At 69.3% G+C, this 88,841-nt stretch carries 78 protein-coding genes; 29 read left to right on the top strand and 49 right to left on the bottom strand.

What is annotated here, in order from left to right; all coding sequences use genetic code 11:
- From NBRGI_RS30045 to NBRGI_RS30020, 5 genes are all read right to left on the bottom strand, one after another.
- The coding region (locus tag NBRGI_RS30045; protein ID WP_051728140.1) for a copper chaperone PCu(A)C at window positions 1-532 on the bottom strand (532 nt) is incomplete at its 3' end.
- A gap of 1,487 nt (window positions 533-2,019) precedes the next feature.
- A complete protein-coding gene (locus tag NBRGI_RS30035; protein ID WP_029900563.1) occupies window positions 2,020-2,547 on the bottom strand; it encodes a hypothetical protein in 528 nt (175 codons plus the stop codon).
- A gap of 537 nt (window positions 2,548-3,084) precedes the next feature.
- Window positions 3,085-3,795, bottom strand: coding sequence for a S1 family peptidase (locus NBRGI_RS30030; protein ID WP_029900562.1), 711 nt, complete (start codon window positions 3,793-3,795; stop codon window positions 3,085-3,087).
- A 113-nt stretch (window positions 3,796-3,908) separates the two neighbouring features.
- Window positions 3,909-4,757 carry an alpha/beta fold hydrolase gene (locus NBRGI_RS30025; protein WP_029900561.1) on the bottom strand — a complete coding sequence of 283 codons (849 nt, stop codon included), beginning with the start codon at window positions 4,755-4,757 and terminating at the stop codon, window positions 3,909-3,911.
- Between the two features lie 77 nt (window positions 4,758-4,834).
- A complete protein-coding gene (locus NBRGI_RS30020) occupies window positions 4,835-5,548 on the bottom strand; it encodes an endonuclease/exonuclease/phosphatase family protein (protein ID WP_029900560.1) in 714 nt (237 codons plus the stop codon).
- A 362-nt stretch (window positions 5,549-5,910) separates the two neighbouring features.
- On the opposite strand from NBRGI_RS30020, the gene NBRGI_RS30015 reads away from it, so the two are divergent.
- On the top strand, window positions 5,911-7,890 hold the full coding sequence (locus NBRGI_RS30015; protein WP_029900559.1) for a heavy metal translocating P-type ATPase: 1,980 nt from the start codon (window positions 5,911-5,913) through the stop codon (window positions 7,888-7,890).
- A 7-nt stretch (window positions 7,891-7,897) separates the two neighbouring features.
- Here the strand turns inward: NBRGI_RS30015 and NBRGI_RS30010 are convergent, their stop codons facing one another.
- Entirely contained in the window at window positions 7,898-8,332 is a 435-nt protein-coding gene (locus NBRGI_RS30010; RefSeq protein ID WP_029900558.1) for a hypothetical protein, read from the bottom strand.
- 136 nt (window positions 8,333-8,468) lie between these two features.
- Here NBRGI_RS30010 and NBRGI_RS30005 point away from each other — a divergent pair, with 136 nt between their 5' ends.
- From NBRGI_RS30005 to NBRGI_RS49325, 3 genes are all read left to right on the top strand, one after another.
- On the top strand, window positions 8,469-9,170 hold the full coding sequence (locus NBRGI_RS30005) for a response regulator transcription factor (RefSeq protein ID WP_148310993.1): 702 nt from the start codon (window positions 8,469-8,471) through the stop codon (window positions 9,168-9,170).
- 125 nt (window positions 9,171-9,295) lie between these two features.
- Window positions 9,296-10,225: a HAMP domain-containing sensor histidine kinase gene (locus NBRGI_RS30000; RefSeq protein WP_370466255.1), complete on the top strand. Its 930-nt coding sequence runs from the start codon at window positions 9,296-9,298 to the stop codon at window positions 10,223-10,225.
- Window positions 10,226-10,295: 70 nt separating this feature from the next.
- Window positions 10,296-12,833: a DUF4153 domain-containing protein gene (locus tag NBRGI_RS49325; protein WP_235211146.1), complete on the top strand. Its 2,538-nt coding sequence runs from the start codon at window positions 10,296-10,298 to the stop codon at window positions 12,831-12,833.
- Between the two features lies 1 nt (window position 12,834).
- Here NBRGI_RS49325 and NBRGI_RS29990 read toward each other — a convergent pair whose 3' ends face one another.
- Entirely contained in the window at window positions 12,835-13,467 is a 633-nt protein-coding gene (locus tag NBRGI_RS29990) for a MerR family transcriptional regulator (RefSeq protein ID WP_029900554.1), read from the bottom strand.
- Between the two features lie 129 nt (window positions 13,468-13,596).
- On the opposite strand from NBRGI_RS29990, the gene NBRGI_RS29985 reads away from it, so the two are divergent.
- Both NBRGI_RS29985 and NBRGI_RS29980 read left to right on the top strand, forming a co-directional pair.
- Complete coding sequence (locus tag NBRGI_RS29985; RefSeq protein WP_029900553.1) at window positions 13,597-14,583, top strand: hypothetical protein; 987 nt, start codon at window positions 13,597-13,599, stop codon at window positions 14,581-14,583.
- A complete protein-coding gene (locus NBRGI_RS29980; protein WP_029900552.1) occupies window positions 14,580-15,020 on the top strand; it encodes an ABA4-like family protein in 441 nt (146 codons plus the stop codon). Before NBRGI_RS29985 ends, NBRGI_RS29980 begins: the two co-directional genes overlap by 4 nt.
- Before the next feature lie 18 nt (window positions 15,021-15,038).
- Here NBRGI_RS29980 and NBRGI_RS29975 read toward each other — a convergent pair whose 3' ends face one another.
- Window positions 15,039-15,872 (bottom strand): SGNH/GDSL hydrolase family protein, encoded by an 834-nt coding sequence (locus NBRGI_RS29975; protein WP_148310992.1) that lies wholly within the window; start codon window positions 15,870-15,872, stop codon window positions 15,039-15,041.
- A 380-nt stretch (window positions 15,873-16,252) separates the two neighbouring features.
- On the opposite strand from NBRGI_RS29975, the gene NBRGI_RS29970 reads away from it, so the two are divergent.
- The 9 genes from NBRGI_RS29970 to NBRGI_RS29930 all read left to right on the top strand — a co-directional run bounded on the left by NBRGI_RS29970 (window position 16,253) and on the right by NBRGI_RS29930 (window position 33,317).
- Window positions 16,253-19,135, top strand: coding sequence for an ATP-binding protein (locus NBRGI_RS29970; protein ID WP_029900550.1), 2,883 nt, complete (start codon window positions 16,253-16,255; stop codon window positions 19,133-19,135).
- 255 nt (window positions 19,136-19,390) lie between these two features.
- On the top strand, window positions 19,391-19,939 hold the full coding sequence (locus NBRGI_RS29965; protein ID WP_228832201.1) for a hypothetical protein: 549 nt from the start codon (window positions 19,391-19,393) through the stop codon (window positions 19,937-19,939).
- A 240-nt stretch (window positions 19,940-20,179) separates the two neighbouring features.
- Entirely contained in the window at window positions 20,180-25,663 is a 5,484-nt protein-coding gene (locus tag NBRGI_RS29960) for an ATP-binding protein (RefSeq protein WP_029900549.1), read from the top strand.
- 209 nt (window positions 25,664-25,872) lie between these two features.
- Complete coding sequence (locus NBRGI_RS29955; protein WP_029900548.1) at window positions 25,873-26,502, top strand: fasciclin domain-containing protein; 630 nt, start codon at window positions 25,873-25,875, stop codon at window positions 26,500-26,502.
- A 112-nt stretch (window positions 26,503-26,614) separates the two neighbouring features.
- Window positions 26,615-27,268 (top strand): ECF RNA polymerase sigma factor SigK, encoded by a 654-nt coding sequence (sigK, locus tag NBRGI_RS29950; protein ID WP_029900547.1) that lies wholly within the window; start codon window positions 26,615-26,617, stop codon window positions 27,266-27,268.
- Window positions 27,265-27,975, top strand: a complete 711-nt coding sequence (locus NBRGI_RS29945) for an anti-sigma factor (RefSeq protein ID WP_029900546.1) — start codon at window positions 27,265-27,267, stop codon at window positions 27,973-27,975. The genes sigK and NBRGI_RS29945 overlap by 4 nt, the downstream gene beginning before the upstream one ends.
- Window positions 27,976-28,057: 82 nt before the next feature.
- The gene (locus tag NBRGI_RS29940; protein WP_063726329.1) at window positions 28,058-29,842 is read left to right on the top strand and encodes a molybdopterin-dependent oxidoreductase; all 1,785 of its coding nucleotides are present in this window, start codon (window positions 28,058-28,060) and stop codon (window positions 29,840-29,842) included.
- 261 nt (window positions 29,843-30,103) lie between these two features.
- On the top strand, window positions 30,104-32,290 hold the full coding sequence (locus NBRGI_RS29935) for an aminotransferase class III-fold pyridoxal phosphate-dependent enzyme (RefSeq protein ID WP_148310991.1): 2,187 nt from the start codon (window positions 30,104-30,106) through the stop codon (window positions 32,288-32,290).
- A gap of 151 nt (window positions 32,291-32,441) precedes the next feature.
- On the top strand, window positions 32,442-33,317 hold the full coding sequence (locus NBRGI_RS29930) for a response regulator transcription factor (protein ID WP_051728139.1): 876 nt from the start codon (window positions 32,442-32,444) through the stop codon (window positions 33,315-33,317).
- Here NBRGI_RS29930 and fabG (NBRGI_RS29925) read toward each other — a convergent pair.
- The 21 genes from fabG (NBRGI_RS29925) to NBRGI_RS29825 all read right to left on the bottom strand — a co-directional run bounded on the left by fabG (NBRGI_RS29925) (window position 33,263) and on the right by NBRGI_RS29825 (window position 54,514).
- Window positions 33,263-33,967 (bottom strand): 3-oxoacyl-ACP reductase FabG, encoded by a 705-nt coding sequence (fabG, locus tag NBRGI_RS29925; RefSeq protein ID WP_029900542.1) that lies wholly within the window; start codon window positions 33,965-33,967, stop codon window positions 33,263-33,265. The genes NBRGI_RS29930 and fabG (NBRGI_RS29925) overlap by 55 nt on opposite strands.
- A 19-nt stretch (window positions 33,968-33,986) precedes the next feature.
- Entirely contained in the window at window positions 33,987-36,344 is a 2,358-nt protein-coding gene (locus NBRGI_RS29920) for an ABC transporter permease (RefSeq protein WP_029900541.1), read from the bottom strand.
- Window positions 36,341-37,099, bottom strand: coding sequence for an ABC transporter ATP-binding protein (locus NBRGI_RS29915; protein WP_029900540.1), 759 nt, complete (start codon window positions 37,097-37,099; stop codon window positions 36,341-36,343). The genes NBRGI_RS29920 and NBRGI_RS29915 overlap by 4 nt, the downstream gene beginning before the upstream one ends.
- Window positions 37,100-37,102: 3 nt before the next feature.
- Window positions 37,103-37,924, bottom strand: coding sequence for a class I SAM-dependent methyltransferase (locus NBRGI_RS45555; protein WP_051728137.1), 822 nt, complete (start codon window positions 37,922-37,924; stop codon window positions 37,103-37,105).
- 25 nt (window positions 37,925-37,949) lie between these two features.
- A complete protein-coding gene (locus tag NBRGI_RS29905) occupies window positions 37,950-38,705 on the bottom strand; it encodes an SDR family oxidoreductase (protein ID WP_029900538.1) in 756 nt (251 codons plus the stop codon).
- 40 nt (window positions 38,706-38,745) lie between these two features.
- A complete protein-coding gene (locus NBRGI_RS29900) occupies window positions 38,746-40,029 on the bottom strand; it encodes a beta-ketoacyl-[acyl-carrier-protein] synthase family protein (protein WP_081878294.1) in 1,284 nt (427 codons plus the stop codon).
- On the bottom strand, window positions 40,026-40,508 hold the full coding sequence (locus tag NBRGI_RS29895; RefSeq protein WP_148310990.1) for a 3-hydroxyacyl-ACP dehydratase FabZ family protein: 483 nt from the start codon (window positions 40,506-40,508) through the stop codon (window positions 40,026-40,028). The genes NBRGI_RS29900 and NBRGI_RS29895 overlap by 4 nt, the downstream gene beginning before the upstream one ends.
- Before the next feature lie 8 nt (window positions 40,509-40,516).
- Window positions 40,517-41,278 (bottom strand): SDR family NAD(P)-dependent oxidoreductase, encoded by a 762-nt coding sequence (locus tag NBRGI_RS29890; RefSeq protein WP_029900536.1) that lies wholly within the window; start codon window positions 41,276-41,278, stop codon window positions 40,517-40,519.
- Entirely contained in the window at window positions 41,275-41,718 is a 444-nt protein-coding gene (locus tag NBRGI_RS29885; RefSeq protein ID WP_051728135.1) for a holo-ACP synthase, read from the bottom strand. Before NBRGI_RS29885 ends, NBRGI_RS29890 begins: the two co-directional genes overlap by 4 nt.
- Entirely contained in the window at window positions 41,715-43,067 is a 1,353-nt protein-coding gene (locus NBRGI_RS29880) for a B12-binding domain-containing radical SAM protein (protein ID WP_029900534.1), read from the bottom strand. The genes NBRGI_RS29885 and NBRGI_RS29880 overlap by 4 nt, the downstream gene beginning before the upstream one ends.
- Before the next feature lies 1 nt (window position 43,068).
- Complete coding sequence (locus NBRGI_RS29875; protein ID WP_029900533.1) at window positions 43,069-44,367, bottom strand: beta-ketoacyl-[acyl-carrier-protein] synthase family protein; 1,299 nt, start codon at window positions 44,365-44,367, stop codon at window positions 43,069-43,071.
- Complete coding sequence (locus NBRGI_RS45550; RefSeq protein ID WP_051728134.1) at window positions 44,364-44,852, bottom strand: hypothetical protein; 489 nt, start codon at window positions 44,850-44,852, stop codon at window positions 44,364-44,366. The genes NBRGI_RS29875 and NBRGI_RS45550 overlap by 4 nt, the downstream gene beginning before the upstream one ends.
- Window positions 44,852-46,159 (bottom strand): beta-ketoacyl-[acyl-carrier-protein] synthase family protein, encoded by a 1,308-nt coding sequence (locus tag NBRGI_RS29865; protein WP_029900531.1) that lies wholly within the window; start codon window positions 46,157-46,159, stop codon window positions 44,852-44,854. The genes NBRGI_RS45550 and NBRGI_RS29865 overlap by 1 nt, the downstream gene beginning before the upstream one ends.
- Entirely contained in the window at window positions 46,152-47,480 is a 1,329-nt protein-coding gene (locus NBRGI_RS29860) for a beta-ketoacyl-[acyl-carrier-protein] synthase family protein (protein WP_029900530.1), read from the bottom strand. Before NBRGI_RS29860 ends, NBRGI_RS29865 begins: the two co-directional genes overlap by 8 nt.
- A gap of 3 nt (window positions 47,481-47,483) precedes the next feature.
- A complete protein-coding gene (locus NBRGI_RS45545; RefSeq protein ID WP_148310989.1) occupies window positions 47,484-48,143 on the bottom strand; it encodes an acyl carrier protein in 660 nt (219 codons plus the stop codon).
- 54 nt (window positions 48,144-48,197) lie between these two features.
- Window positions 48,198-49,565 carry an aminotransferase family protein gene (locus NBRGI_RS29850; RefSeq protein WP_051728132.1) on the bottom strand — a complete coding sequence of 456 codons (1,368 nt, stop codon included), beginning with the start codon at window positions 49,563-49,565 and terminating at the stop codon, window positions 48,198-48,200.
- Window positions 49,566-49,659: 94 nt separating this feature from the next.
- Complete coding sequence (locus NBRGI_RS29845) at window positions 49,660-50,436, bottom strand: class I SAM-dependent methyltransferase (protein WP_051728131.1); 777 nt, start codon at window positions 50,434-50,436, stop codon at window positions 49,660-49,662.
- Window positions 50,433-51,053, bottom strand: coding sequence for a hypothetical protein (locus NBRGI_RS29840; protein ID WP_029900526.1), 621 nt, complete (start codon window positions 51,051-51,053; stop codon window positions 50,433-50,435). Before NBRGI_RS29840 ends, NBRGI_RS29845 begins: the two co-directional genes overlap by 4 nt.
- The gene (locus NBRGI_RS29835; RefSeq protein ID WP_029900525.1) at window positions 51,050-52,171 is read right to left on the bottom strand and encodes an FAD-dependent oxidoreductase; all 1,122 of its coding nucleotides are present in this window, start codon (window positions 52,169-52,171) and stop codon (window positions 51,050-51,052) included. The genes NBRGI_RS29840 and NBRGI_RS29835 overlap by 4 nt, the downstream gene beginning before the upstream one ends.
- Window positions 52,168-53,484, bottom strand: coding sequence for an FAD-dependent oxidoreductase (locus tag NBRGI_RS29830; protein WP_051728130.1), 1,317 nt, complete (start codon window positions 53,482-53,484; stop codon window positions 52,168-52,170). Before NBRGI_RS29830 ends, NBRGI_RS29835 begins: the two co-directional genes overlap by 4 nt.
- A gap of 13 nt (window positions 53,485-53,497) precedes the next feature.
- On the bottom strand, window positions 53,498-54,514 hold the full coding sequence (locus tag NBRGI_RS29825) for a ScbA/BarX family gamma-butyrolactone biosynthesis protein (RefSeq protein WP_158439939.1): 1,017 nt from the start codon (window positions 54,512-54,514) through the stop codon (window positions 53,498-53,500).
- A gap of 160 nt (window positions 54,515-54,674) precedes the next feature.
- Between NBRGI_RS29825 and NBRGI_RS29820 the strand changes: the two genes are divergently transcribed.
- On the top strand, window positions 54,675-55,610 hold the full coding sequence (locus NBRGI_RS29820) for an ACP S-malonyltransferase (protein WP_063726330.1): 936 nt from the start codon (window positions 54,675-54,677) through the stop codon (window positions 55,608-55,610).
- Window positions 55,611-55,683: 73 nt separating this feature from the next.
- Here NBRGI_RS29820 and NBRGI_RS29815 read toward each other — a convergent pair whose 3' ends face one another.
- The 3 genes from NBRGI_RS29815 to NBRGI_RS29805 are packed head-to-tail and all read right to left on the bottom strand — an operon-like array spanning window position 55,684 to window position 58,470.
- Window positions 55,684-56,799 carry an FAD-dependent oxidoreductase gene (locus tag NBRGI_RS29815; protein WP_029900521.1) on the bottom strand — a complete coding sequence of 372 codons (1,116 nt, stop codon included), beginning with the start codon at window positions 56,797-56,799 and terminating at the stop codon, window positions 55,684-55,686.
- Between the two features lie 58 nt (window positions 56,800-56,857).
- Entirely contained in the window at window positions 56,858-57,067 is a 210-nt protein-coding gene (locus NBRGI_RS49785) for a hypothetical protein (RefSeq protein WP_029900520.1), read from the bottom strand.
- Window positions 57,068-57,108: 41 nt separating this feature from the next.
- Window positions 57,109-58,470 carry an ABC1 kinase family protein gene (locus NBRGI_RS29805; RefSeq protein WP_029900519.1) on the bottom strand — a complete coding sequence of 454 codons (1,362 nt, stop codon included), beginning with the start codon at window positions 58,468-58,470 and terminating at the stop codon, window positions 57,109-57,111.
- Between the two features lie 121 nt (window positions 58,471-58,591).
- Here NBRGI_RS29805 and NBRGI_RS29800 point away from each other — a divergent pair, with 121 nt between their 5' ends.
- The 5 genes from NBRGI_RS29800 to NBRGI_RS29780 all read left to right on the top strand — a co-directional run bounded on the left by NBRGI_RS29800 (window position 58,592) and on the right by NBRGI_RS29780 (window position 63,277).
- On the top strand, window positions 58,592-59,221 hold the full coding sequence (locus NBRGI_RS29800; RefSeq protein ID WP_029900518.1) for a TetR/AcrR family transcriptional regulator: 630 nt from the start codon (window positions 58,592-58,594) through the stop codon (window positions 59,219-59,221).
- A 264-nt stretch (window positions 59,222-59,485) separates the two neighbouring features.
- Window positions 59,486-60,688, top strand: coding sequence for a PucR family transcriptional regulator (locus NBRGI_RS29795; protein WP_029900517.1), 1,203 nt, complete (start codon window positions 59,486-59,488; stop codon window positions 60,686-60,688).
- Window positions 60,689-60,897: 209 nt separating this feature from the next.
- Window positions 60,898-61,566: a YdcF family protein gene (locus tag NBRGI_RS29790; RefSeq protein ID WP_029900516.1), complete on the top strand. Its 669-nt coding sequence runs from the start codon at window positions 60,898-60,900 to the stop codon at window positions 61,564-61,566.
- A gap of 104 nt (window positions 61,567-61,670) precedes the next feature.
- Window positions 61,671-62,441: a helix-turn-helix domain-containing protein gene (locus NBRGI_RS29785; protein WP_029900515.1), complete on the top strand. Its 771-nt coding sequence runs from the start codon at window positions 61,671-61,673 to the stop codon at window positions 62,439-62,441.
- Window positions 62,438-63,277 carry a fructosamine kinase family protein gene (locus NBRGI_RS29780; RefSeq protein WP_036561469.1) on the top strand — a complete coding sequence of 280 codons (840 nt, stop codon included), beginning with the start codon at window positions 62,438-62,440 and terminating at the stop codon, window positions 63,275-63,277. The genes NBRGI_RS29785 and NBRGI_RS29780 overlap by 4 nt, the downstream gene beginning before the upstream one ends.
- Window positions 63,278-63,290: 13 nt before the next feature.
- Here NBRGI_RS29780 and NBRGI_RS29775 read toward each other — a convergent pair whose 3' ends face one another.
- Genes NBRGI_RS29775 through NBRGI_RS29760 form a run of 4 tightly spaced genes read right to left on the bottom strand, consistent with a single transcriptional unit; the run spans window position 63,291 to window position 67,021 of the window.
- Entirely contained in the window at window positions 63,291-63,890 is a 600-nt protein-coding gene (locus NBRGI_RS29775) for a GTP-binding protein (protein ID WP_014986023.1), read from the bottom strand.
- Window positions 63,871-64,245 carry a DUF742 domain-containing protein gene (locus NBRGI_RS29770; protein ID WP_029900513.1) on the bottom strand — a complete coding sequence of 125 codons (375 nt, stop codon included), beginning with the start codon at window positions 64,243-64,245 and terminating at the stop codon, window positions 63,871-63,873. The genes NBRGI_RS29775 and NBRGI_RS29770 overlap by 20 nt, the downstream gene beginning before the upstream one ends.
- Window positions 64,242-64,667: a roadblock/LC7 domain-containing protein gene (locus NBRGI_RS29765; RefSeq protein WP_036561466.1), complete on the bottom strand. Its 426-nt coding sequence runs from the start codon at window positions 64,665-64,667 to the stop codon at window positions 64,242-64,244. Before NBRGI_RS29765 ends, NBRGI_RS29770 begins: the two co-directional genes overlap by 4 nt.
- 2 nt (window positions 64,668-64,669) lie before the next feature.
- Window positions 64,670-67,021 (bottom strand): sensor histidine kinase, encoded by a 2,352-nt coding sequence (locus NBRGI_RS29760; RefSeq protein ID WP_029900511.1) that lies wholly within the window; start codon window positions 67,019-67,021, stop codon window positions 64,670-64,672.
- Between the two features lie 255 nt (window positions 67,022-67,276).
- Between NBRGI_RS29760 and NBRGI_RS29755 the strand changes: the two genes are divergently transcribed.
- Window positions 67,277-68,830 (top strand): succinic semialdehyde dehydrogenase, encoded by a 1,554-nt coding sequence (locus NBRGI_RS29755; protein ID WP_029900510.1) that lies wholly within the window; start codon window positions 67,277-67,279, stop codon window positions 68,828-68,830.
- 97 nt (window positions 68,831-68,927) lie between these two features.
- On the opposite strand, the gene NBRGI_RS29750 is transcribed toward NBRGI_RS29755, so the two are convergent.
- The 3 genes from NBRGI_RS29750 to NBRGI_RS29740 form a co-directional block, all read right to left on the bottom strand.
- Entirely contained in the window at window positions 68,928-69,323 is a 396-nt protein-coding gene (locus NBRGI_RS29750) for a DUF779 domain-containing protein (RefSeq protein WP_029900509.1), read from the bottom strand.
- The gene (exaC, locus tag NBRGI_RS29745) at window positions 69,323-70,840 is read right to left on the bottom strand and encodes an acetaldehyde dehydrogenase ExaC (protein ID WP_029900508.1); all 1,518 of its coding nucleotides are present in this window, start codon (window positions 70,838-70,840) and stop codon (window positions 69,323-69,325) included. The genes NBRGI_RS29750 and exaC overlap by 1 nt, the downstream gene beginning before the upstream one ends.
- A 99-nt stretch (window positions 70,841-70,939) precedes the next feature.
- Window positions 70,940-72,175 (bottom strand): transcriptional regulator, encoded by a 1,236-nt coding sequence (locus NBRGI_RS29740; RefSeq protein WP_029900507.1) that lies wholly within the window; start codon window positions 72,173-72,175, stop codon window positions 70,940-70,942.
- 133 nt (window positions 72,176-72,308) lie between these two features.
- Here NBRGI_RS29740 and NBRGI_RS29735 point away from each other — a divergent pair, with 133 nt between their 5' ends.
- On the top strand, window positions 72,309-72,734 hold the full coding sequence (locus NBRGI_RS29735) for an MmcQ/YjbR family DNA-binding protein (RefSeq protein ID WP_029900506.1): 426 nt from the start codon (window positions 72,309-72,311) through the stop codon (window positions 72,732-72,734).
- Here NBRGI_RS29735 and NBRGI_RS29730 read toward each other — a convergent pair whose 3' ends face one another.
- The 5 genes from NBRGI_RS29730 to NBRGI_RS45540 form a co-directional block, all read right to left on the bottom strand.
- A complete protein-coding gene (locus NBRGI_RS29730) occupies window positions 72,735-73,058 on the bottom strand; it encodes a hypothetical protein (RefSeq protein ID WP_014986014.1) in 324 nt (107 codons plus the stop codon). It lies immediately after the preceding gene.
- Window positions 73,059-73,202: 144 nt separating this feature from the next.
- Window positions 73,203-74,345: an alkaline phosphatase family protein gene (locus NBRGI_RS29725; protein ID WP_029900505.1), complete on the bottom strand. Its 1,143-nt coding sequence runs from the start codon at window positions 74,343-74,345 to the stop codon at window positions 73,203-73,205.
- Window positions 74,346-74,390: 45 nt separating this feature from the next.
- Entirely contained in the window at window positions 74,391-74,699 is a 309-nt protein-coding gene (locus NBRGI_RS29720) for a nuclear transport factor 2 family protein (protein WP_029900504.1), read from the bottom strand.
- 105 nt (window positions 74,700-74,804) lie between these two features.
- Window positions 74,805-75,896 (bottom strand): hypothetical protein, encoded by a 1,092-nt coding sequence (locus NBRGI_RS29715; protein WP_029900503.1) that lies wholly within the window; start codon window positions 75,894-75,896, stop codon window positions 74,805-74,807.
- A 41-nt stretch (window positions 75,897-75,937) separates the two neighbouring features.
- Window positions 75,938-77,995 (bottom strand): NucA/NucB deoxyribonuclease domain-containing protein, encoded by a 2,058-nt coding sequence (locus tag NBRGI_RS45540; protein ID WP_051728127.1) that lies wholly within the window; start codon window positions 77,993-77,995, stop codon window positions 75,938-75,940.
- A gap of 590 nt (window positions 77,996-78,585) precedes the next feature.
- Between NBRGI_RS45540 and NBRGI_RS29705 the strand changes: the two genes are divergently transcribed.
- Window positions 78,586-79,470 carry an LLM class F420-dependent oxidoreductase gene (locus tag NBRGI_RS29705; protein WP_036561461.1) on the top strand — a complete coding sequence of 295 codons (885 nt, stop codon included), beginning with the start codon at window positions 78,586-78,588 and terminating at the stop codon, window positions 79,468-79,470.
- A 45-nt stretch (window positions 79,471-79,515) separates the two neighbouring features.
- Here NBRGI_RS29705 and NBRGI_RS29700 read toward each other — a convergent pair whose 3' ends face one another.
- Both NBRGI_RS29700 and NBRGI_RS29695 read right to left on the bottom strand, forming a co-directional pair.
- Window positions 79,516-79,923 carry a hypothetical protein gene (locus NBRGI_RS29700; RefSeq protein WP_029900500.1) on the bottom strand — a complete coding sequence of 136 codons (408 nt, stop codon included), beginning with the start codon at window positions 79,921-79,923 and terminating at the stop codon, window positions 79,516-79,518.
- Window positions 79,920-80,207: a hypothetical protein gene (locus tag NBRGI_RS29695; RefSeq protein ID WP_029900499.1), complete on the bottom strand. Its 288-nt coding sequence runs from the start codon at window positions 80,205-80,207 to the stop codon at window positions 79,920-79,922. The genes NBRGI_RS29700 and NBRGI_RS29695 overlap by 4 nt, the downstream gene beginning before the upstream one ends.
- Before the next feature lie 185 nt (window positions 80,208-80,392).
- On the opposite strand from NBRGI_RS29695, the gene NBRGI_RS29690 reads away from it, so the two are divergent.
- Window positions 80,393-82,675: an ATP-binding cassette domain-containing protein gene (locus NBRGI_RS29690; protein ID WP_029900498.1), complete on the top strand. Its 2,283-nt coding sequence runs from the start codon at window positions 80,393-80,395 to the stop codon at window positions 82,673-82,675.
- Between the two features lie 38 nt (window positions 82,676-82,713).
- On the opposite strand, the gene NBRGI_RS29685 is transcribed toward NBRGI_RS29690, so the two are convergent.
- Window positions 82,714-83,562 (bottom strand): helix-turn-helix transcriptional regulator, encoded by an 849-nt coding sequence (locus NBRGI_RS29685; RefSeq protein ID WP_029900497.1) that lies wholly within the window; start codon window positions 83,560-83,562, stop codon window positions 82,714-82,716.
- A 100-nt stretch (window positions 83,563-83,662) separates the two neighbouring features.
- Between NBRGI_RS29685 and NBRGI_RS29680 the strand changes: the two genes are divergently transcribed.
- Window positions 83,663-84,382, top strand: coding sequence for an SDR family oxidoreductase (locus tag NBRGI_RS29680; RefSeq protein WP_029900496.1), 720 nt, complete (start codon window positions 83,663-83,665; stop codon window positions 84,380-84,382).
- Window positions 84,383-84,398: 16 nt separating this feature from the next.
- On the opposite strand, the gene fabG (NBRGI_RS29675) is transcribed toward NBRGI_RS29680, so the two are convergent.
- A complete protein-coding gene (gene fabG / locus NBRGI_RS29675) occupies window positions 84,399-85,151 on the bottom strand; it encodes a 3-oxoacyl-ACP reductase FabG (RefSeq protein WP_029900495.1) in 753 nt (250 codons plus the stop codon).
- A gap of 15 nt (window positions 85,152-85,166) precedes the next feature.
- A complete protein-coding gene (locus tag NBRGI_RS29670; protein WP_029900494.1) occupies window positions 85,167-85,772 on the bottom strand; it encodes an HAD family hydrolase in 606 nt (201 codons plus the stop codon).
- Window positions 85,773-85,984: 212 nt separating this feature from the next.
- Between NBRGI_RS29670 and NBRGI_RS29665 the strand changes: the two genes are divergently transcribed.
- From NBRGI_RS29665 to NBRGI_RS44390, 3 genes are all read left to right on the top strand, one after another.
- Window positions 85,985-86,863 (top strand): siderophore-interacting protein, encoded by an 879-nt coding sequence (locus tag NBRGI_RS29665; RefSeq protein ID WP_029900493.1) that lies wholly within the window; start codon window positions 85,985-85,987, stop codon window positions 86,861-86,863.
- 59 nt (window positions 86,864-86,922) lie between these two features.
- Window positions 86,923-87,372, top strand: a complete 450-nt coding sequence (locus NBRGI_RS29660) for an SRPBCC family protein (RefSeq protein ID WP_029900492.1) — start codon at window positions 86,923-86,925, stop codon at window positions 87,370-87,372.
- A 590-nt stretch (window positions 87,373-87,962) separates the two neighbouring features.
- Window positions 87,963-88,331 (top strand): SRPBCC family protein, encoded by a 369-nt coding sequence (locus NBRGI_RS44390; protein WP_081878285.1) that lies wholly within the window; start codon window positions 87,963-87,965, stop codon window positions 88,329-88,331.
- Window positions 88,332-88,841 lie beyond the last annotated feature (510 nt).

Below are 88,841 nucleotides of genomic sequence, written 5' to 3'. Positions count from 1 at the left end.
CCTGCGCGCCGTCCGCGTGATCAGGTGCGTAGTTCTCCTGGTTGCCGGAGAAATCGCGCACCTGCGCGGTGAACGTAGTACTCGATCCGTCCTCGAAGGTGAGGGTGACCGGGGTTTCGGCACCGGTGCGCAGCGGGCCGGTGAGCCCCATGAACATGATGTGGTCACCGCCCGGCCGCAGCTCGGTCTTCCCGTGCGCCGGAATCACGAAACCGCCCTGCTTCGGCCGCATCGTCTTGGTTCCGCTCGCGTCCGCCACCACCTCGTGCAGTTCGACCCGGCTCGACGCCGGACTCGACGCCGACACCACCGTGCGCGGCTGGTCGCTCCCGTTGCTGAGCTGTCCGAACGCCGCCGACATCCCACCGTCCGCGGCCTTCACCCACTGATCTGTGATCGTCACCGCCTCCGCCGCCTTCGCCTCGGCCTTGTCGTTCGACGAACAGGCGACGAGCAGCAGGGGAACGGCAGCAGCCGCTGCTGCACCGCGCAGCAGGACAGTGGTACGGGAAACCGTTGTGGGGGTACGCATATGGAACTCCGATCGAAGAAAGGAATATGAATCAGCCGATGTCGCCCGAAGGCAGCCCAATGAACCGCGGTTTCAGCCGCGAAATCGGTTGCGCCGCTGAGCGAGAACCTTGTGCTGGCCAACGCCGACCGAGCCACGGGCACCGGACGGTCAGGGCGAGACACCCGTCGGACCGCAGCAGTCTCACCAGCCGGCAGCACCACCGAGCCGACAGCCTCGAGCTGGCCGTGGCGCCGGGTCCGCCGGTTCACCGAGCCCGACGTCGGCCGTTCCTCGCCGAGCCGGTGATCCCGCCGAGCCGGGTGGCGTCGGCGGAGCCGGTGACCCTGCTGAGCCGGTGGTCCTGCCGAGCCGGGTGGCGTCGGCCGAGCCGACGGTCCTGCTGAGCCGGTGACCCTCCTGGTGACCCTGCCGAGCCGGTGGTGCTGCCGAGCCGGGTGGCGTCGGCGGCGCCGGTGACCCTGCTGGGCCGGCGGTGCTGCCGAGCCGGGTTGCGTCGGCCGAGCCGGTGGCCCTGCTGAGCCGGTGGTCGTGCCGAGCCGGTGACCGTGCCGAGCCGGTGGTCCTGCCGAGCCTGGTGGCGTCGGCAGAGTCGATGACCTTGCTGAGCCGGTGACCCTGCAGGGCGTTGGCGTCGGCCGCCCGCTGGTGTCGGGGGCTCGTCGAGCCGGTCACAGACCGTGCCGGTGGCGTTGGCTGCGCAAGCGCATCGGCCTGTGCTGATGGTCGGTGAGCTGGCGGCATTGGCAGTGTCGGCGGTGTCAACCGGGGTGGCGGTTGCCGCGCAGACGGCATCACCGGGCCGGCGGTGTCGCCGGGCTCAGTAGTACGCGGGGTTCCGGTGTGTGCCGTAGCTCGCCGAGCCGGTGACGAGGCCGAGCGCTCCTGCCGCCGAGCCGGTGCGTCGCCCGACTGTCGGCGTCGGCTGCGCCGATAGCTCGCTCAGCCAGTGACGCTGCTTCACCTTTGCCGTGCCCGTGACCTTTCCGAGCCAGCCGGTTCCCGAGTCTGCGGCATTACCGTGCGGTCCGCATTACCGTGCTGGCCGAGTTGCCGTGTCCGGTGGCACTGGCGGCGTCGCGGCGTAGACCAACGCCGATGACTCGGTGAGTCGTCGGCGTGGCTGTGCCGCTGTGTCGACATGACGTCGCCTGGCGGGTCACGTTGCCGAGCTGGCAGCGTTGCCGGGGCGTTGCCGTTGCCGGGGCGTTGCCGTTGCCGAGTCGACAACCTAGTCGAGCCGGTTACCTCGCCGACCTGACGGCGTTGCCGGGGCGTTGCCGTTGCCGAGCTGACAACCTAGTCGAGCCGGTCCCGTTGCCGAGCTGGCAGCGTTGCCGAGCCGGTCCCGTTGCCGCAGTGGCAGCGTTGCCGGAGTGGCTGTTGGTCCCGGTGACACGGGGGCAGTTGGCGTCGCTTGCCGTATAGCGAATCCTGTTGTTCGGCAACGGGGCTCGGGTGATACGGCGGCTGCTGGTCTGCTGCGGTCAGAGGGTGTGCGGTGGTCCGCGGCGACCGAAGCCGGAGCTGCGGAGTAGGCGGCGGGGTGTCGTGAGCGATCCGAGGGGGATCGCGTAGGCCAGTTCGAATGGGGGAGCCGGAGCGGCGTCGAGCACCCGGACCGCTCGGTGTGCGGCGGAAACGGCTCGGACGACGGCGAGTTCGGCGCCGCGGATGAGTGCGGCACCGAGGGGGATGGCGGCGAGGTGTGCGCCGAGCATCACCGCGGACATGCCAGCGCTGTGCTGATGCCCGGGTGCGACGGTCAACGCGAGGTGGCCCACCGCCTGTCCGATTGCCAGCAGCACCATGATCTCGGCGACGCCGTAGCGGTTCCGTCGCACACCGACCAGCACACCGACCCCGGTGCACGCGGCGATCAGCAAGACGATGGGGGACTGCGTGGACGACACGGTGCCACCACCGACCGCATGGGCCGCGATGCTCACTGCCCCTGACGCGGAGCCGACGAACGCACCGCGCACCCGCGCCATGCTCGCCACCGGATTCCGCACCGACCCATCGTACGGCCCACCCGCGCCCCCTCCTGCCCCCGTCCCGACCAACACGCCCCGGACGCCCGACGGTCCGCAGCCGACGCTCGCATCGGAAGATCGAACGAACTGGTCAACTGATCAGGGGGAAATGGTGGCGGCATCGCCCGAGAGCTCGCCGCCACCATTTCCTCCTGATCGAGTGTCCAGCCCATCGACGGCGTGTCGGCGCTCGATCGCCAGTCCTCGTGAGGTTGGCAGGGTGCGTGGGAGGTCATCGCCAGTGTGCGCGGTGCGTTTGTTGGCAACGCGTCCCACTGGAGCCTGCGGGGGAACAGTTGCGGGCGTAACCAAGGAGGGGAGCGCCTGTGATCTGCCTCGGGTAAGCCCTCGTGCGAAGATGGCGCAGTCCACGGCCGCACGAGTTCTTCCGCACCGCTTGCGGATCGGCGTCCGGTGAGAGTTCCAGCGCTCGGCGGCCTGCCGCGTGTGCCTCGGGCAAATCTACGTTCGGCCCGCGCTGTGGTTCTCGCCGGATGCGGAGCGAGGTGCTTGGGCTCAGAGGGGGTGGAATCCGGAACCGATGCCGCCTGTGCGATCTATGTCGGCGAGCACCATGCCGATCTGGGTGGCGACGGCGACGTCGTGCAGCGGCCCTGCGGCGGATCTGCACATCAGGTCGACGGCGGGCAGGGCGGTGGCGGGGATGCCGATGTGTCCGACGTTCATACCGATGAGGCGGTCGCCGAGGGTGACCGGTCCGCCGGAGTCGCCGGGCTGCGAGCAGGACTGGTTCTGGAACCACCACCGGTGCGTATCCCAGACGACACCGCAGTTGTATCCGGTGGTCCGTCCGTGTTTGCACACCACGTCCCCGGGGCGTGGCGGTGCGCCGACGCCACCGATCACGGTCGCGGCGACCTGTCTGCTCGGCCGCACCTTGGCGTGGTCGAATTCGACTACCGCATAGTCGTTCTGGTGGTCGACGGCGGCGACCGTGCCGAGCACGCCCGCGTCCGGGGTCTGCTCGGCCCGTACGGACATGCCGAGTTCCGCGCAGTGGCCCGCGGTGAGCCCGACCAGTCGGCCGGCGCGGTCGTAGCCGATGGTGGTCAGCGTGCACGCGCCGCGCCCGAGCAGGATCCCCGAGCCGCCGCCGAGGCTGGTGCTCGGCTCGACCGCCGTCGCGACACCGTGCGCACCGGCGGCGCAGATCAGGGTGAGCGCGCCGACCGCGAGCCGTCTGCCGAACCGTCCCAGCGCAACCATGTCGCACCTTTCGTTCGCGGACACGCGTCAGGGCCACCCGGAATTCTCCCAGACCAGCCGGTCTGCGGCGTGGTCGATGACCGTTCCGTGACCAGATCTCGGTGCAAGCGCAATCAGGCGGCGAGGAATTCGGTCAGGTGTGCGAGCAGGGCTTGCGGCCGTTCTTCGGCGAGAAAATGGCCGCATTCGGGAATGGCTGCGCCGGTGACATTTTCGGCATACTCACGCCAGATCTCCAGGGCCGGTATCTCTTCGAGGAAACTGGCGGCGCCCCACAGCGCGAGCACCGGCATGCGCAGGCGGTGCCCCGCGTCGGCATTGTCGTGCTCGGTGTCCAGTTCGGCCGCGCGGTAGTCGTCGAAACCCGCGCGCAGCGCGCCGGGAGTGCTGAAGGCGCGAATGTATTCGTCGATGGCCTCGCCGGGCAGACCGTGCCGATTGACTGTCCAGGTTTCGAAGAAGTACCGCAGATACCCGGAAATATCGTGCCCGACAAGACGTTCCGGCAGATCGGGTTGCAGATGGAAGAACCAGTGGAAGAAGCGCCGCCCCAGCGCGGCATCCATCCGCCGCCAGGTCTCCCTGGTCGGAATGATGTCGAGCACAGCGAGTTTCGTGACCTGATCGGGCCGGTCCAGGGCCCAGCGGTGGGCTACCCGCGCGCCACGATCATGGCCGACCACGGCGGCGGTGTCGAAGCCGAGGGATTCGAGCAGTGCCGCGACGTCGGCGGCCATCGTCCGTTTGTCGTAGCCGGTCGTCGGTTTGTCGGTGTGCCCGTAACCCCTCAGGTCCGGGGCGATTACGGTGTGCCGCTCCGCCAGGGCGGGTAGTACGCGCCGCCAGCAGTAGCCGGTTTGCGGCCAGCCGTGCAACAGCACCAGCGCCGAACCCGATCCCGCGCGCCGGTAGTGCATGTGGATGCCGTTCACGGTGGCGACCCCGCGGCTGATCTCGACCATAGGAGCATTCTCGGCCGGGTCGGGCAGGGCCGCCGGGGAATCGGATCATCTGCCCGGCGGGGCAGTTGGGCCCCGGCTCACAGCGTGATGGCCGCGCGCACGAGGTTGTGATCGGACAGTCCGTCGACGTCCTCGACCGCCACCTCGTGCACCGTCGCGTCGCGCACCACCACGTGATCGATGTACTGCGATTTCGCGCCCGAGGAGCGGGGACGGGTCGGCAGGGCGTCGGGGGAGAGGTCGGCGACGGTGAAGCCCGCGCCGAACTGCTCGGCGACGGTCGCGCGGTCGATGTTGTAGTCGCCGAGCAGCACCGCCGGGTATTCCGGTGTGCTGGAGGCCAATTCGGCCAAGCGGCGGAACTGGCCCGCGCGCCGCCGATCGCCGGTCACGTGCGTCGCGATGACGAGCACGCCCGCGGCGGTGATCACCAGCGCGCCCTTGCCCGGGTCGTCGGCGAAGGATTCGGCCGCGATGTCCCGGCTGGGCCCGGCGACGATCAGCACCAGGTGTTCGCTCGGATCGCGCAGCCGGCTGGCGTGTCTGCGCGCCGTGGGCAGCCGTTGATACTGCATGGAATGCACTGTGCGGTCGGGCAATCCGGCCCGCAGGCTGATCAACTGGTCACCGCTGACCTCCTGCAGCGCGATCAGCTGTTCGGTGCGGGCCGCGATGCGCGCGGTGACCGCGTCGATGCGCGCCGCCTCGTCCGGCCATCTGCTGGAGACATCCTCGTACCAGTTCTCGGCATGAATGCGATGCAGGACATTCCAGGTGGCAACGGTGATCACATGTCGCGATGCTAGGCGACGCGCGCCCACCCCCGCCCGGCGGAGCGGCGTCTCGCGTCGCCGGACGGGTCGGGCGGCGGGGCGGCGGCGATCTTCGTGACGCGACAGCAACCCGCTGATGCACTGGTGAGCGGTGCCGTGCCGGTATAGAGGTGCCTGAACGACGGCGGCCGCTGGGAAGTGACGGTCCTCGGCTGACCAAGGGATCGGCGCGACTCGTCAGGCGCACAGCGACGAGCCGCGGTCCGCCTGCGCCGACCGCATCAGGGAAATAAAGCTATGCAGATATAGCGATCTATGCATATGATGTGGTTATGAGCAGCGACGGACGAGCAGCCGGGCATGACCACAAAAACGCATGGATGGGGGAGCGATCGGAGCTGATCTTCGCCATCGCCTCCGGTATCGCCTACGCCACGGGCATGACCGCGAAGTACCTGGTATCCGCACCCGAGTGGGTGGCGATCGTGCTGTTCGCCGCCACCTATTTCTTCGGCGGCTTCTTCACGATCCGCACCGCGATCGCGACGGTGCGGCGCGGCCGGTTCGAGGTCGATTTCCTGATGTTGGTCGCGGCGGTGGGCGCGGCCATGGTCGGCAAGTGGGCCGAGGGTTCGGTGCTGTTGTTCCTGTTCAGCCTCGGGCACGCGCTCGAGGAGTACGCGATGGGCCGGGCGCAGCGGTCGATCGAGGCGCTGGCCGAACTCGCGCCGGGCACCGCGCTGGTCCGCGGTCCGGACGGCGCGGTGCGTGCGGTGCCCGTCGACGAGCTGGCCATCGGCGACGTGGTTGTGGTGCTGCCGAATTCGCGGCTCGCCGCGGACGGTGTCGTGGTCGCGGGCGTGAGCAGTGTCGATGAATCCTCGGTCACCGGCGAGAGCATTCCGGTGGAGAAGGCGCCGGTCGCCGATGCGCAGGCCGCGTTGTCGAGTAGTACTGCCGTACCGGAAACGCATCGGGTGTTCGCGGGCACCATGAACGGCGCCGGCGCGATGGACGTGCTGGTGACCAGCCGGGCCGCCGACAGCATGCTGGCCCGGGTCATCACCATGGTGCGCGAGGCCGATACGCAGAAATCGCCGACCCAGCGGTTCATCGACCGGTTCCAGAAGTTCTATGTGCCCGTAGTGCTGGCCGGTGTGCTCGGCGTCCTGGCGTTCGGTGTGTTCGTCAATGCGGAACCTTTCGCGGACAGCTTCTACCGGGCCATGGTGGTGCTGGTCGCGGCGAGCCCGTGCGCGCTGGCGATCGCGACTCCGAGCGCGGTGCTGGCCGGGATCGCGCGGGCTGCGCACGCGGGTGTGCTGGCCAAGGGCGGCGGCCCACTCGAGACGCTGGGCCGCGTGCGCTCGATGGCGTTCGACAAGACCGGCACGCTCACCTGGGGCCAACCCCGGGTCACCGAAATCGTCCCGGTGCGCCCCGAGTTACGTGACGAGCTGATCACCACGCTGTTCGCCGTGGAGTCCTACAGCGATCATCCGCTGGCGGGCGCGATCACCCGCGACCTCGCGCTGCTCGTGCCCGCCGATGCGGAACGCACAGCGTCGGAAGTGAATTCGGTGACCGGCCGGGGTGTGACCGCGCTGGTGGACGGCCGGGCCACCGAAGTCGGCAACCGCACCATGTTCACCGAACTCGATCCCGAGGGTCTGCCCGCGGCGCTCGTCGAGATCGTGGACGACCTGCACGATCAGGGCCGCACCACCATGATCGTCCGGCACGCGGGCGCCTACCTGGGTGTGGTCGGGGTGATGGACAGCCCGCGCGCGGAGGCGGCGCCCGTGGTGGCCCGGCTGCGTGAGCTCGGGATCGACAACATCGTCTTGATCTCCGGAGACAACCAGCGCGTCGCCGACGCGGTCGCCGCGGACATGGGTCTGGACGCCGCGCACGGCGGGCTGCTGCCCGAGGACAAGGTCACCATGGTCAAGCGGCTGGGCGGCCGCAACGGCACGGCGATGGTCGGCGACGGCGTCAACGACGCGCCCGCGATGGTGAACTCCTCGGTCGGCATCGCGATGGGGGCGAGCGGCTCGGCGGTCGCGCTGGAAACCGCCGATGTGGCACTGATGGTCGACGATATCGGCAGGCTGCCGTTCGCGGTGGCGCTGAGCCGGCGGACGGCCGGGATCATCCGGCAGAACCTGGCCTTCTCGTTGCTGATCGTCGCCGCGCTGGTGCCCGCGACGCTCATCGGGTTGCCCATCGGCCCCGCGGTCTTCATCCATGAAGGCTCGACCCTGTTGGTCGTCGCGAACGCGCTGCGTCTACTGCGCTTCCGCCGCGGTGCCGAGCACGCGGGCATCGAGCACGAGCCGCGGCCGGCCGCACAGCGGTAACTCGGATTCAGTGCGGATCAGTGGCCTGTTCGACGGGATCCCACCGGCGCAGGAACGCGGTGAACGCGGTGCCGGTGCGGTCCCGTACGGCCGCGGCGATGATGTCCCACGGCGAGACGACCTCGAAGTCGAAATCCGCGGTGAGCATGAGCGTCGGCGGGTCCCCGGCGGCCGGTTGCACCGGCCAGCTCCAGCGCGCGCCGGTGCGCCGGATGAGCAGTTCGCCCAGGTAGGTGGCTACACCGGCGACGAACGGCCCGACCTCCGGCGCGTCGAGCGCGGCCACCTCGTCGAACCGGCGCAGCAGCTCCGCCTCCAATTCGTGCAACGTGGTCCCGTCGCGGAAGTCCAGCTGGATATCGTCGGAAAGGTCGGCCCGCAACCACTCCAGCCGCCCCTCGGCCTCACCAGGCCAATCCCTGTATTGCAGGCGAGGATTCATGTCCGCAGCCTAAAACACCGCCCGGTTTCGCGCGTCGTGCCGAATCCGGCCCGGCCGTGTCACGCGGCCGCCCGCACACGGAATCTCCACATTTGGTGCGGCGGCTCTCCACAGGTGGTGGCTAGGGTTTGCGAGCATGGAGCAGAACGGAGCGGGTGGGGGACGGGCGCTGCGGCGGATCCTGGTGGTCGACGACGAGGTGACCATCGCGGAGTCCGTGGCGGCCCGGTTGCGCGCCGAGGGATTCACCGTGGACCTGGCGCACGACGGGCCGGGCGCGGTGGCCGCGGCCGCCGCGCTGACGCCGGACCTCGTCGTGCTGGACGTGATGCTGCCCGGGTTCGACGGGCTCGAGGTGTGCCGCCGGATCCAGGCGGAGCGGCCGGTGCCGGTGCTGATGTTGACCGCGCGGACCGACGAGACCGACCAGTTGATCGGGCTCGGCGTCGGCGCCGACGACTATCTGACCAAACCGTTCTCGCTGCGGGTGCTCACCGCCCGGGTGCACGCACTGCTGCGCCGGATGGATCGGGCCGCCGATCGCGACGGCACGGTGATCGCCGTCGGTGATCTCCGCATCGATATCGACCAGCGCCGGGTCTGGCGCGCCGAGGTCGAAGCCCAGCTCACGCCGCTCGAGTTCGATCTGCTGGCCCGGCTGGCGCGCCGCCCGCGCGTGGTGCTGGCCCGCGAACGGCTGCTCGAGGAGGTGTGGGACTGGGCCGACGCGGCGGGCACTCGCGCGGTGGACAGTCATATCAAGGCGTTGCGGCGCAAGCTCGGCGCCGACCTCATCCGGACCGTGCACGGCGTCGGTTACGCCCTGGAGGCGCGATGAGCACGGACCCCGCCGAGGGGGGTGCACTCGCGCGGCGACTGCGGCTCACCTCGGACTGGGTGGCGGACGTGTTACCGCGCCCGTTGGATCCGGTGCGTTCGATCAAGTTGAAGCTGGCCATCCTCATGCTGTGCGCCGGCGGCATCGCGTTCGGGTTCTTCCGGTTCAAGATCGGTTGGTTGCCGCCGAGGACGACGGTCGCCGCGATGGTGATCGCGCTGGCCACCTCTCAGTTCCTCGCGCACGGCATCACCAGGCCGCTGCGGGAGATGACCGCGGCGGCCAAGCGGATGGCGCAGGGCGACTACACCCGCCGGGTGCGGGCGAGTTCGCGTGACGAGGTCGGACAGCTGGCCGAGGCGTTCAATCAGATGGCCGCCGATCTCGCGGCCGCCGACCAGCAGCGCCGCGATCTCATCGCGAACGTCTCGCACGAGTTGCGCACGCCGATCACCGCGTTGAGCGCGGTGCTGGAAAACCTCGTCGACGGTGTCTCCGAACCGGATCCGAAGACGCTGCGCACCGCACTCGCCCAGACCGAGCGGCTGAGTCGGCTGGTGTCCGAACTGCTCGACCTGTCCAGCATCGAGGCGGGCGCTTTTCCGCTGGACCGTGAGAAGCTCGATGTGGCACCGCTGTTCGCCGAGGTGGTGGCCGAGGCCGAGGTCGCGGCGGCCGCGCTGGGGCGCGGGGTGTACTTCACCAGTCATGTGCAGCCCAGTGCCGCAACGGTGTTCGCGGACCGCGCCCGGCTGCACCAGGTGTTGCTCAATCTGCTCGACAACGCCGCCCGGCACGGTCCGGCCGGCGGTGAAGTGCGCGTCACCGCGCGCCGACTGCCCGGGGAACTCGTGATCGAGGTCGCCGACGACGGGCCGGGGATACCGCGCGCCGACCGTGCGCGAGTCTTCGATCGGTTCACCCGCGGCGGTCGCTCCGACGGCGGCGGCACCGGTCTCGGCCTGGCCATCTCCCGCTGGGTCGTGGACCTGCACGGCGGCACCATCGCCGTCACCGATCCCGGATCCCGGATCCGCGTGGTCCTGCCCGACTGATTCCTACTCCACGCACCCTGGGCCGCCATCAGGTCCCGGGGCGATCCCGCACACCCTCAGGAGGGTAGTCATGCCCGAAAATGCCAGTGGATCAACGTCTTCGGTGCTTTCCGGTACGCCGCAAGTCCACGACGAAGTGCAGCGCTCTGCGGCGTCGCAGCCGATGCGCGTCCCACCGAAAATCCCGCGCTGGAAACGGGTTACCCACCCACCCGGCGCGTTGACCGCCACACTGCTGATCGGCCTCGCCGGAGCCGTCCTGATCCCGCTGGACCGCCCCGGCATCGGCTGGTTCCTGGCCGCAGCCATCGCGGTCGGTGCGATCTGCGCCGTCGACCGCAAAGCCCGCAAAGCCCTTACCCGATCTCCCGAACTGCCTGCCGCAGAGCAGATCCCGGGCCCGACCGCAGCGGAGGTGACATCGAACCGCGGCGGGGACGGCTCGACGTCGGTGCCGCAGCCCGCTACAGCGTCAACGGATGGCAACGAGGCGTCGATCTGGGGCAACCCCGCCACCCGAGATACTCCTGCACCCACCGATAAGCCCGCCTCCAGTGCTGCCTTCGCGTCCGGTGATGTGCCCGCGCCACATAACGTGCCTGCCTCCGGGGATGGGCCTGCGTCGGGGGATGCCACCGCGGCTCGCGATGTGCCCGCGCGCCGCGATGTGCCCGCGCGCCGCGATGTGCCCGCGCCTGGTGGGCATCCCGCGACCGGTGAGCCGCGGGAGATTCGTGGCGACACGGCGTCCGGCAATGGCCCCGCGCCTGCTAGTGCCCTCGCGTCCGGCGACGACTCCGCGTCCCGCGATATGCCTGCGCCGGGCGGCCCCCTCACGTCCGGCGGTCATGCCGTAACCGGCAAGAACGCCGCGGTCGGCGACGATCCTGCGACGCGCGATGCGCCCGCGCTCGAGGATCACCCTGCGAACGGTGGCGATGCCGAGATCCGTGGCACCACTGCGTCCGGTGATCACGCCGCGGCAGCCAAAGACTCCGCGTCCACCGATGGTCTCAGGTCTGGCTATGACCGCGCGTCCGGTGATGTGCCCGCGGTTGCTGATCGTCCCGCTGCCGGTGAGGCTGCGGAGATTCGTGGCAACACTGTGACCGGCAGCGATCGTGCGCCCGGCGACGTCCCCGCGACCTGCGGTGACCAGGCGAGTCGCGGTGACGAGGCGATCGGCGGTGACCAGGCGACCCGCGGTGACCAGGCGATCGGCGATGACGAGGCGATCGGCGGTGACCGGGCGGCCGGTGATGGGTCGGTGTCTGGGGACGTTTCGGTGTCCGGGGTCAGCGCTGGGGTCGGCGGTCGGGCAACGGACGACGGCTTGGTGACCAGGGCCGAGCCGGCTGACTCAGCCCGTGGCACGGGGTCCGGGCTCGGTGACAAGGCGGCACGGATCTATTGGGTGGCAATGGTTTTGGTGCTACCTGGAGTGGGTATATTCCGGGCTGCCGGGTGGTTGTTCGTGTGCTGTCTGGTGGGGGCGGGGGTGGCGGCGTCGCTGGCTGTGGTCGGGCGGCGCTCGGCGAACGGGGCTTGGTTCGATGTGTTCGCGGTGCCGCTGTCGGCGTTGCCAGGGGTGCAGTGGCTTTATGCCGGGGTGGGGCGGGTGCGGTCGGGGGCGGCACGGCGGGAGTGGGGGCTCGCGCTGTCGGCGGTGGTCACGCTCGGGTTGCTGGCGGTGTTCGTGCCGCTGCTCGGTGGGGCCGACGCGACGTTCGCGGCCCTGTTCGACGCGGTGACGCCGCGGGTCGACGGCGGCCTCGCGTTCCAGTGGATCTTCCTGTTCACCGTGCTGGGGCTCGCCGCCGCCGGCGCTTTGTATCTGCTGGCCGCGCCCATGCTCGCTGCCTCGGAAAGCGATGGGGGACTGCGGGTTCGGCAGCTGCGCCGGATCGAGTGGGTGTTGCCGGTGGGTGCGTTGACGGCGTTGTTCACGGTGTTCGTCATCGCGCAGTTCGTGGCGCTGTTCGGCGGCGACGATTATGTCCAGCGCACCGCCGGGCTGACCTACGCGGAGTACGCGCGGACCGGATTCTGGCAGCTGTCGGTGGTGAGCATCCTGACCTTGGCCGTGCTCCTGGTGGTGCTGCGGTGGGCCGATCAGGCGACGGCGGGCGACCGGATGTGGTTGCGGGCCTTGCTCAGTGCGGTGGCTGTGCTCTCGTTGATCATCGTCGCGTCGGCACTCGGCCGGATGTGGACCTATCAGCAGGCCTACGGGTTCACCGTGCTCCGGCTGCTGGTGGAGGTCTGCGAGCTGTGGCTGGGTCTGGTCTATCTGCTGGTGCTCGCGGCCGTGCTCAGCCTGCGCCGAATGTGGTTGGTGCGCACCGTACTCGGTACCGCGATGGCAACTCTGCTGGCGCTGGCCGTGGTGAATCCGGAACGATTGATCGCCGATCAGAACATCGATCGCTGGCAGCGGGGTAAGCCGTTCGACATCGGCTACTTGACCGTGCTGTCGCCGGACAGCTTGCCCGCCGTCGATCGCCTGCCGGAGCCGATGCGCACCCAGGTGCGCGAAAGTATCCATGAGCGAATGGATTCCGACCCGTGGAACGGCTGGAACCGGTCGCGCGCGAACGCCGGACGGTGAGTCAGTCGTCGTCCGGCAGCACCCGGCCGGACACGTGCTCCTGCGCGAGCCTGCGTAACGCGGAGAGCATCGTGTCGCCGAGAATCGTTCCGACGATGGCGGTTTCGGTCATGCGCTCGACCGTCGGCACGCCGCGGACCAGTTCGATGTCGATCGCGGCGACGGCTTCTGCGGCCGCGGCGTAGTCGTCCATCTTGGCGATCACGTCGGCGTGCCCGAGCTGGCGCAGCGCGGCGCACACGTCGGTCAGGGTGTGGCGGGCGGGGTTCTCGTCGTCGACCGACCATTCGCGGCGCGCGAGCAGGTCAGCGACGTCGGCCTCGGCGGTGGCCTGCTGGTCCGCGCCGACCGGGGAGCGCCGGGCGCCCAGCGCGTACATGGCCTCGCCGAGAGCCTGGCGCGCGGTCAGATCGCCGGTGTCGAGGACCGAGATCAGCTCGCCCGCCGCGCTGATCGAGATGCCGCCGATGTCGACGAGCGCGCGTACCAGGCGCAGCCGGTTGACGTGCTGGTCGCCGTACTCCACCTGATTGTGGTGGGTGCGCAGGCCGGGTTGCAGCAGGCCTTCGCGCAGGTAGTACTTGATCGTCGCGGGCGGCACGCCACTCGTGCGACTGAGTTCGGCGATCCGCATGTGCGACTCCTGCTCTCGGGTCGGGCCTATTGACAGTGGGAAGTACAGCTATCCATAATCAGCACCGATAGTACAACTATCGATAGCAGTACTCCGCACTGTCCGCATGGCTCGTCGAAAGCAGAACCCATGACCTCCGCATACCGGCCCGCTGCCGGACGTCTCGTCTTCCTGCACTGGCATCGCCCGCTACTCCTGCTCGCCGCCGCGATGGCGGTCCTGACCGTCTTCGCGATCGGCGGGATGATCGTGGACGACCGCGTGCTCACCGGCCTGCCGATCTGGACCAAGGCGGTGAAATTCGCGCTCTCCACCCTGATCTACGCCGTGACCTGGGCCTGGCTGATCGACCAGCTCACCGCCTGGCGGCGGGCCGCGTGGTGGGCGGGCACCGTCGCCGCGATCGGCCTCGGCGTCGAACTGGTGATCATCGTGATCCAGATCGTCCGGGGCACCACCAGTCACTTCAACTTCACCACCCCGCTCAACGGCGCGCTGTGGTCGGCGATGGGCTCGACCATCATCGTGGTCTGGCTGGCCACCGTGCTGGCCGCCGCAGCGCTGTTCCGCAGCCCCGCGCACGATCGCGCCCGTGACTTCGCGATCCGTTCCGGCGCAGTACTTTCCGTGATCGGCGCGGCCCTCGGCATGCTGATGACCCAGCCGACCCGGGCTCAACTCGACAGCGGCGGCTCGATCCGCGGCGCGCATACCGTCGGCCTCGCCGACGGCGGTCCGGGCCTGCCGATCCTCGGCTGGAGTACCGAGGGCGGCGATCTGCGTATCCCGCATTTCCTGGGCATGCATGCGCTGCAAGTGATTCCGCTGGTGTTGATCGCGGTGGAACTCGCGGCCCGGCGCCTGCCCGCGCTGCGTGCGGTGTCGGCGCGACGCGGCGTCATGGTGGTGGTCGGTGTGGCCTACGCGGCGCTGCTCGCGGTGCTCACCTGGCAGGCCCTGCGCGGCCAGTCGGTGGTGCATCCGGACACGCTGACCCTGCTCGCCTTCGGCGTGATCGCGCTCGCCGTAACAGCTTCGGTCGTGGTGGTGCTGCGCGGTGCGGTACCGCCGAAACCGGCCGCACCGGCCCTGGTCTCGACCGGCGGTGTCCGATGACCAGCTTCCTGTTCGACCTCACGTTCTACACCGCCGCCCCGTTCTGGGCGTTGATGATCCTCGCCCCGTGGTGGCGGCGGACGTCCGCCATCGTCGCCTCCCCGCTGATCTGTGTACCGCCGATGCTGATCTACGCGGTCGTCGTGCTGCCGGACTTCGCGACGGTGTGGTCGGCCGTGTCCGGGGCGGACCTGGCCGGAATGCAGGTCTTGCTCGGGGGCAGTGCCGGCGCGGCGGCCGCCTGGGCGCATTTCATCGCGTTCGACCTGTTCCTGGGGCGCTGGATCTTCCTGGACAGCCGAAAGCGGGATCTGCCCGCGCTGCTGATCAGCCCGCTGCTGGTGTTCACGATCATGCTCGCGCCGCTCGGTGTGCTGCTTTACCTGCTCGTGCGGGCTTTTCGCGCGCCGAGAGCCGAGGTCGGCGCGAGGCCGTGACTGCGGCGAGCCGCGAAATCAGGGACGCGAGCGATCGGCGGGGGACAGCGCCGCGAGCCGTTCGACGACGAGGTCGGCGACCGCGGCCATCCCCGCCGCCGTCGGATGGCACGGTGCACCGTCGTAAGTCTTTCCCGGCCAAGGAAAGTAGAAGTCCACGGTCCACGGGTCGGCCGAATCGGCGGCATGGTCCAGACTCGGTGTGCGCACGTCGATCAGTTCGGCGCCGAAGTGCTCGGCGGCCGCGGCGGTATGCGCGGCAAGGGATTCGGCGAACGCGCGATAGTGGCGATCGACCGTCGAATCGGTGGGCGCGCGCCGTCCGAGCACCGAAAGATAATTGACCACCAGAATCGTGGCCTCGGGTACGCGTTCCCGAATCGCGTGCAGCACCGCGGCGATTCGATCCTCGACCGTCGGCAATCGCCGCCGGACGGCGCGCGCGTCGCCCAGGTGGGCCAGCGGCGGGAACAGCAGCAGCGGGCGCGGCAGGCGCCGGGCGATCAGGTACGGCGTCAAACCGATGTCGTTGCCGCCGATCGTGACGGTGACCAGGTCGGTCTCGGACGTGACGGCGGCGAGCTGCGGCGGTTGCCGGAACTGCCGTGCGTGCAGGATGTGCTCGCAGGTCGCTCCGCTGCTGGTGACATCGGTGAGCGACAGCCCGGCGGCGGCGGCCACGAGGTGGGGGTAGTCGCGTTGTGACCGCCCGGCCAGCCGCGGCGTGCCCGGCACCCGCGGCGCGATACCCGGCCCCGAGGCGTATGAACTGCCCAGCGCCACATATCGCTTGCCACGCCAGGCCGCCGTAGCCGCCTGGGGCCCGCCGCTGTTGTCCCGTACCGCGCTCATTTCGCTCCTGCCACCGGCCACAGCCGGGCGCCGCTCCGCGTGTCGTGCCCAACCTTAGGTGGGATCGCCGGCTCACGCGCGCCCGGCCAGAGGAATGCCGTGGTGCGCCCGCGGCGATGAGACGCGGGTGAAACGCCGCGGAAAGGTCGGCCCGGCAACCTGGATCACGCAGGCGGCATCGGCCTGCTTTCGGGGGCGTTCCCGCCGGAGAATGCGGTGGAGGGGATCCGCGGTGCGGCCGCACGAGCACCGCGGGGCGTTCTTCGGCGGGTGCGTCGATCGCGCGTACCATCCCGGGTACCGGCATTTCGCTCGGCGGACGTCGAAAGGGGAAGCGCGGCAACGGTTCCGCTGGGGCCGCGGCCGGCGCGGCGCAGCGTATGGAGATCCTGGTGCTCGGCCCGGTGCTCGTCCGGGACGGCGATCGCGAGATCGTCATCGATCGGCCGCTCGAACGCGCGGCGCTGGTGCGGCTCGCGCTGGGGCGCGGCGCCGTGATCGCCGATGCCACGCTGGTGGCGGATCTGTGGGGCGAGGACGGCGGCGGCCGGCCCGTCGAGCGGCTGTGGTCGTTGATGTCACGGTTGCGCGGCGCCCTGGGTCCGCATGCCGGTCTGCTCGTGCGTTCGGCCACCGGCTACTCCACCACCGCGACCGTCACCGACCTGACCGCGGTGACGGCGGCCGCCGAGCGGATCGCCGTGGCGCAGCGGGCCGGCCGGACCGCGCAGGTGCGCGCGGCGGCCGCCGAGGCGTTGCAGTGGTGGCGCGGCGCGGCCCTGGCCGACCTGCGCGGGGTGCCGTTCGCGGATTTCGAAGCGGACCGGCTGGAGCGGCGGCGGCTCGACCTGGTGATCACGCGGATCGAGGCCGCGCTGGCCGCCGACGGCGCGGCCGAGACCGTGCTCGAGCTGTCCCGGCTGACCGGCGCGCATCCGTTGCACGAGCCGCTGCACCGGCTCGCGGCGCTGGCGCTGTATCGCACCGGCCGCCAGCCGGAGGCGCTGGCGGTGCTGGATCGGCTGCGGGGCGCTCTGGCGGAGGAACTCGGCGTCGAGCCGGAACCGGAGACCATCGAGCTGCGCGATCGAATGCTGCGACACGATCCGGCCCTGCGCTTGCCCACCGCCCAGGAGGCAGACGAAAGGCGCTGGGGCAGCGGCCTTCCCGGTCCGGACACGTCGTTTCTCGGCCGTGCGGACGAGCTGGCCGAGTTGGTCGGCCGGGTGGCGGACGCCGGACTGGTCACGCTGGTCGGAGCGGCGGGCAGCGGCAAGTCCCGGCTCGCGTTGGAGGCCGCTCGTGTGGTGGCCCGTACCGATCGCGCGGTGGTGTTCGTCGAGCTGGCGGCGCTGCCGCAGGGCGCGGGGATCGCGCCCGCCCTCGCCGCGGCGGCGGATATGGACGCGGTGCCGGGTGCCGAACTCGCCGACCTGGCCCCCGGTCTGGCCGACGCGCTGGTGGTCCTAGACAACGCGGAACACTTACTCGCCGAAGTCGTTTCGACCGTCGACGCGTTGCTGGCGCACCGGGTGTCGGTGCTGGTCACCTCGCAGCGCGCGCTCGATCATCCGGACGAGCAGGTCATGCCCGTCGGCGCGCTGGATCGCCGACCGGCGGTGGAGCTGTTCGCCGAACGCGTCGACGGCGCGCTGGCCGAGCCGGACCGCGACGCGATGCTGCGCATCTGCGCGGCCGTCGAATGGCTGCCGCTCGGCATCGAACTCGCCGCCGGTCTCACCAGAACGCTGACCGTCGCGCAACTGTCGGACCGGATCGACGACCGGGTACGCCTGCTCGTCGGCGGCCGCCCCGATGCCGCGGCGGGCCGGCACGCCAGCCTGCGCGCCGCGCTCGATTGGAGCTACGAGCTGCTCGACGCGCCCGCGCGCACGGTGCTGCGCCGCAGCTCGGTCTTCGTCGGCGGATTCGCCCCCGAGGCCATCGAATCCATCGTTCCCGCAGCAGAACTCGGCGGTGCGGCGGTCGCCGACGTGCTCGCGGAACTGGCGCGGCGCAGCCTGCTCACGGTGCTGACCGACGGCGACTACCGCCGCTATGTGCTGCTGGAGACGGTGCGTGACCATGCCGCGCACCGGCTCACCGCCGCGGGTGAAACGGCCGAACTGCACCGCAGGCACGCGATGTGGTGCCTCGATCATGCCTGCGCGGTCGAGAGCCGGGACGGATTCAGCTCCGCCGCCAGCGTCGCCGCGATCTTCGCCGAGTGGCCCAACATCCTCGCCGCCATGACCCGCGCGCCGGGGACCGCGCACGCCGAAACCGGGCTGCGCCTGGCGATCACCATGCATCAGGCGTGGAACGCGCGGGCCTGGTACAGCGAGGCCAACCGGCATTTCGAGGCGTTGATCGACACTGTCGACGCCCGGTCCGAGCATCGGGTGCGGGCGCTGACCTGCTGGTCGTTCCATGCGATCATGCTCGGCAAGCTGGACCGGGCCGCGGAGTTGCTGGCCGAGGCGGCCGAGCTGGTCGATCCCGCGGCACCCAAGCAGGTCTTGCAGATCGACTACAACCGCGGCTGTATCGACGTCGAGCGCGGACGCTATCGCAGCGCGATCGAAGCGTTGCAGGCCGCCGAGGCGCGCGCCGAGGAGATGCACTATGTGCAGGGCGCCTCGGCGAGCGCGGACGCCTGCGGCTCGGCACAGCTGTTCGCCGGGCTAGCCGAGGACGCGCTCGAAAGCTACCGCCGCGCTACCGAATACGATCGGGCGCTCGGCGACGAATTGGGGCTCGCGCGCGGCCTGGCGAACCAGGCGCGGGCGCTGTTCGATCTCGGCCGGTTCGACGAGGCGCTCGAGGTGGCCGCCGAGGCCGACGACTACAGCCGCAGGCTCGACGACCGGCACATGCTGGCTTTCACCGAACAGGTCAGGGGCGGCGTGGAACTCGCCGCGGGCCGCCTGGACAGCGCCGAGTCGCACTGTCGAATGGCGTTGTCGCACATGGGTATCGAGGTCAGTGTCGCCGATATCGATCTGGCCGACGTGCTCATCGCCCAGGGCGCGCTGAGCGAGGCGCGCACGCTGCTCGAACGGGTCTACGGCGAAACCGAGCCGGGCCGCACCAGCTGGTTCGCGGCGCGCGCGATCTCGGCCGCGTTGGCGCTGGCCGAGGGAAACCGGCGCACGGCAAGGGATCTGGTGGAACGGACGCTGGCGGATTACGCGCGCGGTGGTTTCGGTTGGCGCCGTTACGTCGACCGGCTGGGACAGGTGCACGAGCAATTGCTCGGCTAGTGCCGTCCGGCAGGAACGAACCGGTCCGCGACGCCGCTCGTGCGCGGACCGCGCGGTCTCTCTTGGCGATTCGCCGGGCGCGACTCGCACGGGTGTGCAATGTTGTTACTGCGCAACGGCATTGAGGGGTGCCCGGCTGCGCTGAACAGGCACCGGTAAGGGGGTGCGGCGGTCATGTCGTCGTCGAACATGTCCGGGGGGCACATCGCCGCACGTCGCGGCAGAGGTCGCGCTGCCGTGCCGCTGTGGCCGGGGATGATTCCTCCGCCGCGGCCGCAGCGCTGGCACGCCTACCGCACGCGCCGGCCCTGGTTGGTCGGCACCGTCGCGCTGGCCGGATCGATGGCCGCGGTCGCGGTGGTGCTCGTGTACACCGCGGAGGCCGGTGCGCCGCGTCAGTCGGCCACCTACGCCGATCCGGTGCTCGGCGGCGGTCCCGGCTGTCAGCCGACCCGCGGCGACCAACTGGTGCGCGGCAACGGCAGCGGTTCGACCGCGTCGGGACCGGACGTGATCCTCGCGTTCCAGTACGCCTACTACGTGGCCCGGTCCGGGTCCGATGCGCGGGCGGTGACCACGCCCGATGCCGCGGTGCCGCCGGTGTCGGTGATCGACGCGGGCATCCGGTCCGTACCGGCGGGTACGCAGCATTGCGTGATGATCACGCCGATGGCCGACGGCCGCTTCGACGTGGTGATCACCGAGGTCCGTCCCGACGCCGCGGTGCGCACATATCGCCAGTTCGTCACCGTGACCGCCGGGGCGGGCGCGGTCTCGATCGCGAAGATCGCGCCACCCACCTGATGGTGTAACGCGCGCGTACCAGCGGGTAATAAGAATGAAGGGGGGTTTGGTGGTGTCTTCGCATGTTATGGTCCGAAACCTTTGCACCCCTGCGTTTCTTGCATCGACCGATCGCGCATGCGAACACACACGGCGAGCCGTGCGTACGCATCGCAGAATAAGCTGCACAGCACGGGGATCCGAGCCGCGAAGACCGTTGGCCGACCGTGCCGGCGCTACGAAGAGGAAGGGACTTGTCGAGTGTTCAGGCGTATCGCAATCGTCAACCGAGGTGAGGCTGCGATGCGGCTGATCCACGCCGTGCGGGAGCTGGCCGCGGAGACCGCGACAACGATCGAGACCATCGCGCTATACACCGACGTGGATCGCAACGCCACTTTCGTGCGGGAGGCCGACACGGCCTACGATCTCGGCCCCGCGGCCGCGCGGCCGTACCTGGACCTGAAGGTGCTCGAGCGCGCGCTGGTGGCGACCAAGGCCGATGCCGCGTGGGTCGGCTGGGGCTTCGTCGCCGAAGACCCGGCGTTCGCCGAACTGTGCGAGAAGATCGGGGTCACCTTCATCGGCCCGAACGCCGACGCGATGCGCAAGCTCGGCGACAAGATCGGCGCGAAGCTGATCGCCGAGGAGGTCGGCGTGCCGGTCGCGCCGTGGAGCCGCGGCGCGGTCGAGAGCCTGGACGCCGCGCTGGCGGCGGCCACCGAGATCGGCTACCCGCTGATGCTCAAGGCCACCGCGGGCGGCGGCGGTCGCGGTATCCGCATGGTCAGCAGCGCCGACGAGCTCACCGACGCCTACGAGCGCACCAGCCAGGAGGCCGCGCGCTCGTTCGGCAGCGGCATCGTGTTCCTGGAGCGGCTGATCACCGGCGCCCGCCACGTCGAGGTGCAGGTGATCGCGGACGGTCAGGGCACCGCCTGGGCGCTCGGCGTGCGCGACTGCTCGGTGCAGCGCCGCAACCAGAAGGTCATCGAGGAGTCGGCCTCGCCGCTGCTGAACGCCGAGCAGGTCGGCGAGCTGAAGGCCTCGGCCGAGCGGCTGGCCGTCAAGGTCGGTTACCGCGGCGCGGCGACCGTCGAGTTCCTCTACCACGCGGGCGAGCGGATCTTCGCCTTCCTCGAGGTGAACACCCGCCTGCAGGTCGAGCACCCGATCACCGAGTCCACCACCGGTTTCGACCTGGTCAAGGCACAGCTGCACGTGGCGTCCGGCGGCAAGCTCGAGGGGCAGCCCCCGATCGAGCGCGGCCACGCCATCGAAGCCCGGCTCAACGCCGAGGACCCCGACCGCGACTTCGCGCCCTCGCCGGGCCGCATCGCCCGCCTCGACCTGCCCGCGGGTCCGGGCATCCGGGTCGACACCGGCGTCAGCGAGGGCGACACCATCCCGGCCGACTTCGACTCGATGATCGCCAAGATCATCGCCTACGGTCGCGACCGCGACGAGGCGCTCGGCCGGCTGCGCCGCGCGATGGCCGACACCACGGTGATCATCGAGGGCGGCGCGACCAACAAGAGCTTCGTCATCGACCTGCTCGATCAGCCCGAGGTGATCGACGCCAGCGCCGACACCGGCTGGATCGACCGGGTCCGCGCCCAGGGCAGGCTCGTCTCGCACCGCCACTCCGCCGTCGCGCTGGCCGCCGCGGCCATCGGGGCGTACGAGGAGGAAGAACACGCCGAACAGGAACGCCTGCTGTCCACCGCGGCCGGCGGTCGTCCGCAGGTGCAGCACGAGAGCGGCCGCGCGCTGGATCTCGCACTGCGCGGCGTGAGCTACCGCGCCCGCGTCGCGCGGGTCGGCGCGAACCGCTTCCGCGTCGGCGTCGAGGCCGGCGACGATATCCGTACCGCGGACGTCGAGCTGGACCGCTTCGACGAGCACACCGGCCAGATCGTCGTCAACGGCACCCGCTACCGCCTGCTCACCGGCTCGCACGGCACCGTGCACCTGGTCGAGGTGGACGGCGTGACGCACCGGGTCAGCCGTGACGAGGGCGGCGTGGTCCGCTCGCCCGCGCCCGCGCTGGTGGTCGCCCTGCCGCTGGAGATCGGCGCCGAGGTCGAGGCGGGCGCGCCCGTCCTGGTGCTGGAGAGCATGAAGATGGAGACGGTGCTGCGCGCGCCGTTCAACGCGCGGCTCAAGCAGTGCGTGGTCTCGGTCGGCACCCAGGTGGAGACCGGCGCGCCGATGCTGTGGCTGGAGCCGCTCAGCGACGAGGCGGACGCCGAGGACGAGGGCCCCGTGGAGACGGTCGAGCTGGACCTGCCCGCCGCGCCCGCGGCGCTGCCCGCGCGCGAGCGCACCCGCCGCGGCCTCGAGGATCTGCGCAGCCTGCTGCTCGGCTTCGACGTCGACCCGCACGACGAGGGCCGGGTGCTCGACGACTACCTCGCCGCGCGGCGCTCGTCGGTCGAGGACGGCCAGCGTCCGCTCACCGAGGAACTCGACCTCATCGAGGTCTTCGCCGACCTGGCCGAGCTGAGCCGCAACCGGCAGGCCGGTGACGAGATCGGCGGTCACGTGCACAGTGCGCGGGAACGCTTCCACACCTACCTGCAGAGCCTCGACGTCGAGCGGGCCGGACTCCCGGAAGCGTTCCAGGCAAAGCTGTCCCGCGCGCTCGAGCACTACGACGTGACCGAACTGGATCGCACGCCCGAGCTCGAGTCCGCGGTGTTCCGCATCTTCCTCGCCCAGCAGCGCGCGTCGGTCGCGGCCTCGATCGTCACCGCGCTGGTGCGCACCTGGCTCGGCGAGGCCCCGCCGGACGAGGCACAGCACGAGCCCGCGGCCCGCACCCTGGAACGGTTGATCGCCGCGACCCAGGTCCGCTTCCCGGTGGTCGCCGACCTCGCGCGCGGTCTGGTGTTCTCCTGGTTCGGTCAGCCGCTGTTGCGTCGCAACCGGGCGCGGGTCTACGCCGACATCCGCAACCACCTGCGCTATCTGGACACCCACGCGGACGCGCCGGACCGCGCCGAGCGCATCGCCGAAATGGTGCGCAGCACCGAGCCGCTGGTCCGGATCCTCGGTCAGCGGCTCAACCGCGACGATCTCGACAACGCGATCATGCTCGAGGTGCTGACCCGCCGGTACTACGGCAACAAGGAACTGCTCGGGGTCCGCACCACGGTGGCCGCGGGCTGCACCTTCGTGGTCGCCGAGCGGGCGGACTCGTCGGTGGCCTCGGCCGCGGTGAGCTTCGACGCGCTGGGCGACGCGCTGCGCGGGCTCGCCGAGCTGGCCGGCGAGGAAGACGCCGTCGACGCCGACATCTACCTCGCCTGGCCACAGCAGCCGGAGGACTTCGCGGTGATGGCGCAGCTGCTCGACGAGGTGGTCAAGCAGTACCCACTGCCCGCGCAGGTCCGCAGGCTCACCGCCACGGTCGCGGGCAACGGCGCCAACGTCATGCACCACCACTTCACCTTCGAGCCCTCGCCGAGCGGCATGGTCGAGCAGCGGCTGATCCGCGGCCTGCACCCCTACATCGCGCAGCGGATGCAGATGGAACGGCTCAGCAAATTCGACCTGACCCGGCTGCCGTCCTCGGACGAAGAGGTCTACCTGTTCCGCTGTGTGGCGCAGGAGAATCCGTCCGACGACCGCCTCGTCGCGTTCGCCCAGGTGCGCGACCTGACCGAGCTGCGTGAGCACGAGGGCCGGTTGATCGCGCTGCCGACGGCGGAGAACACCATCGCCACCTGCCTGGACTCGATCCGGCGGGCCCAGTCGCGGCGGCCGTCGAAGAACCGCTTCAACACCAACCGGATCGTGATCTACGTGTGGCCGCCGAGCAGCCTCACCCGCACCGAGTTGCTGGTGATCGCGGATCGGGTGCTGCCCACCGCGGCCGGCGCGGGCCTGGAGGAGATGCTGTTCATCGCGCGCCAGCGCGACCCGCAGACCGGTGAGCTCAACAAGACCTCGATGCGGATCTCCTTCGACGCCACCGGCGGGCACGAGCTGATCGTGGAAGAGCCCTCGACCGCCCTGGTCGAACCGCTCGACGACTACCGGCTCAAGGTGCTGCGCGCGAGCAGCCGCAACACCGTCTACCCGTACGAATTGACCGGCCTGCTCGGCACGTTCCGCGAGTACGACCTCGACGACACGCACCGGCTGGTGCCCGTCGACCGGCCGAAGGGGCTCAACTCCGCGGCGATGGTCGCGGGTGTGGTCAGCACGCCGACCACCCGCCACCCCGAAGGCGTCAACCGGGTAATCCTGCTCGGTGACCCGACCAAGTCGCTCGGCGCGCTCTCCGAACCGGAATGCCGGCGGGTGATCGCCGCGCTGGATCTGGCCGAGCAGATGCGGGTGCCGCTGGAGTGGTACGCGCTGTCCTCCGGCGCGCGCATCTCGATGAAGTCCGGCACCGAGAACATGGACTGGGTGGCGGCCGCGCTCAAGCGGATCGTCGAGTTCACCCAGGACGGCGGCGAGATCAACATCGTGGTCTCCGGCATCAACGTCGGCGCCCAGCCGTACTGGAACGCCGAGGCGACGATGCTCATGCACACCAAGGGCATCCTGGTCATGACGCCGGACTCGGCGATGGTGCTCACCGGTAAGCAGGCGCTGGACTTCTCGGGCGGCGTCTCGGCCGAGGACAACTTCGGCATCGGCGGCTACGACCGCGTGATGGGACCGAACGGGCAGGCGCAGTACTGGGCGCCGAACCTGCTCGCGGCCCGCGAGGTGCTGATGTCGCACTACGACCACACCTACATCGCCCCGGGCGAGCTGCACCCGCGGCGCGCGGAGACCACCGACCCGATCGACCGCGACGTCTCGGACTTCCCGCATCTGCTCGCGGGCAGCGACTTCACCACGGTCGGCGAGATCTTCTCGGCCAAGGCGAACCCGGATCGCAAGAAGCCCTTCGATATCCGCACCGTCATGCGCGCCGTCTCCGACCAGGACCACCCGGTGCTGGAACGGTGGGCGGGCATGGCCGACGCGGAGACCGCGGTCGTGCAGGACGCGCACCTCGGCGGTATCCCGGTCTGCCTGCTCGGCATCGAATCGCAGTCGGTGCCGCGCCGCGGCTTCCCGCCCACCGACGGCCCGGACACCTACACCGCGGGCACCCTGTTCCCGCGGTCGTCGAAGAAGGCGGCGCGGGCGATCAACGCGGCCAGCGGTAACCGGCCGCTGGTGGTGCTGGCGAACCTGTCCGGCTTCGACGGCTCCCCGGAATCGATGCGCAAGCTGCAGCTCGAGTACGGCGCCGAAATCGGTCGCGCGATCGTCAATTTCCGTGGGCCGATCGTGTTCTGCGTGATCTCGCGCTACCACGGCGGCGCGTTCGTCGTCTTCTCCAAGACGCTGAACCCGAACATGACCGCGCTCGCCATCGACGGCTCGTTCGCCTCGGTGCTCGGTGGCGCGCCCGCCGCCGCGGTGGTCTTCGCCGGTGACGTGAACGCTCGCACCGCCGCCGACGAGCGGGTCCGCGAGCTGGAAGCGCGGGTCGCGGCCGCCGCGGTCGCCGAGCGCGGCCCGCTCAAGGCCGAACTCGACGAGCTGCGTTCCTCGGTGCGCACCGAGAAGCTCGGCCAGGTCGCCGCGGAGTTCGACCGGGTGCACAACATCCAGCGCGCCGTGGAGGTCGGCTCGGTGGACGCGGTGATCAGCGCGGCGGAACTGCGTCCGCGCATCTTCGAGGCGATCGAGGCGCACCTGAGCGCCAAGGTCGTCGAGGCACAGCCGAGCTGAGCTCGGCGGTAGCGCATAGCCTCGGCGTCCGGCCCGGTGGAGCTCATTCCGCCGGGCCGGACGCGCTTGTCCGGCTACTCCACCGCTCGCCGAAAATTGCCTCCGAACTCGACCCATCCGCCGCTGTCGGCCAGGCGAATTCCGTTCCGTCCACTCCCCAGCACGGCTGCGAGCCGTCTCGACGGAAGCGAAAGACAACGATGACAGTTATGCGACGTTCGGTCGTGGCAGCGATGGTGCTCGGCGCGGCGCTGGCCGGCGCGTCGGCCTGCTCGTCCGACAAGTCCGATACGGCTGCCGAGCCCTCGTCCTCGGCGGCGATGACGACGTCCGCGGCCGCCGCGGGCGATCTGGTCGGCCCTGGCTGCGCGGCCTACGCCCAGCAGGTGCCGACCGGTGCGGGTTCGGTCAGCGGGATGGCGCAGGACCCGGTGGCGACCGCGGCCTCGCACAATCCGCTGCTGACCACGCTGGTCGCGGCGGTATCCGGCAAACTCAACCCGCAGGTGAATCTGGTCGATACGCTCAACGGCGGCCAGTTCACGGTGTTCGCCCCGGTCGACGCGGCGTTCGCGAAAATCGATCCGGCCACGGTGGATTCGCTGAAGACCGACTCGGCCACGCTCACCAAGATCCTCACCTATCACGTGGTGCCGGGCCAGGTCGGTCCGGATCGCATCGCGGGCACGCACAAGACCGTCCAGGGCGATACCGTGACGGTCGCGCGCAACGGTGACGACATCAAGGTCGGCAACGCGTCGGTGATCTGCGGCGGCGTCAAGACCGCCAATGCCACTGTGTACATGATCGATACCGTGCTCATGCCGCCCGCTGCCTGATCTGCTCCACTGTCCGCCAATGGTCCCTCCCCTCAGGAGTCGAGCTCGACGTGTTGCTGTCGCAGATCCCTACCCTGTTCGCCCTCGCCTGCGGTGGAACGGGGAGGTGACCATGCCGGAGGAACCGAAGCTCACCGCGATCCGCCTGCGCCGCACCGGTGGCGACGGCGGACCGTCCTGTCCGCCACGGGTCGATCCCGAGGAAGCGGCGCTGACCCGGCGGCTGCTCGGGCTGCTGGACGCGGTGGCGTCCGGTGATCGAGACGCGTTCACCGAGTTCTATCGGGCGACCAGCCACCGGGTGTTCGGCCTGGCGCTGCGCATCCTGCGCAGCCACGCCGCGGCCGAGGAGATCACCCAGGAGGTGTACCTGCAGGTCTGGTCGCTGGCGGCGGGGTACGACCGCAAGCTGTCCAGTCCGATGGGTTGGCTGATGATGCTGACCCACCGGCGGGCGGTGGACCGGGTGCGCCGGGAACAGTCCGCCGCCACCCGCGACATCGCTTACGGCCAAGCACATCTGGGCCGCGACCACGATGTCGTCGCCGAGGAGGTCGGGCAGCGCTTCGACGAACAGTCGGTGCTGGACTGCCTGGACACGCTGACCGAGATCCAGCGCCAGGCCGTCGCACTGGCCTACTACAGCGGCCGCACCTACAGCGAGGTGGCCGACCACCTGGCGGTGCCGCTGCCCACCGTCAAGAGCCGGATCCGGGACGGATTGAAGCGGCTGGAGAATTGCCTGACAGGGAGTGATACCCGATGAACGACACCGAGCGGTCCGGCGGGGATCTGCTCGATCTGGCCTACCCGTACGCCATGGACGCGGTCGCCGAGCTCGAGCGGCGCAGCATCGAGCACCGGCTGCGCGACGCCGACCCGGCCGTCGCCGCCGCCTTCGCCACGATCGTGTCCGGGGTGCGGGAAACGTTGGCGGCGTTGACCGTACTCGATGCCACGGCGCCGCCGCCGACGCTGGAGGCGACGTTGCTGCGGGCACTGGACACCTCCGCCGGTGCACCGGCCAAGCAGGGGATCGGGCGGCTGCGCTGGGTGGCGGCGGCCGCCGCCGTGGTCGTCGCGATCGGTGCGGGTGCGGTGGTGTACCGCAACAGCACGGCCCCGCCCACCGGGATCACCGCGCAAGTGGTGCTCGCCCAGCCGGACGTGCTGACCCGGTCCGCGCCGGTCGCCGGGGGTGGTCGGCTCGTCGTGCACACTTCAGCCGGAATCGGAGCCGCCACAGCGTCTTTCGAGGACGTACCCGCGCCCGCGCCGGGGCGTTCCTATCAGATGTGGCTGGTCGCCACCGACGGGGCGACGCGCTCGGTCGGTGTGATGACCGAGCTGCCCAGCGGTCCGGCGGTGGTGACGCGCTTCGACGCCGTCGACGTCCTGGCCGTCACCGACGAACCGGCCGCCGGTTCACCGAAGCCGACCGGTGACGCCATCGCGAAGATCGGACTCGCCTGATCCGGATTCGTAGCGGATCGGCGGCGTCGCGCTCGCAGTGCCGCGGAATTCCATTCGCCCACGCTCGATAAGGGAGCGAACCATGAAACAGAGTGTGGCACCGCCATATCCGAATGCGGTCACCGAGCGGCCCGAGCGCGGCATCCTTGCGGCCGCGCTGGCCGGGGTGCTCGCGGCGCTGACCGTGCTCGGGGTCGGCCATCTCGTCGCCGCGGTGTTCGATCCGGCCGCCTCGCCCTTCTATGCGATGGGCGCGGCGGTGGTCGACCACACCCCGCACGCGTTGAAGGACGCCGCGATTCGCCGTTTCGGCAGCAACGACAAACTCGCCCTGTTCGTCTCGATGGCGGCGGTGATGCTGCTCTTCGCCGCGCTCCTCGGCGTACTGGAGCGCAAACGCCCCTTCGGCACCGCGCTGCTGGTACTGCTCGGCGCGGTAGTCCTCGGCGCAGCCCTGCAACGCCCCACCGCCACACCGCTGTTCGCCCTGCCGACCATAATCGGCGTCGCGGCAGGGGTCTTGGCCCTGCCCCTGCTCACGCGAGCCGCGCGGGCTTCGAATGCGGCGTCGGCGACGAAAACTGCTGGAGCAGATGGCCGTCCGGCAACCGCCCGGTCCTACGGCGCAATGGGCACGCCCGATCGGCAAAGCGCTGGGGCCGTGCAGGTTCCAGGCGACGGCTCGCGGTCCGCACGCCCTTCGTGGTGGCGGGCACGCACGCGGTCGGTAGGCGCTCTGCGGCCGCAGGGGGTGGCATCAGCCGAAAGCGGAAGTGCTGGGCGGGGTGCGCCGTCGCAGCGCCCCTCGCGACGGCGGTTTCTCGCGCTTGCGGCGGGGGTGGGAGCGGTTGCGGTCGGGGCCGGGGTGGCGGGGCAGTGGATCGGGGCGCGGTTGCGGGATGTGGTGGCGGATCGGGCGAAGTTCGTGGTGCCGCGTGCGCAGGCGGTGGCAGCGCCCAGTCTCGAGGTGGCGCCGCGAGTTTCGGGGCTCACCGAGTTCGTGACGCCCAACGATCGGTTCTATCGGGTCGACACGGCTTTGCAGCTGCCTGCGCTGACCAGTGCTGAGTGGCGGCTACGGGTGCACGGGTTGGTGGAACGGCCCCGGGAATGGGATTTCGACGCATTGCGGCGGCGAAACGCGGTGCAGCGCATGATCACCCTGACGTGTGTCTCCAACGAGGTCGGCGGCGAGCTGGCGGGCACGGCCGTCTGGACCGGATACCCCTTGGCCGAATTGCTGGCCGAGGTGGGCGTGCGTCCCGAGGCCGATATGCTGCTGTCCCGCAGCGTCGACGGATTCACCGCGGGCACACCGGTTTCGGCGGTCCTGGACGGCCGGGACGCCTTGCTCGCGGTGGGCATGAACGGCGCGCCGCTGCCCATCGCGCACGGCTATCCGGCCCGGCTGATCGTGCCCGGTCTCTACGGCTACGTCTCTGCCACCAAATGGGTGATCGACCTCGAGCTCACCCGGTTCGACCGCGCCGAGGCGTACTGGACCGAACGGGACTGGGCCGCACAGGCGCCCATCAAGACCGCGTCCCGGATCGACGTCCCTGCCTCCTTCGCGACCGTGCCCGCCGGGGAGGTCGTGGTCGCCGGTGTCGCCTGGGCCCAGCACCGCGGCATCGACGCGGTCGAGGTGCAGGTCGACGATCAGCCGTGGCAACCGGCCACGCTGGCCGCGGAATACTCCCTCGACACCTGGCGGCAGTGGACCTGGCGCTGGCGCGCCGAACCCGGCACGCACACCTTGCGCGTGCGCGCGACCGACCGCGCCGGGATCACCCAGACCGACCATCGCGCACCGCCGTTCCCCGACGGCTCGACCGGCTGGCACAGTCGCGTCGTCACCGTCGGGTGAACTCGCGCCGGGCCGCGTTTCCGCGCCCCGGACGCGAATTCCGCGCGGCTGCCGAAACTATTGGCACAGTGCGGGGTACGCGATCGTACCAGTATCGCGGGCCTATCCGACAAGTGTTGATATCCGGCTCATCATTCGTCCGATGATGACCCGATTCACCGCGGCTATTCTGACACCAATTGATCATGTCCACGATAAGTGGACGGGCGGATCGAGCGAAGTACCGCCGCATCTCGGATGAGTTCAGCAAGGAGCGTGGCAATGTCCACTGGCGTAGCTCCGGAAGGCTCCCGAGGATCGCCGCGACACATTCCGGGCGTATTTCCCGGCGCATCCGATCGGGTCCGCGAAATAGTGGCCGAACGGGTTGCCGCGCGCTCGCCGAACATGGTGCTGGCGAGCACCTATGTGCCGCCGGAGGGCGTCGTCGCGGCCTATCTGTTGCATCGCTTGCTCAGCAGCGGCGATACCACCGGCGTCGCATGGCATTCGGTGTTCGTGAATTCCGGTGTCGAGGCGCTCGGCACCGTGACGAAATACCTGCGCAATCGGCACAATCGCCACGCCGCCGCGGGGCACTGCCGCATTCTCGTGCTTGATCCGACCGGGACCGCGTACCACGCCTTCGGGCATTCGGTTCCCGGACTGCGTGCGCTCGTCGCCGACGGCATGCGGATCGTGGGCTCCGCCGAGGAGTTCTCGGGCCTGCTCGCCACCGGGTGGGATTCGTATGTGGTGGTCCTCGACGGCCTTTCGGCCGACGAGGCGGCGGCGCTGCGCGGCACACTGGCGGCGGAGCGTGTGAAAGGACGCCCGGTCGCCTGGGGCCTGCTCGGCGCCGAGGACGCGCTTTCCCGCTGGCGCGCCGCCGCGACCTGTGCCGACCTCGCCTTTCTGGGCGAGGTCTGTGTCGGCAACGAGATGCCCTGTGGCACGGTCTCGTTCACCAGAGACATGTTCGCGCTGTGGAACAACACCATGGACAGCATCGCGCACGTGTCGACCTTCGGCGGCAATGGGCTCGCCATGCGGATGCTGTGCGACACCGTGCTCGGCTGGCGGCCGATCGGCCGCCGGGAACGCGCGGCGATCGAGCGCATGCGGCACAGCGACGCGACCCGCAGCGCCCGCCTGCGCATGCACGCCAACACCTGGCAGACCAGGGCGATCGATCTCGCGGCGATCAACGTCACCTTCGACCGGGCCGAGGGCGTCACCTATCGGCGGGGCACGCGCGCCTATACGGATCTGGCGTCCGGCACCGGTCCCGCGTTCCGCGGACACAACGTGCAGTCGGTCGAGATGATCCGTACGGCGGGCACCGGTGACGAAACCTCGCGCCTGGAAAGCGAACTCGCGCGCCTGACCGGGCTGCCGTTCCTGTTGCCCGCGGTGAGCGGGCAGAGTGCCGTCGACAACGCGGTGCTCACCGCGCTGTGCTGCCGGCCCGGCCGGACGGCGGTACTCACGTTGCGCGGCAACTATTCCGGGAAGGGTCCGCTCTCGCTGGCGTTGAGCCGGACCAGTTCGTTCTTCCGCGACCGCGACCGGAATGCTTTCAGCCCCTATCCGGTCGACGTGCTCGAGGTGGATCCCGAGGACATTGCCGCCCTGCGACAGGCGCTGCGCCGTGACGATCTCGCGCTGGTCTGGCTGGAACTCGTGCAGGGTTACGATTGCCTCGAGATATCGCCCGGCGTGCTCGACGAGATCGAGCGGCACCGCGCGAGCGCCGGTTTCCTGGTGGGGGTCGACGAGATATTCAGCGGTTTCTGGCGCTGCGATATCGACCATTTCTTGACCTGTACCGGTCGCGGGTTCCGGCCGGATCTGGTCGCCCTGTCGAAGGCGCTGAGCGACGCGCTGATCCCCATCGGCGCGACGTTGCTGTCGGCGGCGGTGTTCGAGCAGTTGTCGCAGGCCGCGCCGGACACCGCGCAGTGGCTGCGCACGCACTATCGCAACGATCTGGCGGCCGGCCTGGCCCGTGCGGCGATCGTGGCGGCCGAACCGGACCGGCATCGCGCGGCGCAGGTTGCCGCGGCCATGGAGGAGATGCTGCGACGTGCCGCGCGCGCCCCGCTGTTCGCGGGCTATCGCCGGGTCGGCCTGCTCGGCAGGCTGGTGCTGTCCCCGCGGGCGATCGGCGCGCGGCCCCGCCCGTCGGTCCAGAACTACGCCGAGGCGGTGATCGCGCGTTTGATCATGCGGCGGTGCGGGGCAATTACGCTGCAAATGCGGATAGCGCCGAGTACCGCCGGCGCGGACGCGGACGAGTTGATCGCCGCCATGTCGCGGGTCGGGGAGTTTCTGGAACGACTGCCGCGGTGGACCGTGGATCGCACCACGCTGGCCGCGGCGGCCGGCACGATCGGGCGGGAAATAGCGGCGGGCATCGCGAGGATGCGGGAAGGATACGGTGATCGAAAAGCTCGGTCCCCGGGTTGAGAATGGATTATCGCGTCCGGTGAAACGACAACGTGCACAGATAAAATCGTTGATTTGTACATTCCATCGGCAGTGGAACAAAGCGATGGTCGAACTGTTTACGTGCTACCCTGGTGAGCATTCGCTGGGAATGATGGGAGCGTGAGATGTCTTGTCACGCAATGGAACCGATCCAGCGGATCACACCACACCGCAATCGCGCGGCACACTCGCGCCACTCGTCCCCGTTCCGGCGGTGAACGAGGGCCGCGGCTCCGGCGCCGCGGCGCACCGGCAGGCGACCATTCGTGCCGTGGTCTGTGCGGACAGCGCCCTGATGCGCAGAGGACTGTGCGCACAATTCGACCGTGAGCCGGATATCGATGTGGTGGACGATGTTTCGGGCGGCCACGCCTTACTCGGAGCGGTCCGGGCGCACGCACCCGACGTCGTGTTGCTCGTCGGCGCCGTCGAAGGAAAACACCGCCTGGCCGAGCTCGTCGCGGCCGCGAAGGTGATCATGGTGATGCCGGAGGAAGACGTCGCGCGCGCGGTCAAGCTGGTGCGTGCGGGGGTACGGGGACTGCTGTCCTCGGGCTGCTCGCCGTTCGAGCTGCTGTGCGCCATTCGGGTGGTGGCGGTCGGCAACCGGCTCGTGGTGCCGCCGCAGATCGTCGGCGGACTCGACCACGTCGTCGCGCCCGCGGTGGCGCGTAACTCCGATATGCAGGTGGCGGGCAGCTTGACCCGGCGCGAGGCCGAGGTGCTCGGGCTGCTCGCGCACGGCCGCTCGAATGCCGAAATCGCCCGGCAGCTCTCGGTTTCGGCGACCACGGTGCGCAGCCACGTGCACCACGTGCTGCAGAAGCTGGCGGTCGGCACGCGCGGGCAGGCGGTCGCGGTGGCCTACGAGACCGGTTTGATCGCGCTGCTCGAGGCGGGCGCCGCGGGCAACGGGCACGACGACGGCCGCGCCGCGCTGCGCAGCGGCCGTCAGTGGCCCATGCCGAGTCCGCCGTCCACCGGAATCACCGCGCCGGTGATGTAGCCCGCGTCCGCACCGGCGAGAAACGCCACCACCCTGGCGATCTCGGCGGCCGCGGCGATCCGGCCGAGCGGTATCTTCTTGGTGACCTCGGCGCGCCACTGCGGGGTGAGCGACGCGGTCATATCGGTGTCCACGAACCCGGGTGCGACCACGTTGACCGTGATGTTGCGCGCGCCCAGTTCCCGCACCAGCGACCGGGCCAGCCCGATCAGGCCCGCCTTGGAGGCGGCGTAATTGGTCTGCCCCGCCGAGCCGAGCAGCGCCGTCACCGACGACACGAGGATGATCCGGCCGCGCCGCTGCCGGATCATGGTCCGCGCCGCCCGGTTGATCACCCGGAACGCGCCGACCAGGTTGGTGTCCACCACCGACGCGAACTCGTCCTCGGTCATCGCCGCCAGCAGCACGTCTCTGGTGATGCCCGCGTTGGCGACCAGCACGTCGACAGGTCCGAGTTCCTGTTCGATCAGCGCGAACGCGGCGTCGACCTGCCGTTCGTCGGTGACATCGCAAGGGACGCCGAACAATCCGTCGGGCGGCGCGCCCTTGCGCATCGAGACCGCCACCGGCTTGCCGCCGCGCGCGAGTTCACGCGCGATGGCCAGCCCGATCCCGCGATTACCGCCGGTGACGAAGGCGGAGTGGTTCATCAGCGCACCTCCTGGCGGCTCAATCGGATCGTTCGCGCAGGACCGCGGCGAGGTCGAGGCCGCGCACGGCCCGCAGCCCGGGCAGCAGCGACACGGTCGCGACGCACAGGACGACCAGCGCCGCGCCGCCGAGCGTGCCGGGGCGGACCACCAGATCCAGCTGGAACTGGTCGTTGGCGTAGGTGGACAGGAAACTGTGCCCGCCGAGCACCCCGAGCACCAGGCCCGGTCCGATGCCGAGCAGGGTCAGCAGCAGGTTCTCACCGGTGATCAGGCGTGCGAGCATGCCGTGCGGCATCCCACCGGCGCGCAGCACGCCGACCTCGCGCCGTCGCTCGACGATATTGATCGACATGGTGGTGAAGATGATCGCGAACGCCATCGAACCGCCCAGGGCGAGCATCACGCCGATGAACACGAAGAAGAATCCGGCGTACCGGTCGATCAACCGGTTCACCTCGTCTAGATCCTCGTAGGCCGCGACACCGGGCCGCTCGGACAGTGTGCGCCGGACCTGGTCGGGGTCGGCGTCCGGGGTGAGGCGCAGCAGGGCGGAATTGATCGGCACCGGCGCACCCGCGAGCGCGTCGAGCTGCTCTAGCGTGCAGTAGGCGAAGGTGCCGATCGGCTCGTCGAGCACACCCGCGATCGGCACGCGAACCGCTTGCGCGCCGGGCACTTCGACCTCGACGAGGTCGCCGGCCGAGACGCCCAGCAGCTGCCGGACCCCCTTGCCGACCAGCAGGCCGCGGTCCGGCCGGACGGCCGGGCTCCCCGGCGTCGGCCGCAGTCCGTGCATCGTGGTGTCGCGCGGCAGCGCGATCAACACGGTCGGGTAGGCGGCGCGGTCCGTGGCGAGGGTGATCGGCAACTGCACCATCGGTTCGGCGGCGGCCACACCCGCGTCCCCGGTCAGTTCGGCCAGTCGGCGCTGGTCGGCCGCGACGGTGAAATCCACTCGGGCGTCGGCGGTTTGCACCTGATGGAAGGACACGTCCAACGCCTCGGTCATGGTGTCGAGCATCGTCCACGAGGTCAGCATGACCACCAGCGACAGCGCGGTGCCGAGCACGGTGCTCCAGGTGCGCCGCGGGCTGCGCCCGATCGCGCGCAGCACCAGCAGCCAGCGGGCCGGCAGCCGCCGCAACACCGGAATCACCCGCTCCAGCACACTGATCCGGCCCGGACCCCTCGGCGGGGTACCGCGCATCGCCGCCGCGGGGGGCGTGCGGAAGGCGAGCAAGGCCGGGGCGAGCGCGCCGAGTGCACCCGCCGCGACACCGAACAGCAGTGCGCCGATCAGGGTGATCGGCGCGACCTCGACGACCGCCGCGGACGCGGGCAGGTCGATCGCCCGGAGGTAGATCCGGCTCAACGCGCCGGATCCGGCGAGCCCCACCAGGATTCCGCCGAGTGCGCCGGCCAGTCCCGCCACGATCCCGTACTGCAGGTAGTGCCACAGCAACGTCGTGCGCGACACACCGCCGGCCAGCAGCACGCCGATCACCGGGCGCTCGGCCCGCACCCGCCGATGCAGCAGCACGTAGGACACCAGACCGGCGACACTCAGGAACAGCAGCGGAAACAGATAGGCGAGCTGACCGAAGGCGTCGATGTCCATGCGCAGCAACCAGTTCGACGGTTGCTCCGCGCGGGTGAGCACCTCCGTCGCGCCGTGCGCGGCGGCCAGTTCCCGAATCCGGGTGACCGCGTCGGAACCCGGCGATTCGGCCAAGCGGATCACCACCTGATCGGCGGCGCCGGCGGCCAGCGCGGTGGCCAGCGGCTCGGCGGCGAAGAGGACGCCGAAGTTGTCGGGCAGCGGGAACATGTCGCGACGGCTGCGCGCGGGCCAGAGGTATTCGGCCGAGGAGGCTACGCCCGCGACGGCCACCTCGCGCCACCCCCCGGGCCCGAGCACGGATAGTGTTGCGCCGCTGCGCAACCCGAAGTGATCGGCCAGATGGTGTTCGACCAGCACCTCGTTCGCACCCGGGTAGTGCCCGGACAGCAGCGTCGGGGCGTTCACCGCGGGCGGCCGGTCGGCGGGCAGGCCGATGACGCGGCCGCGCAGTTTGTCGGCCCCGACCCGCAGCGGCAGATCGACCTGCGTGCGCACGACCGCATCCGCGACCCCCGGCACGGCGTTCGCCCCGGCCGCGAGTGCGGCCGTGTCTCCGCCGCTCACCCAGACGTCGGCGAAACGTTCCGTCTCGAAGGTGCCGTCATAGGAGGCGTTCAGATTCCGGTAGGCCCCGTAGGACGCGGTGAACAGCGCCACGCCGAGCACGATGATCATCGTCTGCGCGGCGAATTGCGGCCACTGAGCGCGCATGTCGCGCAACAGTTTCCGGCGTAGCGTCGGATGCCGGGTCACCAGGAGACCTCGTCTGCGGGCAGCGGCGCGGCCTGGTGGAGGTCGGCGACGATGCGCCCGGATCGCATGCGCAGCACCCGGTCGGCGATGGCGGCGATCGCCTGGTTGTGCGTGACGAGCACGACCGCGTGGTCGGCCCGGCGGCACAGGCGTTGCAGCAGCGCCAGCACACCGCGGCCGGTGTCCAGGTCCAGCGCGCCCGTCGGTTCGTCGCACAGCAGCAGCCGGGGCCGGTTCACCAGCGCCCGTGCGATCGCGACGCGCTGCTGCTGACCGCCCGAAAGCTGTGCCGGAAAACGATCCGCGCAGTCGGCCAAGCCGACCTGGGTCAACACGTCGTGTACCCGGGCGCCGACCGGTCCGCCGGTCAATTCGGCCAGTACGGCGATGTTCTCGGCGGCCGTGAGCGTCGGCACGAGGTTGAAGAACTGGTAGACGAAACTCAACGTGGTACGGCGCAGCGCCGCCATGCCCTTCGCGTCCAGCTCGGTGAGTGTGTGCCCGTTGATGCTGATCGCGCCGGTGGTCGGGGTCTCGATCCCGCCGAGCACATTGAGCAGCGTGGTCTTGCCCGAGCCCGAAGGACCGAGCACGACGAGTAATTCGCCCGCCGCGATGGTCAGGTCACATTCGGCCAGCGCGTGCACGGCCGTGTCCGCACTGCCGAAGGTCTTCGAAACTCCGCGCAGCACTGCGAGCGGGGTGGCCGAGGGCATCGTGGTCGCGCGGTGATCGTGGCCGGGGGAGCGGGTCATCGACTATCCGGTCCGGCGCGTGGCGTGGACGCGAACCTGTCCGAGCCGGCCCGCCGCCCCCTGCGCGGCGAGCGTCTCGAAGAAGGCGAGCCCGTCCTCGAACAGCCTGTCGCCCAGGATCTCTCGGCCCGGTACGGCGAAACGCCGATACGATTCGGCCCAGCGCTCGTTGATCGCGACGAACATCTCGGTGCTGTCCTGAACCTCGATGTCGGTGAATCCGGCGTGCGCGAGCAGCCGCCGATATCCGGCCGGTGTCTGCGCGAACAGGCGACCGTAGACGGTCAAGGCACGCAACGTGGCCGGGTCGCGCGGGATCGGACCGGTGAGCACCTCGTCGGTGAAGGCCAGCCGGCCCCCGGGCTTCAGGACCCTGGCGCACTCGGTGAGGACGCGCGGGCGGTCCGGCACGATGACCAGACTGTCCACGCTCACCACCGCGTCGAATGTCGCGGCGGCGTAAGGCAGCTCGCGGGCATCGCCGTGGTCGAACCGGATCGGGACCGAGGCGGTGGCGCGGCGGGCGATCTCGATCGCGGGCGCGGAGTAGTCGAGACCGGTGAGCGTGGCGCCGGTCGTCTCGGCGAGGTAACGCGCTATACCGCCGGTGCCACAGCACAGATCGAGCACGGTGCGCCCCGGTGCCAAGCCCGCGGCGTGCGCGATCTCGCGCAGTTGATCGCGGGTGGTCCAGCTCAGCTGGCCGACGTAACCGCCCCGGTCCTGCCAGAGGTAGGCCATCATGGCCTGCCCGGACGGCGTGAGCGTGATCTGCCGGTGGGTCAGGTCGTAGATGTCGCGGGTTTCCTCGATCACGGTGCGCACGAGAGCGTCTCCTAGTAGTCGGTTCTCAGGATGTGAGTGAGGCGCCACCGTCGGCGACGATGGTCTGGCCCCGGATCCAGCTCGCGTCGTCGGTGCACAGGAAGGCGACGACCTTGGCCAGGTCTGCGGGCGTGCCGATCCGGCGCATCGGACCGGCCTCGGCGGCCTGGCGCACCCACTCGTCCGCACCCGCGAGCGCGCGGATCGAATCGGTTTCGATGAGCCCGCCGCAAACGGTGTTGACGTTGACGCCCGGCGCGAGTTCCACGGCCAGATAACGCCCCATCGATTCGATCGCCGCCTTGCACACGCCCAAGCCGCCGTAGCTGGGCAGATAGCGGCGGCTGCCCATGCTCGACAGCAGCACGATGGCGCCGCGCCCCTGCGGCATGAGCGCGTAGGCCGCCCGGCAACCGAACAGCGCCGCGGTGATATTGGTGTCCAGGGTGTAGCGCCAATGCGGGGTCTCCAGCGCGAACAGCGGTTTCATGATCGCCGAGGCGGCATTGTTGATGTAGAAGTCCACCGCGCCCCACTGCTCGCCGATATCCGCGAAAAGCTGCTTCAGCTGGTCTTTTTCGCCGACGTCGACGCGTAGTGCGAGGGCGCGCCTGCCCTTTCGCTCGATCTCGGTGACGACCTCGCGTGCGGCGGATCGTTTGCGCCAGTAGGTCAGGATCACGTCCGCGCCGCGGTCGGCGAACTCCAGTGCGATCGCCCGGCCGATGCCGCGGGAACCGCCGGTGATCAGGACCGTCCGCCCTGCCAGATCTGCTGTCATACTTCGCCTTTCGTCTGTTGCGCGCCACCGCACGCGGTGTTCATGTGCTGCCGAGCACCACAGCGGCGACCTCGGGTCCGTCCACGTTGCGGCTGAGTGTGATCACGAACCGCGCGTCGAGCGCGGCCGGTCGCCGCGCGACGATCTCGACCGCGCGCGCCGCGTCGTCGACCGCGCCGAGGTTGAGCGTCGGTGCGACGACGCCGTCCCGCACGCTCAGACAGGCGAACGCCACCTCGGCGACGTCGGTGGCCGGGCCCATGTGCCCGGTCGCGGCCTTGGTTCCGGTGAGCCGCAGCCGGTCTCGCCGCGCCAGCGCGTGCGCGATGCCGTGCAGCTCGGAGCGATCGCCGCTCCCGGTCGCGTCACCGTGGCCATAGACGTAGCCGACCGCTCGGGGATCGATGGCGGCGTCGGCCACGGCCCGTACGAGCGCGTCGCGCACACCGCTGCCCTCGGGATCGGGCGCCAGCGCGCGGCCGCGGTCGGTCGCGGCGCCGAAGCCGATGATCTCGGCGAGGATATGCGCGTCGTTGGCCCGCGCCAGGTCGAGATCGGCGAGAACGAGTGCGGCCGCGCCCTCGGCGCAGATGTAGCCGTCCCGGTGCCGGTCGTAGGGCCGAACCGAGCGCACACCGGCGGCGCAGGCCGAGGTCAGCCCGAATTCACGCAGCGCGAGGCGGGCGAATTCGTCGGCGCCCGCGTCGGTGCCACCGCAGACGGCGACGTCGGCGCGGCCGTCGCGCACCGCACGGAAGGCCCGGCCCACGGCGCACAGTCCCATGGCCGAGCCGTCGACCAAGGTGCTGTTCGCGCCGCAGATCTCGTGCCGGATGGTGATCTGGCACAGGGCGGCGTTGGGCAGGCCGGAGAGCAGGAAATCGGGTTTGGCCCGGCGCAGCGCCGCCTGGCCGAGCAGCGTGTAGTCGAGGGTGCCGTCCGGGCGGCGCGCACCGGCCAGTACCGGCGCGAAGCGGTCGAGATAGTTCTTCTCGTCCTCGTTCTCGTTGGAGCCCATATAGATTGCGCGCCGCGGCGGTGCGGCGGCCCGGAACACCGCGCCCGCGTCGGCGATCGCCAAGTCGGCCGCGTACACGCCCAGCCGGGACGCCCTGGTGAGGCGCTTGAGATGCTTGCGGTCGGCGAGCGCGCCGGGATGCTCGGCATCGTCCACCGCGCCGAAATAGGCCAGCTCCGGCGGACCGTCGCCGTCTCGTCGCCGTAAACCGGTCTCGGCCGCCAGAATTCGCCGCCACTGCCTGCGATAGTCGGTTCCGAGGCAGGACAGCACGCCCGCGCCGACGACGGCCACCCGATGCCTCATTGTCCGCTCACCTTCGATCCGTTGAGCCGCAGCACTTGATAGTGGCGGCGGGTCGCCGCGGGATCCTCGAACTCGGTCAGCGCGTAGGCCCGGCAGCGGAAGGTCGCGGTCGCGATCTTGCGGCCGTGCGCCTGTGCGACGCCCCGGAAATCCAGCTCCGCGCCCGGGGCCGGGCCCGCGCCGTTACCGCCCTCGATGCGGTCCACCTCGACGGTCAGCCGGTCGCCGGGCACCGCGAAGTCGATGAACTTGCTGTGCTGCACGGCGCTGAGCACCACGGTGGTGCGGAATTCGCTGTGGGTGAGCACCAGCCAGCGCGCCAGCTGGGTCATCGCCTCCAGCACCAGCACGCCGGGCAGGATCGGTTGCTGCGGGAAGTGGTCGGCGAAGTAGTCCTCGCTCATCGCGGCGTTCTTCACGCCGACGGCCCGGCGGCCGCCGTCCATTTCGGTGATCGCGTCGACCATGAGAAACCGCACGGATACTCCTATCCCACTCCGCCGACCAGAATGGCCTGCCCATTGAGGTAGGCACTCTCGCGAGCGCCGAGGAAAACGGCGACGTCGGCGACGTCGTCCGGCGCGATCGGGCGCGGCATCGCCGCCCGGCGCGCGAGATACGCGGCGACCGCGCGGATGTCGACCTCGAAGCCGCCGAAATACTCCCGGCTGACCCCGCTGTCGGCGAGCGTCGGGCAGATCGCGTTGACGCAGACACCGCGCCGCCCGACCTCCTGCGCGACGCTGCGGGTGAAGCCGATCACCGCCGCCTTCGCGGTCGCGTACGCGACTTCGTCGGCGCCGCCGGTCAGGCCGAGCGCGGAGGCGACGTTGATGATGCGGCCGCTGCGGCGGGGCAGCATCCGGCGCACCGCCTGCCTGCTGCAATAGAAGACGGTGTCGAGGTTCACCCGCAGCATCCGGCGCCAGTCGGCGTCGTTGTGGAAGACCAGCGGCGAGCGCAGCGCACCGCCGGCGTTGTTGATCAGCACATCGAGCCGGCCCCACGTCTCGTCGGTGTGGGCGAACAAGCGGGCCACCTCGGCGGGTTCGGTCAGGTCGGCGACGAACGCGGAAACCGGCGCGGCGGCAACGGCTTCGACCGTCTTCACCGTCGCCTGCAACCGGGTCGCGTCGACATCGGTGAGCACCAGCGTGGCGCCCTCCTCGGCGTACCGGGTGGCGATGGCCGTACCGAACACGCCCGCCGCGCCGGTCACCAGGGCGATGGAATCGTCGAGCCGGTTCATCCGCACCCCTGCCCGGCGAGCAGCACGCACGCGAGCGCGTAGTCGCCGTCATGGCTCAACGACACTGCGGCGCCGGTCAACCCGCGCCGCCGCGCCAGCGTCGCCATGCGGTGGTGCAGCCGCAGGCGTGGTGCGCCGGTCGTGCGGCACACCTCGATATCGCGCAGTCGCCGGGTCGCCGGGGGCGCCCCGAGTCCGAGGTGCAAGGCCTTCAGCGTGGCCTCCTTGGCCCCGAACCGAGCGGCGAAATGCGGTGCGGGATCCCGGAACGCGGTGCAGTAGGCGATCTCGTCGGGCCGGAACACATGCTCGCAGAAAGCGTTTCCCGCCGCGAGCAGGGCACGGATCCGATCGACCGCCGCGATATCGACCCCGGCCGACAACGGTGCCGGGGCCGAAATCGCCGGGAGCAGCACCGAATTCGATGCGGTGCGGGTCACGGCAGTCGCTCCGCGCCGACGGTCGCTCCGTAGTGCCGCTCGACCGCCCTGCGGTAGGCCAGATTCAGGCCGATGACGGCCCGTTTCTTCGCCGCGGAGCGTGGGCCGGGCAGGTCCGCGTCCGCTCGGTACCGGCGCAGGCGCTGCCGGGTCAGCTCCCGGGAATAGGTTCGGGTGTACAGGTATTCGAGACCCTCCTCGAGCTGGCGGACCGTCATGGACACCGGGGCCACCGCGGCCCGCAGGTGTGAGGGCCCGCCGGGACCGGGGTCGATCATGCGGCCCGCGCGCAGATGTTCCGCGTGCAGCGGTACGCCCGGACCGCTGCCGAGCGGGTTGAAATGGCAGATCTCTATCTCGTTCTCGACGACGAACTCCAGGGTCCGTTCGAACACGTCCGGTGTGTCACCGGCGAAGCCGAACACGAACGACCCGATCACCCCGATGCCCGCCCCGTGCAGCCTGGCGATGAGCGCGCGGTAGTCGGCCGGACGGCTCCAGCTCTTGTCCGAGGCGACGAGGTTCTGCGGGTGGACCGATTCCAGGCCCAGGAAGACGAGCATGCACCCGGCCTGGCCGGCCGCCTCGGCCAGCGCCGGGCGCTGGGCGATGGTGATCGTCGCCTGGCTGCCCCACAGCACCTGTCGCGGTGCGAGTTCGGCGAACAGGGTCCGGGCGTAGCGCGGGTTGCCCACGATGTTGATATCGGAGAACTGCACGAAATCGCCGCTGCGCGCGTCGATCTGCGCGAGCACGTGCTCGATCGGGCGGGTACGGAAGCGCTCGTGGTGGTAGCGGGTTTCGATGCAGAAATTGCACGAGAACGGGCAGCCCCGGGTCGCTTCGACCGGGAACACGTAGTCGTGCGGCGGCAGATGCTCGGGCCCGTAGCGCGGCAGTGTCGCCAGATCCACCGGCCCGCCGGCATAGCCGGGCCGCAGCCGGCCACGGCTCGCGTCCTCGAGTATCCGCGGCCACACCTGCTCGACCTCGCCGCGCACCACCGAGGCCGCGCCGATCCGCTCGGCCTGCGGGTCGTAACTGGGGAAGTACCCGTCGACGACGACCGGCGTGCCCAGCGCGCCGAATCCGCGCACCAGCTCGCCGGTGCGCCGCTCGCCGAAGAACTTCGAGGTGACCGCCACCAGGTCGATATCGGCGAAACGGGTGAAATCGGTGATGGGCGTCGCGTTCTCGTCGAGCACGGTGGCCCGGTGTTCGACCGCGGTCATGGCGGCGCGGTAGGCCAGGTTCACCGGCACCGGGTTGAGCATGCGGTTGCCGTAGATCACGCTCTTGTCCCGGACGTCGGGATTCACGAACAGCACGTGCATATGCGCCGCTCCCATCTCAGACTGGTGTCATCACGTCGTCGGCGGCCCGGCGCACCACCAGGGTGCCGTTCTGGCCGCCCAGACCGAACGAATTGGTCAGCGCCACCCGCACCGGCAGCTGCCGTGCGGTACCCGGCACGTAGTCGAGATCGCATTCGGCGTCGCGATGGCGATAGTTGACGGTCGGCGGCACCGTGCCGGTGCGCACGCTCAGCACCGTGCTGATGAATTCCACCGCGCCGCAAGCGGCGATGAGGTGACCGGTCATCGACTTGTTCGCGGTGACCACGAGATCGGTGGCCGCGCTGCCGAACACGTGTTTGATGGCGATGGTCTCCACGCGATCGTTGAGCAGCGTCGCGGTGCCGTGCGCATTGACCAGCTGCACCTGCTCGGGGCGCACGTCCGCGTCGGCCAGGGCCGCGCGCATCGCCAGGGCGGCTCCCGCACCGGCCGGGTGGGGTTCGGTGAATCGGTGTGCGTCAAGGGATCTGCCGAAGCCCGCGACCTCCGCGTACCAGGGCGCCGACCGGGCGCGGGCGTGCGCCTCGGTCTCCAGCACGACCATGCCCGCGCCCTCGCCGACCACGAACCCGGTGCGCGTGGCGTCGAACGGCCGGCCGGTCCGGCCGGGCAGGTTGTCGGTGGAGGGTGCGCCGAGCGCGACCAGCCCGGCCATGCCAAGCGGGTTGATCATGGAATCCATTGCGCCGCAGAGCACGACGTCCAGGCGGCCACACCGGATCAGCCGGAACGCGGTGCCGATCGCGTGCGCGCCTGCCGCGCAGGCGGAGGTGACCACGGTGGCCGGGCCGGTGACACCGAGGTGCGCGGCCAGCAGCCCGACCACCAGGTCCTGCGGGTCGCGGATCAGCGAGACCGGATCGATCGCCGCCGCGCCGGCCAGCGGGCTGGGCAGCGCGAACCGGCCGCTGGGGTCGAGATGGTTCGCGATATCGGTCATGCGCACCAGGCCGAGCCCGGCGCCGAGCACCAGGCCGACCCGGTCGGGGTCGACCGGCAGCGACCGCCCTGCGCTCGTCAGGGCGCTGTCGGCCAGCGCCATGGCGCAGGCGGCGAGCGCGAAGCGCGCCTGCCGGTCCGCGTGCAGTTCCGCCGGAAACGGCCCGTCCCAGTAGTCGGATACCGCGAAATCGGCTACCTCGGCGGCGATCCGGGTCGGCAGCGACGAGGCGTCGAAGAGCGTGATCGGCGCCTCACCGGAGCGGCCCGCGACCAGGTTGGCCCAGAACTCCCGGTGGCCGAGCCCGATCGGGGTGACCGCGCCGAGCCCGGTCACGACCACCCGGTTCACGGCGTCACCGGCTGGTCCGGCGTCGACCGGATCCGGTCCACCGGCCACCCGGAGTAGTAGCGGAACCGATTCTCCTCGGCCGCGACCTCGGCCGGATCCTGAATGTCTTGCAGCACATAGTTCAACCGCGCGATGCGCGCGATGGGCGCGGTCTCGTCGTAGGCCGCGCAGCTGAGCTGGGCCCACCGCCTGCTCAGGCCGAGCAGGCGCGCCTCCACCCGCATGGCCCTGCCGGGCGGCAGTTCGCCGACGATCTCGGCGCGGTCGATCAGGCACAGGAACGCGGACACCGTGAAGTCCGTGCTGAAATGCACCAGCCAGCCCGCCACCTGCGCCATCGACTCGAGCAGCAGCGAACCGCTGAGCAGTCTGCGCCCCGCGTAACCGGCGCCCAAGTGGTCCTCGGTGAGCGTGACATGTTTGACCGCGACCATGGATTCGCCCTTGGTCGCCTCGAGCACCCGGTCGTAGAGCAGGAACCGCATCACGTCCCCTTCGCCTCGAACGCGCCGAACACGACGCACTCGCTCTGTCCCTGGAAACCGGCGGCCAGGCAGGCGACGGCCGTGTCACCGCGCAGCCGCCGGGGTCTGCGCTGAACCAGGTCGACGTCCGAATTCGTCTCGGGGTGAAGGAGATTCACGATCGGAGGGATCCGGCGCTCGTTCAGGCTGAGCACGGCGAAGACACTCTGCAACGGCAGCGCTGCCGCCAGTAGGTGCCCGGTCGATCCCTTCGTCGCCGTCACCGGCACGTGCCCGCCGAGCACCGCGTCGATCGCGGCCGCCTCGGCGGCATCGCCCGCGGGCAGGCCCGGCGCGTCGGCGTACACCGCGCCGACTCGTCGCGGTGGCAGCGCGCCGTCGTCGAGCGCCGCGTCCAGTGCGCGTTCGATCGCGCGGCGCGGCGGATACGGTTCCGTGCCGTCGGGCACGCCGAGGGCCGCGCCGTGGCCGAGCACCTCGGCGAGAATGTGTGCGCCCCTTGATCTTGCGTGGTCGAGGGTCTCCAGTACCAGCACCGCAGCGCCTTCACCGGGCACGGTGCCGGTGCGGTCACGGTCGAACGGTTTGCAGGAGGCCGCCGCCGGATCGGTGGTCCGCGCCACCACGCCGAAGTAGAGCAGGCGTTGCAGCGCAGCGAGATTCAGCCGCGGGCTGACGCCACCGGCCAGCATGACCTCGGCGTCGCCTTCGGCGAGCATGCGCACCGCGGCCCCGATCGCCTGGCCGCCCGCCTCACCGAACGGACTGAACGAGGCGTTCGGTCCGTGCAGCCCGTATTGCATGGCGATCTGACACAGCGTGGCGTTGTTCAGCATCACGATCGACACCATGGGCGAGATCGCCCGCCACCCGGTGCGGCAGAACCGATCGATGTCGAATTCGCCGGTCTCGTGCCGGGATCGGCGCGCGGCCAGTTCCAGATCGGCGACGTCGTAGTCGATCATCGTGACGCCCAGCGTGATTCCCGTCGCGTCCCCGTCCATGTTGCCGCGATGCAGTTTCGCCGAGGTCAGTGCCTGCCCGGCGGCGGCGAAGGCCATGTGCGTATGCAGCCGCATGGCCCGGGCCGCTTTGCGATCGGTGATCCAGTCCCGCGGGGCGATCCCGTGCACCCGGCCCGCCGCCAGCGGCCGGTCGGCATCGGTGCGCAGCATGAGCGGTTCGGTCAGCTCGCGCAGCGGTGCCACCCCGGATTCCCCGCGCAGCAAGGCCTGCCACTGGGTGCGCGGGTCGTTGCCCAGGGCCGACACCGCGCCCAGACCGGTCACCACCACGCGTTCACCCATGACCGTCACCGTCGGCGGGGCCGGGCCACCGGCGCAGCACGATGCTCGCGTTCTGGCCGCCGAACCCGAACGAGTTGCTCATCGCGACGCGAACCGCCTGTGTCCGAGTGTGGTTCGGCACATAGTCCAGATCGCAATCCGGGTCCGGGTATTCGTAGTTGATGGTGGGCGGCAGCTGGCCGGTGCGCAGCACGTGCAGGCAGGTGACGCATTCGATCGCGCCCGCGGCCGCGATCGAGTGACCGATCATCGACTTCTGCGAGCTGATCGGGATCGTGGCCGCCCGATCGCCGAAAACCTTGTGCACGGCCCGGGTTTCGGCCCGGTCGTTGATCAGCGTCGAGGTGCCGTGCGCGCTGATGTAGTCGATGTCCTCGGCCCGCAGCCCGCCGTCGACGAGGGCGCCCGACATCGCCAGTACGGCCCCCTCTCCGTGCGGCGGGCTGTCGGTGATCCGGTACGCGTCGCAGGAGGTGCCGTAGCCGGCCACCTCGGCCAGCGGGGCGGCGCCGCGCCGCAGCGCGTGCCCGAGCTCTTCCAGCATGACGAACGCGGCGCCCTCACCCATCACGAAGCCGCAGCGTCTGCGGTCGAACGGGCGGCTGGCCGCGGCGGGGCGGTCGTTGAACCGCGTGGCCAGCGCGGTGAGCAGATCGAACGAGGAGATGCCGAGGAAGGTGAGCAGGGAATCGCAGCCGCCCGCCAGCACCAGGTCCGCATCGCCCTCGCGGATCCACAGGGCGGCCTCACCGATGGCCTGGGTGCCGGAGGCGCAGGTCGCCGAGACCGTCATGGTGGGTCCGGCCGCGCCGCAGACGTGCGCCAGGGCCGCCGCGGCGGCGTTCTTGCGCATGCTGTGCCGCTGCGCGGCCAGCAGGCCGACGAATTCCTTTCCAGGGCCTGCCCTTCCGGCACGTCGACTGGTGTGCAGCAGCGCGTCCAACGCGTCGATGTCGTACATCTGCCCGGACGATCCCACGCAGACGCCGAACCGCTCGGGTGGAGTATCGGTGTGCCCGGCACGGTGTTTCGCGGCGGCGCCGGCGGCGAGCCCCAGTTGTACGCCCCGGGGCAGCGCCGCGCCGAACGCGTGCTCGGCGTCGGTGAGGTGCCCCGCGGAGGCCGCGGCGGCGAGAAATCCGTCCGCGACCTCACCCGCGACCCGGGACCCGAGCCCGGAGGCATCGAAGCGGGAGGTCGTGCGGACGCCGGAGCGGCCGTCGACGAAGCCACGAAAGGTCGTCGCGGCGTCCCAGCCGAGCGGGGTCACCATCTCCGCCGCCGTGACGACCACCCGGCGGGTGGGTGCTTCGCCGGACACGGCTCACTCCGCGATCGCGCCGGCGGGTGCGCCCGACTGTGCGGTGGCGGCCTCGGCCGCGGCCGCCTGTGCCCGGCTCTGCTCGACCAGCCGGGCGACCTCGTCGAGCTCGCGGATCTCCTCGAACCAGTTCTGGTTCAGCTCGTCTCCGGGGATCGCCACGAGTTCGGCTCCGCAGCTGTCACATTCGGCGCGGAACTCACCGTCGTCGTTGCGGCGGAAGGCCCTGGCGCCGCCGCAGGCCGGGCACTGCTCCGGGATCGTGTCCAGCAGCCGCCGGCACAGACCGCTCCAGGTCTCCACCGTCCAGAGCGCGGCCACGTCCTCGACCCGCATGCCGGGCTCGACCTTGCTGAGATCGACGCCGAGCAGCCGTTCGCGCACCAGGTACGCGCCGAGCGGGGTGAGCCGACGCAAGGTGTCGACCGCGGCGCCCGCGCCGAACACGTCCTCGGCCTGTTCGTTCAGATCGTCGCGCGGCACGGAGATCGGCAGGAACTGCTCTAGCCGGAACGTGATGTCCAGGAAGTCGATCGATTCCGCGCCGAGCTCCGGAATCAGCAGTTTGCCCGATGTCACGTCGTCGAGTTCGACGGCCAGTGCCAACGCGACCGCGTTGCGCACGATGTCGGACAGTTCGTCCGGACTCAGCATGGACGCCACGGCGTTCCTCCTCGGATCGGTGTACATGTGGTTGTTCTGTCTGCGGCGCCGATTTCAGCCCTTGGCGGTGAGCCGGGCGTAGCGGGCGAGCACGCCGTCGAGGCGGCGATAGAGTTCGTCGACCTCGTCGGTCGTGATGGTGAGCGGCGGCACGATGCCGATGGTGCCGCCGAGGCCCTCCGCGCCCTGGCTGCCGATGATCAGCCCGCTCAGGGCGAGCCGATCCTCGATCACCTGCCATTGCTGTTGCGGGATGGGCTCTTTGGTCGCGCGGTCCTTGACCAGCTCGATACCCATCAGCAGCCCGGCGCCGCGGATATCGCCGACGATGGTGTGCTCGCGCAGGTTCTCGAACTTGTCGAACAAGTACTTACCGGTCTGGCGCACCTGATCGACGATCCCGTCGCGCTGCATGATGTCCAGGGTCGCCAGTGCGGACGCGCAGCACAGCGGATTGCCGTTGGTGGTGCTTCCCGTCGCGATGAAACCGTCTACGGTGGAGAGGAATTCGCGGTAGACGACGTCGCGCACGACGACCGCCCCGAACGGCAGGTAGCCGCTGTTGATGCCCTTGGACAGTGCCATGAAGTCCGGCCGCACCCCGAAGTAGTCGGCGCCGAACCACTCGCCGAGCCTGCCGAATCCGGTGATCACCTCGTCGTAGGCGAGCAGCAGGTCGTTGCGATCACAGATCTCGCGCAACCGCTCGTGGTATTCGCGGGTCGGCACGATCGCGCCGCCGACGCCCAGCGCCGGCTCGACGAGCACGCCCGCGATGTTGTGCGCACCCAGCCGCTCGATCATCGTCTCGATCGTGTCCGCGCACGCGAGCGTGCACGTTCCGGCGCAACCGGATGCACAGCGGTAGGCGTATGGCGAGGGTGCGTGATGGAAGCCGGGAGTCAACGGCTCGAATTGCTTGCGGAAGCGGCGGAACGCGGATCCGGTGGCGCTCAACGCGCCGTAGGTGACGCCGTGATACGCCCGATCCAAGGCGATCACACCCAGTTTGGTGGTGTCGTCGCCGAAGCGGAGCCGCTGATACTGGCGCATCATTTTCAGCACGGTTTCGTTGGCCTCGGACCCGGTGGAGGCGTAGAAGACGGTGTTGAGTCCCTCCGGCGTCACCGCGGCCAGGCGACGAGCGTAGTCGTCGGCCGCCTGATGGGTGGCGCGTTCGATCGGGAAGTAGAGCAGCTTGCCCGCCTGCTCGCGGATGGCGTCGATGATCTCCGGATGCGCGCCGCCGAGACTCAGATTGCACAGACCGCCGAATGCGTTGAGATATCTTTTGCCCTCGGTGTCCACCACCCACACGCCGTCCGCGGCGGCGATGCTGATGCCGCGCCTGCGAAAGCCGCGCATATTGGTGAATCCGTGCCAGAACGTCGAATCCGGCTCCGAGGCAATCTGATTCGGCATGACACTCCTTGTGTGCTGGGTGCGATCCGGCCGAGTGCATTGACGATAGCCTTGGGTACGGCTGTGTTTCCTCGGCCGATCGATCACACCTGACTCAACGCTCGATGGAGTCCGCGGTAGCGCTCCGCATACCATCGAGGGCCGGTGCCGGGATCGTCCGCAGGATCGCGAGATCCCAACCCGCCCGGCGACATTCGAGTCCGGCGGCGGTGGTCTCGGCGATGATCGTGCGCATGTCGACGGCCCACCACTGCTGCGTGCTCGCCGACTCCCGCACCGTTCGCCCGTCCTGTGTCACCCGGCAGAGCGTGGTCAGTTCGATCCGTCCAGGCTTGCCAGCGGGGCGCGATCCGATCCACAGTTCGTGTCGGCACCGGCCGACGCGCGCGACGCCGACCAGGATCGGCCGCACCGCGCGATCGGCGGGAAACGGCGCGGCGTCCACGACCGCGTGACAGTCCGGGGCGAGTCGCTCGGCGAGCAGCCGCCACAACCGCCGCCGGTCCGCGGACGAAAAGTAGCCGAGCACGCCGCAGGCCACCAAGCCGCCGAATCGCTCTGGCAGAGAAGCGTTCTCGAGCGTGGTCGCCGCGATGGTCACCCGCCGGGCCAGTGCCGGATCCGCGAGTACGCGGCTCGCGAGCGCCGCGCGCATGGTGGGTGAGGGCTCGATCGCGAGGATCGGGACGCCGGGCACCGCCGCGCCGAGGATCTCGACGACCAGCCCGGTGCCCGCGCCCACGTCCACGATGGGCGAACCAGACTGTGCGGCAGGCGACATCGCGGCCACCAAAGCGGCGGTGCGCGACTTCCAGTACGGGCGACCGGCGATATCGTAGAACTCCGCCGCGACACCGTAGATATCGGTCATCGCGCGGTACCCCGCACGGCGCAGCGCAGCCGATGTTCGAGAATCTGCTGCATATTGCGCAGTTCGAGCACATCACAGGCGTGGAACAGCGGCCACATCGACCCGGGCCAGACCCGGCCGCGGCGCGGGGACAGGTGCGGATACGGGTTTCGGTCGTAATACGGATGCCGCCAGATCGTCCACGACACCAGGGCGCCGCTGCGCCGCTGCACCCGGTGCGCGGACAATACGCGACCGCAGAACACCATCCACAGATCGTCGCCCTGATCGAACGCCGACTCGTAGTCGACGGTGCCGACCTCCCGATTACCGCTGATGCGCAGGTGGATCTTCGTGCCGGGATCGGTGGCGTCCTCCCCGACGTAGCGCCCGGTGCCGCCCGCGGGGCGGAAATTGCGCATGCTGTAGGTGAATTCCTCCACGCTGCGAATATCGAGCAGGTAGTCGTAGAGCGCTTCGGGCGGGCAATCGACGTGCTGATGCACGGTGTACACGTCCTGGTCGAGCGGGCCGTTGCGCAGTCGTTTGGTCAACGCCAGCAATTCGGCGGTGGCATCGGTGCGCGAGACCGTCTCGCATCGGAACAGGCCGGGAATGTCGTCGAGCGGGGTGGTCATGGTGTTCTCCCTCGGTTCCAGCGGTCGAGCTCGCGGCACAGCACGGACGTCGGGAAATAGCGCAACCCGAGGTCCCGGAAGTGCCGCGCGATAGGGGATTCGAGCATCATTACGTCGCCGACCACCCGGGCGCGGTGCTGTTCGGCGTCCACCCGGGGCATGCGGCGGCGCGCGAATCTGGTGAGGGCGATATCGATGTCGGCGGTGCCGACGCGCACCAGTTCGTCGTCGAGTACCGCCGCCGATTCCATCGCCAGCGACGCTCCGATACCGGTCGTCGGCACCAGACCGGCCGCGGCGTCGCCGAGCAGTACGACGCGTCCCCGAACCCACTGGGGGACGGTGACTTCCACCAGGTCCAGGCATTCGACCCGGTCGGCGTCGCGTAACGTCCGCAGGATCACGCAGTCGTCGATGCGGCGGCGCTCGCTCGGCGGCCAGCGATGCGGGTCCGTGCCGTCGAACGCACCCGAAATCGCCACGAAACAGGCCACCCGGTCCTGGGTCGGGTACGCCGCCACGATGCGCCGCAGGCCCCAGGTCTCGTGCAGCTCGCCCGGCGGCGTACTGCCGCGTCGGGCCCACCAGCACCAGATGCGCCAGCCGAAGCGGCGTTCGGCAGTGTGCAATTGCGCCTGCTGCCTGGTGCGCGAGCGGATGCCGTCGGCGCCGACGACGAGATCGAAATCGCGCTCGCGCCCGTCGGCGAAGCGCACCCGCACGGTCGAACCGATCTGGCGCATCCTGGCAACCTCGGTCTCCAGGTCGACCGGCGTGCCACCGTTGGCGGATTCGAGGATGGCGAGCAATTCGGCGCGCGGGGTGGCCCGCGGCAAACCCGTTCGCGCGCCCAATCGTTCGAGATCGAAGGTGCGCAGCACGGCGCCGTCGCGGTCGTGCACGACATAGCGCCGCAGTGGCGCGCTGGTGTGGATGAAGGAGTTCCACAGGCCGAGGTCACGCAGTACCCGGCTGCCCGCCGGCCACAGGGTGATCGCGGAACCGTGGCTGTCGTAACTGCTGATCGTGTCGATCACGGTGGGGCGGACTCCACGCTGGCGTAGCCGTGCGGCCAGGGTGAGCCCGGCGATGCCGCCGCCGACGATCAGGATTCTCACCTGTGCGCTCCCTGCGGCAGCGGCGCCGCGAGCAGTGCCGCGGCCGCGTTCTCGCCGGAACGGCAGCAGGCTTCGAGCGAGGTGCCGAGCAGATAGTCACCGGCCAGGGCGATCCCGCTGAGCGGTGCGACCGCGGTGGCGAGAGCGGCGAGGAAGGTGTCGTAGTGCGGCAGGTAGGCACAGTACGCGCGCGGCCAATGCCGGATGGCCGCCGCGGTTCTGGGCTGCGGCACCGTGCCGAGGTGGGCGCGCAGGCGCTGTTCGGTCTCGGTGACCAGCTCGAGCACCTCGGCCTCGGTGGGTTCGCTCAGGCGGCCGTGCCTGCCCGAGAAGGTGTACCGGACAACGTTTCTCGTCTCTTTGCCGTAGCTGCCGACATTGCTGCACGGCTGGTCGTCCAGTGCGAGCGCGCGCACATCGGCGGCGAAGACGTCGTGCGCATAGCCCACCACCGCGACGGTGGCCGGGCAGTACCGGACCGAACGCAGCAGTCCCGCCGCCGTTTCCGAGAGCGCGGCCAGCAACGGCGCCGCCGCGTAGGCGGGCGTGCACACCGCGACGGCGTCATATCGCGTCCGGCTGGATCGGCCGTAGGCATCGATCGCCTCGACGTATATCCGGCCCTCGCCCCGCGTGATGCGGGTGACTGTGGTGCGGTATCGGATCTCGGCGCACGCCTCGATGCGCGCCAGGAGTGTGGCAAGTCCGGTGGTCGGCTGGTCGAAGCGGTCGAGCAGCATGCCCATGTTGACACCGAAATTGCCGAGGTAGCTCTCCTCTGGCTCGGCGCCGTTCATCCGCACGGTGATCGGACGGAGGAAGTTGGCGGTGGTATCGCGGCCGAAATGTGCCGACAGCGGCCGATCGTCCCGGCGTGCCAGCTTCGCGGCGAGCTCGGAGCCGAGAAAGCGGGCCGAGTCCGTCGCGCGGACCCTCCTGGCGAGCCCGTCGAGCTTGCCCAGGTCGCGCCAATCGCACATGCGCGCAATGGCAGTCATGGTCGCGGTCCGGTTCGCGCTGTCGAGCGGCACCAGCTTGCCCGCGACGATGCGCGCCGTGTTGATGCCGAACGGCTCGTATCCGGTACCGCCCAGCAGCTCGAGCATCGCCCGCAGCCGGGTGTAGCGGCGCCCGATGTTCTTGCCACCCAGCAACACTGCGCGTCCGTCCAGTTCGGCCGCGCCGACGCGGCCGCCGACCCGATCCTCCAGTTCGAAGATCTCCACCGCGCAGCCGGCCCGGTGCAACGCCAGCGCGGCGGAGACCCCGGAGACACCGGACCCCACCACCGCGACTCGTTCCGGTGTCGTCACGTTCGTGCCCCCTTCAGCCCGAACCGGTTTCGTCGAGCAGGTCGAGGGTGACGGCGCCGAGCGCCGCGCCCGCCTGCTGGAAGCCGACGCGCACCCGCCGCCGTGGGAAACCGGCAGCGCCGGAATATGTTTCGTCGATCGCAGCCGTGCAGTGCGTGACCAGGTCGGGCTCGCAGAAGTTGCCGAAGTCGACCTCGCACCCGACGAGCAGACAGCGCTGCGGCAGCACGCCCCGGTGCTCGGCCAGGGTCGCCAGGGCCGCCTGGCGGGCGGCCTCCAGCAGCAACATGCCGGGCACGTGGTCCATCGGATGGTCGAAGAAGAACGGGTGCGCCGGATCGAAGGCCAGCCGGAAGGACATGCCGCCCGCCGTGGTCGTCGAGCCGTGCGCGAGCAGGACGTTCTTCGGGTGCTCCCGGCCGACCCGCCGCGGTGCGAGCATCGCGGCGGGGTCGACGGGCCGCGCGAGTTCGGGTCCGCGCGCGAGCGTCTTCTTGCGGGCCTTCTCCCGGGTGTAGTCGTAGTAGTGCTGAGGCAACGGCAGCCATCGGCCGCCGGCCCTGGCGCACTCGTTGCCGTCGACGATGATCGTCACGGGGTGCTGCGCGAGCCGCTCGGAGGTACGGGCGTTGACGATGGTCACCACCCGAGCGGGCGCGGGCGCGGCGCGCAGGAACTCGGGCGCGAAGACCTCGATCCGCATATCGCGGAAGACCAGGAACTGATTGTCCGGCACCTGGACGAACGCGTGCGCCACGTACTCGGTCACCTGCCGGGTGACCTCCATGATCGCGATCGGATCCAGGTAGTCCGGATTGCCGCCGTCGTTGAACAGCACGTGGCTGCGCGGCAGCATCGCGGCCACCGCCCATTCGCGCTTGCCGAGCACCGCGGCGTCGGTGAGCAACACTTCGTTGACGGCGCTGCGGTGTACCAGCGAACGCGGCACGGTCTGTTCGAAGCGTAACTCCGACAGTGCGTTTCGGCTGCCATCGGACGAAGGACGAGTTGTCGTTGCGGTCGTGTCCACGGTTGCCTCTCGTCGAGCAGCGGGCCGGTGCCGACGCGGCCGCGGGGCCCGGCTACCGGGAGCGTATCGACGCCGGCCGGTGCGAATCATCGTGCGTTCGGTGAACCGCGCTCAACGTCTGACCGAATACCGCTGCCGCAGCGGGCGTTACGCTCGTCCCGTGCTCGATATACGGCCCGCCGGGCCGCAGCGCTGCGCCCTGATCTTTCCCGGCCAGGGTGCGCAACGTCCGGCGATGGGCGAGCGATGGCGCGACACCGCGCAGTGGCGGATCGTCGACGAGGTCTCCGGCTGGACCGGGCGCGATGTCGCCGAGTTGCTCCTGCGCACCGGCGAATCGGAGTTGCGCAGAACGGATTCGGCGCAACTCGCGATCTTCACCATGTCGTTGCTGGCGCTGGACTATCTGATCGAGCATCGCTCGATCGGTCCGATCCACGCCTGCGCCGGACACAGCCTGGGGGAGTACACCGCACTGGTGGCGGCGGGGGCGCTGACACCCGAGACCGGTACGAAACTCGTGGCCGCGCGGGGTGCGGCGATGCGCACCGCGACGTTGCGGTGTCCCGGCACGATGGCCGCGATCCTCGGCGCGAGCAGCGAAGTGGTCGAGGCGTTCGCCGCCGCGGCGCGGGCCGGTGGCGCGCGGGTCTGGGTGGCCAATCTGAACGGGCCGCGTCAGGTCGTGGTGTCCGGTACTGCTGAGGGTGTCGACGCGGTGGCCCAGGAGGCGAAACTGGCGCGGCTGAAAGTGGTGCGGATACCGGTCGGCGGTGCGTTCCACACCCCGCTCATGCGGCCTGCGGTACCGCTGCTGCGGCGGGCTTTGGCGACGGCGGAATTCGAGCGGACCGGCGTGGCGGTCGTCGCGAACGCCGATGCCGGGCTGTACAGCGCCGCGCGCTGGCGGGTGCTGGCCGAACGCCAGCTGACCGCGCCGGTGCGCTGGACCGCCGTGCTCGCGACGCTCGCGCGCCTCGGTTGTACGCGGTTGGTAGAGGTGGGGCCGAGCCGGATACTGGCGAAAGCCATCGGTCGCGGCGACCACGCGCCGACGGTGCGGTATTTCGGCTACCCGGGGGAGTTCGACCCGTGACGAGGTATCGCGCCGGACGGGTGCTGCCGTTTCCGCCGCGCTGTTGCCGAGCCCGGTGTAGCGGCGTTCGGGGTTACGGATTCCAGCGGGTGATCTCGGAGATCACCATCCGTTGCGGCAGCGCGCGCAGCACGGCATTGCGCATCGCGCTGCCGAACCTGGTGCGACGCTGCATCACCGGGATCAACCAGCGTGAACGGTTCTGCACCGCGTCGACCCTGGCCCGGCGGCGGTGCACGTACCGCCGCAACGCCTCGGGGACCTGGGCGGCGTCCACCTTCGACAGTTCCTCGGCGAGCACCAGCGCCGATTCCATCGCCATCGACGCCCCGACCCCCGCGGTCGGCAGAAACGCCGCGCCCGCGTCGCCGAGCAACACCACGCGCCCGAACCGCCACTGCGGCAACCGGAGATCGTCGAGGTCGAAGCAGCCGACGCGATCGATGGTGCCGAGCGCATCGATCATCCACTCCATCGGTCCGGCCACCCCGCGCAGTCGATCGCGCAGCTGTGTCGCAGTGGCGGGCGCGCCCATGACGGGCAGCGCGGCCGCACAGCCTACCGAGCCGGTAGTGGGGTTGTAGCCGAAATATCTTCCCACACCCCAGAATTCGTGCGACTCATCGGCCGCCACCCCCTGGCCCGGCGTCCACCAGGTCCACAGCCGCAGGCCGCTGCGGCGCATGCGCACAGGGCCCGCGATCAGGGCGCGCACCGCCGAATCGATGCCGTCGGCGCCCACCACCACGTCGAATTCGGCCGTCGTGCCGTCGTCGAAGCGCGCCCGCACGATTCGTTCGTCCTGGTCGAGGTCGGTGACGGTGCGCGCCATCCGCACCCGGGTGCCGCCGCCGTAGGACCCGAGCAATTCGATGAGTTCGGCACGCCGCAGCGCCCGGGGCACACCGTCGCCGAGCCGGCCGCCGAAGTCGAACGCGCGCAGCGCTCCGCCGCCGTCGACGTGGGTGGCGTAGGTGTTGATCGGCACGGTCAGCGCGTCGAAGCGATCGCCGAGACCCAGGTGCCGCACCACCGCGCGACCCATCGGCCACAGCGTGATCACATACCCGACATCCCCGTATCGGGCGACCCGTTCGACGACCGTGGGCTCGATGCCGTTGCGCCGCAACGCCGCGGCCAGGGTCAGGCCCGCGATACCGCCGCCCACCACCAAGATGCGCGGCGTCACGGCCGGGCCTTTCGTGCCTTGTGCACGCTGCGAGTCTATTTCCGGGACCGAGGCCGGATCATCGTCCGACAGTTGATGTCCGCACCGCCCCGGGCCGTTCGTTGAGCGCGGTCGGATCATTCGATCCACGACCGCCGTCGGCGATCTCGGCCTCGGCTCGGTCGCCGTCGCGATCGGTCTCGTCGCCGTCGAGGAACGCTTCGGCGTCCGGCAGACCGAGCGAGAACTGCTCTCCTGCTGGAGGATCGCCCGATATGGTCGAACTCATCGACGCGGCGCCGCGCTCGGCCGCGGGATCGGCCGGGTAGGTCAGCGGAACCGTCGAGTGGCTCGTCCGATCTCGGTGACCGGCGGCTCGTCGTAGAGCCACTCGCGGGCGATCCGGTGCCAATTGTTGGTGGTCTCCAGCTGTCCCAGCGCGGCGAAGGTGAACAGATCGGCGCGCCGGGAGAAGACGTGCTCGGCGGGCAGTCGCTGTTTGCGCATGCCGCGGAACTCGGCTGCTCTGGGGTCGACGGCGAGAATCAAAGCCCCCGTGGCGAGTTCGGGGGTGATGGTGATCTCCTCGTCGACCAGGTGCCAACCGGCGGCGGCCCACACGTAGTCGAGTACCTCCTCGGCGTCGACACCGGAGTCGGGATCGATGATGCCGCGCGCGACCCACATGTCGAACAGATCGTCGGCGCGGCATTCGCCGGCCGCCTGCAAGCAGGCGCGTTCCACCTCGACGTGCTCCGGGTCCATGCGGTGGTAGAGGCCGAAATCCACGAAACCGAGCCTGCCGTCGGCCGCGAGCAGGATATTGCCGGGATGCGGGTCCCCGCAGAATTCGAGATCGGTGAACAGGGATCCGACGTAGAAGCGATAGATCAGCTCGCCGATCCGGTCCCGGTCCGCGGTCGGCAGCCGCCGAATCTCTTGGTAGGGCTGACCTTCGAGGTACTCCGTCACCAAAACCTGTGGACCGCAGAGCTCTTCGACGCTGTCGGGCACCGTGACGAACGGGTGTCCGCGGTAGCGTGCGGCTACCCGGTGCTGGGTCCGCGCCTCGCGCAGGTAGTCGAGTTCGCTGCCGATATTGCGTGCGATCTCGTCGAGCACCTCGGCGTCGGCGGCGCTGGGCAGCATGGACTTCCACAACTTGCTGAACATCGCCAGATTGCGCATGTCCGCCTCGACGGCGGCGTCCACTCCCGGATATTTGACCTTGACCGCGACCTGGCGTCCGTCGTGCAACCGGGCCCGATACACCTGTCCGATCGAGGCCGCGGCGATCGCGGTTTCGTCGAAATCGGCGAAAACCCGTGCCAGCGGCCCGAGATCGTCCTCGATCACCGCGCGCATGGTCGAAAACGCCACGGCGGGAGCCTGATCGCGCAATTCGGCGAGCTTGACCCTGAACATCTCCCGATGCGATTCCGGCAGTAGATCGACGTCGAGCACCGAGAGCATCTGCCCGAGCTTCATCGCCGCGCCTTTCAGGCCGCCGAGCACGGTGACGAGCTGTTGTGCCGCTTGCAGTGTCGATCGTTCGGCGAGGACCTGCCGAGCCGCTTCAGGCTTCCCGACCATGGACAATCGGGTTCCGACGCCCCGCAGGGCCTGGCCCGCGGCCAGGCGGCCGAGCTTGCTGCCGCGCGCGAGACGGCCCTTCGGCACCCGATCGCCCACTGTCGTACCTCCGTTGGCCCAACATGCCGCGTGACGCGGTGGCACCCACTCTCGCATACTTCCGGGCGGGGCTAAACTGAGCGAAGCTCATTTTCTGCACGACAGCAGGCAGGAGTACCCGATGCCGTCGAAAGCCGTGGGGGAGCGCAGGCGTCCTACCCAGGAACGTGCCCGGGCGACGCGCGAGCACATCCTCGACACCGCCGCCCGGTTGTTCGGCGAACGCGGTATCGCCAACACCTCGACCAACCGGATCGCGGCCGAGGCCGGGGTCAGCATCGGGACGGTGTACCGGTACTTCACCGACCGCTCGGTGATGGTCGAGGAACTGCTGCGGCGCCTGCTCGAAAACATCGAGCGCCGCTTCTCCCAGCGGGTGTTCGGGCTCGGCGAGAAGCCCAGCCTGGAGGTGATCACCGAGATCCTGGAGGTGATCACCGACGAACTGGTGGAGAACGCGCTGCTGGTGCGGGCGCTGGTGGCCGGGGTGCAGTTCTACAACAGCGGTATCCCCGAGTTCGAACCGCGGCTGCGCTTGCTGGTGAAGGTGATGGTCATCCAGGTACTCGGCCCCGGTGACGACCACGAGTACGACGTGATGACCTTCGTGCTGATCAACACCGGTTTCGCCGCGGTACTGCGGGCCTCGGCGCTCGAGGTGGACACCGCCGAGCGGGCCGAGGCGGTCCGGATGACGGCCAGGATGATGGCCGCCTGGATGGATGCCGAGATCAAGCGGGTCCAGGCCTGAAAAAGTGAGCACCTCGCTATCTCCGGTACTGCGCGATACACCATGCCGCGGGCCTCGGTCTGGCATTTTGCCTGGTGAGCGGCGACAGGCGGGGTTGTCGCCGGCCGCCTAAAGAGGAGTAGAAGGTGAGCGGGCGCTCGGTTTACCGTTGCTGCCAAGAACAAAGACCCCGGTAACAACGAAGTTCTCGGCGTGGCAGAAGTCCTCGGTTACTTGCCGCCAACGCCGCAGTGACTGCGGAGTAGGGAGACTAGGAGGCCACTGGTGACCATCGACAGTCTCGATCGCCCCGAATGTGGTGTGCTACGCCGCCAGATCTCGTCGTCCGCCCGCGATCTCGACGTGTTGACGCGGACCGTCATCACTCATCTGGCGACCGGCCCGATAGCGGAGACCGTGCAGCGCGGCGAGGTCAAGGCCGTGGTACGAATCTGCCTGGAGTGGTTGATCCAGCGGTTGAACGGGCATCCGGTGCCCACCGTCACCGATCGGCTGGAATCCGCCGCGGGGGAGTGCGCCGGCGCGGGCATCCCCATCGACACGGTGCTGCACGCGGTGAACGAGGGGTGCAAGCTCGGACTGGACCTGATCGCCCGGCCGGGCCCCGCGGACGCGCTCGGCGTGGTCACCGGCATCGCCCGGGTGGTCGAGCTGTCCGAACTGGTCACCGTCGAGGTGAGCAAGGCTTACGTCCGCGAGCACAAGGCGGACGCGGCCGAACATCAGACCGAGACCCACAACCTGACCTCGGCGCTGCTCGGCGGGCACCTGGCGGGCAGCGAGTTGTCCTTCGCCGCAGAGTATTTCGTGCTCGCCATCGCGCTGCCCGCGCACCCCGACGAAGAACGGCCCGAGCTGGATCGGCAGGTGGTCGCCCGGCGCAAGCTGCGCCGCCTGCAATCCGCGCTCGCGACCGAACTCGGCGGCCAGGCGCTCTCGCTGCTCTCGGTCGACGGGGGCACGATACTCGTGCCCGGCACCGCGCGTGCCGACGCCGAACTCGACGATCTGGTGCAGGCGCTGGCCGCGGCGGCGTGCGTCCCGGTCACCGCCACCGTCGTGCTCGCCCGTCCCGAGGGGGTGCCCGCAGCGGCCCGGCAAGCGCACGAATTGCTCGATACCGCACAGCGATTGGGTCGCGGGCCCGGCGTGCACCGTTTCGCCGAACTGGCGTTGCAGCATCAGTTGAGTCGTCCGGGGATCGGCCGCGACGTGCTCGGCCATCATCTCGCGCCGCTGGACGAACATCCGGATCTGCGGGAGACCTTGCAGCTCTACATCGACAGCGATCTGAGCAGGCAGCGCACCGCCGAACAGCTCGGGGTGCATCCGAATACCGTCGACTATCGGCTGCGGCGCATCGGGGAACTCACCGGCTTCGACCCGGCCCGGGCCGGTGGATTGTGGTATCTGCGTTCGGCATTGGTGGCTCGATTGGGATTTGTCCCATCGGACGGGCCGCAATAGTGATCGGTCTCGAGTAACGGCCCTGCGAATATATATCGAGGTCACAGCCAGGGGCGTGGCATCACAGCGTGGTGCGGCCGACGGCGGTGAATTATCCAGGAACGGAACGGAATCAGTGCTTTTCGCCGATAGTCGGGCGAATCTTGTTGCGTATTCTTCCCTTTGTGCCGAGGCCATTGTCGTCTCGCACATGATGTCGCGGAGATATTATGCGCAACAAGAATTCCGCTCTGCTCCGGCGAATTCTATATCCGGCCACGGGACTGCTGGCGGGGCTCACGGTCGCGGTCGCGCAGTGTCCCGCGCACGCGGAACCGATCCGGCCCGCGGACGCGGTGCGGGCGCTGCCCGCACCGCTCGCCGAACTGGTCGGCGTGGTGCTCTCGGCATTGGAAAAGCGTGCACCGCTGGTCATTTCGCCTCCGCCGCCGCGCTACGCGCCAGGCACCGCGATCGTGGTCCTCGGCTACGGTCTGTTACCCGACGGCACCATGCGACCGACCCTGGTCGACCGCCTGCGTGCGGGCTGGCTCGAGGCAGTGCTCGCCCCCGCCGCACCGGTCATCGTGACCGGCGGCAACCCGCACAACGGCATCACCGAGGCGGACGCGATGGCGCAGTGGCTCATCGCAAACGGCATCGCCCCCGACCGCATCCATCGCGAGCCCATGGCCCGCTCGACCGTCGAAAACGCGGCCCACACCGCCCGCCTCATGCGCGAGATCGGCGCGACCACCGCCGTAATCGTCACCTCCGCCGACCACATAGACCGAGCCGCCACAGATTTCGCCGCCGCCGGGGTGACAGTCACCGCGGCCGTCGCCGCCGAGCAAGTGCCGGAACCGGCGGTGCGTCTGTTGCGAGCCAGGGGTGCGTGAGCGCGCCACGTCAGTTGCGTTCGATCAGAAGGGGCGCGCGGCGCGGCGGGTTCATTACCTGGGAGGTAATGGTCTGCGGGTGGGGGTGTTCGTAGGATCGGGGGGTGACTGGGCGGACGGCGGGGGATTTGTTGCGGCATTGGCGGTTGGAGCGACGGCTGAGTCAGTTGGAGCTGGCGGGGCGGGCGCAGACCTCGGCTCGGCATCTCAGCTTCATCGAGACGGGGCGGGCGACACCGAGCCGGACGATGCTGGTGCATTTGAGCGAGCACCTGGACATACCGTTGCGTGAGCGCAATCGGCTGCTGCTCGCGGCGGGGTACGCGCCGGCCTATGCGGAACCGGCGCTGGACACGCCCGCGATGGACGCGATCCGCGGTGCGATGGAGCAGATCCTGATCGGTCACGAGCCGTATCCGGCGCTGGCGATCGACCAGAACTGGACCATGATCGACGCGAATTCCGTTGTGGCGCTGATGCTCACCGGCATCGACCCGGCCCTGCTGCAACCGCCGGTGAACGCGCTGCGTCTGAGCCTGCACCCGGACGGATTGGCGGGTCGCATCGTCAACCTGGCGCAATGGCGGGGTCATCTGTTCGCGCGGCTGGCCCGGCAGGTCGAGGTCACCGGTTCGCCGCAGCTGGCCGCACTGTTCGAGGAGTTGCGCGCCTATCCGGGCGGCGAGATCGATCCGATGCTGCCCGAACCCGACCAGTCGGTGGTCCCGTTGCGGTTGCGGCACGAGGGCGCGGAACTGTCCTTCCTGAGCGTCACCACCGTGTTCGGCACGCCGATGAACGTCACCGTCGCCGAACTCGCCATCGAATCCTTCTTCCCGGCCGACGAGCAGACGCGCAAGCAGCTCACCGCATGAACCTCGTCCAGCACCTCGGCGGCCTGTTGGACACCCGGGTCCGCGCCGTGACCGATCTCGGGGCCAGTCACGCGTGGACGCTGCATCGCGCCGACTTGGCCGACGATCGTAGCGTTTTCGTGAAGGCGTCCGCCGAACCGACCACGGTGTTCGCCGCCGAGGCGAACGGTCTGCGCTGGCTCACCACCGATGGCCTGGTCCCCGACGTGCTGGCCGTCGACGAGCACCTCATCGCCCTGCCCTGGTTGGACGACGTCGGCGCGACGGCCGCCACAGCGGAGCGCCTTGGTCGCGAACTGGCTGTGCTGCACGCGAATTCACCGCGGACCTTCGGCGCGCCCTGGCCCGGGTGGATCGCCGAACTACCCCTGGACAACACCGCCTCCCCTGGTCCGTGGGGGAGCTGGTACGCCGAATATCGCCTCGCCCCCTACCTGCCCCGAGCCGCAGCGCATCTCGGCCCCGACGGAATTCGCTTGCTGGAGCGGGTGATCGACCGCATCGACCTGCTGGCGGGCCCGCCGGAGCCGCCCGCGCGCATCCATGGTGATCTCTGGTCGGGCAACCTGATCTGGACCGCCGAGCGGGCCCTGCTCATCGATCCGGCCGCCCACGGCGGGCATCGGGAAACCGATCTGGCCATGCTCGCCCTGTTCGGCGCCCCGCACCTGGACCGAATCCGCGCCGCCTACCACGAGTTCCACCCGCTGGCCGCGGGCTGGCGCGCGCGTATCCCGCTGCATCAGTTGCACCACTTGCTGATCCACGTGGTGCTGTTCGGCGGCAGCTACCGTGCGCAGGCCCTCGCCGCCACCACGGCGGCGCTGGCCGGCTGAATCGCGCGGGGGCTCAGCTGGTGACGATCGGCTGCTGCACCCGCGCGATCAGATGTTCCACCAACGTCATCAGCACCGTCTTGCACGATCCCCGATCGCGGGCGTCGCAGAGCTGCACGGGGGTGTGCGGATCGAGGTCCAGCGCGTCGCGCACCTCGTCGACCGTGTACACCGGCGCGCCGTCGAAACAGTTCACGCCGACCATGAACGGCAGCCGCCGCCGCTCGAAGAAGTCGACGGCGGCAAACGAATTGCCCAAGCGCCGGGTATCGGCGAGCACGACGGCGCCGAGCGCGCCGCGGGCCAGCTCGTCCCACAGGAACCAGAAGCGGTCCTGTCCGGGCGTGCCGAACAGATACAGCACCAGGTCCCGGTCGATGGTGAGCCTGCCGAAGTCCAGCGCGACCGTGGTGGTGGTCTTCGACTCCACCCCGGACAGATCGTCGACGCCGGTGCTGACCTCGGTGATGAGTTCCTCGGTGCGCAGCGGGGCGACCTCGCTGATGGCCGAGACCATGGTCGTCTTGCCGACGCCGAACCCGCCGGCGACGAGGATCTTGACCGAGGCGGCCAGGTGCGGCGTGCCGCTCGGGTCAAATTTTTCGGATTCCATCCAGTACCGCTCGCAATATGTTGAGGTCTTCGGGCCCGGCTTCCGTCGGAACCGGAGCACGGAATATGAGTTGCCCGTCGCCGATCAGGTCGCCGACGAGGATCTTCGTCACCGCGAGCGGCAAACGCAACTGTGCCGAGACTTCGGCCACCGATTGCGAAACCCGGCACACCCGAAGGATATCGGCGTATTCGGGTTCGGTTCGGCGCAGCGGGCCCGCGGCTTCGTCGGTGACGACCGACGTGAGCATGTCCAGCTCGGGACCTGCTCCGGTGGTGCGCCCACGCGTGAGCGCGTAGGGCCGGACCAGCGGGCCGGCCGCCTCGTCGAACCAGGGCTCACGCGGTTGGGTCATGGCAGATGCGGTTCTGCCTGCCCGACGAGATCGTGTCTCGGCGTAGTGGACAGATAGGTGCCGACCCGTTGTACGGTCAGGTTCATCTCGTAGGCGACCATGCCGAGGTTCGCGGACTCGATCGCTTGCAGTGCGAGACAGGCGTTGTCGCCCGCCGAGGTGACGAACAGCACCGCCCGGTCCAGTTCGATGACGGCCTGACGCACGCCGCCGCCGTCGAAGCGGTTACCCGCGCTGCGGGCCAAACCGTAGAGCGCGGAGGACATCGCGCCGAAATGTTCGGCGTCCTCGCGGGTCATCGCGCTGGAGCGGCCGAGCAGCAGTCCATCGGTGGACAGCACCACCGCGTGCCGTACTCCGGCCAGCCGGTCGACGAGATCGTCGAGTAGCCAATTGAGATCACCTGTGGGAGTAGCGGACACGCCTACCCTTCCTGTTCGTCCGGGATGATAGCGGAGCGGCGGCCCTGCCTTGTCCCGTTCTCGATGGCGGACATGAGATCACGAGCCTGCTCCGCGGACCGCGCCTGCGGGGCGGGCGAGGCGGGCGGTTCGGGGGTTGGTTCTGCCAGCGGCGCAGCGAGATTGGCCTGCCTGCTGCGGCGGGGCAGGGCGGGCCTGGTGTCACCGTTGGGCTGCGGTGCGGCGTACTGCGGCGCCTGCGGGGCCGGTGATGCGGGCGCCAGGGTGGCGACGGCCCCGGTGGCGGGCTGCGGCGCGGCCGCCGATTCGGCGACGGGCGCAGCGGGCAGGCGTCGGCGTCGCCCGGGGTCGGTCAGCTCCGAAGGCGTCTGCGGCGGTACCGAGTCGGTGACGATGAGTGCGGACGGGATGAGCACGATGGCCTTGATGCCGCCGTAGTCGGACTCCGACAGCCGCACCGTGACACCGTGGCGCACCGCGAGCTGGGCGACGACGAACAGGCCGAGCCGGGAATCCGCCGACAGCGCCGCGACACCGAAATCGGGTGGGGTGCGCAGCATGTCGTTGAGCCGGGCGAGTTCGCCCTCGGACATGCCCATGCCCTGATCGCTGATCTCGGTGACCACGCCCTTGCCGACCACGTTGCCGCTCACCTCGACCCGCGATTGCGGCGGGGAGAACGCGGTGGCGTTGTCCACCAGTTCGGCGAGCAGGTGGATGAGGTCGGCGACCACGGTGCCGACCACGTGCACCTCGGGCAGCCGGGCCACCCGAACCCGGGCGTAGTCCAGCGTTTCACCGACCGAGCTGCGCACCAGGTCCATCAGGGGCACCGGGTTGCGCCACTGCCGGCCGGGCTGGCCGCCGCCGAGGATGGTCAGGTTCTCCGCGTTGCGGCGTTCCCGGGTGGCCAGATGGTCGAGCCGGAACAGTGTGTCGAGCAGGATCGGATCCTCTTGCCGCTGTTCGGCTTCGTCGAGGATCTCCAGTTGCCGGTGCACCACGATCTGGCTGCGGTGCGCGATATTGAGGAAGACCGACTTCACGCCCTCGCGGGTGCGGGCCTCGGCGACCGCGGCGCCGATGGCGGCGGCGTGCGCGTGCTGGAAAGCCTTGGCCACCTGGCCGATTTCGTCGTGACCGAAGTCGAGCACCGGCGTTTCGACCGCGGGGTCGATGGTTTCGCCCTCGTTGAGCCTGCGCATCGTCTCGGGCAGTCGCTCGTCCGCCATCGCGATGGTCTGCCTGCGCAAACGCTTGAGCCTGCGAATGATTCGGTTGGCCAGCACCAGCGCGATGAGGAAGGCGACGATGCTGACCACGAGCACACCGCCGCCCGCGTACAGCGAGTTGGCCGCGGAGTTGTTCGCCTTGTCCTCGGCGAGTTCCTGGGAGTGCCGGTTCTGCGCGATCCACACATCGATCAGGCCGCGGTTCACCTCGGACGCGGCGTTCTGCCACTCCACGTTCGACAACGGCAGGGCGGGCTGCTTGGCACTGCTGGAGCTGCTCGAACTGCTGGAACTGCTGGAACTGCTCGAATTGTTCGCCGCCGCCTGCGTGGTCAGATGTCGCTGTGCGACAGCCGATTCCATCAGCGACAGCTGCTGCCAGGCATTGCTGCCGGTGAGCGCCTGCAGCCGGTCGTGCTGCGCCTTGTCGGCGCTGAGTTCGGTGGTCAGGTTGCCGATCTCGGCGTGGTAGAAGCCGACCTGGCGCAGGAATTCCTCGACCGGGATGGGTGTGGCGCCGTTGCCGGCGGCGAGCATGACGCCGAGCGCGTTGCTGCGCGACATCGCTTCGGCCGCATTGAGAAACCGCATGCCGTCGGCGATCGCGACGCCGATCTCGGTGTCCGGTGCGGTCTGTTCGGCGATGCCGGTGCCGACCGAGATCACGTCGAGCAGCCGGTTGTAGAACATGTAGGCGTCCGAGGGCGGCAGCTGGCCCGCATCGGTCGCCATCCGCACCTGCGTCATCTGGCTGAGCAGCGTGTTGAAGCCCGCGACGTCGTCGCCGATCTTCGAATCGTCCACTTCGCGAAGGCCGTTCGACACCTCGATGAGTCCGCGCATCGCACCGTCGAGGCGGATCCGGGCCGCGGCGAGGGCGGGCGCAACGGTGTCGTCACCGGCGAGCTGGGCCAGGGTCAGGCGGCGTTCTTGCTGCACCGCCTCCATGAGCTCTCTGGTCTGCGGGATGGCGTTCTGATTCTGTACCGCCCACTCTTTCGCCTTGGTCCCCTCGGCTACCAGGTACCCCGCTGCGCCCACGCCGACCACAAGCAGAGTCAGGCTCGGAATGAGCGCGATTGCCAGGATCCGCGTACGGACCCCGAGCCTCGCTCTGAACATCGGCACAACCTAAACCACAAAAGGGACTGGGCGGGACCAGTGTCCCGCTGAATGAGACTCGAGTTGACTTTGCCGTGAACGGCAGCCGACGGCGGCGTGACCGGCCGGCGCGGCGTTCGGGGGCCGATTCGCGGCTGCGTCTGTCCCGCTTCGGCGGCAATGACCGTTGTCGCGGTACTGCGCGGTCCGCGCACGGCGTAGATTGTGTGTACCTCGCGGTAACACGAGATCGCATCGACTACGTAGGAGGCCACGATGCCCGCGCCGGAAGCCGCCGTCTTCGACCGTCTGAGCGGGCTCGCCGCGATCGACAATCCGGACGAGCGTGCGCGTAAGACGATCGCCGAGACGTTCAGCGGTAAGCCGCTCGGCAGCGTGCCGGTCGGCACAGCCGACGACGTGACAGCCGCGTTCGAGAAGGCCAGGACCGCGCAGACGCGCTGGGCGGCGCGTTCGGCCGCCGATCGCGCCGCGGTGCTGGAACGTTATCGCGCGCTGGTGGTGGAGCACCGCGAATTCCTGATGGACGTGGTGCAGGCCGAGACCGGCAAGGCGCGCTGGGCGGCGCAGGAAGAGATCATGGGCCTGATGTTCGCGGCCCGCTACTTCGCCAAGGCCGCACCCGGCCTGCTCGGCGCGCACAGCGTGCCCGGCGCGTTCCCGGTGCTGAACCGCACGTCGGTGCGCCATCAGCCCAAGGGCGTCGTCGGTGTGGTCGCGCCGTGGAACTACCCGATGCTGCTGTCCATCGGCGATTCGATCCCCGCGCTCATCGCGGGCAATGCCGTGGTGGTCAAGCCGGACAGCCAGACTCCGTTCTCTTCGCTGGCCAACGCCGAACTGCTCTACCGGGCCGGCCTGCCGCGGGACCTGCTCGCGGTGATTCCGGGACCGGGCACCGTGGTCGGCACCGCGATCGTGGACAGTTGCGACTACCTGATGTTCACCGGTTCCTCCGCGACCGGTCGCACCCTGGCCGAACAGTGCGGACGCAGGCTCATCGGCTTCTCCGCCGAACTCGGCGGCAAGAACCCGATGATCGTGGCGCAGGGGGCGAACCTGGACAAGGTCGCCAAGGCGGCGGTGCGGGCCTGTTTCTCCAACGCGGGCCAGCTGTGTATCTCGATCGAACGGCTCTACGTCGAACGCTCGATCGCCGACGAGTTCACCGAGAAGTTCGTCGCCGCCGTGCAGGCGGCGAAACTCGGTGCGGCCTACGATTATTCGGCCGATATCGGCTCGCTCATCTCCGAGGCCCAGCTGGAGACGGTGACCAAGCACGTCGCCGACGCCACGTCCAAGGGTGCGAAGGTGCTCGCCGGTGGCAAGGCCCGGCCGGACCTGGGCCCGCTCTTCTACGAGCCGACCGTCCTGGCCGAGGTCACCGACGAGATGGAATGCGGCCGCAACGAGACGTTCGGCCCGCTGGTCTCGATCTATCCGGTCGACAGCGTCGCCGAGGCGGTCCGGCTCGCCAACGACACCGAATACGGCCTGAACGCCAGTGTCTGGGCCGCGAACAAGTCCGCGGGGGAGCGGATCGCCGAGCAGTTGCACGCAGGCACCGTGTGCGTGGACGAGGGCTACGCTCCCGCCTGGGGCAGCACCGCCGCGCCGATGGGCGGCATGGGCATCTCCGGCGTCGGACGCAGGCACGGCCCCGACGGACTGCTCAAGTTCACCGAGCCGCAGACCGTCGTCGTCACCCGGTTCCTGAATCTCGATGCGCCCCCGCTGGTCTCGCAGGACAGGTGGCAGCGGTTCCTGATGTCGGTCGCGCGCAGCCTGCGGTTCCTGCCCGGACGCTGATCAGCGCCCGCCAGGTGGTCGTGCGCCACCTGGCGGACACTGCCGCGGGCCTCGCCCGCGCCGTGCGACGCGTTCGGGGTCCGCAGGCCCGGAGGTTCTAGGTCATCCGATCGGCCCCGGTGCGCGGCGGCGGCAATGTCGCCACTTCGGCATCGGTGAGCAGTCGGGATCGGATGCGGAAGCGCACGTCGTCGGGCGCCTCCAGGGGGAAGCCGCTACCGCGTCCGCTCACCACGTCCACCGTCAGGTGCGTGTGCTTCCACACCTCGTATTGTTCGGCGCACATCCAGAATTCGGTGTGCCAGGGCAGATAGCCGAGCAGCACGTCGGCGCTGCCGACCTGGCATTCGCGCACCGGGAACCAGCGCGGCGAGCCGGCGTCGCCGTAGTCGTCGCACTGGTGCAACAGCACGGCGCCGTGGTAATCGATCAACTGCCGCAACACATTTCGTGCCTTGTCCGTGATGGCGACCCGCTGCGCTCGCTGCTGCATCAGAAGAACCCCTGCTTGTTGGGCGCATAGCTGACCAGTAGATTCTTGGTCTGCTGGTAGTGATTCAGCACCATCTTGTGGTTCTCCCGGCCGATCCCGGACTTCTTGTAGCCGCCGAACGCGGCGTGTGCGGGATAGGCGTGATAGCAGTTGGTCCACACCCGGCCCGCCTTGATCGCGCGGCCCATCCGGAACGCGGTGTTGCCGTCCCGGGTCCAGACGCCGGCCCCTAGACCGTAGAGCGTGTCGTTGGCGATGCGCACCGCTTCCTCGACGGTGTCGAACCGGGTCACCGCGACCACCGGCCCGAAGATCTCCTCCTGAAACACCCGCATGGTGTTGCTGCCGGCCATGATCGTGGGTTGGATGTAATAGCCGCCGGGCAGCCCGTCCACCTTGCGGGCCTCTCCGCCGGCCAGCACCCGAGCACCCTCTTGTCGTCCGATGTCGATGTAGGACAGGATCTTTTCGTACTGATCGGGCCCGGCCTGCGCGCCGATCATGGTGTGCTCGTCGAGCGGGTCGCCGCCCGCGATGGCGTTGGTGCGCTCGATGCAGCGGGCCAGGAATTCGTCGTAGATCGAGGAGTGGATCAGCGCGCGCGACGGGCAGGTGCACACCTCGCCCTGGTTGAACGCGAACATCGTGAAGCCCTCGATCGCCTTGTCCAGGTATTCGTCGTCGGCCGCGAGCACGTCGGGCAGAAAGATGTTGGGGCTCTTACCGCCCAGTTCGAGCGTCACCGGCACGATGTTCTCGCTGGCGTACTGCAGCACCAGTCGCCCGGTGGTGGTCTCGCCGGTGAACGCCAGCTTCGCCACCCGTGGACTGGAGGCCAACGGCTTTCCCGCTTCCACACCGAAACCGTTGACCACGTTGAGAACTCCGGGCGGCAGCAGATCGGCGATCAGTTCCACCACGAGCAGGATCGAAACCGGGGTCTGTTCCGCGGGCTTGAGCACGATGCAGTTGCCCGCGGCGAGGGCGGGCGCGATCTTCCACGCGGCCATCAGGATCGGGAAGTTCCACGGAATGATCTGCCCCACCACACCGACCGGCTCGTGGAAGTGGTAAGCGACTGTGTCGCCGTCGATCTCGGCGATGCTGCCCTCCTGTGCCCGGATCGCGCCCGCGAAGTAGCGGAAGTGATCGACCGCCAATGGCAGGTCGGCGGCCAGGGATTCGCGGATCGGCTTGCCGTTGTCCCAGGTCTCGGCCACCGCGAGCCGCTCGCGGTGCGCATCGATGCGCTCGGCGATCCGCAACAGGATGTTCGCGCGCTCGGTCGCCGAGGTGAGTGCCCAGCGCTCGGCGGCGGCGTGGGCCGCCTCCAGCGCCATATCGATATCGGCGGCACTGGATCGTGCCACCGCACAGAAGTTTTCGCCGTCCACGGGGGAGGGGTTGTCGAAATACCGCCCCGTCATGGGCGGCGCCCAGTCACCGGCGATGAAGTTGTCGTAACGGCCGGCGAAACTGACGATGCTGGTGTCGGACCCCGGTCTCGCGTAGATCATGCACTCGCTCCTCGCAGAATCACTGTGGTCGGGCCACTATGACCCGCCAAGGTTGGTGCGAGGTTGGTGTGACCGACGCGCGTGCAACTGCACTTGCATTCAGGAGCGCAAGGCCGTGTGCAACCGGGCGGCGACCACGGCGCGACGCACGTCGTCGAGGGGCAGCAGCCGCAGCGCGTGCTCGTGCACCGCGATATCGCCGGGCGCGCGTTCGCCGAAGGCGACCGCGTGTTCGGCCCGATCGCTGGCCAATACCGCGTTGCGCACGCCGACATCGAGATACGAGCGCCACTGCACCACGCCGGGCGTGTCCGAACCGGGCAGCAGCGGACCGCGATAGAGCCAGACCGCCGAGGTGGTGTCGCCCGCCGCCACGGCGGCCAGCAAGTCGACCGCATCGCAGGCCACCGGCCCGGTCAACAGGTAGCGGCGGTTGGTGATCTCGCCGCCGGTGGCACGGCGCAGATGCGACACATCGGCCTTGAGCGTGCTGGCGGAGACCGTCCGGTCGCCGTAGACGGCGGCGTGCAACTGCTCGGGCGTGAACCCGTCGGGCTCGAGCGCGAGCAGAGCCAGGATCTCCAGCTGACGCGGTGGCAGCGGGACCGGCCGGCCGTCGCGCATCAGCCGTGCGGTGCCCAGACATTCGAGCCGGACGCCGGGCGTCGGCGTGGGCTCGGCGGCGCGCAACATCGTCTCCACGGCGGTGACCAGCGCCCGCACCGAGGCCAGCACCAGCGGATGCGAGCGATCCCAGGAGCTGGACAGGTCCAGCACGCCGAGTTGCCTGCCGTCGGGCGCGTGGATCGGCGCCGAGTAGCACACCCAGCCGTGCAGCGCGGCGATCAGGTGCTCGGCGGAGAACACCGAACAGGGGCGGTCGTCGTGCAGGGCCAGCGATAAGCCGTTGGTGCCCATGGTGCTTTCGTTCCAGCAGCCACCGGGCGCGAAGTTCACCTGCTCGGCCTGCTTGCGCAGCGAACGGTCGCCCGCCGACCACAGGATCGTGCCCGCCTCGTCGGTGACCACGGCGAGATAGCCCGCGTCCTCGGCGATTCCGCGTAGTTCACCGGACAGTTCGGTGATCGGCGTGCGCAGCGGGGATTCCGACCAGAGGTCGGCGACGTCGTCCAGACCGGGAGCGACCGTGCGACCCGGATCCACCGTGTGCAGCGAGCGCTGCCAGGATTGGGCCACGTCGGTGCGGAGCAGGGTGGGCCGCGATGGCGGTGGCGTGGCGGTATTCGGAGCCGTAGCCCAGCGCTCCCATTCCTTTTCCAGTTCGGCCCGCCGCTGGGTCAGGGTGCGGAACTGTGCCACCTCGAAGAACCCCATCGTCGTGTGAGCTCACATTCGCTCTCTCATTCTGGCGTATGCAAGACGGCGGTGGGAGGGTTTGCCGACATACCGAACGGTCCTTGCGGCGTATCTCCGTGTCGCACCCGGCGTGGCGGACTACCCTCGGAGGATGGCGACCGTTTCACGGCGGGCCCAGCTGGCCGACGTGCACGAACTGGCTTCCGGCATGCCGTATGTGACACGCATCGATGGCCCGCGGGGCAACCCGATCTATCAGGTGGGCGGGAAATCGTTCGTGTTCTTCCGGACACCGCGCCCCGACGCCTTCGACCCCGACAGCGGCGAACGCTACACCGATGTCATCGTCTTCTGGGTGTCTTCGGAATCGGAGAAGCAGGCCCTGGTGCAGGACCCGCGGTTACCGTTCTTCACCACCGCCCACTTCAACGGTCACCCCTCGGTGCTGGTGCGCGGCAGCCGGATCGGCGAACTCACGCACCAGGAACTGGCCGAGGCGATCCAGGACGCGTGGCTCGCCCGGGCCTCCGGCAGGCGGGCGGCCGACTGGCTGGCCGCCAACCCGCCAGGACCTTGATCACTTGTTGAGGAAGATGCCTGCCACGTCGGCGTTCTTGATCGGCGTATCAGCGTTGCGCTGACCGCCGCACAGCAGGTCGACCGAGACCATCGTGGCGTCCACCACGGTGCCCGCGGGCTCGTGATCGTCGTTGGTCTGCTGCTTGACGAACTTGGTGATCGTGACGCGCTTCTTGTCCTGGTCCTGCTGGACGTAGTCGCTGCACTTGGTGTCGCCGCCCTTGTTGACGGCGCGTTCCACGTCACTGCAGCCGGCGAGCATCAGTGCGACCGCCGCGATCGCGAGGCCGGCCTGCCCGGTCCGGGACAGCGTGCCGTTCATGTGCTCCTCCTGAATACTTCGTCGCCGCGGCCGTCCGCGGCGATCGTCACCACCCTAGAGCCCACGCCGCGCGCCGCATGGCGGGCGCGCGGGCGAGCCAGGGAACCGGTGGCGGTACCGGCTCCCCGTCCCGGCTGTACCCGCTCAGGCGCGAAAGATGCGCAGCGGGATATCGAGTTCGGCGGGGGTGAGCGAGCCGTGGTGGCCGACCATCATCGACTGCAGTGGTTCGGCGCCGCTGCGGATGATGCCGCCGGTGCCGCGCGGCGCCACGACCACCTCGCCGATGCGCTCGGCCACCCGCGGGGACACGATCGGGCCGAACCACCCCCGGTCGATCACCTCGGTGCGCGACAGCACCGCGTAGTCCGGGCCGAGGATCTCCGTCCAGGCCGCCGCGACGTCCGCGGCCGCGCCCGGTGCGGTGTACACGTGCCGGGCGCGCGGTTCCCCGCCCAATTGCCGCACGCCGGCGCGCAGTCCGGCGTGCTCGTCGAAATCGATGCGCTCACCGAGTTCGACCATGCCGTGATCGGCGGTGACGCACAGCGCGGCGTCTTGCGGCAGCCGCTCGGCGATGTCCGCGGCGATCCGGTCGACATGGGCCAGTTCCAGTAGCCACGCGTCCGAGGACGGACCGCGCACGTGCCCGGTGGTGTCCAGATCGCCGTAGTAGGCGTAGACCAGCGTGCGATCGCCGGCACGTAGGCCGATGCCGACCCCGTCCACCAGGTCGCCGACCGAGAACGCGGGACGAAACGCGCACCCGCGCAACACCGCTCGGGTCAACCCGGAACCGTTCTGGTAGTTCGGCGCCACCTGCGTGACCACGATGCCCTGCGCGGCCGCGCGTTCGAAAACCGTTGTGGTGGGCTGAAAATCCTCCGGCACCAGCTCGCTCAGCAGATCGACGCGCGCGCCCTCGCCGTGCAGTCGCCAGCGCAGCGAGTTCACCAGCCGATCCTGCTCGGGCACCCGCATCAGATAACCGACGATGCCGTGCTCGCCGGGCGGCACACCGACGCCGAGCGAACTCAGGCTGGTCGCCGTGGTGCTCGGGAATCCCGTGGTGAGCGCCACCGACGGCAGGCCCGACAAGAACGGCGCCACACCGGGATTCGCGGCCAGCGCGGCGGCGCCGAGCCCGTCGATCAACAGGACGCACACCCGGTCGGCGGCGATATCGAGGCCGAGCCGGTCCCGCTCGCCCGGCACGCCGAAACCGGCGAGCAGCGAAGGGAACAGGTCAGCGAGGGAGCCCGTACCGTAACGGGGCGCAGCGAACACGATCGTCAGGATGTCAAGATCGGTGCGGTGCGGGCAAGGGCGGGGTCAGGCCTGGCCCGTCTCGAACCGGCTGACCTTGCCGTCACGCACGGTGAACCGCCAGCTGGTGCGCATCGAACCCCAGCGCGAATTGGTGTAGTCGGCAACCAGTTCGGTGCCGCCGTCGTCGACCGACTCGACCTGCATCCGCGCGTTGCTGCCGAACACTTCCGAGTCGGTCCACTGGCCGATATTGCGTTCCACACCGTCGTCGGACATGGTCGCGTCGTCGGTGAGCGCGGCGAAGAACCGATCCTGGTCGTTGGCGTTGAGCGCGTCCACGAATTCCTGCACCACAGGATCTAGCTGAGTCATCCGGTTACCCCTCTCTGATCAGGTGACAGCACATGAGTAGCAGGGTGGCAAACCTCCGGCGTCCACTCTAGGGCAGAAGCGGCATCCGTGCCGGGACGGCGCTCGTCACGGTGCGGGGAGGTGGAATTCGGTGCGCAGCGCGTCGAACAGCTCGGGATAATCCATGCCGTAAGTGGTCGCGGCGGCCCGCACCGCACAGCAGGCGGCTTTCAGCGGGTCATCGATATCGGTCGCGGCGGAGTACGCCCAGACCGCCTTGTGCTGCTGGATCTGCTCGGTGTTGCCGGGGAGACCGGACACGATCGTGACCGGAATATCGGGATCGGTATCGATCCGCCACAGGATGCGGGAGCCGTTGCCGAAATCCGGCGGTGCGGCGGTGGGATCGTCGGCGTCCAGCGCCGCGAGACCGGCCCGGAAATCGGCGAACTCCGTCAGTCCCGCACGTTCGAATGCGCGATGCACGCACCAGCGGGCCAGTTCCCGCTGTCGCGCCGGGGACAGCTCGACGATGCCGTCGACCAGATCCCGGTCCAGACCGGCGAGAACCTGTGCGTCGTAATTGCCGAAATCTTCCGTGAGCACGGGAGCGGGTGCTCGCCCGCCCCACGTCGCCACACGCTCGTGAAAAGCTTTGACGTCCGGGTGATCGTGCGGGACCCGCTGCACCACACCGTCCGCGTCACGGATGTAGGACCGTTCGTAGTCCGGTGTCGGCAGCGTTTTCACCGGTGCCGAATACGCGGCATCGGTCTTGCGTAGTTGCCGAATTCCGTTGCCGGTCTCGGTAGTCGGCCACAGCTCGAGCCGATAGGTCTCGGACGGTTCGGTCACCTCGAGATCCCAGTTGTCGTCGCGACCTCGGGCACAGGCGCGAATCCGGTACCGCCCCGGCGGTATCGGCTCGAAGCCGGGCTCGACCGCACCGTCCAACCGCAGCACCCGCAGTTCTCCGGCGGATTCGAGCCCGGTCTCCTCGACCGCCTCCCATTCGGCGAGGTCGTTGTCCTCGGGTGCGGCGTCGGTCGTCACCACCGTGACACGCACCGGCCCATAGGCGATTCCGGTCAGCACAGTCACGAATCCGGGGCCCGCGCACAGCAGCGCACCCTCGTGCCGAGTGTCCAGCGTGTCGGCGTCCACCGCCCCCACCCCGAACTGATGGTGATCGACCTGAACCGGCGCCACACCCACCATATCCTGTCCCTTTCGTCAGCGATCGTTGTCTCGGCTCGAGGTCAGCCCTTCACGTAGAACGTATCGCCCTCGAGTACTCGGTTCTTGGTGAAGAACCAGGTCGTGATGCCGCCGCCTCGCGTGTTCTGTCGACCGTTGATGAAGCACATACTGATTCCCGTCGCGGCGTGCGCCGGAACCGAGCCGGCGGGCAGTACCACCACCCAGGCAGCTCGGGCGCTGACATCACAGGTGTCGTTGTAGGTGCGGGCGGGTCCACCCGCGCCGCCGCCCTCATGCGTTGCAGCGAAAGGATATTCGTCGCACTGCATGCCTGTGGCGCGTGGGCCCGGGATGCGGTTGCAGGTGGTGTTGCGGTTGTTCTGCATGCGCGTGTCATCGGTGGTGCGGGTCAACGGTTTCGACCCGCTGGGAGCGCCCGGCAGACCACTGGCTTGCGCGAACCGCACGTGCTTCGCGAGTTCGGGCACGTTGCGGGTGCTCATGTCGAGGATCGGCTCCGCGCCGCGAACGACACAGCCCTGGGTGTTGCGGTTGCCGATCGCGTCGCAACGCACCGAAGGCGCCGCAGCCGCTTTCGTGGTGATCGGCGTGGCTTTCGCATGGGTGAAGGTGAACTCGGCGAATCCGTTGGTCCGGCTCTGCGCTCCGGCCGCGACCGGAGCGGTGAGGGTGTAGTCCTTGACGTACTTCGTGTTGTTGGCGACCTGGCGCGGCGGCTCGGAGTTGTTGAAGGTGTGGTTGCACGTCGCGTCCGAGGCGCAGTAGACCGACATCGCGTACTGCGCGGCGCCGGCCTCGCCCCACACGTCGGTCATGTGCAGCACCGTCCGTGCCTTCCAGGTCGTGGTGTTCCAGGTGGTCTGAATCTGGTTCTCCTGCACCACCTTCAATCCGCCGATGGGGGTCGCGGGCTCCTTGCGATCACGGAGTTCGATGATGCCTTCGCGCCACATGCACTGGTAGGTACGGTCACCGGCCCACTGCCTGCCCGGCAGATCCACGCAGTAGGGCTTGTCGAGCGCGCTCGACCACCACACCGCGGCGCGTGCGCGTTCCTGTGGTTGCGCGGACTCCGCTGGAGTGCACCAGATGTAGGGCTCGGTGCCACCGTCGGGGCGTACGTCGGCGCACGGCGGCAGTTCATCGAGCACCACCCCGGCGGGAACAGGAGGCGCGGGTTCGGTGGCCGAACGCGCGTTCGGCTGCGGGGCATCGGTCCAGCCCGGCCCGTTCACGCGCACTCGATCGTCGTCGCCGCAGCCGGGGCAGTTGGCATCATCGATGTAGTCTTCCTGCCAATCGATGTCCTGTCCCTCGGCGGCGCTGGTCGGCCAGCCGATGGTGCCGCCCTGGAAGTCCTGATCCCATGCGGACGCGCCCCGTTTGCGCTGGTCCCCAGTCGGATAGCCGTACGGGCCCTGCTCGAAATCAGTCAACTGCCACTTCGTGAGGATCCCCCCGCTCACCGGATGCGCGCCGTACTGCGGATGCCAGTAGACGACGCTCTTGTCGAATCGGTTGAATCGTCCCACACCGTCCGGCGTCTTGGTCTCGTCACTGGTGGGATAACCGAGAGAACCGCCCTCCCAACCGGTTTCGCCCCATTTGTCCCGGATCGCGCCCGCCACGTAGTACGCCTCGTTCAGTTTCCAGTAGATGGTGCCGCCCTGAAAGTACTGCCGGCGGCCGACATTGTCGGGATTGACGATCTCGTCGCTGGTCGGATAACCGAGGACACCGCCTTCCCAACCGTTGCGTTGCCAGGCAGCGAAGAAATGATTCACCACCGGGTGTGCGCCCCCGTTCGGTGACCAGTAGATCGGTCCGTTCTGAAAGGTCGAGCGTTTGCCGATGCCGTCGGGGTTGGACAGTTCGTTCGAGGTCGGGAACAGCAGGAAGCTGTTCGGGCCGCCGAGTTCGTTGTATTTGTCCCGAATCGCGCCGCACACCTCGTACGGTGCGGGCCAATACACTTGGCACCCGTCGGTCACCGAGCGCGGTGCGGGGCGTTCGGCCAGCGCAGCTTCCATGGTCTCGGCCTTGTCGGCTTGCTCCTTGCTGAAGCCGTCGGGGATCTCCTGGCAGTCCGAGCGCATCTTGCCCGGGACCACGGTCTTGTTCGGGTTCAGCGTGGGTGCCCACTTGTCGGGCTTGGATTTTCGGTCGCTGCCGGGTGCTCGAGTGCAGGGTTGCGGTGGCGTCGACGACGGTGCGGTAGAGGTCGGTTTGCTCGTCGATGCCGTCGGCGTCGTGGTCGACGGTGCCGGCGGAGTCGTAGTCGACGGGGCTGGTGTACTCGACGGCTTTGGTGTCGTGCTCGACGGGGCCCGTGGGACCGTGGTCTGCGGGACCGTGTTTTGCGTCGTGCTGTGTTGTGCGGGCTCCGGCACGGTAGTCGACGGCGGCGCGCTCGCGGCGACGCCGGGTAAGGTGACAACCACCGCGGTCGCGGCGGCAAGCATGGTCATGCCCAAGGCAATTCGATGGTTTGTCGGGCGATTTCGGGCATGCGGCCGTACACGAGAATTCATGAACCCCTCCTGCTCCCCAGTGGCCGGGACGAACTCCGGCACACTCAGAAGTTGATCACGGACGAACGCGAACTGTCATCGACTGGGGACTGGGGAGCAAGGCGATCCCAGTGCCTGTGGGAAGGGAAAATCGGGGGGCTGGTAGACAGAGGATCGTGACGGCGCAGCGGGCATTTCGATTCGGGGTGAACATGGTGGCTCCGGATTCGCGGACCCTGTGGATCGAGAAGTGCCGCAGGGCCGAGGAACTGGGGTTCGACGTGATCGGGGTGGCCGATCACCTGGGCTGCCCGGCGCCGTTTCCGTCGATGGTGCTGGCCGCCGAGTCGACCGAACGGGTGCGGGTGAACACGTTCGTGTTGAACACCTCGTTCTACAATCCGGTGTTGCTGGCGCGCGATATCGCGGGCGCGGATCAGCTCACCGACGGGCGGGTGGAGATCGGGCTCGGCGCGGGCTACGTGCAATCCGAATTCGAGTCCGCGGGAATTCCTTTCGAGTCCGGCCGCAAGCGGGTGGCGCACCTGGAGCGGACGGTCAGCACGTTACGGACCCTGTTCTCCGATCCGGAATACCAGCCGTGCCCCGCGCAACCGGCGGGCCCGCCGCTGCTGATCGCCGGCTGGGGTGACCGGCTGTTGCGGCTGGCCGCCGAAAACGCCGATATCATCGCCTTTCCCGGCGCTTCGGCGACCGAGAACGGTGGGCCCTTGCATCTGGCCGGGTTGGCCGAGATCGGCGAAAAGATCGATTACGTCCGTGAACTGCTCGGGAAGCGTTCGGACAGTGTGGAATTCAATCTGCTCGTGCAGCGGGTGGTGCCGCCCGCCGAGCGTGCCGCCGTGCTCGAGCTGTTCGGTCCAGCCCTCCCCGAAGATGTCGCCGATCGCCCGGAAGAGTTGCCCACCTTGCTGATCGGCACCCCGGACGAGATCGCCGACCGGGTCCGCGCCCACCGCGACCGCTACGGCTTCAGCTACATCACCGTGCTCGAGCACAGCATGGAACAGTTCGCCCCGGTGATCGACCTGCTGCGCTAGCCGCGCCGCTGCTGGGTTCCCGCACGGTTTCTGCTGCGCGAAAGCTCAGGGGAGCAGGTCGATGATGACCCGGGGGTCCAGCTGCCGGAGCTTCCTGGGACGCGCTGTGAGACAAGGCCAGTCGCGGGCCACCGCCTCGGCGGCGGCATGCCCGGCGGGCAGCAGCAGTTCGGCGTCGGGGTTGCCGGCGAAGGCGGCGCCGAGTCGTTCGGAGGCGCCGCGGTCCAGGGCGGTGATGATGGTGTGCGGCAGTTCCAGCAGCACGTCGAGGATGTCGAGGCGGTGCGGTGGGATGTGCGCGCGGGCGGCCGCCAGTGCGGTGGCCGGGACGACGATGGTGTTGTTCGCACCGACCGTCGCCCAGACCACAGCCTGGGCGTAATTGGCTTGGTTGGCCCAGCTGACGACGGCTGCGGTATCGAAGACGACACCGCCCAGGACGGGGGTTTTCACGCGGCGCCGAGGTGTGGCCCGCCTGCCTCCTCCTCGGATAACGGCGGTAACCCTTGAATGGCGCGGGCGCGGTTGATCAGATCCAGCGGCGGTCTGCCGCCGAACACCTCTTCGAGTTTGGCCAGTGACTCGGCCGTGCCGAGCCGGGCGAACACCGATTCGGCGACGAACGCCGCCACCGACTCGATCCGCCCCTCGGCACGCCAGCGTTCGAGGGTGCTGACCAGTTCCTCGGGCAACGTGACGGTCACCTTCCGGGTGCGATGCGCGCGAGGCTGGCCCATTCTGGAACCTTATCCCGAGATCGTTCTGGACGGGAAGGGTCCGGCCGAGGCGGAAGTTCGCGTACGGGAGCAACTTTCACGGTCGGGGCGGTGAGCAGAACGGACGCCCGGATGGTTCCGAATTGATGTGATCTACGTCACAATGCCGTGGGTGTTTTGTCGGTGTCGGGTGGCATGGTGTTCGTATGCCTTTCGCCGAAGCCGCTCCCGGCACCGATGTCATCCGGTTGCTCGGAGCCAGTGAGCACAACCTGCGCAATGTGTCGCTGGACATCCCCAAGAACAAGATCACCGTTTTCACCGGGGTGTCCGGTTCCGGCAAGTCGTCGATCGTGTTCGACACCATCGCCGTGGAATCGCAACGGCAGCTCTATGCGACGTTCCCGGCCTTCATCCTCAACTTCCTGCCGCGCTACGAGCGCCCGCACGCCGAGGCGATGGAGAACCTCACCGCGCCGGTGATCATCGACCAGCAGCCGGTCGGCGGCGGCCCGCGCTCGACCGTCGGCACGATGACCGACATCTTCTCCATGGTGCGCGCCATGTTCGCGCGCTTCGGCGCCCCGTCGGCCGGATTCGTCTACCACTATTCGTTCAATGTGCCGCAAGGCATGTGCCCGGACTGTGACGGCCTCGGCGTCTCGGTGCGGGTCGACCCGGATCGGCTGCTGGATCGCACCAAATCGCTCAACGAGGGCGCGATCCTGTTGCCCGGCTACGGTGTCGGCAGCGGCGACTGGCAGCTGTACGGCAATTCGGGACGATTCGATCTGGACAAGAAGATCGCCGATTATTCCGAGGCCGAATTCGCGGATCTGTTGCACGGCACCGGCGGCAAAGTGGAACTCACCTTCGCCAAGGGCACCTGGAAAGCGGACTACGAGGGCATCGCGGCCAAGTTCACCCGCACCAAACTGCAACGCGACACCTCCGGCCTCAGCGAGAAGACCCGGGCTCAGATCCAGCAATTCCTCACCGAGGGCGTCTGCGGGACCTGTCAGGGCGCCCGATTGAACGCGGCGGCGCTGGCCACGAAGATCGACGGCCGCAACATCGCCGACTGGGCGGCGCTGCAGATCACCGATCTGATGGCGGTGCTGGACGAGATCACCGATCCGGCCGCGGTCGGGCTGGCCGCCGCGATCCGCACCGCGCTGCAGCGAGTGGCCGATATCGGGCTGGGTTACCTGAGCCTGGACCGGCCGACCTCGACGCTGTCCGGCGGTGAAGGGCAGCGGCTCAAGATGATCAAGCACCTGTCGAGCACGTTGATCGGCATGACCTACATCTTCGACGAGCCGAGCGTCGGACTGCATCCGCGCGACGTGGGCCGGTTGAACGATCTGCTGAAGGCCCTGCGGGACAAGGGGAATACGGTGCTCGTGGTCGAGCACGATCCCGACGTGATCCAGATCGCCGACCATATCGTGGATGTCGGTCCGCGGGCGGGCCTGCACGGCGGCCGGGTGGTGTTCGAAGGCAGCTTCGAGGAACTGCGCGCGGCCGATACGCCGACCGGCGCCGGGCTGCGCCGGCCGTTCACGGTGAAGCAGGACTTCCGGAAGGCCAAGGGGGAGTTGCTGATCGAGCACGCCGCCGTGCACAACCTGAAGGACGTGACCGTCGGCATCCCGACCGGCGTCCTGACCTCGATCACCGGCGTGGCGGGTTCCGGCAAGAGCAGCCTGATCCGGGACGTCTTCGTGGTCGAGCACCCGGAGGTGATCTTCGTCGATCAGTCGGCCATCGGCGCGTCGTCGCGTTCTACTCCCGCAACGTATCTGGGGCTGATGGACCCGATCCGCAAGTTGTTCGCGAAGGCGACGGGGGAGTCGCCGGGGCTGTTCAGCTTCAACTCGGCGGGCGCCTGCAAGCAATGTGAGGGGCGCGGCGTCATCATCACCGAGATCGCCTACATGGATCCGGTGACCACGCACTGCGATGCCTGCGACGGACGGCGCTTCTCCGACGACGTGCTCGCACTCACCTTGCGCGGCAAGTCGATCGCCGACGTGCTGGAGCTGACGGCCGAGGAAGCGCTGGCGTTCTTCCCGGAGAAGGCGCTGAACGCCAAGCTGCGCACCATGAACGAGGTCGGCCTGAACTACCTGAGCCTCGGCCAGGCGATGAGCACGCTGTCCGGCGGCGAGCGTCAGCGCATCAAACTCGCCACCCAGCTGGGCAATACCGGCAGCGTCTACGTGCTCGACGAACCCACCACCGGCCTGCACATGTCCGATGTCGACACCTTGCTCGCCCTGCTCGACGGCTTGGTCGAGCGCGGCAACACCGTCGTCGTCATCGAACACAATCTCGACGTCGTCGCCCACTCCGACTGGGTGATCGACCTGGGCCCCGACGGCGGCAAGGCCGGCGGCGAGGTCGTCTTCACCGGCACCCCCGCCGACCTCCTCGACGACACCCGCTCCCTCACCGGCGAATACCTGCGCCGGTACAAGGCGGCGTAGGTCTGCACGGGCCGCGCCATCGATACCTGCCCGGCAGTTCAGCTGTGCTCGCTGAACTGCTGGGTGCCGGTGACGCGGAGGAGGTCGAGGGCGGAGGCGGCCGGGGTGCTCGGTTCGGCGGAGTAGACGACTACGGTTTGGTCGGTGTCGGGGACCAGGAGGGTGTCGCATTCGACGACGAGGGGGCCGAGTTCGGGGTGATCGATGGTCTTGGTGGCAGTGCGCCACAGGCTGGACGGCCGCTCGCGCCAGAGCTGCTCGAACTCCGCACTGCGCGTGCGGAGTTCGGTGATCAGGCGGTCGAGATCCGGGTCGGTCGGGTAGCGGGCTTTCGCGCTGCGCAGGGTGCCGACGCCGTACGCGCCGATCATGCGGATCTCTTCGGGCGTATGCCGGACTCGGCTCATTTCGGTGCCGAGGAAGCACTGCCAGACCATGTTGCGTTGCGGGACCGGCCAGGCGGAGAAGTCGCCGAGCAGCGCGGTGGCCATCGAATTCCAGGCCAGCACATCGCTTTTCGCGGACATCACCAGCGCGGGCAGGTCGGACATCCGGTCCAGCAGTCGTAGCACGCTGGGCCGCACCACCATCGCGATATGACCGGGCTGCGGCGGAGCGGCCCCGCCGAGCTGGAACAGCAGGTTGCGATCGTTGTCGTTCAGCCGCAACGCACGTGCCAGCGCCGCGAGCACCGCGGTGGACGGGTGCGGGCCACGGCCCTGCTCGAGCCGCACCACGTAGTCGACGCTGATACCCGCCAGCTGCGCTACTTCCTCGCGGCGTAGGCCGGGCACCTGGCGCCGCAGACCCGCGGGCAGGCCGACATCGCGCGGCTGGGTCCGGCTGCGGGCTTGCCGGAGCAGGGCGGCGAGTTCGGTGCGGTCCATCGTCCGATCATCTCGCACCCGCCGCGGCCGGGGATGGTACCGCTGATCCCATGACGAGCCCGCCCTGTTCAGGCGGGGTGCGGGCGCCAAAGCTGAACGTATGACGACAACGACAACGGCTCTGGTGACCGGAGCGAACAAGGGCCTCGGCCGCGAGACCGTCCGCAGGCTGGGCGAACTGGGCTGGCGGGTGTTTCTCGGCGCGCGGGACGCCGACCGCGGCAAGCGGGCGGCGGCCGAACTGGCCGAGCAGGGGTTGAACGTCGAGTTCGTGCAGCTGGATGTCACGTCGGTCGCCTCGATCGAGGCGGCGGTCGCCGCGGTACGGGAGCGGACGCAGGCGCTGGACGTGCTGATCAACAACGCGGGTATCTCCGGCGATTTCCGGGCACCGGAGCAAACGCAGGCCGAGGATCTGCGTCCGGTCTTCGAAACCAACGTGTTCGCACCGGTTCAGGTGACCAACGCGTTCCTGCCGCTGCTGCGCGCGGCGGCGCACCCGCGCGTCGTGATGGTGTCGAGCGGCATGGGCTCGCTGGCCGTCACCTCGGACCCGGGGCGACTGGAATCGTCGCTGCCAAATCTGAACTACAGCCCGTCGAAGGCGGCGCTGAACATGATCATGTCGCAGTACGCGCGGGCGCTGCCCGAGATTCGCTTCAACGCGGCCGATCCCGGTTACACCGCAACGGATTTCAACAACAACGGCGGCTATCAGACGGTCACCGAGGGCACCGACGCCATCATCGAGCTGGCCACCGCGGGACCGGACGGCCCCACCGGCGGATATTTCGACCGGCAGGGCCGGTTGCCCTGGTGACGTCGCGGCCGCGCGCCTACCTCGCGCCGCCGTTGACGTAGAGCGTCTGGCCGCTGACGTAAGACGCTTCGTCGCTGGCGAGGAACGCGATGACCGCGGCGACCTCGCCAGGCTGCCCGACCCGGCCGAGCGGGGTGCGTTCGGCGACCGACTGCTGATGTTCCTCGGCCGACATGCCGACGCGGTTCGCGGTCGCGGCGGTCATCGCGGTGGCGATATAGCCGGGCGCGACGGCGTTGACGTTGATGTTGTACGGCCCGAGTTCGATGGCGAGGGTCGCGGTCAGGCCCTGGATGCCAGCCTTGGCGGCGGCGTAATTGGCCTGGCCGCGATTGCCGAGCGCGGACCGGCTGGACAGCGAGACGATCTTCCCGTAGCGCTGGGCCACCATGTATTTCTGGGCGACCTGCGCGCAGTGGTACGCGCCGGTGAGGTTCACCGCGAGCACCGCGTTCCAATCGTCCTCGGCCAGGCGGAAGAACAGGTCGTCGCGCGTGATGCCCGCGTTGTTGATCAAGATCTGCGGACTGCCGAGATCGGCGTCGATCTGGTCGAAGACCGACTGGACCGACGCGCGGTCGGTGACGTCGCAGACGTAGCCGCGGGCGGTGCCGCCCGCGCGCGTGATCTGTTCGAGGGTGTCCGCGGGGGCGTTGCGGTCCAGCACGGCGACCGCGGCGCCCTCGACCGCCAGCTGCAGCGCGGTGGCCGCGCCGATGCCCTGCGCCGCACCCGTCACCACGGCGACCTTGTCGGTGAACCGGTCCATTGCTGCGTTCTCCTCTCAAAATGCCTGTTCGGCAAGCCATTCGGGAAACTCGGTGAGATCGGTGAGGACGACGTCGGCCCCCGCGGCCCGCAGTTCGGCGGCGTCGCACGGGCCGGTGGTGACCCCGACCGCGAGCACACCCGCGGCCTGCGCCCCGCGCATATCGCCGGCGTGATCGCCGACGAAAAGGTGGGCACCTTCCTCGCGCAGCACGCTCGCCTTGCCCGCGGACCACAGGTCGCCCGCGAGATGGTCTATCCGCCAACCGAGTTCGTCGATGTGCAACTGGGCGAGCGGGCCGTGCTTGCCGGTGACGACGAGCACCCGCCCGCCGCGCGCGTCGACCGCGGCCAGCGCGGCGTCGGCCCCGGGCATGGCGGGGATGCTCGACACGATCGACGGATACAGTTCGCGGTATCGGATGACCAGGGCCGGGACGAGTTCCTCTGGTGCGCCGGCTTCGGCGAGCAGAGTGGCCAGTGGCGGGCCGAGCCGATCCGCGAAATCGGCGCCGCGCAGCGGCACGTCGAATTCCGCCGCGAGAATGTCGACGGCCCGGCCGACCCCCGGCCGCGAATCGATCAGCGTCATATCGAGGTCGAAGCCCACCGTCCAGGTCACCACCCGACCCTAACGGCCGTATCGAACGGCCGCACCCGAGCATCGGGCGGCCGCTGGATCGGGCCGTGGGGGCTTGGCGACTTGGGGCGTATCGAACGGCCGCACCCGAGCATCGGGCGGGCCGCAGGATCGGCCGGTGTGGCTGGGCGACTGGGGCTCGATCCGGCACAGCGCCCTCGCGTGGAACCTGTGGCTCAGGTTAGCCTAACCTTATGGCAACCACGACGCGCACGAACCGCCCGACCATGGCCTACGCGACGCTACAGGTCAGCCGGGTGGCTCAACTGACGCCGCACATGGTCCGCATCACGTTCACCGGACAGGATCCGGACGCGCTGATCAACGTCGGGCCCGATCAGTACACCAAGGTCTTCTTCCCGCTGCCGGGCCAGCGGCGGCCCGTCGTCCCGCCCCCGCTCGAAAGTACCGACCAGACGATGAGCTGGTACCACCGGTATCTCGCCATGCCCGACGCGATCCGGCCGCCGATGCGCACCTACACCGTGCGTGCGCAGCGCCCCGAACTCGGCGAACTCGACATCGACTTCGTCCTGCACACCGAACACGCTGGGCCCGCGTCGGATTGGGCGGCCAAGGCGGTGCCCGGCGCCGAGATCGGCATGCTGTGCCCGCCGTTCGCGCTGTACTGTCCCGAGCCCGCGGTGGCGTGGCAGCTGGTGGTCGGCGACGAATCCGCGATTCCCGCAATCGGTTCCATCATCGAGGGGCTCGACCCGGGCGCGGTGCTACGCGCGTTCATCGAGGTCTCCGGCCCGGACGAGGAGCAGCGCTTCGACACCGCGGGCGATGTGCGGATCGGCTGGATCCACCGCGGCGACCGGCGACCCGGTGACGCGGTGCTGGCGGCGGTACAGGCGGCCGAGTTTCCCGAAGGCGCGCCGTACGCGTGGGTTTCCGGCGAGGCGAACCTGGTCAAACTCACCCGCAGACATCTGGTCCGGGAGCGCGGCATCGACAAGCACTCGATCACCTTCACCGGTTACTGGCGGGTCGGACGCACCGAAGAGGACAACGGCCGGGAGAACGTGCGGCGGGCCGCGGCCGGGGAGCCGCTCGTCGACGAGGACTGACCGCGCACCGGCGTATGTAATGCTGGTGGCATGGTGGGATTCGTTGCGGCGGTGCGCCGGTGACCTCGGATGCGGAACTGGATCCAGCGGCGGTCGAGATCGGCAGCTTCTATCCGGTGCCACCGCAACAGGTGTGGCGCGCGCTGACCGAACCGGACCTCATCGAACGATGGTTACTCCGCTCGATCGGGTTCGCCGCGACCGTCGGCACCCATTTCATCTTCGAGGTTCCCGCCCGGACACCCGGCGAGGTCGCCTGTGAGGTCCTCGTCGCCGAGCCCGCCGCGCAGCTGACCGTCAGCTGGGTAGACCTGCGGGCCAAGTACCCGGCCCGCTGGGTGGTCGACTGGACGATCCGGCCGCAAGGCCGCGGCACCCGACTCGTCTTGACCCAGACCGGTTTCGACATCGAGAACCGCAGGCAGAAGATGGCGCGCAATGCGCTGGAGCGCGGGTGGCGGACCACGCTGACCCGGCTGGGAACGGTGCTGGACGAGTTGGCCGAGTGAGGGCTGCGGGCAGGGCGGGGCGCGCCGCGCACATCTTGTCGTGCCGCGCGAGTGTCAGTCGAACGACACACGCGCGGGATGCGCAACATTGCGCGGCGGACACCGTGCGACCGCCGCACAGTGGATGCTCGGGGTCTGCACCGGTTCTAGGGAGCCGCACCACTTCGGTACCCCGGCGGAGCGCGTGTCCCGAGAAGTGGTGCGGGTGTGGCGGTTTGCGTGCCGATACGCGGCAGGCCGCGGCCCGCAGCGCGTAATGCGCTGGACGCAAGCGGCATTCGGCCGGCACCGCAGCGTTCCGCGTCGTAGACATCGAAAGCCGGGCTGCTGTCCATCGGCATCGTGGTCGAGCTGGTGAACATCGGCGCGCTGTCGGCGTTCGCCCTTGTCCGCTGATCTCAGGGCGAGTGGGTCCCTTCTGTGCTTGTGGCCGGTAAATGGATGGCGGGCAATCGAGTTCGCGGGCGAAGATCGGCGCGGTGCTCTAGGGTCGGAGGCGAGTCGATGAGACAACGCGTCGACGTGCGAGCTCGCTCCGGCGTGCGAGTCGAGCCGTCGCCGGGGGAGTCGGGGCGCGGCAGGAGGGCAGCATGGGGCATGTCGAGCACAGCGCGGCGTGTAAAGCGCCGGTGGACTTCACCTTCACCTACGTCGCGGACTATCGGAACGTCCCGAAATGGATGTTCGGCATCCGGCACTTCACCCCGGTGGGCGACCAAACCTTCGGTGTCGGAGCGGTTTTCGACACCGCACTGCATCTCGGCCCCACCACCCTGCACCTGCGCGCCGACACCACCGAATGGATCGACGGCTCCCGCGTGACCATGCGGGCCATCAAAGGTATCGAAGGATCGATCCGCTGGGACTTCGAGGCGTTGAGCCCGGAAACCACCAAGGTCAGCGCCACCGCCGACTATCGAGTCCCGGTGGTTTCGCGGGCCGGTTCCTCGATCGGGTGATCCAGGCCTTCATCGGCCCCGCCATCCGTCACACGGAGAAACACCTTCGCGAGCAGATCGAGACCAGCTACCGCCAGTCCCTCGCGCACCCCGACTGACCGCACACCTCGTTCCGGGATCGCAATGATTCACGTGGAACGAAGCCTTCCGTAAGCCTAAGCGTCCCAACGTCGTTCACCGAGCGCAAGTCTGCATCGAGTGCGAGTTCGCAACGACTGCACCGCCTCGGACCCGCCCGCGGCGTCATCGAGTCCGAATCGGTCGGCACCTTCGGTAGCTCGTCCGACCCGGCCGCGCTGCGGTAGTCCGTCGTCGAAGCCCCGCGCACTTCTCAGCATCCCGCGCGCGTGTCGGTCGGCTGACACGCGCGCGGGGTGACGATAGGTGCGCGGCAGTGTTCAACCCGAACGCCGGAGCGAGGAGACCTCTGCCGGGGCGGCGCCGTGCCGTCCCGCGGCGCAGCGCCGCGCGCATGTTTAGCGTCCCGCGCGTGTGTCGGTCGGCTGACAC

Origin of the sequence: Nocardia brasiliensis IFM 10847, assembly GCF_000710915.1 — a bacterium.
GTDB classification, from domain to species: Bacteria; Actinomycetota; Actinomycetes; order Mycobacteriales; family Mycobacteriaceae; genus Nocardia; species Nocardia brasiliensis_A.
This window is presented reverse-complemented; position numbering and strand designations above follow the sequence as displayed.

What these genes read in the sequence shown, in the direction of transcription:
- NBRGI_RS30030 (WP_029900562.1), bottom strand. Translation starts at nt 3,795, where the DNA reads ATGGTTGCGCTGGGACGGTTCGGCAGACGGCTCGCGGTCGGCGCGCTC.
- NBRGI_RS30025 (WP_029900561.1), bottom strand. Translation starts at nt 4,757, where the DNA reads ATGGTCGAGATCAGCCGCGGGGTCGCCACCGTGAACGGCATCCACATG.
- NBRGI_RS30015 (WP_029900559.1), top strand. Translation starts at nt 5,911, where the DNA reads ATGGGGGAGCGATCGGAGCTGATCTTCGCCATCGCCTCCGGTATCGCC.
- NBRGI_RS30010 (WP_029900558.1), bottom strand. Translation starts at nt 8,332, where the DNA reads ATGAATCCTCGCCTGCAATACAGGGATTGGCCTGGTGAGGCCGAGGGG.
- NBRGI_RS30005 (WP_148310993.1), top strand. Translation starts at nt 8,469, where the DNA reads ATGGAGCAGAACGGAGCGGGTGGGGGACGGGCGCTGCGGCGGATCCTG.
- NBRGI_RS30000 (WP_370466255.1), top strand. Translation starts at nt 9,296, where the DNA reads ATGCTGTGCGCCGGCGGCATCGCGTTCGGGTTCTTCCGGTTCAAGATC.
- NBRGI_RS49325 (WP_235211146.1), top strand. Translation starts at nt 10,296, where the DNA reads ATGCCCGAAAATGCCAGTGGATCAACGTCTTCGGTGCTTTCCGGTACG.
- NBRGI_RS29990 (WP_029900554.1), bottom strand. Translation starts at nt 13,467, where the DNA reads ATGCGGATCGCCGAACTCAGTCGCACGAGTGGCGTGCCGCCCGCGACG.
- NBRGI_RS29985 (WP_029900553.1), top strand. Translation starts at nt 13,597, where the DNA reads ATGACCTCCGCATACCGGCCCGCTGCCGGACGTCTCGTCTTCCTGCAC.
- NBRGI_RS29980 (WP_029900552.1), top strand. Translation starts at nt 14,580, where the DNA reads ATGACCAGCTTCCTGTTCGACCTCACGTTCTACACCGCCGCCCCGTTC.
- NBRGI_RS29975 (WP_148310992.1), bottom strand. Translation starts at nt 15,872, where the DNA reads ATGAGCGCGGTACGGGACAACAGCGGCGGGCCCCAGGCGGCTACGGCG.
- NBRGI_RS29970 (WP_029900550.1), top strand. Translation starts at nt 16,253, where the DNA reads ATGGAGATCCTGGTGCTCGGCCCGGTGCTCGTCCGGGACGGCGATCGC.
- NBRGI_RS29965 (WP_228832201.1), top strand. Translation starts at nt 19,391, where the DNA reads ATGATTCCTCCGCCGCGGCCGCAGCGCTGGCACGCCTACCGCACGCGC.
- NBRGI_RS29955 (WP_029900548.1), top strand. Translation starts at nt 25,873, where the DNA reads ATGCGACGTTCGGTCGTGGCAGCGATGGTGCTCGGCGCGGCGCTGGCC.
- sigK (WP_029900547.1), top strand. Translation starts at nt 26,615, where the DNA reads ATGCCGGAGGAACCGAAGCTCACCGCGATCCGCCTGCGCCGCACCGGT.
- NBRGI_RS29945 (WP_029900546.1), top strand. Translation starts at nt 27,265, where the DNA reads ATGAACGACACCGAGCGGTCCGGCGGGGATCTGCTCGATCTGGCCTAC.
- NBRGI_RS29940 (WP_063726329.1), top strand. Translation starts at nt 28,058, where the DNA reads ATGAAACAGAGTGTGGCACCGCCATATCCGAATGCGGTCACCGAGCGG.
- NBRGI_RS29935 (WP_148310991.1), top strand. Translation starts at nt 30,104, where the DNA reads ATGTCCACTGGCGTAGCTCCGGAAGGCTCCCGAGGATCGCCGCGACAC.
- fabG (WP_029900542.1), bottom strand. Translation starts at nt 33,967, where the DNA reads ATGAACCACTCCGCCTTCGTCACCGGCGGTAATCGCGGGATCGGGCTG.
- NBRGI_RS29915 (WP_029900540.1), bottom strand. Translation starts at nt 37,099, where the DNA reads ATGACCCGCTCCCCCGGCCACGATCACCGCGCGACCACGATGCCCTCG.
- NBRGI_RS29905 (WP_029900538.1), bottom strand. Translation starts at nt 38,705, where the DNA reads ATGACAGCAGATCTGGCAGGGCGGACGGTCCTGATCACCGGCGGTTCC.
- NBRGI_RS29900 (WP_081878294.1), bottom strand. Translation starts at nt 40,029, where the DNA reads ATGAGGCATCGGGTGGCCGTCGTCGGCGCGGGCGTGCTGTCCTGCCTC.
- NBRGI_RS29890 (WP_029900536.1), bottom strand. Translation starts at nt 41,278, where the DNA reads ATGAACCGGCTCGACGATTCCATCGCCCTGGTGACCGGCGCGGCGGGC.
- NBRGI_RS29880 (WP_029900534.1), bottom strand. Translation starts at nt 43,067, where the DNA reads ATGGGAGCGGCGCATATGCACGTGCTGTTCGTGAATCCCGACGTCCGG.
- NBRGI_RS45550 (WP_051728134.1), bottom strand. Translation starts at nt 44,852, where the DNA reads ATGCGGTTCCTGCTCTACGACCGGGTGCTCGAGGCGACCAAGGGCGAA.
- NBRGI_RS29865 (WP_029900531.1), bottom strand. Translation starts at nt 46,159, where the DNA reads ATGGGTGAACGCGTGGTGGTGACCGGTCTGGGCGCGGTGTCGGCCCTG.
- NBRGI_RS29850 (WP_051728132.1), bottom strand. Translation starts at nt 49,565, where the DNA reads ATGCCGAATCAGATTGCCTCGGAGCCGGATTCGACGTTCTGGCACGGA.
- NBRGI_RS29845 (WP_051728131.1), bottom strand. Translation starts at nt 50,436, where the DNA reads ATGACCGATATCTACGGTGTCGCGGCGGAGTTCTACGATATCGCCGGT.
- NBRGI_RS29840 (WP_029900526.1), bottom strand. Translation starts at nt 51,053, where the DNA reads ATGACCACCCCGCTCGACGACATTCCCGGCCTGTTCCGATGCGAGACG.
- NBRGI_RS49785 (WP_029900520.1), bottom strand. Translation starts at nt 57,067, where the DNA reads ATGAGTTCGACCATATCGGGCGATCCTCCAGCAGGAGAGCAGTTCTCG.
- NBRGI_RS29800 (WP_029900518.1), top strand. Translation starts at nt 58,592, where the DNA reads ATGCCGTCGAAAGCCGTGGGGGAGCGCAGGCGTCCTACCCAGGAACGT.
- NBRGI_RS29790 (WP_029900516.1), top strand. Translation starts at nt 60,898, where the DNA reads ATGCGCAACAAGAATTCCGCTCTGCTCCGGCGAATTCTATATCCGGCC.
- NBRGI_RS29780 (WP_036561469.1), top strand. Translation starts at nt 62,438, where the DNA reads ATGAACCTCGTCCAGCACCTCGGCGGCCTGTTGGACACCCGGGTCCGC.
- NBRGI_RS29775 (WP_014986023.1), bottom strand. Translation starts at nt 63,890, where the DNA reads ATGGAATCCGAAAAATTTGACCCGAGCGGCACGCCGCACCTGGCCGCC.
- NBRGI_RS29770 (WP_029900513.1), bottom strand. Translation starts at nt 64,245, where the DNA reads ATGACCCAACCGCGTGAGCCCTGGTTCGACGAGGCGGCCGGCCCGCTG.
- NBRGI_RS29760 (WP_029900511.1), bottom strand. Translation starts at nt 67,021, where the DNA reads ATGTTCAGAGCGAGGCTCGGGGTCCGTACGCGGATCCTGGCAATCGCG.
- NBRGI_RS29755 (WP_029900510.1), top strand. Translation starts at nt 67,277, where the DNA reads ATGCCCGCGCCGGAAGCCGCCGTCTTCGACCGTCTGAGCGGGCTCGCC.
- NBRGI_RS29750 (WP_029900509.1), bottom strand. Translation starts at nt 69,323, where the DNA reads ATGCAGCAGCGAGCGCAGCGGGTCGCCATCACGGACAAGGCACGAAAT.
- exaC (WP_029900508.1), bottom strand. Translation starts at nt 70,840, where the DNA reads ATGATCTACGCGAGACCGGGGTCCGACACCAGCATCGTCAGTTTCGCC.
- NBRGI_RS29740 (WP_029900507.1), bottom strand. Translation starts at nt 72,175, where the DNA reads ATGGGGTTCTTCGAGGTGGCACAGTTCCGCACCCTGACCCAGCGGCGG.
- NBRGI_RS29735 (WP_029900506.1), top strand. Translation starts at nt 72,309, where the DNA reads ATGGCGACCGTTTCACGGCGGGCCCAGCTGGCCGACGTGCACGAACTG.
- NBRGI_RS29730 (WP_014986014.1), bottom strand. Translation starts at nt 73,058, where the DNA reads ATGAACGGCACGCTGTCCCGGACCGGGCAGGCCGGCCTCGCGATCGCG.
- NBRGI_RS29720 (WP_029900504.1), bottom strand. Translation starts at nt 74,699, where the DNA reads ATGACTCAGCTAGATCCTGTGGTGCAGGAATTCGTGGACGCGCTCAAC.
- NBRGI_RS29715 (WP_029900503.1), bottom strand. Translation starts at nt 75,896, where the DNA reads ATGGTGGGTGTGGCGCCGGTTCAGGTCGATCACCATCAGTTCGGGGTG.
- NBRGI_RS45540 (WP_051728127.1), bottom strand. Translation starts at nt 77,995, where the DNA reads ATGCGCTCGGACTGCCAGGAGATCCCCGACGGCTTCAGCAAGGAGCAA.
- NBRGI_RS29695 (WP_029900499.1), bottom strand. Translation starts at nt 80,207, where the DNA reads ATGGGCCAGCCTCGCGCGCATCGCACCCGGAAGGTGACCGTCACGTTG.
- NBRGI_RS29690 (WP_029900498.1), top strand. Translation starts at nt 80,393, where the DNA reads ATGCCTTTCGCCGAAGCCGCTCCCGGCACCGATGTCATCCGGTTGCTC.
- NBRGI_RS29685 (WP_029900497.1), bottom strand. Translation starts at nt 83,562, where the DNA reads ATGGACCGCACCGAACTCGCCGCCCTGCTCCGGCAAGCCCGCAGCCGG.
- NBRGI_RS29680 (WP_029900496.1), top strand. Translation starts at nt 83,663, where the DNA reads ATGACGACAACGACAACGGCTCTGGTGACCGGAGCGAACAAGGGCCTC.
- fabG (WP_029900495.1), bottom strand. Translation starts at nt 85,151, where the DNA reads ATGGACCGGTTCACCGACAAGGTCGCCGTGGTGACGGGTGCGGCGCAG.
- NBRGI_RS29665 (WP_029900493.1), top strand. Translation starts at nt 85,985, where the DNA reads ATGGCAACCACGACGCGCACGAACCGCCCGACCATGGCCTACGCGACG.
- NBRGI_RS44390 (WP_081878285.1), top strand. Translation starts at nt 87,963, where the DNA reads ATGGGGCATGTCGAGCACAGCGCGGCGTGTAAAGCGCCGGTGGACTTC.